The organism is Malaciobacter halophilus (assembly GCF_002837275.1).
GTDB lineage: Bacteria > Campylobacterota > Campylobacteria > Campylobacterales > Arcobacteraceae > Malaciobacter > Malaciobacter halophilus.
In genome coordinates, this window is the sequence record NZ_NXIF01000008.1 from 1 (window position 1) to 84,693 (window position 84,693).

Annotated in this window: 88 protein-coding genes; 32 read left to right on the forward strand and 56 right to left on the reverse strand. The window is 27.6% G+C overall.

The window, feature by feature from the left end:
* Positions 1 to 521 precede the first annotated feature (521 nt).
* From CP960_RS02305 to mqnE, 5 genes are read left to right on the forward strand one after another with little or no spacing between them, the layout of a single operon-like run.
* Positions 522 to 1,613, forward strand: a complete 1,092-nt coding sequence (locus CP960_RS02305) for an aminotransferase class I/II-fold pyridoxal phosphate-dependent enzyme (RefSeq protein WP_191321645.1) — start codon at positions 522 to 524, stop codon at positions 1,611 to 1,613.
* On the forward strand, positions 1,610 to 1,849 hold the full coding sequence (locus CP960_RS02310; protein WP_101183624.1) for a hypothetical protein: 240 nt from the start codon (positions 1,610 to 1,612) through the stop codon (positions 1,847 to 1,849). Before CP960_RS02305 ends, CP960_RS02310 begins: the two co-directional genes overlap by 4 nt.
* Positions 1,845 to 2,501 carry a carbonic anhydrase gene (locus tag CP960_RS02315; protein ID WP_101183625.1) on the forward strand — a complete coding sequence of 219 codons (657 nt, stop codon included), beginning with the start codon at positions 1,845 to 1,847 and terminating at the stop codon, positions 2,499 to 2,501. Before CP960_RS02310 ends, CP960_RS02315 begins: the two co-directional genes overlap by 5 nt.
* On the forward strand, positions 2,491 to 2,808 hold the full coding sequence (locus CP960_RS02320; protein WP_101183626.1) for a hypothetical protein: 318 nt from the start codon (positions 2,491 to 2,493) through the stop codon (positions 2,806 to 2,808). The genes CP960_RS02315 and CP960_RS02320 overlap by 11 nt, the downstream gene beginning before the upstream one ends.
* A gap of 9 nt (positions 2,809 to 2,817) precedes the next feature.
* Complete coding sequence (gene mqnE / locus CP960_RS02325) at positions 2,818 to 3,879, forward strand: aminofutalosine synthase MqnE (RefSeq protein ID WP_101183627.1); 1,062 nt, start codon at positions 2,818 to 2,820, stop codon at positions 3,877 to 3,879.
* A 32-nt stretch (positions 3,880 to 3,911) separates the two neighbouring features.
* Here mqnE and CP960_RS02330 read toward each other — a convergent pair whose 3' ends face one another.
* From CP960_RS02330 to CP960_RS02345, 4 genes are read right to left on the reverse strand one after another with little or no spacing between them, the layout of a single operon-like run.
* Positions 3,912 to 5,480 carry a hypothetical protein gene (locus CP960_RS02330; protein WP_101183628.1) on the reverse strand — a complete coding sequence of 523 codons (1,569 nt, stop codon included), beginning with the start codon at positions 5,478 to 5,480 and terminating at the stop codon, positions 3,912 to 3,914.
* Between the two features lie 8 nt (positions 5,481 to 5,488).
* Positions 5,489 to 6,115: a lysophospholipid acyltransferase family protein gene (locus CP960_RS02335; RefSeq protein WP_101183629.1), complete on the reverse strand. Its 627-nt coding sequence runs from the start codon at positions 6,113 to 6,115 to the stop codon at positions 5,489 to 5,491.
* Position 6,116: 1 nt separating this feature from the next.
* Positions 6,117 to 7,433, reverse strand: a complete 1,317-nt coding sequence (gene miaB, locus CP960_RS02340) for a tRNA (N6-isopentenyl adenosine(37)-C2)-methylthiotransferase MiaB (protein ID WP_101183630.1) — start codon at positions 7,431 to 7,433, stop codon at positions 6,117 to 6,119.
* Positions 7,434 to 7,441: 8 nt separating this feature from the next.
* Entirely contained in the window at positions 7,442 to 7,693 is a 252-nt protein-coding gene (locus tag CP960_RS02345) for an HP0268 family nuclease (protein WP_101183631.1), read from the reverse strand.
* Positions 7,694 to 7,847: 154 nt separating this feature from the next.
* Between CP960_RS02345 and nusA the strand changes: the two genes are divergently transcribed.
* Together nusA and cysS are read left to right on the forward strand one after the other, a co-directional pair.
* Positions 7,848 to 9,029: a transcription termination factor NusA gene (nusA, locus tag CP960_RS02350; protein WP_101183632.1), complete on the forward strand. Its 1,182-nt coding sequence runs from the start codon at positions 7,848 to 7,850 to the stop codon at positions 9,027 to 9,029.
* Complete coding sequence (cysS, locus tag CP960_RS02355; RefSeq protein WP_101183633.1) at positions 9,029 to 10,435, forward strand: cysteine--tRNA ligase; 1,407 nt, start codon at positions 9,029 to 9,031, stop codon at positions 10,433 to 10,435. The genes nusA and cysS overlap by 1 nt, the downstream gene beginning before the upstream one ends.
* 77 nt (positions 10,436 to 10,512) lie before the next feature.
* On the opposite strand, the gene rpsR is transcribed toward cysS, so the two are convergent.
* From rpsR to holA, 4 genes are all read right to left on the reverse strand, one after another.
* Complete coding sequence (gene rpsR, locus CP960_RS02360; RefSeq protein ID WP_099342693.1) at positions 10,513 to 10,770, reverse strand: 30S ribosomal protein S18; 258 nt, start codon at positions 10,768 to 10,770, stop codon at positions 10,513 to 10,515.
* Between the two features lie 16 nt (positions 10,771 to 10,786).
* Complete coding sequence (locus CP960_RS02365) at positions 10,787 to 11,332, reverse strand: single-stranded DNA-binding protein (protein WP_101183634.1); 546 nt, start codon at positions 11,330 to 11,332, stop codon at positions 10,787 to 10,789.
* A 20-nt stretch (positions 11,333 to 11,352) separates the two neighbouring features.
* Positions 11,353 to 11,706, reverse strand: a complete 354-nt coding sequence (gene rpsF / locus CP960_RS02370; RefSeq protein WP_101183635.1) for a 30S ribosomal protein S6 — start codon at positions 11,704 to 11,706, stop codon at positions 11,353 to 11,355.
* A gap of 75 nt (positions 11,707 to 11,781) precedes the next feature.
* Entirely contained in the window at positions 11,782 to 12,762 is a 981-nt protein-coding gene (gene holA / locus CP960_RS02375; RefSeq protein WP_101183636.1) for a DNA polymerase III subunit delta, read from the reverse strand.
* 85 nt (positions 12,763 to 12,847) lie between these two features.
* Here holA and fliW point away from each other — a divergent pair, with 85 nt between their 5' ends.
* Positions 12,848 to 13,216 (forward strand): flagellar assembly protein FliW, encoded by a 369-nt coding sequence (fliW, locus tag CP960_RS02380; protein WP_101183637.1) that lies wholly within the window; start codon positions 12,848 to 12,850, stop codon positions 13,214 to 13,216.
* Here fliW and CP960_RS02385 read toward each other — a convergent pair.
* Positions 13,206 to 15,059, reverse strand: coding sequence for an RNB domain-containing ribonuclease (locus CP960_RS02385; RefSeq protein WP_101183638.1), 1,854 nt, complete (start codon positions 15,057 to 15,059; stop codon positions 13,206 to 13,208). The genes fliW and CP960_RS02385 overlap by 11 nt on opposite strands.
* Positions 15,060 to 15,120: 61 nt before the next feature.
* On the opposite strand from CP960_RS02385, the gene CP960_RS02390 reads away from it, so the two are divergent.
* The 5 genes from CP960_RS02390 to CP960_RS02410 are packed head-to-tail and all read left to right on the forward strand — an operon-like array spanning position 15,121 to position 20,946.
* Positions 15,121 to 15,885, forward strand: coding sequence for a substrate-binding domain-containing protein (locus CP960_RS02390; RefSeq protein ID WP_101183639.1), 765 nt, complete (start codon positions 15,121 to 15,123; stop codon positions 15,883 to 15,885).
* An 8-nt stretch (positions 15,886 to 15,893) separates the two neighbouring features.
* Positions 15,894 to 17,972 (forward strand): sensor histidine kinase, encoded by a 2,079-nt coding sequence (locus tag CP960_RS02395; protein ID WP_101183640.1) that lies wholly within the window; start codon positions 15,894 to 15,896, stop codon positions 17,970 to 17,972.
* A gap of 47 nt (positions 17,973 to 18,019) precedes the next feature.
* Positions 18,020 to 19,042, forward strand: a complete 1,023-nt coding sequence (gene ilvC, locus CP960_RS02400) for a ketol-acid reductoisomerase (protein WP_101183641.1) — start codon at positions 18,020 to 18,022, stop codon at positions 19,040 to 19,042.
* Positions 19,043 to 19,084: 42 nt separating this feature from the next.
* Complete coding sequence (locus CP960_RS02405; protein ID WP_101183642.1) at positions 19,085 to 20,140, forward strand: divergent polysaccharide deacetylase family protein; 1,056 nt, start codon at positions 19,085 to 19,087, stop codon at positions 20,138 to 20,140.
* Between the two features lie 35 nt (positions 20,141 to 20,175).
* Entirely contained in the window at positions 20,176 to 20,946 is a 771-nt protein-coding gene (locus CP960_RS02410; RefSeq protein ID WP_101183643.1) for a DNA-processing protein DprA, read from the forward strand.
* Here the strand turns inward: CP960_RS02410 and nhaA (CP960_RS02415) are convergent.
* The 12 genes from nhaA (CP960_RS02415) to CP960_RS02470 all read right to left on the reverse strand — a co-directional run bounded on the left by nhaA (CP960_RS02415) (position 20,939) and on the right by CP960_RS02470 (position 34,552).
* Positions 20,939 to 22,111 carry a Na+/H+ antiporter NhaA gene (nhaA, locus tag CP960_RS02415; protein WP_101183644.1) on the reverse strand — a complete coding sequence of 391 codons (1,173 nt, stop codon included), beginning with the start codon at positions 22,109 to 22,111 and terminating at the stop codon, positions 20,939 to 20,941. The two genes, CP960_RS02410 and nhaA (CP960_RS02415), sit on opposite strands and share 8 nt — an antisense overlap.
* A gap of 111 nt (positions 22,112 to 22,222) precedes the next feature.
* On the reverse strand, positions 22,223 to 23,047 hold the full coding sequence (locus CP960_RS02420; protein ID WP_162919100.1) for a cache domain-containing protein: 825 nt from the start codon (positions 23,045 to 23,047) through the stop codon (positions 22,223 to 22,225).
* Complete coding sequence (locus CP960_RS02425; protein WP_101183646.1) at positions 23,037 to 24,206, reverse strand: sensor histidine kinase; 1,170 nt, start codon at positions 24,204 to 24,206, stop codon at positions 23,037 to 23,039. Before CP960_RS02425 ends, CP960_RS02420 begins: the two co-directional genes overlap by 11 nt.
* Positions 24,190 to 24,858: a response regulator transcription factor gene (locus CP960_RS02430; protein ID WP_101183647.1), complete on the reverse strand. Its 669-nt coding sequence runs from the start codon at positions 24,856 to 24,858 to the stop codon at positions 24,190 to 24,192. Before CP960_RS02430 ends, CP960_RS02425 begins: the two co-directional genes overlap by 17 nt.
* 42 nt (positions 24,859 to 24,900) lie before the next feature.
* Positions 24,901 to 25,872 (reverse strand): NrfD/PsrC family molybdoenzyme membrane anchor subunit, encoded by a 972-nt coding sequence (gene nrfD, locus CP960_RS02435; RefSeq protein WP_101183648.1) that lies wholly within the window; start codon positions 25,870 to 25,872, stop codon positions 24,901 to 24,903.
* Entirely contained in the window at positions 25,865 to 26,434 is a 570-nt protein-coding gene (locus tag CP960_RS02440; RefSeq protein ID WP_101183649.1) for a 4Fe-4S dicluster domain-containing protein, read from the reverse strand. Before CP960_RS02440 ends, nrfD begins: the two co-directional genes overlap by 8 nt.
* Positions 26,435 to 26,444: 10 nt before the next feature.
* Positions 26,445 to 28,745: a thiosulfate reductase PhsA gene (phsA, locus tag CP960_RS02445; protein ID WP_101183650.1), complete on the reverse strand. Its 2,301-nt coding sequence runs from the start codon at positions 28,743 to 28,745 to the stop codon at positions 26,445 to 26,447.
* A gap of 103 nt (positions 28,746 to 28,848) precedes the next feature.
* Positions 28,849 to 30,036 carry a Na+/H+ antiporter NhaA gene (nhaA, locus tag CP960_RS02450; RefSeq protein ID WP_101183651.1) on the reverse strand — a complete coding sequence of 396 codons (1,188 nt, stop codon included), beginning with the start codon at positions 30,034 to 30,036 and terminating at the stop codon, positions 28,849 to 28,851.
* A gap of 78 nt (positions 30,037 to 30,114) precedes the next feature.
* Entirely contained in the window at positions 30,115 to 31,413 is a 1,299-nt protein-coding gene (gene murC / locus CP960_RS02455) for a UDP-N-acetylmuramate--L-alanine ligase (protein ID WP_101183652.1), read from the reverse strand.
* Between the two features lie 3 nt (positions 31,414 to 31,416).
* Positions 31,417 to 31,995 carry a hypothetical protein gene (locus CP960_RS02460; RefSeq protein WP_101183653.1) on the reverse strand — a complete coding sequence of 193 codons (579 nt, stop codon included), beginning with the start codon at positions 31,993 to 31,995 and terminating at the stop codon, positions 31,417 to 31,419.
* Entirely contained in the window at positions 31,988 to 33,118 is a 1,131-nt protein-coding gene (locus CP960_RS02465) for a succinyldiaminopimelate transaminase (protein WP_101183654.1), read from the reverse strand. The genes CP960_RS02460 and CP960_RS02465 overlap by 8 nt, the downstream gene beginning before the upstream one ends.
* A 9-nt stretch (positions 33,119 to 33,127) precedes the next feature.
* Positions 33,128 to 34,552, reverse strand: coding sequence for a COG3400 family protein (locus tag CP960_RS02470; RefSeq protein ID WP_101183655.1), 1,425 nt, complete (start codon positions 34,550 to 34,552; stop codon positions 33,128 to 33,130).
* An 89-nt stretch (positions 34,553 to 34,641) separates the two neighbouring features.
* Here CP960_RS02470 and tgt point away from each other — a divergent pair, with 89 nt between their 5' ends.
* From tgt to CP960_RS02485, 3 genes are all read left to right on the forward strand, one after another.
* Entirely contained in the window at positions 34,642 to 35,766 is a 1,125-nt protein-coding gene (tgt, locus tag CP960_RS02475) for a tRNA guanosine(34) transglycosylase Tgt (protein WP_101183656.1), read from the forward strand.
* Positions 35,767 to 35,845: 79 nt separating this feature from the next.
* On the forward strand, positions 35,846 to 36,136 hold the full coding sequence (gatC, locus tag CP960_RS02480; protein WP_101183657.1) for an Asp-tRNA(Asn)/Glu-tRNA(Gln) amidotransferase subunit GatC: 291 nt from the start codon (positions 35,846 to 35,848) through the stop codon (positions 36,134 to 36,136).
* Positions 36,137 to 36,143: 7 nt separating this feature from the next.
* Complete coding sequence (locus CP960_RS02485) at positions 36,144 to 36,485, forward strand: arsenate reductase family protein (protein ID WP_101183704.1); 342 nt, start codon at positions 36,144 to 36,146, stop codon at positions 36,483 to 36,485.
* 19 nt (positions 36,486 to 36,504) lie between these two features.
* On the opposite strand, the gene CP960_RS02490 is transcribed toward CP960_RS02485, so the two are convergent.
* The 3 genes from CP960_RS02490 to serB form a co-directional block, all read right to left on the reverse strand.
* On the reverse strand, positions 36,505 to 37,869 hold the full coding sequence (locus CP960_RS02490; protein WP_101183658.1) for a class II 3-deoxy-7-phosphoheptulonate synthase: 1,365 nt from the start codon (positions 37,867 to 37,869) through the stop codon (positions 36,505 to 36,507).
* A gap of 73 nt (positions 37,870 to 37,942) precedes the next feature.
* A complete protein-coding gene (locus tag CP960_RS02495; protein ID WP_101183659.1) occupies positions 37,943 to 38,935 on the reverse strand; it encodes a transaldolase in 993 nt (330 codons plus the stop codon).
* A 10-nt stretch (positions 38,936 to 38,945) separates the two neighbouring features.
* On the reverse strand, positions 38,946 to 39,596 hold the full coding sequence (gene serB, locus CP960_RS02500) for a phosphoserine phosphatase SerB (protein ID WP_228151987.1): 651 nt from the start codon (positions 39,594 to 39,596) through the stop codon (positions 38,946 to 38,948).
* A gap of 51 nt (positions 39,597 to 39,647) precedes the next feature.
* On the opposite strand from serB, the gene CP960_RS02505 reads away from it, so the two are divergent.
* The gene (locus tag CP960_RS02505; RefSeq protein WP_101183661.1) at positions 39,648 to 40,559 is read left to right on the forward strand and encodes a methylenetetrahydrofolate reductase; all 912 of its coding nucleotides are present in this window, start codon (positions 39,648 to 39,650) and stop codon (positions 40,557 to 40,559) included.
* A complete protein-coding gene (gene ruvX, locus CP960_RS02510) occupies positions 40,556 to 40,939 on the forward strand; it encodes a Holliday junction resolvase RuvX (protein ID WP_101183662.1) in 384 nt (127 codons plus the stop codon). The genes CP960_RS02505 and ruvX overlap by 4 nt, the downstream gene beginning before the upstream one ends.
* Before the next feature lie 4 nt (positions 40,940 to 40,943).
* Here the strand turns inward: ruvX and acpS are convergent, their stop codons facing one another.
* Positions 40,944 to 41,294, reverse strand: a complete 351-nt coding sequence (gene acpS / locus CP960_RS02515) for a holo-ACP synthase (RefSeq protein ID WP_101183663.1) — start codon at positions 41,292 to 41,294, stop codon at positions 40,944 to 40,946.
* A 30-nt stretch (positions 41,295 to 41,324) separates the two neighbouring features.
* Between acpS and CP960_RS02520 the strand changes: the two genes are divergently transcribed.
* Both CP960_RS02520 and panC read left to right on the forward strand, forming a co-directional pair.
* The gene (locus CP960_RS02520) at positions 41,325 to 42,284 is read left to right on the forward strand and encodes an ABC transporter permease (RefSeq protein WP_101183664.1); all 960 of its coding nucleotides are present in this window, start codon (positions 41,325 to 41,327) and stop codon (positions 42,282 to 42,284) included.
* A 10-nt stretch (positions 42,285 to 42,294) separates the two neighbouring features.
* Positions 42,295 to 43,113 (forward strand): pantoate--beta-alanine ligase, encoded by an 819-nt coding sequence (gene panC / locus CP960_RS02525; protein WP_101183705.1) that lies wholly within the window; start codon positions 42,295 to 42,297, stop codon positions 43,111 to 43,113.
* A gap of 31 nt (positions 43,114 to 43,144) precedes the next feature.
* Here the strand turns inward: panC and CP960_RS02530 are convergent, their stop codons facing one another.
* Entirely contained in the window at positions 43,145 to 43,546 is a 402-nt protein-coding gene (locus CP960_RS02530) for a response regulator (protein ID WP_101183665.1), read from the reverse strand.
* A 328-nt stretch (positions 43,547 to 43,874) separates the two neighbouring features.
* On the opposite strand from CP960_RS02530, the gene rimO reads away from it, so the two are divergent.
* Positions 43,875 to 45,218: a 30S ribosomal protein S12 methylthiotransferase RimO gene (gene rimO, locus CP960_RS02535; protein ID WP_101183666.1), complete on the forward strand. Its 1,344-nt coding sequence runs from the start codon at positions 43,875 to 43,877 to the stop codon at positions 45,216 to 45,218.
* Positions 45,209 to 46,198 carry a tRNA lysidine(34) synthetase TilS gene (gene tilS, locus CP960_RS02540; protein WP_101183667.1) on the forward strand — a complete coding sequence of 330 codons (990 nt, stop codon included), beginning with the start codon at positions 45,209 to 45,211 and terminating at the stop codon, positions 46,196 to 46,198. The genes rimO and tilS overlap by 10 nt, the downstream gene beginning before the upstream one ends.
* On the opposite strand, the gene CP960_RS02545 is transcribed toward tilS, so the two are convergent.
* From CP960_RS02545 to CP960_RS02595, 11 genes are all read right to left on the reverse strand, one after another.
* Entirely contained in the window at positions 46,185 to 46,457 is a 273-nt protein-coding gene (locus CP960_RS02545; RefSeq protein ID WP_101183668.1) for a hypothetical protein, read from the reverse strand. The genes tilS and CP960_RS02545 overlap by 14 nt on opposite strands.
* Positions 46,433 to 46,789, reverse strand: a complete 357-nt coding sequence (gene fliS, locus CP960_RS02550) for a flagellar export chaperone FliS (RefSeq protein WP_101183669.1) — start codon at positions 46,787 to 46,789, stop codon at positions 46,433 to 46,435. The genes CP960_RS02545 and fliS overlap by 25 nt, the downstream gene beginning before the upstream one ends.
* A 96-nt stretch (positions 46,790 to 46,885) precedes the next feature.
* Positions 46,886 to 48,244 carry a flagellar filament capping protein FliD gene (fliD, locus tag CP960_RS02555; protein ID WP_101183670.1) on the reverse strand — a complete coding sequence of 453 codons (1,359 nt, stop codon included), beginning with the start codon at positions 48,242 to 48,244 and terminating at the stop codon, positions 46,886 to 46,888.
* A 15-nt stretch (positions 48,245 to 48,259) separates the two neighbouring features.
* On the reverse strand, positions 48,260 to 50,110 hold the full coding sequence (locus tag CP960_RS02560; RefSeq protein WP_101183671.1) for a FlgK family flagellar hook-associated protein: 1,851 nt from the start codon (positions 50,108 to 50,110) through the stop codon (positions 48,260 to 48,262).
* Positions 50,111 to 50,169: 59 nt separating this feature from the next.
* Complete coding sequence (locus CP960_RS02565; protein ID WP_228151981.1) at positions 50,170 to 50,886, reverse strand: flagellar basal body L-ring protein FlgH; 717 nt, start codon at positions 50,884 to 50,886, stop codon at positions 50,170 to 50,172.
* Positions 50,876 to 51,304, reverse strand: a complete 429-nt coding sequence (locus CP960_RS02570) for a hypothetical protein (protein ID WP_101183673.1) — start codon at positions 51,302 to 51,304, stop codon at positions 50,876 to 50,878. The genes CP960_RS02565 and CP960_RS02570 overlap by 11 nt, the downstream gene beginning before the upstream one ends.
* Positions 51,305 to 51,322: 18 nt before the next feature.
* Positions 51,323 to 51,853 carry a flagellar basal body-associated FliL family protein gene (locus CP960_RS02575; RefSeq protein WP_101183674.1) on the reverse strand — a complete coding sequence of 177 codons (531 nt, stop codon included), beginning with the start codon at positions 51,851 to 51,853 and terminating at the stop codon, positions 51,323 to 51,325.
* Positions 51,854 to 51,855: 2 nt separating this feature from the next.
* On the reverse strand, positions 51,856 to 52,344 hold the full coding sequence (locus tag CP960_RS02580; protein WP_409454875.1) for a MotE family protein: 489 nt from the start codon (positions 52,342 to 52,344) through the stop codon (positions 51,856 to 51,858).
* Between the two features lie 10 nt (positions 52,345 to 52,354).
* Complete coding sequence (locus CP960_RS02585) at positions 52,355 to 52,759, reverse strand: hypothetical protein (protein ID WP_101183675.1); 405 nt, start codon at positions 52,757 to 52,759, stop codon at positions 52,355 to 52,357.
* Positions 52,760 to 52,761: 2 nt separating this feature from the next.
* Positions 52,762 to 53,022 carry a flagellar biosynthetic protein FliQ gene (locus CP960_RS02590; protein ID WP_101183707.1) on the reverse strand — a complete coding sequence of 87 codons (261 nt, stop codon included), beginning with the start codon at positions 53,020 to 53,022 and terminating at the stop codon, positions 52,762 to 52,764.
* A gap of 8 nt (positions 53,023 to 53,030) precedes the next feature.
* Positions 53,031 to 54,131, reverse strand: a complete 1,101-nt coding sequence (locus CP960_RS02595) for a hypothetical protein (RefSeq protein WP_101183676.1) — start codon at positions 54,129 to 54,131, stop codon at positions 53,031 to 53,033.
* A 90-nt stretch (positions 54,132 to 54,221) separates the two neighbouring features.
* On the opposite strand from CP960_RS02595, the gene CP960_RS02600 reads away from it, so the two are divergent.
* Positions 54,222 to 55,277, forward strand: a complete 1,056-nt coding sequence (locus tag CP960_RS02600; protein WP_228151984.1) for a flagellar basal body P-ring protein FlgI — start codon at positions 54,222 to 54,224, stop codon at positions 55,275 to 55,277.
* A 2-nt stretch (positions 55,278 to 55,279) separates the two neighbouring features.
* Positions 55,280 to 56,377 carry a flagellar motor switch protein FliM gene (fliM, locus tag CP960_RS02605; RefSeq protein WP_101183677.1) on the forward strand — a complete coding sequence of 366 codons (1,098 nt, stop codon included), beginning with the start codon at positions 55,280 to 55,282 and terminating at the stop codon, positions 56,375 to 56,377.
* Between the two features lie 36 nt (positions 56,378 to 56,413).
* Here the strand turns inward: fliM and CP960_RS02610 are convergent, their stop codons facing one another.
* From CP960_RS02610 to CP960_RS02625, 4 genes are all read right to left on the reverse strand, one after another.
* Positions 56,414 to 56,752 (reverse strand): P-II family nitrogen regulator, encoded by a 339-nt coding sequence (locus tag CP960_RS02610; protein WP_101183678.1) that lies wholly within the window; start codon positions 56,750 to 56,752, stop codon positions 56,414 to 56,416.
* A gap of 84 nt (positions 56,753 to 56,836) precedes the next feature.
* The gene (locus CP960_RS02615; RefSeq protein ID WP_101183679.1) at positions 56,837 to 58,024 is read right to left on the reverse strand and encodes an ammonium transporter family protein; all 1,188 of its coding nucleotides are present in this window, start codon (positions 58,022 to 58,024) and stop codon (positions 56,837 to 56,839) included.
* Between the two features lie 122 nt (positions 58,025 to 58,146).
* Entirely contained in the window at positions 58,147 to 58,485 is a 339-nt protein-coding gene (locus CP960_RS02620) for a P-II family nitrogen regulator (protein WP_101183680.1), read from the reverse strand.
* An 18-nt stretch (positions 58,486 to 58,503) separates the two neighbouring features.
* Positions 58,504 to 59,718: an ammonium transporter family protein gene (locus CP960_RS02625; RefSeq protein ID WP_101183681.1), complete on the reverse strand. Its 1,215-nt coding sequence runs from the start codon at positions 59,716 to 59,718 to the stop codon at positions 58,504 to 58,506.
* A gap of 242 nt (positions 59,719 to 59,960) precedes the next feature.
* Here CP960_RS02625 and CP960_RS02630 point away from each other — a divergent pair, with 242 nt between their 5' ends.
* From CP960_RS02630 to CP960_RS02640, 3 genes are read left to right on the forward strand one after another with little or no spacing between them, the layout of a single operon-like run.
* Positions 59,961 to 60,821, forward strand: a complete 861-nt coding sequence (locus CP960_RS02630) for a hypothetical protein (protein WP_101183682.1) — start codon at positions 59,961 to 59,963, stop codon at positions 60,819 to 60,821.
* 10 nt (positions 60,822 to 60,831) lie between these two features.
* Positions 60,832 to 61,584, forward strand: coding sequence for a Fis family transcriptional regulator (locus CP960_RS02635; protein ID WP_101183683.1), 753 nt, complete (start codon positions 60,832 to 60,834; stop codon positions 61,582 to 61,584).
* Positions 61,581 to 64,130: a [protein-PII] uridylyltransferase family protein gene (locus CP960_RS02640; protein ID WP_101183684.1), complete on the forward strand. Its 2,550-nt coding sequence runs from the start codon at positions 61,581 to 61,583 to the stop codon at positions 64,128 to 64,130. The genes CP960_RS02635 and CP960_RS02640 overlap by 4 nt, the downstream gene beginning before the upstream one ends.
* On the opposite strand, the gene CP960_RS02645 is transcribed toward CP960_RS02640, so the two are convergent.
* On the reverse strand, positions 64,127 to 67,582 hold the full coding sequence (locus tag CP960_RS02645) for an acyl-[ACP]--phospholipid O-acyltransferase (protein ID WP_228151986.1): 3,456 nt from the start codon (positions 67,580 to 67,582) through the stop codon (positions 64,127 to 64,129). The genes CP960_RS02640 and CP960_RS02645 overlap by 4 nt on opposite strands.
* A gap of 221 nt (positions 67,583 to 67,803) precedes the next feature.
* Here CP960_RS02645 and CP960_RS02650 point away from each other — a divergent pair, with 221 nt between their 5' ends.
* Both CP960_RS02650 and CP960_RS02655 read left to right on the forward strand, forming a co-directional pair.
* On the forward strand, positions 67,804 to 69,294 hold the full coding sequence (locus tag CP960_RS02650; protein ID WP_101183686.1) for a SulP family inorganic anion transporter: 1,491 nt from the start codon (positions 67,804 to 67,806) through the stop codon (positions 69,292 to 69,294).
* A 1-nt stretch (position 69,295) separates the two neighbouring features.
* On the forward strand, positions 69,296 to 70,135 hold the full coding sequence (locus CP960_RS02655) for a universal stress protein (RefSeq protein WP_101183687.1): 840 nt from the start codon (positions 69,296 to 69,298) through the stop codon (positions 70,133 to 70,135).
* Positions 70,136 to 70,143: 8 nt separating this feature from the next.
* On the opposite strand, the gene rarD is transcribed toward CP960_RS02655, so the two are convergent.
* The 10 genes from rarD to CP960_RS02705 form a co-directional block, all read right to left on the reverse strand.
* A complete protein-coding gene (gene rarD / locus CP960_RS02660; protein ID WP_101183688.1) occupies positions 70,144 to 71,019 on the reverse strand; it encodes an EamA family transporter RarD in 876 nt (291 codons plus the stop codon).
* 72 nt (positions 71,020 to 71,091) lie between these two features.
* Complete coding sequence (locus tag CP960_RS02665) at positions 71,092 to 71,325, reverse strand: thioredoxin family protein (protein ID WP_101183689.1); 234 nt, start codon at positions 71,323 to 71,325, stop codon at positions 71,092 to 71,094.
* 10 nt (positions 71,326 to 71,335) lie between these two features.
* A complete protein-coding gene (locus CP960_RS02670) occupies positions 71,336 to 72,292 on the reverse strand; it encodes a permease (RefSeq protein WP_101183690.1) in 957 nt (318 codons plus the stop codon).
* Positions 72,285 to 72,686 (reverse strand): arsenate reductase ArsC, encoded by a 402-nt coding sequence (locus CP960_RS02675; protein ID WP_101183691.1) that lies wholly within the window; start codon positions 72,684 to 72,686, stop codon positions 72,285 to 72,287. The genes CP960_RS02670 and CP960_RS02675 overlap by 8 nt, the downstream gene beginning before the upstream one ends.
* A 9-nt stretch (positions 72,687 to 72,695) precedes the next feature.
* Complete coding sequence (locus tag CP960_RS02680; RefSeq protein ID WP_101183692.1) at positions 72,696 to 73,946, reverse strand: arsenic transporter; 1,251 nt, start codon at positions 73,944 to 73,946, stop codon at positions 72,696 to 72,698.
* 62 nt (positions 73,947 to 74,008) lie between these two features.
* Positions 74,009 to 74,359, reverse strand: coding sequence for a gamma-glutamylcyclotransferase family protein (locus tag CP960_RS02685; RefSeq protein ID WP_101183693.1), 351 nt, complete (start codon positions 74,357 to 74,359; stop codon positions 74,009 to 74,011).
* A 5-nt stretch (positions 74,360 to 74,364) separates the two neighbouring features.
* Positions 74,365 to 74,676 carry an ArsR/SmtB family transcription factor gene (locus CP960_RS02690; RefSeq protein ID WP_101183694.1) on the reverse strand — a complete coding sequence of 104 codons (312 nt, stop codon included), beginning with the start codon at positions 74,674 to 74,676 and terminating at the stop codon, positions 74,365 to 74,367.
* Between the two features lie 67 nt (positions 74,677 to 74,743).
* Positions 74,744 to 75,814: a hemolysin family protein gene (locus tag CP960_RS02695; RefSeq protein WP_101183695.1), complete on the reverse strand. Its 1,071-nt coding sequence runs from the start codon at positions 75,812 to 75,814 to the stop codon at positions 74,744 to 74,746.
* 108 nt (positions 75,815 to 75,922) lie between these two features.
* Entirely contained in the window at positions 75,923 to 76,636 is a 714-nt protein-coding gene (locus CP960_RS02700; RefSeq protein WP_101183696.1) for an LrgB family protein, read from the reverse strand.
* A complete protein-coding gene (locus tag CP960_RS02705; RefSeq protein ID WP_101183697.1) occupies positions 76,626 to 76,979 on the reverse strand; it encodes a CidA/LrgA family protein in 354 nt (117 codons plus the stop codon). The genes CP960_RS02700 and CP960_RS02705 overlap by 11 nt, the downstream gene beginning before the upstream one ends.
* A gap of 110 nt (positions 76,980 to 77,089) precedes the next feature.
* Here CP960_RS02705 and CP960_RS02710 point away from each other — a divergent pair, with 110 nt between their 5' ends.
* On the forward strand, positions 77,090 to 77,695 hold the full coding sequence (locus CP960_RS02710; RefSeq protein ID WP_101183698.1) for a helix-turn-helix transcriptional regulator: 606 nt from the start codon (positions 77,090 to 77,092) through the stop codon (positions 77,693 to 77,695).
* A gap of 6 nt (positions 77,696 to 77,701) precedes the next feature.
* Here the strand turns inward: CP960_RS02710 and CP960_RS02715 are convergent, their stop codons facing one another.
* Complete coding sequence (locus tag CP960_RS02715) at positions 77,702 to 78,367, reverse strand: response regulator transcription factor (protein ID WP_101183699.1); 666 nt, start codon at positions 78,365 to 78,367, stop codon at positions 77,702 to 77,704.
* Positions 78,342 to 80,426, reverse strand: coding sequence for a sensor histidine kinase (locus tag CP960_RS02720; protein WP_165777358.1), 2,085 nt, complete (start codon positions 80,424 to 80,426; stop codon positions 78,342 to 78,344). The genes CP960_RS02715 and CP960_RS02720 overlap by 26 nt, the downstream gene beginning before the upstream one ends.
* A 250-nt stretch (positions 80,427 to 80,676) precedes the next feature.
* On the opposite strand from CP960_RS02720, the gene CP960_RS02725 reads away from it, so the two are divergent.
* Positions 80,677 to 81,609 (forward strand): aspartate carbamoyltransferase catalytic subunit, encoded by a 933-nt coding sequence (locus tag CP960_RS02725; protein WP_101183701.1) that lies wholly within the window; start codon positions 80,677 to 80,679, stop codon positions 81,607 to 81,609.
* A 7-nt stretch (positions 81,610 to 81,616) separates the two neighbouring features.
* On the forward strand, positions 81,617 to 82,903 hold the full coding sequence (locus CP960_RS02730; RefSeq protein WP_101183702.1) for a dihydroorotase: 1,287 nt from the start codon (positions 81,617 to 81,619) through the stop codon (positions 82,901 to 82,903).
* Positions 82,904 to 82,946: 43 nt separating this feature from the next.
* Here the strand turns inward: CP960_RS02730 and CP960_RS02735 are convergent, their stop codons facing one another.
* Positions 82,947 to 84,188 carry a Zn-dependent hydrolase gene (locus tag CP960_RS02735; protein ID WP_101183703.1) on the reverse strand — a complete coding sequence of 414 codons (1,242 nt, stop codon included), beginning with the start codon at positions 84,186 to 84,188 and terminating at the stop codon, positions 82,947 to 82,949.
* Positions 84,189 to 84,203: 15 nt separating this feature from the next.
* A partial coding sequence (dcuC, locus tag CP960_RS02740; protein WP_165777359.1) for a C4-dicarboxylate transporter DcuC occupies positions 84,204 to 84,693 on the reverse strand: 490 nt, incomplete at its 5' end.

The window sequence follows — 84,693 nt, forward strand, 5'->3', positions numbered from 1 at the left end:
AACTATATCATTTTATAGTATTATAAAAGTATTATTTTAAATCAACTATAATTTATCAAACGATTTTTTATTATAAATACATTTTTCACTCATTAAATTAGAATTTTGTAAAAATGAATATTGACTATATTATTTTTAAATTTACTACAAATACTTACAAACTCAATACTTGCTAAATTTTTTACACTTTTTCTTTTTTAATTTTTCATTTATTGAAAAATCATTTTTTTGACTTCTTTTATTTATTCAAATATTATTTAGATATTATATTTGACACTTTATAATGGCTTTTTTACAGTTATTTGCCTATTTTTCTTAAGCAGTTTTTTTATATTGATGTTTGATATTTTAATAAAGAGATAAAAGTAGCTAGAAAACTAGCTACTTTTATATGAGGAGGAGTACTAAAATTAGTACAAAAATATTATAACTTTATACAGTAGCAACATAGTAGCAGTTAAAAATATTTAAGTGGATTTTATAAATTTTTATATATAATATTAAAATTTTTAGGAGATATTTTGTATTCTAAAGAACTGAATTCTATAAAAAAATCTAATCGTTTTAGGACAAGAGAGATTTTTGATGAAAACCTAATTGATTTAGCCTCTAATGATTATTTAGGTTTAACTACAAATAAACAACTTTTTGAAAATGCTTACAAAAGAGTTTTAGAAGAGAACTACACAGGCCCTAAAGCTTCACAACTTGTAAATGGTTACAATAAAATACACAAAGAGTTTGAGACTCTACTTTGCAAAGCAAATGGATTTGAAGATGCAATAACTGTTGGTTCTGGATTTTTAGCAAATATCTCACTTATTGAAGCCTTAGTTAGAAAAAAAGATAGACTTTTTATTGATGAGCAATACCATGCAAGTGGGATTTTGGCTACTAAACTTTTAGATAAAAATCAAATAATTACTTTTAAACACAACGATATAGAAGATTTAAAAAATAAATTTAATCAGTTTTCAACTAATAGAAATATCATAGCAATTGAAGGAATTTACTCAATGCAAGGAGATATAGCTTCTAAAGAAATTTTTGATTTTGCAGATGAAAAAGAAGCTTTATTAATTGTTGATGAAGCTCATTCAAGCGGTGTAATTGGAGAGAATTTATTAGGAGTTTTTGATTATTATAAAATTAAACCAAAAAACAATCATATAAAAATGGGAACGCTTGGAAAAGCTTATGGAAGTTATGGAGCATATATTTTAAGTAGTTCTCATATTATTAGTTATCTACAAAACAGAGCAAAGGCAATCATATATACAACAGCTCCTTCTCTTTTTGATATATCCTTAGCTTTACAATCTTTAAAATATATTTTAAGCAATAAACTAAGTTTAAAATCTTCAATAAAAGAAAAACTTGATATAGTAAAAGATATTTTAGGTATTCAATCAAATAGTTTAATTATCCCTATTGATATTGCAGATAATAAAAAAGTTTTAGCAATTCAGCAAGAGCTTAAAAAGCAAGGATATTTAGTAGGAGCAATTCGTCAACCAACAGTAACAAGTGCAATTATAAGATTAATTGCAAAAATTGATATAAGTAAACAAGATTTAAAACTTGTATGTAACTTTTTAAAGGAGAATAGATGAAGAAAATAGTTTTATTGTGTTTTTTCACACTTTTTGCATACTCCAATGATAATACTTTACAGCCAAAAAAATGTGAAGTTATAAAACTTTCAAATTACACAACATTAGTTTCTTGTCACAAACTTGATTATATAGTTCAAACAAAACAATCAAGAAGAGATGATGAAGATAATATTAAAAAGATTACTGTTTTAACTAAACAAGAGAGCAAAATCATATTAAATAAGAGAGATTAACATGAAAGAATTAATTAAAGGTAATAAAAGGTTTAGAGAAAAAAAATTCCCTCAATTAAAAAAGAGTGTAGAAAAACTTGTAAAAGAGGGACAAAAACCTGAAGTTTTGTTTATAGGGTGTTCAGATAGCAGAGTTACTCCTGATATAATGCTAGATGTAAATCCAGGTGATATGTTTATTTTAAGAAATGTTGGAAACTTTGTTCCTCCATTTAAATGTGATGAAGATTATCATGGTAGTGCAGCTGCAATTGAGTATGCAGTATCTGTACTTGAAGTTAAGCATATTATTGTTTGTGGACATTCACATTGTGGTGCTTGTCAAAGTTTATATACAGAAATTCCTTTAGAAAAACAAAAAGTTATTCATGTTAAAAAATGGCTTGAACTTGGTGCAAAAGCAAAAGAGAAAACATTAAGCTTAGTAAAAGATCCAAATAACAAAGAAGAGTTATATAGACTTACTGAAAAAATATCTGTAACATATCAATTAAAGAACTTATTAACTTATCCTGATGTAAAAAGAAGAATAGAAAATGGAAGTTTACAAATACATGGATGGTATTATAAACTAGAAGATGGTTCAATTGATTGTTATGATCAAGAAGCAGAAAGATTTAAAAGTTTAGAAGAGTGTGTAAATGCAAAATGATGTAAGAAAACTACCTAAAAAAAGTAAAATAATAATCGTAGTTTTAGCTCTACTTGCTATCATATGCTTTTTATTATTAACTTACTTAAAAGAGTTAAAAATCACAGGGATTTTAAACTCTCTTGGCTATAAACAAATTAGCAATGTAACAGTTATAAATAAATTAAGTGTTGAAAACAAGGAGACTAGAAAAAAAGGGACTGTATATAAAGTTCTTTTTAATAATGATAAAACAAATCAAGAGTGTATTGGTTTTTTACATAAAGATAGTTCAGACCAGTACTATGAAGATTTTGATTGTAAATAGTAGGAATAAATGGATATATTAAAAAAATTAGAAAATAACGAGAGATTAAATTACGAAGATGCAATTAAACTTTATGACTTAGATTTTTTTGAACTTGCATATTATGCGAATAGAATTAGAGAAGATAAACACGGTAAAAAAACATATTTTAATATAAATAGACATATAAACCCAACAAATATTTGTAAAGATGTTTGTCAATTCTGTGCTTATAGTGCAAGTAGAAAAAATCCAAACCCATATACAATGAGTCATGAAGAGATATTAGATGTAGTTGAAAACTCATCTAAAAATGGTATAAAAGAGGTACATATAGTATCAGCTCATAACCCAGATACTGGTTTACAATGGTATTTAGATGTTTTTAAAAAAATAAAACAAAAATTTCCATCAATTCATGTAAAAGCTTTAACAGCAGCAGAAATTCATTTCTTAGCAACACAATATAACTTAAGTTATGAAGATATTATAAATAAAATGCTTGAACATGGTGTTGATTCAATGCCAGGAGGTGGGGCTGAAATTTTTGATGAGAAAGTAAGAAAAAGAGTTTGTGGAGGAAAAGTTACTTCCCAACAATGGCTTGATATTCATAAACTTTGGCACAAAAATGGAAAACATAGTAATGCAACAATGCTATTTGGTCACATAGAAACAAGAGAACACAGAGTTGACCATATGCTAAGACTAAGAGATTTACAAGATGAAACAGGAGGCTTTAATGCCTTTATTCCCTTAGTATTTCAAACAAAAAATAACTATTTAAAAGTAAAAGAAGCAATAACAGGTCAAGAGATATTAAAAACTTATGCTATTGCAAGAATTTTACTTGATAATATTCCAAATATTAAAGCATATTGGGCAACATCAACAGTAAAATTAGCTTTAATAGCTCAAGAGTTTGGAGCAAATGACTTAGATGGAACAATTGAAAAAGAGTCTATTCAAAGTGCAGCAGGAGCACAAAGTGCCCATGGTGTACAAGTACAACAGTTTGTTGATTTAATTAAAAACTCTGGTTTTACTCCTGTTGAAAGAGATTCAGTTTATAATGAATTAAAAGTTTGGTAAATCAAAGGCAATAGCCTTGATTTACTTTTTATCTATTTTGGTTGATGAAACTGTAAGATAAACTGCATTTCTATTCCTCCTGCAGTTTTAACAAAACTTATTGGATAAGAGATATGAATTGAATATAACTCATTATTTAAAATATCAACAATATCAAAAAATGCCATAGGACTAGTAACAGTCATATTTACTAAATAGTTAAAAGTAACAACATCTGATTTAAAACTTGACTTAAAGTTTACCCTTGCATTCTTAGGAAATAGTGTTTTTAACTGCTCTGTTACTCTTATAATTGGAATAAACTCATCTGTGATATATGTCTCTTCATATATTTTCATAGCAGTTGTTTTAAAAGGTTTAGTATTACTATTTTCAATTAAAGCTTCATATACAATATCTTTATTATCTATAAACTCTACTGTAGATTTTTCATAAAGTTTTAAAAGTTGAGGCTGTAATGTTTTTATATATGTATCATCACTTAATAAATTAGCATGAATTGTTGAACCATCTTTTCTAATCTCTAAATCTTTTAAAACCACATCAAAAGGAATTAATTCAAAAATATCACTAACTCTTTTTTTTGCAATAAGATTCTTTTCTATATGATTAGGCAATTTAAATTTTTTCTTTACTTGAACAGTTTTCTCTTCAAGTTTTTTTCTATTTTCATTTAACAAATCATTTAAAGGAATAGTTAAATATGCAACTAATCCTACAATTATAATTGATAATATAGTTAATAAAATTTTTGAACTATTTTTACTTGGTTTTTTTCGTGGAACAATAAAACTCTTGTGCTGATGTCTATCTTTTACTAGCTCAAAAAGTTCCTCATCAATAGATATAGGATGATAAAAAACATCAAGCATTAACTCATCTTTTATTTGAGTTATTTGCTCCTCTTCAAACTGTTTTACAGTATAAAGTAGTCTAATTTGTTCAATAAAAATATCATTTGTATTTTCATAAAACTCATTAATAATACTATTTATAGAATCCATAACCTCAAAAAAGTGAATCTCATCAAATAGTTTTTGCCCAATTACATCACTTTCATAAAATCTACTACTTTTAACTGTTTCAAAAGAAGTAAACTCGATTACTTTTGCAAAAACAATATCACCTTTTTTATTTAAGATTACAATATATGCTTTATTATTAAAAAATAGTGCTATTAAAGAGTTTGTATAAGGATTTTTTTCAATAAAAAGGTTTAATACATGAAAAATTGAGTACACATAATCTATTCCAGTACTTTCAAAATAGTGTCTTGTTTCAAAAAGCTTATTTTTTAATACTGCAACATCATACTCATTATTTAAGTTTGTTGTAGCATACTCTTTTAATCTTTTTGATAAATTTCTTTTAACAAGTTTTGTATCATCACTTAATAATAGTGCTGAAATATATGTATTATCAATTTCATCTTGTAGTGCATTTATTTTATGTACTGCATCTCTTGGTAAAATCTCATCTTTAGATAAAAACACTGATTGACTTGAGTCTATAATTTCTGCTTTTTCTAACTTCTTAAAGTTTAGTTTTAAAGAGTTATTGTTTTTAATAGCATTTATATATAAAGATTGTTTATTAAACATTACTATTCCTACACTATTGCATTAATTAGCATTTTCTCTTTTATCAATGTCTTAGCTTCATCTATTTCTAAATTTGAAATATCTAATGGCTCTTGAATAAAGAACTCTAAAGTTCCAAAAGGCTTTGGAACAACAAATTTATCCCATGATTTCATTTGCCAATATTTACTTGGCTTACAATTAAAAATAGCAATCTTACAACCACTTTTTTTTGCAATAGCAACAATTCCATCAGCTACACTAAATCTTGGTCCTCTAGGACCATCAGGCGTAATAGCAATGTCATTTTTTGCTTTTAACTCTTTAATTGTACTAATTAATGCTTTAGCACCACCTTTTGAAGAAGAACCTCTAATAGAACCAATACCTAAATATTCCACCGTTCTAGTTATTGCTTCTCCATCTTTATGCTGACTTATCATAGCTTTTACAAGTGTGTTTGGCCTTAATTTTTGATAATTAAAAGGTTGCATCAATAATTCACCATGCCAAAAAGCCACTATAATTGGCTCATTTGAATCTATATTCGCATGGTGAAAAACTTTTTTACTAGTAAGATAAATAAATCTAACGATTAATTGCATTATAAAAGGCACAACTTTTATTGAGATAAAAGTTTTAATTCTCTTTTTCATACTATTTTACTATTTCACCTTTTAGTGCTGTTCTTGTAACATCTGTAACTTTAACATCAACAAATTTTCCAAGAAGTTCATCACTACCTTTTGCAAATACTTGTAAATAATTATCTGTATATCCAGATATTTCTGAATTAGGTTTTAAAGACTCCACTAAAATAGTAACAGTAGTTCCAATTAGTTTTGGCATATGATCTTCTAAATATCTTTTATGAAGCTCAATTAATTCAGTAAGTCTTGCACTACCTATTTTATCTTCAATCTCTAAATGTTCTAGTTTTAAAGCTTCTGTTTCAGGTCTTGGAGAGTATTTAAAGTTAAAAATCTGGTCAAATTTAACTTGATTAACCACATCTAATGTATCTTCAAAATCTTTTTGTGTTTCTCCAGGAAAAGCTACAATAATATCTGTAGTAATTCTTAAATTTGGTACTAAATCTCTTAATTTTTTAGCTCTATTTAAAAACCACTCTTTTGTGTACCCTCTTTTCATTGCTCTTAAAATTTCAGTAGAACCACTTTGTAATGGCATATGAATACATTTAGAAATTTTTGGATTTTTAGCAAACTCTTCAATAAACTCATCATCCATATGTAATGGGTGTGGAGAAGTAAATCTAATTCTTTGTAAATTTTCTATTTTAGATACATCTTGTAAAAGTTTTGTAAAGCTATATTTTGCTCTACCATCAGAGAATCTTCTACCATAAGAGTTTACATTTTGTCCTAAAAGCATAACTTCAACAGCACCATCATCAACTGCTTTTTTTACTTGCTCTACAATCATTTCAGGAGGAATAGAAATCTCTTCACCTCTTGTATTTGGTACGATACAGTAAGTACACTTTTTATCACAACCAATAGAGATATTTACACTAGCTCTATACTTATTTGTTTTTGCAGGAGCAAACTCATACGTAGATTCGTCATTGTCAATTGATATTTCTACTGCACCTTTAATATCTACAACATCTTTAATTTTTGAGATATTTCTAGCTCCAACAACAAAATCTACATATGGTGCTCTTTTTATAATATCATTTCCTAAATGACTTGCTGTACATCCACATACACCAATTTTTGCACCATCTTTTTTCTTTATATTAAATTGTCCAATTTCAGAAAATAGTTTTTGTACTGGTTTTTCTCTTACTGAACATGTGTTAATAATAATTAAATCTGCATCTTCAATATTTTCTGTTTTATCATAATCTTTATATTTTTTTAATTCTGCAGCTATATGTTGACTGTCAGTATCATTCATCTGACAGCCTAATGTTTGTATAAATAACTTTTTTGACTCTTCTTTACTCATTTATTTGCCTACTTAATTAAAAGTGCATGTACCTCATACATATACTCATCATCAGCTAATCCATACTTCACTTCTCTAAAGTATACATTAAATCCTTCTTCTTCTAAGGCATCAACTAAAGCCATCATATCTTTATGTGAATTGTCTCTATCGAAATAAAAAATTTTTTCACCAGCTTTTGATAACTCATCTTTTATTTTATCTAATTGCACTTTTTTTGGTTTTTCATTTAACTCATTTCTTGCAAATAATAATTCCATATAACTAAACCTTTTTTATCTTTTAAATTAGCTATATATTTTAGCTTAAAATGGCTTTAATTTGTATAAAAGAAGTTTTAGATATAATATCAGTCTAACAATAACATTGAAAATCAAAAACATTCATTTCAATGTCAACAAACAAAGGGTTTTAATGGATAAAATTATTGATATTTTAGACTCAATTGCCTATGAAAAAGGTCTAAAAGTTGAAGATGTAGAGCAGGCATTAAAAGAGGCATTGATAAAAACTGCTCAAAAGATGGTTGACCCATCTCTTAATTTTGATGCACAAATAGATAGAGAAAATAAAAAACTTGAGCTTTTTCAAAAGTTAGAAGTTGTTGAAAATGATGATGAAAGATTACTTGGTAACTCTTTAGATGAATACAATAACTTAATTAATCCTGAAAACTTCATTTGTATAGATGAAGCAAAAGAGATTGACCCTGACTTAGAGATTGGGGACTCAGTTGACTATGATCTTGAGTTTGAAAATATGGGAAGAAATGCTGCAACAATTCTTCATAATAACTTTGAATATAGAGTACAAAGATATATTGAAGAGAATCTTGTTAGTAAATATAAAAATAAAATAGGAAAAATTGTAAATGGTTCTGTAACTAGAATAGATAGAGCTGAAAATACTTTTATTGAGATTGGTGAAGTTAAAGCAATTTTACCAAGAAAAAATAGGATTAAAGGTGAATTCTTTAAAATTGGAGACAATTTAAAAGCAGTAGTAAAAGCTGTTAAAATTGATAAATCTTTAGGATTAATTATTGAAATTTCAAGAACATCTCCAAAATTTTTGGAAGCTTTACTAAAACTTGAAGTGCCAGAAATAAAAGATGAAAGAATTACAATTGAAGCAAGTGCTAGAATTCCAGGAAGTAGAGCAAAAATTGCACTTTCTACTATTGAGCCAAATATTGACCCAATTGGTTCAGTTGTTGGAGTAAAAGGTGTAAGAATTAGTGCTGTTAGTAAAGAATTAAATGGTGAAAGCATTGATTGTGTTGAATATTCAACAGTACCTGAAATGTTCTTATCAAGAGCATTATCACCTGCTATTATTTCAAGTGTAGTAATAGATAAAACTTCAATTCCAGGAAGAAATGATAAAGCTGTTGTTACAATACCAAGTGACCAAAAATCTAAAGCCATTGGAAAATCAGGATTAAATATTAGACTTGCTTCTATGCTTACTAAAACTGATATTGAACTAAAAGAGATTGAATCTAAAAACACACTTTCAAGCTTTGGTTCACCTGATGATTCTGGTTCAAATGAGAAATCAACTGATACAGCTGATTTAGAGGCACTGTTTAAATAATGAAAAAGCTACATCTATTTGACTCTGTAAAAAAAGAAAAAACTCTTTTTGAACCAATTTCTAAAAATGATGTAAAAGTTTATGTTTGTGGTCCAACTGTGTACGATGATGCACATTTGGGTCATGCACGAAGTGCAATTGCATTTGATTTGTTACATAGGGTTTTAAAAGCGAACAACTATAATGTAACTATGACAAAAAACTTTACAGATATTGATGATAAAATTATCAAAAAGATGAACGAAACTAATCAATCTTTAGAAGAAGTAACAAACTACTACATAAACTCATATAAAAGTGATATGCGAAAATTAAATATCTTAGATAATACATTAGAACCAAAAGCTACTCAAAACCTTGATGTTATGATTGAAATGATTGAAGATTTAAAACAAAAAGATATAGCATATACTATTAGTAATGGTATTTATTTTGATACTTCAAAAGATAAAGATTATGGAAATATTAGTCATAGAGCAAGTGATGAGAACTCACAAGCAAGAGTAGAAACAAATAGTGAAAAAAGAAACTCAAAAGATTTTGCTTTATGGAAATTTCCAAAAGATGAAAAAGAAGTAGCATATGAGGCTCCTTTTGGAAGAGGAAGACCAGGTTGGCATATTGAGTGTTCTGCTATGATTAATAAGCACTTAGCTTATAAAAATTCAGAGTTTGCTATTGATATTCATGGAGGGGGAGCAGATTTACTTTTTCCTCATCATGAAAACGAAGCTGCACAAACTAGATGTTCATCAAAACAACATTTAGCAAAATATTGGTTACATAATGGTTTTGTAAATATTGATGGAGAGAAAATGAGTAAATCTTTAGGAAACTCATTTTTCTTAAAAGATATATTAAACTCATATTTTGGTGAAGTAGTTAGATACTATTTATTAAGTGCACATTATAGAGCTGATTTTAACTTTAATGAAGAGGATTTAATCTCAAGTAAAAAAAGATTAGACAAAATATATAGAGTTAAAAAAAGAGTATATGGTCTTGGTGCATCTACTGTAAATAAAGAGTTTAAACACTCTATATTAGAAGCTTTAAATGACGATTTAAACACATCAAAAGCAATCTCAATTGTAGATGAAATGATTTCAAAAGCAAATGACACATTAGATAAAGAGCCTAAAAATAAATCATTTAAAAAAGAGCTTGTTGCAAACTTTGAGTTTATAAATGATACTTTAGGTGTTGCAGCAAGTGATGCTTTTAAATATTTTCAATTTGGAATATCAAAAGAACAAATAGAAAATATAGAACAACTAATTTATAAAAGAGATGAGGCTAAGAAAAATAAAGATTTTGAAACAGCTGATAAAATTAGAGAAGAGTTAACAAATATGAGTATATCAATAATGGATACACCAAATGGTGTTGTTTGGGAAAAATTGTAATATATAAATATTTTTCATAAAAAAAGGGAAGAAGTTAAACTTCTTCCCTTTTTTATTACTTTACTACTTATTATATACTATTTAATGTGTGCAGGGTCTGTAACATTTTTAGTATCAACAATATATGGAACTAATGCCATATGTCTAGCTCTTTTAATAGCTTTTTCTACCATCTCTTGAGCATTTTTTGAGTTACCTGTAAGTCTTCTAGGCATAATTTTACCTCTTTCACTCATTGATAACTTTAATAAGTCAGTATTTTTATAATCGATGAAATCAATTTTCATCTCTGTATATTTACAATATTTTTTTCCGTATTTTCTTTTTTCTGCCATTTTTTATCCTTGTTTTCTAGAAAGGTATTTCATCTTCATCAATATCAATTTCAGGTATTTTATGCTCAGGAGCACTATTTTGTGCCGAGTTCATACCACCATAATTATTCTTTTGTCCATAATCGTTTTGAGGTGCAGAGTTGTATTGATTTTGTTGTGGTTGTGAATATCCTGCATTTGCATTGTTATAGTTATTATAACTATTATCCATTCCACCTTGTTGTTGCTGACTATCACTTTTTGAGTCTAACATTTTCATAGTATCAACTCTTAAAGAGTGTTTACTTCTATTAGTCCCATCTTGTGCAGTCCACTGCTCTAATACAAGTCTTCCTTCTAATAGTACTTTTGAACCTTTTCTTAAATATTGATTAGCAACTTCAGCTGATCTTCCAAAGATATTAAAGTCTAAAAAGCAAACTTCATCTTTTTGCTCACCAGTTGATGTTTTATACTTGTAACTCGTTGCAATTGCAGATTTAGCTATTGCTGCACCACTTGGTAAATATCTAAGTTCAATATCTCTTGTAAGATTTCCTACCATTACTATTTTATTATACATTTGAAGGTCCTTATGTGTTATTAGTTAGCTTTTTTAGCTGCCTCGTCACTCATTTTTGTCCAAGCTGCAATCTCTTTTTTGTTTTCATATTTAATAAAAATAAATCTTAAGATTTGCTCATTGATTCTGTAAGTTCTTTCTAACTCCAAAATAGCATTTGCAGGTGATTTAAAGTAAATTACGAAATAGTAACCTCTTTTATTTTTCTCAATTTCATAAGCTAATTGTTTAGTTCCCATATCATCACAAGATACGATTTCTCCACCGTTTTTTTCGATGTTAGCTTTTACTTTTTCGATTTCAGCTACAGTCTCTTCTTCAGTAAGAGTTGGTTTTAAAATAAACATTGTTTCATAATGCTTTAATTTTGACATTTAGTTTCTCCTTATAGTTTATGCCGGTATCTTTACATAAATATCAGCAAGGATTTTTTTGTAAAGTTCGTGATTTTATCTAAACATAACTGTAAATTTTCTTAGACTTGCTTGTAAAAATAGGTTTTCTTTATTAATTTTTGTAGATTTAAGTTGTAGTTCTAAATCTAAAAGAAACTCAAACATTTCTTGAAAAGTTTCAGGTTTTATAGAAATTGCAAGCTTACTCTTTTTTTCCCAAATATTTTTAGGAGGTATAAATCCTAAGATTTCTTTAGCATTTGGTGTTCCAAATGCTCTTGTATATGCACTTATCATAAATAATTGCTGTACAAAAGAAGTAATTTGATTTAGTAAATATATCTCATTCATACCCTCTTCAAGTAAGATTGATAACTCTTCAGAGATGTCATTTCCTACTATTAAATCATTTAAAAACTCTTCAAAAGAGATATTTCCTATTCCAAAGCAGTGTGAATTTATAAGATTTGTTGTTACTTTTTTATTTAAAACTGACACCTTTTTTAAATCATTTATACATAAACTTAGGTCATGTCTATGCATAAAATATAGATGATTTAAAGCTGACATTTCAAACTCAAGATTCATACTTCTTGCTTCTTTTTCTAAAAGTTTTAAAGCTTCATTTGCATAAGGAGCGAACATTCTTACACTAACAGAGTTTGTTTTAGCGCTAAAAGAGCTACTCATAGTTTTAAACTCACTATCTCCTAAACAAGCAAAAATAATTGTTGAGTCTGGATTTATATTACAAGCATTTATTAATTCAGTAATATCTTTTTTTTGTATCTTTTTCTCTGTTTTGATAATTATTAAATTGTTTGAAGAAAAAAGTGACGATTGTAAAAGCTGGTCTTTAATATATTTAAAATCATAATCATCAAAGTAAAATCTTTGAATCTCATCTTTTGAAGCAATACTATTTGCTACTAAATTGCTATAATAGTCAATAAGAAAAGTAGATTGCCCATAAAACATATATGCATCAAACTTTTTATTCTGTTTTAATAAGTTATCAAATTCATTTTTATACATAAAGATATAATATCTAAGATTAAGTTATTTTTTAATAAAATCAATAAGTTTTACACAAAAACAATTAAATTAAAAGGCACCTATCTTGTATGATGTAAAAGTTCCTATTTTAGGTTTTGATAAAATCAAAAATATGAATATAAAAAAATTAGATAATGACTTCTCTATTTTAGAAATTGATTCAGAAGATGGCACTAATATGCACTTACTTTCATCTAATTCAATAAAAAGTTTTGATATTGATATAAATGAAGATTTCTTAAAAAAAATGAGTATTGATGAAGATACTAAAATATCATTTTACTTCTCAATTGTAATAAATAATCCTATATCAAACTCTGTTGTTAATTTAACTGCCCCAATAGTTGTAAACGAAGATAAAAAACTATTAGGTCAGTATGTAATAAAAGACTCAAATTGTCTTTTTACAACAATGGCTGAACTTAATACTTAATTGAAGCAATAATAGTTTTTGTAATTAAATCAGCTGATTTAATTACAACTTTTAGTTTTGAGTAAATAACTTGACCTTTATAATTATCTAAAACTACTTTCATACCAGCCATTTTATCATATACTTTAGCTAAACCTCTTTCACTATCTGTTATATAAGCTTTAAACTCTGAACCAATATGTTTTTTTGCAAATCTTGCATATTTTCTATCTTCAAAATCCCAAACTAATTGGTCAACTTTTCTTTCTTGAATAGAGATATAATCACAAATATCATCTATATTATTTGGAGTATTTTTTGTTTTTAACATTCTATGTAAAACTAAATCTGAATATCTTCTAATTGGACTTGTAAAGTGAGAATATGAATCAAAACCTAAACCAAAGTGACCTAGATTTTTAGATGAATATTTTGCTTGTGTTTGAGAATGTATTATTAACTCATCAATCTCTTTTGATAAAGTAGTTTTTTTAGCTTTTTCTTGTATATGAGTTATTGTTTCATGAACAGTTGATTGTAACTTTACTTTTACCCCAAGCATATTTACATCATCAACAAGCTTTGTTATTGCTTTAAAAGGTGGTTCTTCATGTATTCTATAAATACCAACACTATTAACTTTTTTACTTGCTTCTATATTTGCAAAAAGCATACACTCTTCTACTAATTGATGAGAAGCAGTTGAATACTCTTGTTCTATTGATTCAAGTTCACTATTATGATTTAATTTCAGTCTTAATTCTGTTGACCTAAACTCATAACCTTTTTGCAATCTTTTACTTCTAAATGATTTTGTAAGCTCATAAAGTTTTACAAGTGAATCAAATATCTCTTTTTCTAAACTTGTATATTTATCTAATTTTCCTTCTAAAACCCTATCAATTCGTCCATATGAAAATTTTCTTTTAGATTCAATTATTGCTTCATATAATTTTGATTCTTTAATTTCTAAGTTATTTGCATCTAAATGTATTTCAAAAACATACGCATATCTTTTTTCATCTTGCCTTAAAGAACACATATCCTCACTTAATTTTTTAGGAAGCATAGGTAAAACTTTTGAAGGAAGATAAACAGATGTAGATTTCAAATATGCTTGTTTATCTAAAGCTGAATTCTCTTTTACAAAATAAGAAACATCTGCAATTGCAACATAAAGTATTTGATTTTTTTCATCATAATATATTGCGTCATCATGGTCTTTTGCACTTGCTGGGTCTATTGTACAAAAATTTAAAGAAGTTAAATCAACTCTTTTATTAGTATCATCCATTTTGGCATCTATTTGTATCTCTTTTTCTAATCTAATTAACTCTTTATATAAATACAAAGAGATAAACTCATCAACTTTTGGATTATTTATATTTCCTATATCTTTTATTAATTCAAAACTTTTACTATTAATTAAAAGTATTTGTCCATCTTCATACTTTTGTTTTACTTTAAAATCTAATTCAATATTTTCTTTAACTGTTAAAAACTTACTATTTTGTACATAAACTAAAAGCTCTTTTGCTTTTGAAGAAAATACTTCTATAACTTTTGCTTTTATTTTACTTCTTGGATTAAAAACTCTTTTTGCAACTACATAATCACCATCATATGCACCATTTAAATAATCAAAATCTAATTTAATATTTTTATGTTCATTGCTTATATCTTCTAATAAAGCGTAGTTTTTTTCAAAAGATAACTTTCCTATTTTAAATTTAGAATTTATCTCAAACTTATCATCTTTTTTAAATAAGATAGACTCTTTAATAAGTTTATCTATAATTTTTTGTTCTTCTTTACTAAAATAATCATTAGAATTAATTATCTTTTTAAACAGTTCTTTATACAAAATAGTTCCTTAGTTATGTTATGATAGAATATTATCTAAAATCCTTTTAAGGCTTATTGTAATGTTAAAAAAATTCTATTTACTAACACTTTTAATCTCTATATTCAACTTTACTGCATTTGCAAAGAGTAAACCAACTTTAATATTTTATTGTGGAATTACTATGGTTAAACCAATAAAAGAGATGGCAAAAATCATTGAAGATAAATACAATTGTAAAATTAAAATCTCACAAGGTGGCTCAAAAGATTTATACGAAGCTTTAAAATACTCAAAAAAGGGTGATTTATATTTGCCAGGAAGTGACTCTTATAGAAAAAAGAACTTAAAAGATGGATATTTACTTGATGCAGTTTATATAGGATATAATCAAGCAGCAATCTTTGTAGAAAAAACTAATCCACTAAAAATAGAAAATTTAGAAGCTTTTACAAATCCAAATTATGCTTCAGTACTGTGTGATCCAAAATCAGGAAGTATAGGAAGAATGACAAGAAAAATATTTCTAAGGTATAAAGGTGAACAGTTTTACAATAATGCTTATGACAATACAGTTGAGATTGGAACAGACTCTAGAAATTTAAATAGGTCAATTATTGATAAAAGAGCCAATATCTCTATAAACTGGAAGGCTACTGCTTTTTGGCCAGAAAACTCTAAACATATAGATATTGTAAATATTGATGAAAAGTATGCTCCTAAAAAAAGATTGCTTATCAATCTTCTTAGTTTTTCTGAAAATAAAAAGATTGCAAAAGCATTTATGCAATTTGCAAAGAGTAAAGAGGGTAAAAAGATTATGAAAAAATATGGATTTTTAGATTAGGATAAATTTTGTTAAAACTATCAATGTTAAATCAAAAAAATACACTCTCAAAATTAATATTATTAGTTAGCCTATTTTTAGTAGGAATTATTTCACTTATTACACTTCATCTTTTTTTCTTAAATCTATTGGATAAATTAGATAACAAAACAAAAAATCAAGAAGCTAAAATTCAAATTGGAGAGTATATAGTAAATGACTTATATAAAATTCGTTCAGATTTTTATGAATTAGCAACAACAGCTACAAATAAAAAAGGAAGAGATTTAATCTCTAAAAGATTAGAACAAAGAGTTGCAACAATAAAAAATGCTTTAGATGTATTAGAAAATGGGGGAGAACTAAATAGAGTTATTAGACTGAATATTGTAGGTCACCATAAAACAAAAAGAACGATAAAATATATAAAACAAAATAAAGATATAGTCTCTTTAGAAGCAATTGATTTAAGACCTAAGTTAGTTCAACTTCTAAAAATGACTGACAAATTAAAAATACTTTTAGATAAAACTAGTGAATACAGAAGAAGTAATAATCATAAAGAGTTTGCTAAACTTACAAGAGAAATTACAAGATATTACAAAACCACACCTGCTTTTTTTATAAGAATTACTGAGAATACTAGAAGATTGTTATATGAAGGAGAGATAACCCTTCAAAAAATTCAAGACCAAATAGAAGAAGAGAAAAAACAGTATCAAAATTTAGAACTAATATTAGTTGCAACTATTATCTTAACTGTACTTATTTTAACATACTTTATTGCAAAACAGATAAATAGAAATGCAAAAAATTTACTTCATTTAAATATCGAACTTGAAGAAAAGATGCAAGAACTAAAAATACAAGAGAGTGCAACAAGAGGGATATTAGATGGTCAACCAAATATCGTTGTTGTAAGTAATGGGGAAGAAATGATTGATGCAAATAGTGCATTAGTTGAATTTTTTGATGGCTATAACTCTTTTGATGATTTCAAAAAAGAGCATGCTTGTATATGTGACTTTTTTCAGGATATAAATAATGAAAATTTTATTTTAGATATTGATTATAATGGCTTAAATTGGTATGAGTATATTATAAATAATCCTCAAAAACTTCATAAAGTTGCTATGAAAAACTTAAAAGGCTTACACTACTTTTCAATAACTGCAAAGAAAAAAATCTTAGATGATGAAAAGTTTATAATAATAATCTCATTAAATGATATTTCAAAAGAGATAAATGTACAAAATCAACTCACTAAACTAAATGATAATCTTGAAAATATTGTAAACTCAAAAACAAAACAGCTTCAAGAATTAAATGAAAACCTAGAAAAGAAAATAAAAGAAGAGGTTGAAAAAAATAGACAAAAAGATAAAAGAATGATTCAACAATCAAGATTTGCAGCATTAGGAGAGATGATAGGAAATATTGCTCACCAATGGAGACAACCACTATCAGCAATCTCATCAACTGCTTCTTCAATGCAACTTCAAATGCAACTTGGGATTACTCAAAACGATGATATAGAAAAATCTTATGAATCTATTATATCTTATGTAGAGTTTTTAACACAAACAATAGAAGATTTTAGAAACTTTTTTAAAGAAGATAAAGAGAAATTAAAGTTTGATATTCAAGAGATATTAAAAAATAGTCTAAGCATTACAAGCGCTTCATATAAAGATAAAAATATTCAAGTTTTTACAAACTTTAAAGAAGAGAAGAATATCTCATTTGGTTTTCCAAATGAACTATCACAAGTATTTTTGAATATTTTAAATAATGCAAAAGATGCAATTACAAACAGCAAAATAAAACATCCTAAAGTTACTATAAATATCTTTGAAAATAAAAACTTCAATATAATTGAAATCATTGATAATGCAGGTGGAATAGAAAAATCAAATATTGAAAAAATCTTTGACCCTTATTTTACTACTAAACATCAAAGCCAAGGTACTGGCATTGGACTATATATGAGTAAAGAGATTATTGAAAAACATATGAATGGATTATTAAGTGTAGAAAATAGAATAATTACAGAAGAAATGCATGATTATAAAGGTGCTTGTTTTATAATCTCATTACCCAAGATTTAGAAAATCTTAGATATAATGCACGCAAATTAAAATATAGAGGGAAAACTATGGCATTAAATGTTTACTATGATAAAGATTGTAATATCGATTTAATAAAGTCAAAAAAAGTAGCAATGATTGGATTTGGTTCACAAGGTCATGCACACGCTGAAAACTTAAGAGATTCAGGTGTAGAAGTAGTTGTAGGATTAAGAAAAGGTGGTTCTTCTTGGGCGAAAGCAGAAGCAAAAGGATTCACTGTAAAAACAATTGCTGAAGCAACTTCTGAATCTGATATAGTTATGATTCTTTTACCAGATGAAAATCAAGCTGATATTTATAAAAATGAGATTGAAGCAAACTTAAAAGATGGTGCAACTGTTGCATTTGGACACGGATTTAATATTCATTATGGAAGAATTACTCCTGCTAAAAATATAAATGTAATGATGGTTGCTCCAAAAGCTCCAGGTCATACAGTAAGATCTGAATTTGAAAAAGGTGGAGGAATTCCAGACTTAATTGCAATTCATCAAGACCCATCTGGAAATACTAAAGAGATTGCATTATCTTATGCAAGTGCAATTGGTGGTGGAAGAACTGGTATTATTGAAACAACTTTCAAAGATGAAACAGAAACTGACTTATTTGGTGAGCAAGCTGTTCTTTGTGGTGGAGTTTCAGCATTAGTACAAGCTGGTTTTGAAACATTAACTGAAGCTGGTTATCCTGCTGAAATGGCATACTTTGAGTGTTTACACGAATTAAAATTAATTGTTGATTTAATGTTTGAAGGTGGAGTTCATGATATGAGATACTCTATTTCAAATACAGCAGAATATGGAGATATGGTTTCAGGACCAAGAGTAATTAATGAAGAGTCTAAAAAAGCTATGAAAGAGATTTTAGCTGAAATCCAAAACGGTAAATTTGCAAAAGACTTTATCCTTGAAGGTCAAGCTGGATACCCAAGAATGACAGCAGAAAGAAATAACTTATTTAATCACCCACTAGAAGTAACTGGTAGAAAATTAAGAGATATGATGCCTTGGATTAAAGCAAATAAAATTGTAGACCAAGAGAAAAACTAATAAAAGTAAGGTAACTCCTTACTTTTATAAATATTGATATTTATGGCAAAAAGAAAACCAAGAAAAACTAATACCGTTAGAAAAAAAGCAAGAAAAAAGACTCAAAGAAATAAATCAAACTTAAAAATTATAAATATTGTTTTATTGATTTTAATTGTTACATTAGTAACATCTATTGCTAGCTACTTTTTTTTATTAAAAGATGAGAAAAAAGAGCTAAAACCTACTATCGAAAAAAAAGTTGAAATAAAAAAAGATTTAGATTTAAATAATTACGCAAATAAAAAAATTGAAAAATATTTCATGGATGACTCAAATAACTTAAAATATGAAGAGTACACAAAAGAGTTTGATAAAGAGTATATTCATAAAAAACAAAAAGATTCTAAAAAAAGTGATAAACAAACAAATAAAGTTGTAAAACAAGAAAAAAGAAGTGAAAAACCAAAATTAGTAGTTATAATTGATGATGTAACTTTACAAAGACAAGTTGATAAGATACTAGATATAGGATATAAAATAACAATGTCTTTTCTACCTCCAACTAAACAGCATCCTCATTCAGCTAAAGTTGCAAAAGGTTTACCATTTTATATGATACATTTTCCTATGCAAGCACAGTCATTTAAGTTTGAAGAAGAGAATACCTTACATGTTGGTGATTCATATGAAAGAATCGAAAAAAGAGTAAGAGAGCTTAAAAAAGCTTATCCTGATGCAATTTATACAAATAATCATACAGGAAGCAAATTTACTTCAGATGAAAAAAGTATGGATTATTTATTTAAAGCACTAAAAAAATACAATTTAATTTTTGTTGATAGTAGAACTACATCAAAAACTGTGGCTAAAAAGTATGCCAAAAAGTATGAGATGCCATATATTGCAAGAAATATATTCATTGATAATAAAAAAGATTTTAATTATATTCAGACTCAATTAAAAAAAGCTATTAAAATCTCTAAAAAAAGTGGCTATTCAATTGCTATTGGTCACCCTTATAGCATTACTTTAAAAGTATTAAAAGAATCAAAACATCTTTTAAAAGATTTAGAACTAATATATTTAAGTGAACTTCCCTTTTTACCAAAACCTTGATATAATAATATAAATTATTATTTTCAAGGTTTACTATGACTAAAACTTTAGATTTTCATATAAAAAAGTTTGATTGTTTAAAAACTTATCCAAATGAGATTTATTATAGAGGAAACCTAGATTTATTAAATAAAAATAGCATCTCAATTGTGGGTACAAGAAGACCTATTAATTATACTAAGCAGTTATGCTATGAATTAGCATCTAAACTATCAAATAGAGGTATATGCATTGTAAGTGGTGGTGCAATGGGTGTTGATGCCATAGCACATCAAGGTGCTGGTTTTAATAATACAATATCTATTTTAGCCAATGGACTAAATATTAAATATCCAAAAGTAAATAAAAATCTCTTAACAAGTATTGAAAATCAAGGCTTGTTATTAAGTACATATAAAGATAATTTTAAAGCAACTAAATATACCTTTGTACATAGAAATGAACTAGTTGTAGCATTAAGTGATACTTTAGTAATAATGCAAGCAGATGAAAACTCTGGAAGTATTAGAAGTTTAGAGTATGCCTTAAAAATGAATAAAAAAATTTATACAATATCTCATAGAGCAAATGATAATAAAGGATTAATACAATATATAAAAAAAGGTTTAGTTGAAGTTATTTATGATGTTGATGAATTTGTAAACAGCTTTAAAAAAGAAGAATCTAAACAAGATGATGAAATACTAACTTATTTAAAAACTAATCCAACTTATGAAGAAGCACTTTTAAGATACAATCAAAAGATATTTGAATATGAATTAAACTCCATTTTCAAAGTAGAAAATGGAGTTTGTATAGTTATTTAGTAGCTGTACTTCTTAAAATTAAGTATCCAAAGATACCAGAAAGAAAAGAACCTATTAAAATTGCTAATTTATCTGTATAAGCAAATAAAGTATCATCTGTAAAGGCTAATGAATTAACAAATAAACTCATTGTAAAACCAATACCTGTTAATATGGCGACTCCATACAATTGCTTAAAGTTAGCACCTTCTGGAATAGTTGCAAGTTTTAATTTAATAGCAATATATGAAAAACCAAATACCCCTAATTGTTTACCAATAAATAGTCCTAACATAATACCCATTGGTACATTTGTTAATAGTTGTTCAGGAGATATATTTCTTAAATCTACTCCTGCATTTACAAATGCAAAAAGAGGAAGAATAAAAAATGCTACCCAATAGTGCAAAGAGTGTTCCATATCTTTTAACATAGAGAACTCTTTTCCATCTTTTGTTTTAGACCTTAAAGGAATTGTAAAAGCTAAAGCAACCCCCGCTAATGTAGCATGAACACCTGATTTTAATACAGAAACCCAAAGTATAATACCAACTAAAATATATGCAGCTGGCTTAATAACTTTAAATCTATTTAATGCTATTAATACTATTAAAGCCAAAGTAGCAACAACAATAGAAGTAATAGACAAATCAGTAGTATAAAATAAAGCAATAACAACAATAGCACCTAAATCATCAAGAATTGCCAATGCCATCAAAAATATTTTTAAAGATACAGGAACTCTACTTCCAAGTAAAGATAAAATTCCTAAAGCAAAAGCAATATCAGTAGCTGTTGGAATTGCCCAACCTTTCATAGCAATTTCATCACCCATATTAAAATATACATAAACTAAAGCTGGAACTAACATCCCACCAACAGCAGCAATTGCTGGTAGAGTAATCTGTTTTGCGCTAGAAAGATGACCTTCAAGTAACTCCCTTTTTACTTCAAGACCAATAAGAAAGAAAAATATAGCCATCAAACCATCATTAATCCATAGAAAAAGTGGTTTTGCAATATTTAATGCACCAAACCTTACTTCAACAGGAGTATGTAAAAAAGCATTATATATTGGAGAAAAATCAGTATTCTTCAATATTAATGCTGCTATTGTAACGAAGATAAGCACTATCCCCGCACTTGACTCGCTTTTTATAAAATCCTCTATTGTTACTTTTAACATCAATTTCCTCTTTTTTTTTATTAAGTTTATTAAATTTTTCTTTAAACAACTTTAAAATGACAAACTATAATATTGATGTAGAAAGTATACACACTTTAATAATATTAAGCTTTATATATAGATTTTTAATACATAAGTTCCTATTTGTTCTTTATTAATATTATATATTGGAGTATATAATAAATAGTAATTCGAACGTTTAACATATGCAGTATATTTAAACTCTTGATTGTCTAAAAAAGAGAAATCTTCTAATTTGTTATTTAGTACAACATAATTTTTCAGAATTTGTTCTTTTTTAAACTCTATTTTAGTAGGAATAGATATATATTTTTTATCCATTAATACATAAAGTTTAATACCTAAATCTTTAAAATGCTCAATAATAGAACTAAAATCTGTAATGGCTTCAATTGAACCTAAATACTCTCCATTCTCAACAACAGGACTAATACCTCTAATAAGCATAGAGAATCGACCAATCTCAATACAGGCTTTTGGTATCTTCTCATTTTTTACTATTTTTAGACAGTCCCTAAACTCTTTTAGTGAGTCATTTTTACTATTATTTAAATCCCATAATCTAAAAAAACTTTGTAAATTTTTTTTATGAAGATGGATTTTAACATCTTTAAATAACGAAGTATTAACCAAACTCTGTTTTGACTTTTGTAAATACTTGACACACTCTTTTTTATTATTTGTTTTTAAACATCTTTTTATATCACTGTTTTTAGATAATAATACAGCTGAAGTTAAAACTAACTCTTTATTTTTTCTAATCTCTTTAGTTAAATTTTCAAGATACATATCCATAATATCTTCATTTGCACTTTTTTGTTCATAAATCATATAACTATTAAATGCCCAAAAAAGAAAAAAAGAGCTAATAGCTATAAAAAATAAAAGAAATACAAAATTTCTATTAAATATCATCTTCAACTCCATCTAGAAACTTTTTTTTGTAATTATTAAAAGTATAAATAAATGCTGTACCTTCATTGATTTTTGTATTTACATCAATTTTAATACCATTTTTATTTGCAATATTTTTTATAATATTTAAACCTAATCCAAATCCACCTTGAACCTCATCTTGTCTTTCAAATCTATTAAAAGCCTTTTTTATATCTTTTATTCCATGTCCATAATCTTTAATAATTAATACCGATTCGTCTGAATTATTTTTTAAACTAATTTCAATTTTACTTTTTGGGTTTGAGTATTTTATTGCATTACTTAAAGTATTATCAATTACTCTTTGAAACTCCAAAGAGTTCATAAAAATAAAGCAGTTTTTATCTATTTGTACATAAAACTCAATTGCTTTTGAACTAGCAACATCCTCAAAAAAATCAACTCTTGATTGTAAAAGTTTTGATATATCTAATTTCTCTTTTATATATCTTACTTTCTTATTTTTTATATGATACTCTATATCTTCATAAGTTATTTGTATCTGCTTTAATGCAGTTTTCATTCTTTTTGTATATTTATTTGTTTCAGTTTTTTGAACAAGTAAATCTAAATTGATATTTATTACACCCAAAGGAGTTTTTAACTCATGCATTGTATCATTGAAAAAAGAGTTTGTATATTTTTGCATTAGTTCATATGGTCTTGCAGTATTTTTTATAATAACTTTATTTAAAATATAAATATTTGCAAGAATAACTAAAAAAAGTAAGATTGCAATAAATATAATTTTTGCATAATTTATCTGTGCTTCACTTATAATATATCTTGCATCATATCTATTTAGATACTCTAACTCTTTTTTATAATACATATAAGGGTATTCAATTGAAGTTTTAAAATCAAAATCCTCAATATCTTTTGATAAGCTTGATGATATTATTTGCATATTTTTATCAAAAAGTGCAAACTTAATCTTCACACTTCTTGATAAATCTAAATTTGTAGAGTATATTCTTCTTTCAAGATTATTTGTAAACTTTTCTAAAGCCAACTCTTTTAAAATCAACTCTTTTTCAAAAGAGAATACAACTGCAAAATATGTAGGTATTGAAAAAAGAATCATTACCAAAAAAGTATAAAAGTATGCAACTTTTTTTTCGTTAACTTGGTACTTCAATTTTATATCCCAATCCCCTTGAAGAGAGGATAAACTCTTTATTTGTTTTAACTCTTATTTTACTAATATACATTCTAATATCTGCATAATGTATCTCTTTACCTTCCCATACATTCTCTCTTAATGTTTCAATTTCACAGTAACAGTTTGCATTTTTTATTAGAAATCTTACTAACTCTATCTCTTTTGATGTTAATTCTATGTCTTTATCATCTTTTTTTAATACTCCTGAAATAAATTCAAAAGTATAACCATTTTTTAGTTTATATGAAGAGTCTTTATCTGTATTGTATTTACTCTTAATTAACTGGTTCACTCTTAATTCTAACTCTTTTAATTCAAAAGGTTTTTTTAAATAATCATCACAACCTAATTCATAACCAATAGTCATATTATCAATATCAACTAAAGAGGTCATTATTAAAATTGGTGTGTTATTATCTCCCATCTCTTTTATAGCTTTAATTAATTCGTGACCGTTTAATTTAGGAACTTTAATATCCAAAATTAATAGATAATAACTATTTTCTACAATAGCATCTAATGCTTCTTCCCCATCATAAAAACTATCAACTTGAAATCCTAACTCTTCTAAGTATTCAGTAATACTCTCATTGTAGTTATAGTCATCTTCTAAAAGTAATATTTTCATATGTTATTATATAACTAGAAAGGTTAAAAACCCCTCTAGTAGTTAAGCTCCTGTAAATAATTGTCCAGCATATACTACATAAAATCTAAGTAGTATTACACCTGCTAAAACAATCATTGAGTTTATTAATATAAACCCCACTTTATAAGCGTGATTTCTCAATGCTGTAAATGCTATTAGTAAAGGAGAAACCAATCCTAATCCAATAACACCAAACCAAAAAATAGAAGCCCATTTTCCAACAGTTAATGCTTGAATTGCTGCAACTTCAGCACTTCCACCTGCATAAAGCATACCTACAAAAAGTATAATTAATAGAGGTATTTCTAATAAAATAACTCTTAAATCTAAAATAAGTAAATATTTAATACTCTCTTTATTAATACTGCTTTTAAAGAAAATCATTCCTACTAAAATATTTCCAGCAATCCCTGCACTAATACCTGAAGCTAAAAATAGTATAGGTAATACTGGTGAATTCCACATAGGATATGTCATATTAGCTGATAATAAGAACCCTGTATAAGCTCCTACAACTAAAGCTAAACCAAACAGTACATACTCAATTCTTTTTGCATAAACCTCAAAACTTTTAATATATGAGATTATTGGTGAAAACATAGATAACAGTTTATTCTGTTTTATAGTATCTTCAAAAATTAGTCCCATAAAAACAAATGCTAATGGTGTATAAATAAATAATGCTATTACACCAAGTGTCATAACTGATGTAAAGTTATAACTAATCAATAACCAATAAAAAGATAAAGGTTTCCCTAAATCAACAATTAAAAGCAATAATCCAACACAAATAGTAAGAGGAGAGATTATTGCACCAGCTTTAATCATAGCATCCCAAATAGATGAACTATCTTTTTCATGACGATTCCATTTTACAAGAAGTGCTATTATTATTGAACCTGCACTAAGTCCTGCTAAAAACAGATATACTGCAATTGGCCAAGGCCAATTAATAACCTCATATTGAGCTGTGCTTCCCCACATATTATTCATAACTTACTCCTCTTTTATTAGGAACAAATGCTACTTTAGGTTTAGTTCCTAAATGTGCTTTTGGATACAATAAATTATTCTCATTTGCTTTTTTATAAACTTCAGAACTTGTATCACTTATATCTCCAAATACTAATGCATCTGTAGGACATACTGTTACACATGCTGGGTCTAAACCTTTTTTTACTCTATTTGAATAACAAAAAGTACATTTATCAACTGCTTTTGTAACAGGATTCATAAATCTTGCATTATAAGGACATGCAACAATACAATATTTACAAGATACACATGTATCTTCATCAATATGTACAACTCCATCTTTTGTTTGAAACGATGCTTTTGTAGGACAAACCTCAACACATGGTGCATCTTCACACATAACACATGATTGTCTTCTCATATCCATTTTCAAGTTTGGAAAAGTTCCTTTTGTCTCAACTCTTACTTGTAATCTAAAAACATCATCAGGTACATCATTTTCACTTCTACATGCAACACTACAAGCTTGGCACCCTATACATAAATTCTCATCATGAATCATTCTATATTTTTTACTCATAACTTACCCCTTAAGCTTTAGTGATTTTTACGCCCACATTTGTAACCATAGTCGAACAAACAGGACCTTTAATTAATGGTAATAGTTTAGATTGATTTGTTCCTATACCATTTGTTCTTTTTAAATCACTTGACTCTCTACCAAATCCCATATAAACAAAAAGTGTATCTGGTCTAATTCCCTCAGTTACAAAAACTGTACCTTTCTCTTTTCCTATATCATTTTCTAAATAGATTTTATCTCCATTTTTCAAATTCTCTTTTTTAGCTGTTTGAGGATTTATCCAAACAGGATTATCACTCATTAGCATATTTAAATAAGGTACATTATGTGTATGACCATTTGTATGAATTGCACTTTTTCCAGAAGTTAATATATAAGGATAACCTCTAGTTACATCCATATTATTATCATCTCTTGGAACACCATAACCTTTAAACTCTTCTTCTACTTGTTGTGAGAAAATCTCAATTTTTCCACTTGGAGTTTTTAAGTTATCTAACATACTTCCCATTAATCCATCTTCATCTAAATATTTTCTAGCATTTGGATATTTATTTACAAAATCTTTTACATATTTTTCTTCTCTATAATATAAAGTTGGAATAGAGTATGAAACATACCCTTTAGACATAAGCTCTTTTAGTAATTTATCATTACCTTTTGCTTGTTGTACTCTATACTGTAAAATATTATCCCATTTATAATCTTTATCAATTCCCATTTTTTTAGCTAATGTTCTAAAAATTTCATGACTTGCTAAAGTATTATTAATAGGGTCAACAATTTTATTTCTTATCATATATGTTGGTTTAGATGAACTTTTATCCATAATTCCTTCATCTCTTTCAAGATAAGTTGCCTCTGGTAAAACAACATCAGCCATTAGTGCAGTTTCTGACATATAAACATCTGTTACAACAATAAAATCTAATTTATGCATAGCCTCTTTCATTGTTTTAGGATCTGCAACTGTAATTAATGGATTTGTTCTTATCATAAACCACCCTTTTACTTCATAAGGGTCTTTATTTAAAATCGCTTTTGGTATATCCATTAATACACCTTGATTTCTACCAACAAAAGCATTATCACTACCTTTTAGTGAAGCTCTATCAACTCTTAATGTTTTAGGAGTTTCAAAGTGTTTATCTGGATTTGTTATAGTTGGTGCTATATCAATACCTGCAAGTTTATTACATGTTTTTGCTTTTTTCTTAAAAAATAAACCACCCTCTTTTTCTATATTACCCATTAGTGCATTTGCAATTAATATAGCTCTTGTTCTTTGATACTCACTTTGACCAGTTGTTGTTTTATGTCCCCAGTCAATAATACAGTTTGGAGCTGCTTTATATAATTCATTTGCAACTCTTTCTGCAACATCAGCTTTAATACCTGTAATTTTCTCTTGCCATTGAGGAGTTGTTGTTTTAGTACTTTCAATTAAGTGCTCAATTCCTACTGTATATCTTTGTACAAACTCTTTATCATATTTCCCATCTCTTAACCAAACATGAATTAAAGATAATACAAAAGCTAAATCAGTTCCAGGTTTTACACTATGCCACTCATCTGCTTTTGCTGCAACTATTGAAAATCTAGGTTCTAAAACTACAAGTTTTGTTTTTTCACTTGCAGCAGCTTTTGCTAATTTTTTTGTTGAGCTTACATTAATACCCTCAAATAAATTATGCCCAAAATTCAAAATATATTTTGATTTAGAAAAGTCTCTTTTTAAACCTGTTCCATATGTATGTTTAAATGCAACTTTATAAGCAATTGGACAGTGACTGTGGTGTGAAAATAAATTTGGACTTTCAAATGCCTTTGAAAATGTACTTAAATGAGAAAAATGCTCACCTGTTTTTGAAGAGAATAGAACTGCTTGAGGACCATACTCCTCTTTGATTTTCATCATTTTTTTAGCAATTAAATTCAATGCCTCTTCATAAGTAGCCTCTTTCCATCTACCCTCACCTCTTTTTCCTACTCTAATTAGTGGTTTAACTAATCTTTGTGGGTCATAAAGTTGTGAGTGTCCTGCAGCACCTCTAGCACATACAGATGTACCCATTCCTTTAGAATATTTATTTCCTTGGATAAATACACTTTTACCATCAACTACTTTACCTTCAATTTGACATCTACTAGTACACATCTCGCAGTAACTTCTAACAAATTTAGTGCTTCCACTTATAGTTTGTGCACCTAAACTCCCTAGAGTTCCTGTCATACAAGATATTCCAGCAATAGCAGTCGAGCATGAAGTAACTTTAAGAAAATCTCTTCTTGTATAATTACTACTCATTTGTTATCCTTTACATAATTTCTTATATACTGAAATAGTAATATTAAAGTATAAATTTTATGTAAATTTAAAATAAATAAGTAAAAGCCCTATTTAAAGGGCTTTATGATTGACAGAATTTTTTACTTTTTGCTTTTCTTAGAATTAAATAGCCAACAATACCAGAAAGAAAAGAACCAATTAATATTGCTAACTTGTCTGTATATGCATACATATCAGAGTCTTGATATGCTAAAGAGTCTATAAATAAACTCATAGTAAATCCAATACCTGTTAAAACAGCAACTCCATAAATTTGCATCCATGAAGCACACTTAGGAAGTTTTGCTAGATTTAGTCTTACTGCTATATAAACAAAAAGCATTACACCTAATTGTTTTCCAAGAAATAGACCTAAAATAATTCCTAAAGATACAGGAGTTAAAAGCTGTTCAAAAGATAAACCTTTCAAGTTTACTCCCGCATTTACAAAAGCAAAAATTGGTAAAATAAAATATGCTACCCAAAAATGCAAATTATGCTCTAAATTTTTTAAAGGAGATACACTTTTATTTTTATCATTTTTAACAGCAAGTGGAATAGTAAAAGCTAATATAATTCCAGCAAGAGTAGCATGTACACCTGATTTTAAAACAGAAACCCACAGTATTAAACCTACTAAAATATAAGCAGTTGGTCTAATAATATTTAATCGATTCATTACAATTAAAGTTATAGTACATGCAAGTGCTGCAAGAATTGATAATAAAGATAAATCAGAAGTATAAAATACTGCAATAATTAAAATTGCACCCAAATCGTCAAAAATTGCCAGTGCCATTAAGAATATTTTTAAACTAACAGGTACTTTTTTTCCAAGTAAAGATAAAATACCTAAAGCAAAAGCAATGTCAGTTGCTGTTGGAATTGCCCAACCTCTCATAGCAAAATCACTATCAAAATTAAAGCTTACAAATATTAAAGCAGGTACTATCATACCTCCAGCTGCTGCAATAGCGGGAAGTGCTATTTTTGAAAGAGAAGAGAGATGGCCTGCTAAAAGTTCTCTTTTAATTTCAAGTCCAACTAAAAGAAAAAATATAGCCATTAAACCATCATTTATCCATAAAATAAGAGGTTTTTCTATTAGTAAAATATCTCCAAAGGAGAAAGTAATTATTGTTTTTAAAAAGGCATCATAAACTTCAGAAAAAGAAGAGTTTCTAAATAGTAATGCAACTATTGTTACAAAAATAAGAATTATACCTGAGGCTGACTCTTTTTTTATATATTCATTTATTAATATTTTCATTTAATTGCCCTACTTTCAAATAAAGCTATACAATTATTTTATAATAATTGCCTTTAGTTTTACTTAGGGCAATTTAAATTATTTTTTTCTTAGTTGATAGGTAATATCCCCTGCACCAACACCTAAAATAATTCCATCACTATACTCATAAATTATTTCATCATCCTTTATAAGTGCTATTTTATTATCTATTGATTCAACTTTATCTGCAAAAATCGGATTATAAGAAGCAAACTCTTTTTCAAAATCTATATGTAAAGACTCTTCTCCAGCACTATAAACAGGTAATATAACAAGTGCATCACAACCTGTAAAACATTTTTTAAATTCATCAAGATTACTAACAGTTCTACTATATTTATGAGGCTGCCAAACTACAACAATTTTTTCCATATTCTTTAAATTTGAATATAAGCTAACAGACTTCATAGTAGCAGCTACTTCTGTTGGATGATGAGCATAATCATCAATTACTACAAACTGTTCAGTTTTATGAACAATATCAAATCTTTTTTTAATCCCTTTGTAGTTTTTAATATTATTCTTAATCTCTACTAATGGAAGTTCATTTAAAGCTGCTAAAATTGCCAAAGAAGCATCAATAGCAATATGATAGCCAAACCCCCATACTTCAAACTCACCCAAATCTTTTAAATGAAACTTTGTATATGGCTCTCCATCTTTTAAAGTATAAGAAACTTCTGTAATATCAACACTTGGATGAAGTTTTATAGCTTCTATATCTAAACTACTTAAAAACTCATCTTCTGCATTTATAACTCTTACTTTTGCAATTTTTAAAAATGATTCATAAGCTTGATAAAATCTTTTTAAATCATAATTATAATACTCCATATGCTCTGGTTCTGCATTTGTAACAATTGCACAATATGGATTTGAAAGAAGAAAACTTCCATCACTCTCATCAGCTTCAAAAGCAACTAAGTTATCAACATATCTAAAATTTGAATCAAACTCTTTAGATATTGCTCCAATTAAAGTTGAACTTTTTAAAATTGAAGCTAAAATAGCTGTTGTTGTACTTTTCCCATGAGCTCCTGCGACACAATAGTTTTTTTTATCACCTAAAACTATTGGTAAGGCCTCTTTTCTTGGAATAGTTTTTATTCCCTTTTCAACAGCTTGTAAAATCTCTACATTATTTGGTTTTACTGCTGCTGAATGTATTACTATATCTTGATTATCTATTATTGAAGCATTATGAGGAGTAATTACTTTAATTCCTTCTTCTTCAAGTTGCTTTGTAATAGGAGAACTTTTAATATCTGACCCACTTACATAATGCCCATCATGCTTTAAAAATCTTCCAAGTGCTGATAAGCCTATTCCACCAATTCCAATAAAATGTATATTCATATATTAATCCAATAGATATTTTAAGTTTTCATGCTCTTTTTTTAAAACATCACTGTTTTGTTTTAAAAAAACTTTTATAGCAAAATTAAAGTTAACAATAAAATATCCATGTGAATCATCTTCTAATACACTATTTACATCAACTTTTTTCTCATAGAATGTATCTAAATCCATACCTTTTGAAAGTGCAATTACATGTATTTTTAATGCATCTTCCAATCTTTCATCATCAATGATATTATACAGTACAAAAAACAGTTGCTTTGCACCTTCAATATCTTGAAAACTCCATTTTTCAATTGCATGTTCATAAAAAGACCTTACGTAAAAAAGCTCTTTATCTTTAAGTTTTAACTTTTTACCACTATTTACTATCTTTTCAACATTTGTAAATGATATTTTTAAAATCTCTTCATAAACCTCATTTATCTTACTCTCTTCTAAATCTAAAATAAGCATTGAGTCAAGAACTTCATAAAGTGCTGAAATATTTTTAGTATTTAAAGCATCTACTCTTGTTTCTTCTAAATACTTTAAAAAATCAGGGTTTGTTCTAGCTTCATTTAACTCTTGCTTATTCATTAATAAAATCCTTCAATCTTTTTAATACCTCTCTTGTTTTATTTTCATTTTCTACTAAGGCTATTCTTACATATCCTTTTGCATTACCTTCTCTTCCTAAAAAACTTCCAGGAAGAACTTTTATATGTTTCTTTTTATATAGTTCTTTTGTAAATTCTAATTCATCTTCTACTTCTAACCATATATAAAAAGTAGCTTGTGGTGGATTTATACCTAAAATCTCTTTTGCTATTTCAAAGTTCTTTTTATATATTTTTCTAAAACTCTCAACGTGCTCTTCATCATTCCAAGCAATAGTTGCAGCTTTTTGTAAAGGAACAGGACTTGCACACCCAACATAAGTTCTATATTTCATATACTCTTTTAAAATAGTTGAATCACCCGCGATAAAACCACTTCTAAGTCCAGGAGCACTACTTCTTTTTGAAATTGAATTCATCACTAGTATATTTTTAAAATTTTCATTTCCTGCTTTTATACTAGCTTCTAATAAAGAGACTGGTTTATTGTTGTTGTCAAAATATATTTCACTATAACACTCATCATTTATTAAAATAAAATCAAACTCTAATGCTTTTTTTACCCAAATAACAAGCTCATCTATACTCATATTTGCAGAAGTTGGATTATTAGGATAGTTTAAAATAACTAAGTCACATCTTTTTAGCTCTTCATCACTAAGTGTTGCTTTAAAACTATTTTCTTTAGTTAAATTTATGTGAATAACTTCTGCACGACTTGCAATTGCAGCACCTTCATAGATTTGATAAAAAGGATTAGTATATGCCATAACTGGATTTTTTTTATCAAATAATGCAAACTGAGGAAAATTAAAAAGTACCTCTCTAGTTCCAAAAGTAGGGATTATTTGCTCATTTTGTAAAGAAACATTAAATCTTTTTGATACAAAATTTCTCATGGCATCTTTTAATTGGGGAATTCCAGCACTTGCTGGATACTTTTTTAAAAGTTCTGAACTATTTTTCAACTCATCTTGAATAAATTGTGGAGTTTCAAACTGTGGCTCTCCAATTGTAAGAGAAGATAATTCATACTCACTTGTAGCAGTTACATCACTTAATAGTTCATTTAACTTTTCAAAGGGATAAGTCTCAAATTTCATTTAATTCCTTTAATCTTCAATAATAGGGATAAGTAATTGATTATATTTTGCCATATCAAAAGATATTAAATCAGAGTTTGTATAAATAAAGTTCCATGAGAATCTTTTTTGAAACATACTCTTTTTAAGTGGCAAAATTTGTAAAATATTTTGTTCTTTTCTAAGTTGTCTTATTGGGTTTTTATCACAAGAGATAACTTCAATTTTTTGACTAAATATTTTTGAAAGATTCTCAAAATGGTCAAGAAGTTTTGATTTATCATCAAAGCCTACTGGGTCCATATCAAATATCTTCGTTTTTGTTTTTAATTGGCTTGATACATCAAATACAATAGGAGAAATTTGTTCATAAGATTTTGTATCATTTAACACAATTAAAGTATTTTTTGTTGCACCGATTGGTTCTCTACCAAGTTTAAATAGTGGAACTTTTGTATTTGCTAATTCATTGGCAATCTCTTTGTTTTTAAACATCTCACTTGTTAACATCATCATACCAATATCAAGCTTTTTAAAATCCATCTTTCTTATTTTTCTAAAGCCTAAACAGTGATAATCAATATTTATAATAACTGACTCATCATCTCTAAATTGTTCTTTAATAAAATTCATAATTCCAACTGTTGTTGGTCTTGTAATTCTAATAACTAATTTTCTATTCTTTAGATATTTATGTAGATATTTAGCTTCATGTACAGCTTTTTCAACTCTATGTTTTTTCATTAGATACAAGTCTAAGTATAGATATAAATTATGTCCAAATGGCATAGGGAATTGCCCTCTTGTTTTACCAATTGCACTATAAACTTGCATTAATACTTTTGGTTCACCAATTACTAAAATAGTATCATTTGGTTTTAAGATTAAAGATGGTTTTAAATCTTCTAATTTTTCATTTCTGTATAAAGCAAAAATTCTCCAATTCTTTTGCTCGATTGAACCTATGTATCTATAAGCATATGAACTACCAAAAGGTATTCTAATTTCCATAATTTCACCATGCTTTAATCCAATATTTTGAGCAACAACAGGAATATTTGGCAATCTTTCTACCATTCCATTTGCTAAAACTTCTATACCTTTATATACATTTACATAAGGATCTTCAAGCTCTAAATTCCAATAATCTAAAATATTCATTTGAAGATTATGTTTATGAGATTTAATATTTTCAATAACACTTAACATCTCATCTTTTGAATTAAGTACAATTAGTACTTCTGTATGAATATTTTTATCTAAAACCATTGCAAGTTTTGATTTAGAAGTTGGATCAAACTTATAAAATGTAACATTTGATAATTTTTGTTCTGGAACTATTGCGTCATTAACATAAACAATATCATAATAGTTTTCACCAGTATTAGTTTCAACTATTCTTTGCATTAAGTTTTTAGCGACAATTCCGTCTAATATAACAAGTATCTTTTTCATAGTAGATATTATATCTTTTTATCTCTAATCATTTTCTTTACCAATTTTTTGATACAATCCCATTAAGATTTTATAAGGATATTTTTTATATGCAATTTACTATTGATGCAACACAAAATAAAGCAAGAGCTTGTACAATAAAAACAGCTCACAGTACAATACAAACACCAGTATTTATGCCAGTTGGTACTCAAGCAACTGTAAAAGCACTTGATGCAAATGATTTATTAAGTATGGGTGCAAAAATCATACTTGGTAACACTTATCATTTATATTTAAGACCAGGAAGTAAATTAATTAAAAAATTTGGAGGACTTCATGGCTTTTCAAAATTTCCTAACTCTTTTTTAACTGACTCAGGAGGTTTTCAAGCATTTTCACTTAGTGATAATTCAAAACCAGATGAAAATGGAATTATGTTCAGATCTCATATTGATGGTAGTAAACACTACTTTACTCCACAAAGTGTTTTAGATACACAATATGAGCTTGGTAGTGATATTATGATGATTTTAGATGATTTAGTTGCACTTCCAAATACAAAAGAAAGAATTAAAAAATCCATAGAAAGAACAACTAAGTGGGCAAAAGAGGCTATAACTTATCATAAACAACAACAAGAAAAAGGTATTGGAGTACATCAAAATATTTTTGCAATTATTCAAGGTGGAACAGATAAAGAGTTTAGAAAAATGAGTGCCCAACAACTTTGTGCTTTAGAAGATTTTGATGGATATGCAATTGGAGGATTAAGTGTTGGTGAACCAAATCAAGATATGTATGATACAGTAGAGTGGACTACAACATTTATGCCTGAAAATAAACCAAGATACCTAATGGGAGTTGGAACACCAGAAGATTTAATAGAAAACATTCACAGAGGTGTAGATATGTTTGATTGTGTAATGCCAACAAGAAATGCAAGAAACGGTACTTTATTTACAAACTTTGGAAGAGTAAATATCAAAAAAGCTATGTATAAAGAGGATGCTTTACCAATAGATGAAGAGTGCGACTGCTACACTTGTAAAAACTTCACTAAAGCATATTTAAGCCATCTATATAGAGCTGGTGAAATAACATACTTTAGACTTGCTTCAATTCACAATATAAACTACTATTTAACTCTTATGAGAAAAGCAAGAGAAGCAATTTTAGAAAACAGATGGGAAGAGTTTAGAAAAGAGTTTTATGAAAAAAGAGCTACAAAATAGCTTTAGTAATATTTTATATCATTAAAAACTCTTTTTTGATATAATAAATATTATAGTATAAAAAGTTCAAAGGAAAAAAATGACAGTTGATGATAAACTAATTGAAAAACTATCAAAACTTTCTAGTTTAGAGATTGATGAACAAAGAAAAGAGAGTTTAAAAGCAGAGCTAGGAGATATTATCAATTTTGTTGAGAATTTAAATGAAATTGATGTTAGTAATATCGATGCAACATTTAATACTGTTGAGGGAGGTACTCCTTTAAGAGATGATATTTCAACTCAAGACTTACAAAGAGCAAAAAGCATAATAGATAATGCACCAAAATCAGAAGATGGATACTTTATAGTTCCAAAAATTATTGAGTAGTAATATTATGATAAAAGTACACGGTATAAAAAATTGTGATACAGTAAGAAAAGCTCTTAAGTTTTTCAAAGAAAATTCAATAGATTATGATTTTTTTGATTTTAAAAAAGAAGAAGTAACTACACAAATGGTTGAATACTGGGTTGAGAACTCATCACTTGATAAACTATTTAATAATAGAGGTGCTACTTATAGAAATCTAAAACTAAAAGATTTAAACCTTGATGATGAGGGTAAAATAGAGTGGTTAAAAAAAGAATCTATGCTTTTTAAAAGACCTATAATTGAGTATAACAATAAAGTTATTGTTGGTTTTAATGAGCAAGAGTATAAAGACACTTTCTTATAAAAAAGAGGAACCCTCTTTTTTATACTACTAAATCTTTTCTAGCCTCTTTTAATGTTTCAGCTATCATAAAAGATAATTCTAAAGCTTGATCAGCATTTAATCTTGGGTCACATTGAGTATGATATCTACTAGATAGTCCCTCTTGAGTAATAGCAGAAGAACAAGAACCTGTACACTCTGTTACATTTTGTCCTGTCATTTCTAAATGAATACCACCTGCATATGTACCCTCAGCTCTATGAATTTGGAAGAATTGTTTAACTTCTGATAAGATTGATTCAAAATCTCTTGTTTTAAATCCATTATCAGTTTTTATTGTATTTCCATGCATTGGATCACTTGACCATAATACATTTTTACCTTCAGCTTTAACTTTTGCTAAAAGTTTAGGGAAATTATCTGCAATTTTTTCAGCTCCCATTCTTACAATTAAGTTTAATCTTCCTGCTTCATTTTCTGGATTTAACTTATCAATAAGCTTAATTAGTTCATCTTCTTGCATAGATGGTCCAACTTTACAACCTATTGGATTTTTTATACCTCTAAAATACTCAATATGTGCATCATCAAGTCCTCTAGTTCTATCTCCAATCCATAACATATGTGCACTACAATCATACCAATCACCTGTTAATGAATCTTTTCTTGTTAAAGCTTGCTCATAGTTTAATAATAGTGCTTCATGTGAAGTATAAAGTGTTGTTTCACTTAATTGTTGAGTATTCTCTGACGTAATACCACATGATTTCATAAAATTTAATGTTTCAGAAATTTTATCTGCTAATTGTTCATACTTCTCCCCTAAAGCATTTCCTTTAACAAAATCTAAATTCCATGAATGAACTTTATTTAAATCAGCCATACCACCTCTTGCAAATGCTCGTAAAAGGTTTAGTGTTGCCGCACTTTGATTATATGCTTTTAAAAGTTTTTTTGGTCTTGGATTTCTTGATTCTTCATCAAACTCAATACCATTTACAATATCTCCTCTATATGAAGGTAATGCTATTCCATTTATCTCTTCAAAATCCGAACTTCTAGGCTTTGCAAATTGACCTGCTACTCTTCCAACTTTTACAACAGGACAACCTCCTGAGAAAGTTAAAACAACTGCCATTTGCATCATTACTTTAAATAAATCTTTAATATTATTTGCATCAAATGCATTAAATGATTCAGCACAATCCCCACCTTGAAGTAGAAATGACTTACCATTTACAACATCTGCTAATTTACTTTTTAATCTTCTTGCTTCTCCCGCAAAAATAAGTGGAGGATATGAAGATAATTCAGCTTCAACATTTGCTAATTTTTCTAAATCAGTATATTGTGGTTGTTGCTTTATAGGAAAATCTCTCCAGCTATTTGGACTCCAGTTATTCATTATAAACCCTTTTTTTATTCTAGATAATTAAAGTTTAGCAAAAACTTTCTTAATAAAATAGCCTTAAACAAGGCTATTTTGTCAACTTATTTAATAAATCACTAAATGATACTTTAAATGCTTCTAAGCCGTCAGTTAATAGTTTTTCATAAACTTCTGACATATTTATTCCAACTTTACTAAGCTCTTTAAAATATTCATCACATTCATCTTCACTAGGAATTTTTGATGGTTCTTTAAATCCATCAATCACCCAATCTTCAATTGTTGCTAAAGGAGCAGTATTAATAGAGTTTGGATATAAAAGTTTATCAACATAATAACTTGCCGTTAATTCATCACCTTTTACTCCTGTACTTGCAAAAAGTGTTCTAATATTTTCATTCTCAAACTTATTTATTTCATGATAACATTTTGTTGCATTCATAATTCCAAGAGTTGATTTTTTTAATCCTTTTGCAACAAGTTCATCATCACAAAGTCTATCAAATCTAGATACAAATACTGAGATAACAGCTTTTGTATCTGTATTTGACTCTTTTATTCCAGCATCTAATGCTTTTGCACAATTTATTGCTTGTTCAACAGAGAAAATAAGTGTTGCGTTAACATTAATTCCTTGACTAGTTAACTCTTTCATTGCTAGATAACCAGCTTGTGTTGCTGGTACTTTTATCATTACATTATCACAATTAATCATTGAGTTTAATCTAATTCCTTCTTCAATAGTACCCTTTGCATCATCACAAAGTGTTGGGTCAACTTCTAATGATACAAAACCATCATTTCTATCATTTTCATATAAAGGTTTTAAAAGTTCTGCTGCTCTTTTAATATCTCTTATTGCTAACTCTTCGTAAATTGTTTTTGAATTATTTGCTTTTAACATATCTAGTTGTTGTCTATAAGCAAGTGAACTTGTAATTGAAGACTCAAATATAGCAGGATTTGAAGTTGCTCCATGAATAATTTTTTCTTCTATTAGCTCTTGGAATCTATTTTCTAAAAACTCTCTTTCTATAAAATCACACCAAAGTGAAAAGTTAATATCCTCTTTTAAACTCATTTCTCTCTCCTTAAATACTTTCTAAGATTTGTGTTAAATCTTTTTTATCTACTATTATATTTGCTTCTTTTTTTAGCACATCTTTTGCACAAAAAGCTACTTTTTTTGCTGCAAATGGAAACATACTAACATCATTTGCTCCATCTCCAGCTACTAATGTATCTTCAATTGACACTCCAAGCATCGCTTGCACTCTTTGAATCATATCACCTTTAGAAAATCCAAACATCATATCACCACCTACAAGTCCTGTTAAAACTCCATCTTTTTCGTGTAAAATATTTGAAAAATCTGCATCAAGACCAAGTTTTTCCTTTGCAGGAGATGTTCCTATTCTAAATCCACCTGAAAAACATATTACTTTATAGCCCATTTTTTTCAATTCACTTACTGTTTCATAAGCTCCTGGCATCAAAGGTAAATCTTTACAAATCTCTACTGCTTTACTATACTCAAGCCCTTTTAATAAAGATACTCTTTGAATTAATGATTCAAAAAAATCAAGTCTTCCAGCCATAGCTTCTTCTGTGATTTTAGCTACTTTTTCTTCAAGTCCTAAAGGTTTTGCTAAAAAATCAATAGTCTCTCCATCCATAAGTGTTGAGTCAAAATCAAATACTGCTAATTTCATATTTTTCCCTGTTTGCTTTAATACTTTTATACTTTAAAGGGTATAATAATATCTAAAATATACTAAAAGGATAGTTTTTTAATGTTTGAAACACTTATTCAAAAGTTACAAGAAGACAAATATTTAACCTTAGAAACCACACCTCAGCATGAACCAATTATGCATAATATTATAGAAAAAGTTAAAAAATTTGATCTTCAAAATAGAGTTGATGGATTCTCTGCAACAGATAATCCACTTGCAAAATTAAAATACAATGCACTCTTTGCAAGTTTAAGATTACAACAAGAGTTTAATAAACCTGTAATTGCAACGATGAGTATGAGAGATAGAAATAAAATTGCATTGCAATCAGATTTATTAGGGGCAAATGAGTTTGATGTAAGAGCTATTTTAGCACTTACAGGAGACCCTGCTAAAATGAGTGACCAACCACACTCAAAAGGAGTATTTGAATCAAACTCTTCAATGCTTTTAAAAATGATTAAATCCTTTAACTATGGAATGGATATTGCAGGTAGACCTTTTAAAATAGAACCAAAACAAATCTATCCATTTGCAGTTACTAACTCATATGCAAGAAGTTTTACATCTTTACAAAAAAAGATGCATACAAAAATACAAAATGGAGCAATGGGAATAATTACTCAACCTGTATTTGATGTAAATAATGCAAAAAAACTTTTAGAAATTTTTGAGAATGCAAAAGAAGATGTAGTTGGAAACAAGAAAAAAGCACAACTGATTTTTGGAATTTTTCCAATAACAAAACTAAGAACTGCACTATTTTTATCAGCACAAGTTCCTGGAATCCATGTACCACAAAACTGGGTAGATAAACTTGAATTAGCAAATCAAATCTCAGAAGAAGAAGAGTATAAAGTAGGTATGCAATTAAGTAAAGAACTTTTTTATAACATAAAAAAACTTCATCCAAAAATCCATTTAATGACTGCAAATAAATTTGACTTAGCAGATGAGATACTATCTTGAAACTAGCAAGTATTGATGTAGGATTAAAAAGAATTGGTGTTGCAATAAATCTTACTTCTGATATTGTAACACCACAAAATGCTATTTTAAGAAAAAATAGAAATCAAGCAGCAAATGAAGTTAAAGCTTTTTTAAAAGAGTGGGAAATAGATAAACTTATTGTAGGTTTTCCTAGTGCAAGTGAAGAGATGCAAAGAAGAATAAACCACTTTGTAGGTCTTCTTGATATTGATATTCCTATTGAGTATTGTGAAGAGAATATGAGCTCAATTGAAGCAGAAGATATGATGAAAGGTCAAATCAAATACAAAAGAGATGGAAGAGTTGACTCTCTTGCTGCAAAAATTATTTTAGAAAGATACTTAAGTAAAAAATCTTAAGTATCTATTTTTTTATATTATTTACAACTGCAATGGCAAAACCTTGGTCATGGGTAATTGAAAGATATGATTTTTTTATCTTAAATTTTTTCCTAATAGATTTTTTATATTTTATCTTAGGAGCACCAAGTTTACTCTTTTTTATTTTTATATCATGAAAAGAGCACTCTTTCCCAATTCCAGTACCTAAAGCTTTACTTGCCGCCTCTTTTGCAGCCCAAAACCCAGCTGCAGTTTCAACTTTTTTTACTAATAAAATCTCTTTTTGGCTTAAAAATTTTTCATATGCTTTTATTCCAAATTTTTCATACATTCGCTCTATTCTATTTATCGAAGTTATATCAATTCCTATCATAATTAAACCTATCTTTTGTATAATACTTTTATGAATATTGTATTAAAAAAACTATTATATCTAATTGTTATGCTTATTATCATAAGTCTTATATCTTTTTTTGCTATTAATTTAGCTCCAAACTCATTTTTTGCTAGTGGAGAACTAAATCCTAATATCACAAAAGAATCAATAGAACAATTAAAGGCTGTTTATGGTCTTGACAAACCTTTATATATACAATATTTATCTTGGTTAAGTGCTATTTTACAACTAGATTTTGGAATATCTTTTGCAAGTGGAACAATGGTAAAAGATGAGATATTAACAAGATTACCAATTACTCTTATATTAAATATTAGTTCTATGATACTTATTTTCATTTTATCATTATATCTTGGTATAAAAGCAGCATTTAGTAAATCTAAATTTTTTGATAAATTTGCGACTCAACTTTCCTTGCTTAGTTTTTCTATGCCTTCTTTTTATTTAGCACTTATTTTAATCCTAGTATTTTCTGTTAATTTAGAACTCTTTCCTATTGCAGGTCTTCATTCAGTCACAAATGACGGAAGTTTAAACTACTACTTGGATTTCTTATGGCATCTTATTATGCCAATTTTTGTAATTGTTTTTGCAGGGATTGGAAGCTTAACACTTTATGTAAGGTCACTTGTAATTGAAATACTAAAATCTGATTATATTTTTTTTGCAAAAGCTAGAGGTTTAAGTAAAAAAGAGCTTTTAAGATATTATATTTTACCAAACCTATATCCACCAGTAATAACACTTTTAGGACTTTCACTTCCAGCAGTTATAGGTGGAAGTGTAATTTTAGAAACAATCTTTTCTATTGATGGTATGGGACTTTTATTTTATAAAAGTGCACTTGCATATGATTATCCAGTAATTATGGGAATATTAATAATTGGTGCTTTTTTAACACTACTAGGTAATATTTTAGCTGATTTAGTTCTTTTAAAACTAAATCCAAATTATAATAATGAATGAGGGAAAAAATTTGAAAATTTTAAAAACTATTGAAGAATTAAAAGAGATTAGAAAAACTATTAACTTAAGTGTAGGATTTGTTCCAACAATGGGAGCACTTCATGATGGACATATCTCACTTATTAAGCAAGCAAGAGAAGAAAATGATGTAGTAATTGTATCTATTTTTGTAAATCCAACTCAATTTTTACCAGGAGAAGATTTAGATAAGTATCCTAAAAAAGATGAAGCAGATAAAAAAATTTGTGAAATGTGTAAAGTTGATTATGTTTTTATGCCTGAAATATCAACGATGTATCAAAAAGAAGAGGTTTTGATAAAAGCTCCTAATATAAGCTATATTTTAGAAGGAGAGAGTAGACCTGGACACTTTGATGGTGTTTTACAAGTTGTATTAAAACTGTTTAATCTTACAAAACCAACAAATGCATATTTTGGTAAAAAAGATGCACAACAATTAGCACTTATTCAACAAATGGTTAAAAATCTTTTTTTAGATATAAATATTGTTCCATGCGAAATAGTAAGAGAAAAAGATGGCTTAGCTCTTAGTTCTAGAAATGTATATTTAAATGATACACAAAGAAAAGATGCTCTTTTAATTTCAAAATCACTATACCAAGCTGCATCACTTGTAGGAAAAGGTGAAAAAAAATCAGCTATATTAAAAGCAAAAATGTATGAGATAATGAAAAATTTAGAAGTTGAGTACATAGCTATTGTAAATAGAAATTTTAATCAAATTGAAGAGGTTGAATTAAAAAATACAATAATATTAGTAGTTGCAAGATTTGGAAACACAAGGCTTCTTGATAATATTTGGCTTTAATTTTAAAAGGTGTACTTAAAAAGTACACCTTTTAAAAATCATCTATTTGTTCAGTCTTCTCAATTGTTTTTTCAATAGAAGCACCTAAAAGAGTTGTAGTAAAAGGTTTTACCATCCAAGAAGTTGCTCCAACTTGATAACCCTTCTCTTTCATCTCATCACTACTCTCAGTTGTCAATACTAAAATAGGTGTACTCATATAATTATATTTATTTCTTAGATTCTCTATAAACTCAAATCCATTCATTTTTGGCATATTAATATCTGTAATAATAAAATCAAACTCTTCTTCTTCACAAAGAGCTAAAGCTTCTACTCCATCTTCTGCTGATTTTGTATCAAGATAACCTAATTCAATTAATGAACTAGATAACATATCTAATATAGTTGTACTATCATCTACATAAAGAATTTTTAAATTCGCTCTACTCATTTTTTATCCTCTTAATTTTTAAATGAAACGTTTACTTTAATAGATTCATTTTAAATAGCTTTATTATTACAAGCTGTAAAGAAATAGTTATTATAAAAAACAATGAAAAGATAACTCTTTTGTTTATTATTTATTTTAAACTATTTTAAAAGTGTATTATATATTATTTACCTTAAGCAGTAGAATTTATTCTTTGCTTATAAGTATATTTTTAATTACTTATATACTATTTTATCTAAAAGTACTAAAAACAACTTGATACTTTAATATTTACAAAAAATTAAGATTATGCTAAAATTCGCAAAAAATTAAACAAAGATAAAAAATAATGAAATTTAGCGAAACAAAACCCACAAAAACTTTACACTTAGTAAGTCTAGGCTGTACAAAAAATCTTGTTGACTCAGAGGTTATGCTTGGAAAACTAAATGAATATAAACTAACAAATGATAATGATAAAGCTGATGTTATAATTGTAAACACATGTGGATTTATTGATAGTGCAAAAGAAGAGAGTATAAATACAATCTTAAATCTTCATGAACAAAGAAAAAAAGATTCAGTATTAGTTATGGCTGGTTGTTTAAGTGAAAGATATAAAGAGGAGCTTCAAAAAGAGTTACCTGAAATTGATGTTTTTACAGGTGTTGGAGACTATGATAGAATAGATGAATTAGTACAACAAAAACAATCAAATTTTAAAGATGAAGTATTCTTAGCAAACGATACAAATGAAAGAGTAATTACAGGTTCAAGTTACCATGCATATGTAAAATTAAGTGAAGGTTGTAATCAAGCCTGTTCATTTTGTGCAATTCCTAGTTTTAAAGGAAAATTACATTCAAGAACTTTACAATCACTTGTAAAAGAGGTTAAAGCATTAGTAAACAAAGGTTATGTGGATTTCTCTTTTGTATCTCAAGATTCATCATCTTTTTTAAGAGATTTAGGGCATAAAGATGGCTTAATTGATTTAATCAATGAAATTGAAAAAATAGAAGGGATAAAAACAGCTAGAATCTTATATCTATATCCATCTACTACATCACTAGAGTTAATTGATAAAATTGCTGAATCTAAAGTATTTGTAAACTATTTTGATATGCCTTTACAACATATTAGTGCTTCTATGTTAAAGATTATGAAAAGAGGTAAAGGTGTAGAAAAATTAAGAGAGCTTATGTCTTATATGAAATCAAAACCAAACTCTTTTGTAAGAACTACATTTATAGCAGGTCACCCAGGAGAAACACAAGAAGATTTTAATGAACTTTGTAATTATGTAGAAGAGTTTAAATTTGATAGAGCAAATGTTTTTTCTTATTCAGATGAAGAAGGAACAACAGCTTGTAAAAGTAAAGATAAACTGCAACAAAATGTAATTGATACAAGAGCTCAAGAGTTAGGAGAGATTATTACAAATACAACTTTTGAATCTTTAGAAAATGAAATAGGTAAAGAGTTTGAAGTTTATATCGATGGAGAGAGTGATGAGCATGAATATCTACTTAGTGCAAGAAAAACTATTTGGGCTCCTGATATAGATGGAGAGATTTTTATAAATGATAATGAATTAGATGAACAAATAGAGTTTGGGAAAATATATAAAGTAAAAACAACAGAGCTTGCAGGAGATAAAATTCTTGCAACAGTAGTAGAAAAATGCGTCTAAGTTTAAATGAATTAGAATCAAAAAAGAATTTATTAGCTTTTTCAGCAGGTGTTGATTCTACTGCTTTATTTTTTCTTTTAAAAGAGAATAATATTGAGTTTGATATTGCAATAGTAAACTACAATTTAAGAGAAGAATCTAAAGAAGAGTTAGCTTATGCAAAAGCACTTGCTACTAAATACAAAAAAGAGATTTTTATAAAAGAGCTTACTTTAGAAGGTAGTAATATAGAAAAAAAAGCAAGAGATATTAGATATGCTTTTTTTGAAGAGATTATTAAAAATAACAACTATGAAAACTTAATTACTGCTCATCAACTAAACGATAAATTAGAGTGGTTTTTAATGCAACTATCAAAGGGTGCAGGATTAGTTGAACTTCTTGGACTACAAGAGTATATAGATAAAGAGAATTATAAAATTGTAAGACCCTTACTACACATAACAAAAAATAGTTTAGAGGCATATCTAAAACAAAATAACATCAAATACTTTATTGATAAATCAAACTTTGAAGAAAAATATAAAAGAAATTATTTTAGACACGAATTTTCAAATAGATTTTTAGATGAGTTTGAAAATGGAGTATCAAAAAGTTTTGATTTTTTACAAAAAGACTTAAAGTCATTAAATATAAACTATACACCAATATTTAAAGAAAAAAGTCTTACTATTTTTAAAAACTTACACGATGAAAACTTAAATATTAAAGTAATTGATAAACATCTAAAAAAAGAGGGTTTTTTACTTTCAAAAGCTCAAAGAGATGAAATAATAAAACAACAACAAACTGTAATCTCAAATCAAGTTGCAGTATGTATAAATGAAGAGTTTATTTGGATTTGTCCTTATGTTATAAAAACCATGAATAAAAAATTTAAAGAATTTTGTAGAATCAATAAAATACCAAAATTAGCAAGGGCATATATTTTTAATAGAAAAATAGATGAAAAAGAGATTGTTAAAGCTATTTATTCTTAGCAAACTCTTTTAACTTTTGGGTATTTTTTAACTCATCTTGTGTTTGTTTTTTATACTCTTTTAAAAAATTTATATTTTTAAAAAATAGTTCGGAAAGTTTTTCTAAATCCTGTAAAGGTAAGTCAAAATCAGTAATATCATTAGAAGTTAAATAATCATTATTCCATCTTACTAAAGCTTGTGCTTTATCATAAGATTCAAGTGAGTCAATATAGACTAACTCACTTAAGGCTTTTAAAGACCAGTCTCGTCTTTCCATGCGTCAATCAAACCTTGAGTTACTTTCATAACCTGATTTATAGAGTTAATATTATCATCAATACCAGCTGAAAATAGTGTCTCTATTTGATATAGATATAATCCATCTAAGTAGTATGCAACGTCACCACCATCAAAATCCAATACATTTCTTAATTCGTCAAAAATTGCAATTGATTTATTTATGTATGTAAATTTTTGCTCTACATCACCATTTTCCATTGCACTTTTTACAAAAGATAAATATTTTAATAATCCCTCATAAAGTTTAAGTATCAATACATAAGGATCATCTGATACAGCATTTTGTTGTTGGTATGCTTCAATTCCCATTAAATAACTCCAAAAGTATAGTTCTTTGAGATTTTAGTATATTATATATTAACTTAAAAGAAGTTATGAAAAATTAGCAGGTGAAAAATTCACCTACTAATTTTGAGCAGTAGATTGAAGTATCATTTGCTTAAGTCCAGCAAAAGAAGCTTCCATTTGTGTAATTATTGCACCATACTCAGCAAATTGTAAAGACAATTGTCTATATTTACTGTCTAAACTCTCAACAGCTTTTTCTTTATCTTCTGTTAAAGTCTCTTTTCTTTCATCTAAATAAGTCTCATATCTACCTACTAATCCACTTGAAAGTGTAGAATCAGTTAAATACTCTTTTAGTTGAGTTCCTAAACCTTTTGCTTCAGCTTTACCAATAAAAAGATCTTTTAAGCCATTAAAATCATTTTCAATTCCTTCTTGGAATTTTGCGGTATCAAGTGATAATTTACCTTCTTTATCAACTTCAAAACCGTAATTAAAAAGAGATTTATCATCTGCTCCATATGTTCCAAATATTTTATCTTTAATTCCTGATTGTAAAGCTCTTAACGCAGATTTATCTGAAATTGGAGTATTCTGATTTGCTAGCTCATCATCAATCATTGTAACAAACTCATTATATTTAGAAATAAAATCACTTACTTGTGTGCTTATTTGAGCTGTATCATCATTAATATTGATTGAAGATTCTCCTAATTTTAATGCAGTTACTTTTAAACCTCCATCAATAGTTAATACATTTGTTGCATTTTCATAATCAATCCCATCAACAGTTGCTGTCATATTTTTTGCACTTAATAGGTGATTAGATGCATTTACAGTTGTTCCATCAGTTGTATAACCTAAAGTTTGACTTGCATCTCCAGTTATTGTTAAAGAGTTATCTAATCCTGTTTCACTACTTTTAATAATAAGCCTATAAGAATCACTACCCACTTGTTCAACAGAGGCTGTCATCCCAGTTTTTGATTTAATTTCACTTGCTAACTCATCATAAGTTTTATCAGTTGTATCAAAAGTACTTGTAACCCCTCCAACAGTAATTTTTAAATCTCCTGCATTAATTGCTGCATTTTTTGTAGCTTCTGTAATACTATTTGATTGGAAAACATCTTTTTGTGCTAATTGTGTAACATTAACTGTTGTTACACCATTAGTTAACATCGTTGAATCAGGAGCTTCAAATACAACTGAATCACCAGTTGTTGAAGCAACTTTTTGTTCAAATGCATTTGCACCACCAGAAACAAATAAATCAAAAGGTTTTACAGCTTCTAATAGCTCATTTAATTTTGTTTGAATTTCTCCAAACTTCTCTTTTTCTAAATCCCAAGTTTCCAAACTCTTTTCAATTGGTTCAACTTGAGCTTTTCTTTCTGCTGATTTTAACTTATCAATTAATTCTTGATTTAAAGCAGAACCTTGTCCACTCCCTAATCCTAAAATTCCCTCAGCCATAATAAACTCCTTTTGTTACTTAAGGCCTAAAATAGTTTGTAACATTTCATCTACTACTGTAACTATTTTAGCATTTGCTGTATAAGCAGACTGAAACTTTATCAAGTTTAACATCTCTTCATCTTTATCAACTTTTACTAAATTATCATAACTACTTTGAACTGACTGTTTTACTGCTTTTTGTGTTGTAAGTAAAAAGTCACTTGTCTCTTTATCTGATGATACACTAATTCTTACTTCTTGAAAATACTCAGAAATAGAAGTAGCTTCAGGACCTGCTAAATCTTGTCCTCTACCTTCAAAAGAAATATCACTTTTCCATTGTAAAGTAGCTAAATAATCAAGTTTTGTTTGATCTAAATTATTTACTTCTTTTGTGTTAAACTGTAAACTTTTAACTGTTGAACCAGAAAAAAGATTAATTCCTACAATATCATCTTGATTTCCAGTATATCTATCTGTTGAAATACCACCTTCTATGTAAGTAGTTTCACCAGTTTTTACAAACTTATCTGTAATATCACTTAAAGTTTGAGCCAATGCATCTAGTTTATCTTTATAAACTGTAAACTTATTTGATGCGGAACTTGTTGTTAAGTTTTCACTTTGTGCTTTTAAAACACCTGATTTTAACTCAATTGGAGCATCGAAGGCATAAATTTGAACACTATTTTCACCATCATTACTTTGATACTCATCTCTAAAAACAGTATTTTTTGAAGTTACACTTGTTGGATCACTTGCATCTGTTTGCTCAGTAACTGTAATTCTTCCTTCAAATTTACCTACTTCTCCAGGTTCAACTGCTTCAACCAATAAAAAATTATCTTGTCTATCATCAGTTGTTTTTGAGCCATCTGCTTGTTGTGTATAAGTACCATTATAAGCAACAACAGTCTTTGATAATTCTGGGTCACTATTAATTTTATGAACTAATCCTCTTACATAATTAGTTTCATCAACTGTAAAGTCTGGCGTTCCATCTCCATTTGTATCAATAGACTCTCCAAACTGCACAGAAACTTCACTACTATTATTTAGTTTATAAGTTATTGTATCATCATTATCAAAAGTAACACCATCTAAAATAGAACTTGTTTTTCCATCGTCTTTAATAAATCTGTCTTTTTGAGGAGAGTATTGGTCTTCTACTGTAATATCTCTAATTACTGTATTATTACCAATAGCTACAACATCTCCTATTTTTAAAGTATAAGTTCCTGCAAACTCTTCAGAGCTTATATCTGCATATTTTGATAGTTCTAGTTCTAATTGATCTCTTCTATCAAGTAAGTCATTTGATGCAATTTGACTTTTACCTAATTGTTGATTGATTTTTCCTATCTCTTTTAAAATTCCATTTACTTGAGAGATATTCTCTTTCATTGACTCTTTTGTAAGTTCTTCAGCTTTTTCAATATCTGAATATAAAGTTTGCATATTCTCAACAAGTAAAGTACCATGAGTAATCAAATCTGATTTATATATTTCTGAAGTTGGACTTGCTCTTAAGTTTTCAACAGCTTGCAAATACCTATTAATATCTTTTGACAAACCACTTTCATCTGTCTCTTTAAATGCTGTTTCTATATTTCCAAGCATTTGAGATTTTTGGATAAAATAGTTCTCTCTAGTATTTTCTCTAATTAAATTTTGAGACATATAAATAGATGTAATTCTATAAGCAGTACTTGCTTCAACTCCTCGACCGTAAAATCTTGAATCTGAATGCTCTAGCTCTGATTGGTCAATTACTCTTTTTTTATATCCAGGAGTATTTTCATTAGCTATATTATTAGAAACATTTTCTACGGCCACTTTAGAGGCAGCTAAACCAGATTGGGCCACATTTAATGAATTTAGCATAAATACTCCTTTATCGTAATAATCTATCTAATTATCACATTACATTTCTTAAATTTAGTTTAAAAAGGCCATATCTTTCTTAATAGTTTGATTCCCCATGGCGTTTCTAACACATCTTGTTCTGCTCCATCTTTTTTATACAAAATCTTCAAATTTGCAACCTGAGAAGACAATACTGAATTCTCAGGAGTAATATCATATGGACGAATAACTCCTGTAATAATCAATTCTTGGCGTTGTCCATCAATTAATAATTGTTTATTACCTTTAATAAAGTAGTTCCCATTTTGATAAGTTTCTTCAATAATTACAGAAACTGTAGTAGAAAAAGACTCATCTAATGAAGTCTTAACTTCTCCCTCATTTGAACTATTACTTTGTGAACTAAAATTTACACCAGCAACTCTATTAAACTTATTTGCATACTTATCAACAGTTCCACCCAAAGTGTTACCTGTCATAGGAGATAAAAGACCTCCTCCTAAATTTGTTTCATCAGTTCTTGTTAACTCTCTTTTATTATTTGTATCTGATGTTAAAGATTCATCAATTCTTACTTGTATAATATCACCAATTTGTAAATCTTTCTTATCTGCAAATAAAGAAGGCCCTTTTCTTGTATATAAAGAGCCTTTTTTCTTTTCAACTTTTTTTACTGGTTTTGGAATTTGCATTTTTGGTTTGGAAAAATCCAACTTCTCTTCTGTTGCAGCACACGCTGAAAAAAGAAATATGGCCATTAATGCAATACATATGTTTTTATAATTACTCGTCATTAAATTTACTCTCTACTATATACTCTAAATCAATCGCTATTTTTATATCATCTATTGTTCTTTTTACTAATGCTAATGTTCCATACCTTACTACTAAAGCATCAATATTAGTATCAGGGTCACATACTATTAGTATTCTATTTGATACAATTTTTACGTTTCTTACATTTAATTGACCAACTAAATCAACAGCACTTTCAACTTCTCTATATATAAGTTTTTCAAGTTTTGCTTTTCTTTGTTGCTCTTTTATTTTCTTACTATTTTCAAGTTGTACTAACTCTTTTTGTTTCTCTTCTTGCGCAAATTTATCACTCATATGAGAGTAATAAGCAACAAACATAGCAATTACTGCAATAACAGAGATAACTTTTATAATCACTCTTTTTTTAGATGTTCTTTTTACTGCAATAATCATTATTTACCTTTAATTTAGTTACTTAATAACAAAAGTTGTGAAGTATAAATTTTTGATACTATCTTTTTTTATATCTTCATTAGATGCAGTTACTTCATTTAATATTGAGTTAATCTCATCTATTAACTCCTCTTTTAGTAATGCTTTTCCTCCAACAGTTAATAACTCTTCAGAACTTCTTGCACTAATTTGAGAAATAACAATATCTACAATTTCTGGTTTATACTCTTCTACAACAGCCTCAATTGTTGGCTCTGTACTTTTTAAAGTAAATGACAATTTCATTAACTTTTCTCTACCTCTTGAGTTAGTAATATTTAAAACCAAATCATTTATTGCAGTTTTAAAACTCTCCCCATCAGCATTTTGTTCTTGAGTCTTTTCTTGCCCATTTTCACCACTATTTTGATCCGATAAAACACCTTTTGAAAAAAGAAAATAAGCCATTCCACCAACAGCTAGTAGCAATACAATAATTAGTGCAACAAGCACTATCATTAAACCTTTTCCGCCTTTTTGTTCCGCTGGTGCGTTCTCTTCTTCTGCCATTCCTATCCCTTTGTTTTATTATTATAATCTTTTAACATTAGTGTTAATAATGAAGCGTTTTTAACACTTAAATATCGCATTATTAGAGTAACTTTTTTCTCTTTAAGTTTCAAGATAATGTCAAATACATCTTCAATATTTCCTTCATCTATCATTTTATTAAAAATTTCAGCTGAAACTTTTGGCTTCATACCATTATAAATTTTCGCTGTTTTTGTTTTTACTTCACCTTTAATGTCTTGTAATATTTCTAAATTTTGATCTCTTAAAGTTTGTATCTGTTTTTTCTCTTTTTCTATTTTTGAAAGTAAATCTTCAAGCTCTTTTTTTCGTTGTTTATACTCTGCTTCTTTTTTATTATAAAACTCATTTAACTCTTTTTTCAACTCTCTTATTTCAATTCTTTGTTTTATAAACTTTGAAGTTGTATCATCTGCACTAAATAGAAATGATGTTGTAAAAATGATAACTGCAAAAACTATCTTAAGCAACACTTCTCCTTTAACCTCTTATGTATTTACTTTGCATATATTCTGAAGAGGCTTCCTCTTCAGCAGCCAATGCTAATTTTATTTTCTCTTTTCTCTCTTCTTGCAAAATATAATTAAACTGTTCACTCTGTTTTTGCAGTTCAATTAACTCTTGTACAACTATTTCATGCTTTTTATTTAACTGTTTCTTTTTTGCTTCAAGTTTTAACATATGTTGCTTCATACTATTTTTATGCATCTGTAAAATAGCAAAATCTGAAATAGCACCATGAGGTTGAACTCCAGTGGTATTTATTTTAGTTTGAGTAATAGTAAGCTCAGTTTCAATTGCATCGATTTGTTGCATTAGTTGACCTTTTTCAACTAACTTTCTATCAATTTGAGTCTTTTTTAAATCATAAAGTTTTTCTATCATAACTATTTTCCAAAAACCAACATAATATCCCAAAGGTCTTTTGTATAAGTACTAATATGATCTCCCATCCAAGGTAATGATATTAATACAAATACTGATACAAAAATCATTTTAGGTACAAAAGATAATGATGCATCAGAAACTTGTGTAACTGCTTGAAAAATCGAAATCAATAGACCAATTACCATACTTACAATAAGTGAAGGCATTCCAAGTATTAAAATAATCTTTACGGTATTTTCAGCAATACCTATTAAGTCCATTTCCATCTTTAGTCTTTAATCTTTACAGTAATCTCCAAAGTTTTATTATTTAATAGTTGTTGAATTAAAGCAACTATATCAGATGCATTATTACTATCCAATTTTATAGTTTCATTATCCTCTTGAGGTACACTTTTTACCTCTTCAATACTAGGCATAGAGTTTGTAGGTTCAATATCATCAGTTAAACCTTCTAGTGCTGATAAAACATCTTTTTCATTTAAACTATCTAACTCAGAAAACTCATTTGCCATATTCTCTCCTTTTAAAGACATATTCTCTTTTATATCTTCAATTTTATCTTTAGGTATTATATCATCTTTTAAATCACTTTGTATCTCTTCATCTGGAAGATTCATCAGTTCATCAAGATCTTTTAAATCTACTTCTTTTGCCTCTTCTTCATCTAAAGCTGTTAATAATTCATCTTTAATATTATCTTTAACTTTTAGTTCATCTTCACTTAAATCTATATCTTGTTGCTCAATTTCAGGTCTTATATCTTCATATGTTTGAGGTTCTTGAGCTTCATTTATATAATCATCAAAATAGTCTTTTGAAGAAGTTGCTATTACATCATCTTCCATTTTTGGAGTTTGATTAAAAAAATCATCCATTTGTTCATCATCTTCATTTGGGTCAATATGAGTAAGTAAAGAGCTTAATTCATCATCTAACTCTGTGTCATAAGATTCATCACTCTCTTCATATGCTTCATCAACTATATCTCTAATTGACTCTTCTACTCCATCTTCAATAACATTATTTTGTGAATTATCAAGTTTGTTTAAGATATGCGTAGTTAATTCATCTAAAGAATCAACAGACATATCTCCTATTCCATGGTCAAGTAAATACTCTTGTTCAATACCATCTTTAGGTCTTAAAAACTTAAATTTTGAATTTATTGATTTTTTCTTTATTATTTTTGAATCATCAATTAAATAGATATCTTCTGGATTCTCTTCAATTGCATCTTTTAAGTCATCCAACTCATTTAATTCTATTACAGAACTATTTTTATCGAGTCTAAATTTAACATTGGCATGTTCTAGAAGATTATTTATTTCTTCTTTAAAGTCTTCGTTTCCATAAATATATATATTCAAAAAATGCCCTAAAATAATTTTTATGTAGATTATACCTTTATTTTATAAAATTTTAGATAAAATTAAATGAAATTGTAAAAGGGTGTTTCATTGAGAAGTATATTAGCTATTATTTTATTATTAACATCATCAATTTTTGCACAAACAATTAAAGATATTTCAAATGTGGTGGGTATTAGAGATAACCAGTTAATTGGATATGGATTAGTTGTAGGTCTTGCAGGAACAGGTGATAAAAGTCAATTTACAATGCAATCACTACAAAATCTTCTTAGAAACTCATATATAAAAATCCCAACATCTTCAATAAAATCAAAAAATATTGCAGCTGTCATGGTAACTGCAAAACTTCCTCCTTTTGCTAGACAAGGTGATAAAATCAAAATAAAAGTTTCAGCAATTGGTGATGCAAAATCTATTGATCATGGACAACTACTTTTAACACAATTAAAAGGTGTTGATGGTAATGTTTATGCTTTAGGTCAAGGAACAGTTGTAGCTGATTTAAAAAACTTAACAACAGGTTTTATATATAATGGTGCTACAATTGAGAATGAAGTTGATTTTAAACTTGGCGATGAAGAAGAGATAACACTAAGTCTATTTAAAAACAGTGCAAAACATGCAGATATAATTGAAAGAAAAGTAAATGAAAGATTTGGTAAAAGACTTGCAAGAGCCATAGATACAAGAACAATAAAAATAAAAAAGCCTCCAACTATGTCTATTGTAAAATTTTTATCAATTGTTCAAAATATTCAACTTGATGATAGCTTTAAGAAAAAAATCATCATTGATATGAATAGAGAGATTATTATTGCAGGTGCAGATATAAAAATTGACCCCGTTACTGTTACTAGAGATAACTTCACTTTAAGGGTAAAAAAATCAGCTTTAAATGAAGAAGAGTGGAATGATAGAGCTGTAAATAGAGGTGTTGATATAGGTGATGATGTAAAAGTTGGTAATAATCCAGCTGAAGTTAATATAGATAATGCACTAATAAATACAAAGAGTGCTCCAACGGTTTCAGACCTAATGAGAGCAATGAAAGTAATGAAATTACCTATAACAGATATAATTGAAACTATAAAACTTATTAAAGATTTAGGTTCAATTAATGCTGAAGTTGAAATAAGAGGATAAGAATGGCTGAATTTTTAAGTCAAGATGAAATTGATGCTCTTTTAGATATTGCCGAACAGGGTGAAGATATCGACACAACTGTCGAAGAAAAACCCATATCTAAAGAAAAAAATTACTCAATTTACGATTTTAAAAAACCAAATAGAATATCAAATGAACAGTTTAAAGCCTTCTCAACTCTACACGATAAGATGTTAAGGGATTTAATTACTGACCTTTCAGCAATGCTTAGAAAAATTGTTGATATTAAACTTTACTCAATTGAACAAATGACTTATGGTGAGTTTATTCTTTCTATTCCTCAATTAACATCTCTTAATACATTATCGATTAAACCTCTTGAAGGAAGAATAGTAATTGAGTGTAACCCTGGAATTTCACATAAAATTATTGCCGAACTTTTAGGTAGTGGTGCTGTTGCAGCAAGTGACAATTTAGATAGAGAATTAACAGAAATTGAAGTAGAAATATTTGACCATTTTTATAAAATGTTTGTAAAACATATGTATAGAGCATGGGATGAAGTGACAACTTTAAATTTCAAAATAGAATCAAGAGATACAAATGCAAATGCAATTCAAATTATCTCAGACCATGAGATAGTTTTACTTGTTGTATTAGAAATTACAATTGATGAAGAGTCTGGATTTTTATCTATTTGTTATCCTATTTCTTATATCGAGCAACTATTAAACAAAATTGTTGAAAGAATTTTCTCAGAAGGTAAAAATAGAAAAATTAGTAGAAAAAGAGATATTACAACTCTTATTTCTGGTGCAAAAATGCATATTCAAGCTATTATGGCAGAAACAGAAATGAATGTTGAAGATATACTAAATCTTAAAAAAGGAGATGTAATTGTATTTAATAAAAATGCAACTTCATCATCTTCAAAACTATATATTAATAATAAAGAGAAATTTGTTGGTTTATCGGGAATTTCTAATAATAGAAAAGCTGTACAAATTGAATCAAATATTGACCATGAAAAACAAGAAACTCTTGATATTTTAAGAGTTATGAGAGAAGAAAGAGAGAAAAAAGCAAAAGAGACAAATGCAAATATCAAACGTCTTCTTGCAGAAAAAGGTATTTTTTAAGAAGTAAGAAATACTTACTTCTAAATTAATATAGATTTAAATTGCGTCTTCGTCTTCTTCACCTGTTCTAATTCTTACAACTTTTTCAATTGTACTAACAAAAATTTTACCATCACCAATTTTTCCTGTTTTTGCTGACTCTGTTATAATTGAAATTGTATTATCTACTTCATCTTCAGCAACAATTAGTTCTAATTTTATTTTTGGTAGAAAATCTACAACATACTCTGCACCTCTATATAGTTCAGAATGACCTTGTTGTCTTCCATAACCTTTTACATCAGAAACTGTCATACCAGTGATTCCAGCTTCACTTAGTGCATCTTTAACATCTTCTAACTTAAATGGTTTAATTATTGCTTCTATTTTTTTCACTATTATTCCTTTTTTTAGTTCTAATATTTTAACAAAAATTGTTTAAATTAAAATTATCTTAAACTTTCAATATCCTAAAGGATATTAAAAAGCTCTTTTAAATTCAGGATATGCTTCAAGTCCACACTCTTCAACATCTAATCCTTGCATCTCTTCATCACTATGTGCTCTTAATTCTACTATTTTATTTAAAAAAAATAAAACAATATAAGAGATTACAAAAGCGAAAACTCCTATAACAACTACACCTTTTAATTGTCCTAAAAAAGTTATACTTTCGCCATTACTTGCAAAAATACCAACAGCTAATGTTCCCCAAACTCCATTTACTAAATGAACAGATAAAGCACCAACTGGGTCATCAATTCTTAATTTATCAAAAAAAGATACTGCAAATACAACTAATGCACCGCCAATTGCTCCAATTAATATAGGCACATAAATATTATATAAATCAGGTCCAGCTGTAATTGCTACTAGCCCTCCTAAAGCACCATTTAATATCATAGTCAAATCTAGTTTTGAATACTTTATATACATAATTATAGAAACCATTATAGCTCCTGCTAAACCTGCTGTATTTGTATTCATTATAGTAAGAGCAACTGCATTAGCACTCTCTTTACTAGAGATTGAACCAACACTTCCACCATTAAATCCAAACCATCCAATCCATAATAAAAGAGCCCCTAAAGTTACTAAAGGAATATTTGAAGCTGGAATTACTCTAACTCCTCCTGTTTTTGGGTATCTTCCTTTTCTATTTCCAATGATTAAAATTGCTGCAAGAAGTGCCCATCCTCCTGTACTATGAATTACAGTTGAACCAGCTAAATCATACATACTTAAATTTAATATTGTTCCTTCTAAAAAGTTTGCTCCCCATGTAATATTAACTACTAAAGGGTATATAACTGATGCCATAATAACAGTAAAAAAGGCTAAAGGAATAACCTTTGCTCTTTCACTAACTCCACCACTCATAATATTGATAACTTTTCCAACAAATGCCATTTGAAATAAAAAAGCTGCCCATTTACTCATACTATCACTTCCAAAATCACCAAATGCTATTGAATAGCCAAATAGTAAAAATGCCAAAGAAGCAACTGCATAAATTAAAGTATTAATTGTTAATACTGCTGTAACATTCTTAGTTCTTACAAGTCCTGCTTCAAGCATAGCAAAACCAGGAACCATAAAGATAATTAATACCATTGCAAAAATTGCAAAAAAAGTATCTAGTACATAAGGAATTGATTCAAGTTCCATTATATTGTCCTCTCAATGATTTTTATTAGAACAATTATAATAAGAAATTTAAAAGTAGAGCTATTTTTTTTGTATATATTTTATACAATTGTTTAAAAAGAGGCATAAGTTGCCCCTTTTTATTATACTGCTTCAGAACCTCTTTGTTCTGTTCTAATTCTTACAACCTCATCTAAGGGTGTAACAAAAATTTTACCATCACCAATCTTTCCTGTTTTAGCAGCTTCAATAATTGCTTTTATTGTTTCATCAACATTTTCATCATTTACAACTACTTCAACTTTTACTTTTGCAAGAAAATCTACAATGTACTCTGCACCTCTATATAGTTCAGAATGACCTTGTTGTCTTCCATAACCTTTTACATCAGAAACTGTCATACCTGTAATACCTATATCAACTAATGCCTCTTTAACATCATCTAGTTTGAAAGGTTTAATAATTGCTTCTATTTTTTTCATCATTTAATCCTTTACTTTTTAGGCTCTTTTAAATTCAGGATAAGCTTCTAATCCTGTTTCATGAATATCTAAACCATTTACCTCTGTCTCTTCATCAACTCTTAACCCAATTACTAAATCAAGAATCTTCCAAACAATAAATGATGTAACAAATACGAAGATACCAATTACTACTACACCTTTAACTTGTGCTATAAAAGAAACATCTGGATTAAAAATTCCCACAGCTAAAGTTCCCCATATACCAGCAACTAAGTGAACAGAAAGAGCACCAACTGGGTCATCAATTTTTAATTTATCCCATAAAGGAACAGCTATTACTACTAATGCACCACCAACAATTCCTTCAATAAAAGATACAACCATTCCTAAATCTGGACCTGCTGTTACAGAAACAAGTCCTGCTAATGCACCATTTAAAACCATAGTTAAATCTACTTTTTTATAGATAAATTGAGTTAATAATGCAGCAGCAATAGCACCTGCACAAGCTGCCATATTTGTATCAGCAATAACTAAAGCTATTCCATCAATATCTGCTTTACTTCCTAAAGCTAGTTGTGAACCACCATTAAATCCAAACCATCCCATCCATAAAATAAATGTACCAAGTGTTGCTAAAGTTAAATTTGAACCTGGAATTGGTCTTACATTTCCATTCTTATCATATTTTCCTTTTCTAGCCCCAAGGATTAAAACTCCAGCAAGTGCAGCCCATCCACCAACTGAGTGTACTATTGTTGAACCAGCAAAATCAGAAAAACCTGATAAAACTCCACCTAATTCACTTCCACCCCAAGTCCAATGACCTTGAATAGGATAAATAACACCACTTAAAATAACTACAAATATTAAAAAAGGCCATAATTTCATTCTTTCTGCAATCGTACCTGAAATTACTGATGCTGCTGTTGCAACAAATACTACTTGGAAAAAGAAATCTGCCATTACTGGGTATCCCATAGCTTCATTTGTTTTACCTGAAAGCATTGCTCCACTACCAATAAATGATGAACCCTCTCCATACATAAAGTTATATCCTACAAAATAGAACATAATGCAAGATATTGCAAATAACGCAATATTTTTTGTAAGTACTGTTGCATTATTTTTTGTTCTTGTAAGACCAGCCTCTAACATAGCAAAACCCGCTGCCATCCACATAACAAGAATTCCTGCAAATACAAACAAGAACCCGTCTAATATATATTTTACATCTGCAAAATTTTCCATAAGTCTCCTTTTGGTTTTTATGCTATCAGTATAAAATATATAATTTTTTTTGTAAATAGGAGAACTGTCTATTTTATATACAAGATTTGCTATATTTTTTATACATTGACAAATATGACTATTTCTTGTAAACTTTTTATTTAAACACATTAAATATACAATTGAATAGTTTTTATACAACTTTTGCAACACTATTGCTGCCATATTTTAGTACTATAATAATATACAAAAAAGGAGAGCCAATGAGAGAGTTTTTAGAAGTTTATGAAGAAAATCAAGAAAAAATTGACTACTTTATACAAGAGAGCTTAAAAAATATTGGAAAGCTATCTGCACATAAAAAGTTAAACTTTACACAACTGTTTAATCTTTTTCCATCATTAGAATTAGTATATATTGTTGATAGTAATACAAAGTGTCAAATATCTGAAGATATATATAAGTATAAAGCAGATAGTAAAGGAAAAGATAAAGATAGGTCTCACCTTATTTCAAAACTTGAATTAAAAAATAATCATATGGCATTTTCAAAACCATATATAAGTAGTGCAACTAGAAACAATTGTATAACTGTATCTATTAAAGAAGATGATGAGATTATATTTTTAGATTTTAGATTAGATATTTTACTTGAAAAACTAAATCTTATTGAACTTCATAAACCTTTTCACAGTATAACAAAAGCTTTTTATTTGTTTGTTGGTTTTTCAATGATTGCTCTTGCAACAATAACAATTATATTCTCTTTATATGACTTTGTTGTTTATTTATTTAAAAATCAAGATATAAAGCTTGAATCTATGTTTAAACCAATTATTGCACTTACTTTAGGAATGGCAATTTTTGATTTAGCAAAAACTATTTTAGAACAAGAAGTATTTTTCAAATCTTATGCTAAAAACTCTAAAATTGAAACAAAAATGATAACAAAATTTTTAATTACTATTATTATTGCTTTATCAATTGAAGCTTTAATTGTTGTATTTAAGATTGCTATTAATGGCTATGACCAAATGATAAATGCCTTATATTTAATTACTGGAGTATCTATTATCTTAGTAGCTTTAGCAATTTTTATATATTTTGCAAAAAAGAAAAAGTAAAGGATAAAATATGGAAGAGTTTATAGCAGCCTCACCAAACTCAAAAGAGATTTTAAACTCAGCAAAACTTTTACAAGCTGTAAATATTCATGCACTTATTTATGGTGATATAGGAGTAGGTAAAAAAACTCTAGCAAAGTTTATTTCGCCAGAAGCTAGAGTTTTCTCATGCCATGAACTTCAAAAAGATATTATTGATAAAGTCATAAATATTGAAAAACAAACCATTATTATAAAAAAAGTAGAAGAGATTACAAATATAGATTTAATTCTAAATTGGGTTGAAAAAAATGAGATTAGAGTTATTGCTACAACACAAGCAAAAACTCTAAATAGTAAATTAAATGATATTTTTTCTATCACACTTTCAATTCCTCCTTTATCCAAAAGAGAAGAGGACTTAAAACTATTAACTCAAAAGTTTTCAAATGAAGCAAGCAAAGTGCTTAGAACTGAAAAAATTTTACCTTCAAAACTTATGTTAAATACTAGTAAAAATGCTCATAGTTTAAGAAAATCCATCTACTTTTCTTATCTTTTTGAAACAGTAGGAGAAGATGAAATTTTAATGTTTTTAGAGAATTTTATGCTTACTAATTTAGAAGGAGAGAACTCTTACAAAGATTTTGTATATCTTTTTGAAGTTCCTTTATTAAAAGCTGCTAAAAAAAAGTATAAATCGCAAGTACAAATGGCTAAACATTTAGGTTTAAACAGAATTACACTTAGAAAAAAACTTGAAATTCACAAAGAGTTATTATGAATGAATTTAATCTTAATGAAGTAAATTTAAAAGTAGAAGAGTTAATCTCAAACAATGCAAGTGATTTTGAGATTTCAAAAGTATTTAAAAATCATATAAAAGAGTACAAAAAATCAATTGACTCAATACTTGATACAACAGGTGGAAAAGATTTTTTTGTTAAAAATACAAAACATACAGATAAATTTTTAACCTCTTTATACAAATATATTCTAAGAAAACATTTTGGCTCTTATCAGCCTATGAGTACATCTATTCCTATTACTTTAATTGCCCTTGGAAGCTATGGAAGAGAACAACTTTGCATCTATTCTGATATTGATTTAATGATTCTTTATGAGGATATAAAAGGATATAATTTAAAAGAGATTATGGAAGATTTTATTACTCTTGCTTGGGATTGTGGATTAAAACTAGGTTCAAGAGTTCATGAGTTAAATGAGATTGAACAAGCTGTTAAAGAAGATATTACAATAAAAACATCAATTATTGAATCAAGGGTTATTTATGGTTCAAAATATCTTTGGTATGCTTATGAAAATGCTTTAAATAGTATTAGAAAAACAGATATAAAAGATTTTGTTATTGAAAAATTAGAAGAACATAAACAAAGACTTTTAAAATATCCTTTAAAAATGGAGCCAAATATTAAAGATGGTTATGGAGGTCTTAGAGAATCAAATATGATATCTTGGATGGCATATATTCTTTATGGCACACAAAACACAAAAGAGCTAATAGGTAAAGAGATAACAGAAGAAGAACATAAGGTATATAGAAGCTCTTTAGAGTATATTTTTCAAGTAAGAAATGCCCTTCACAATATCTCAAAAAGAAAACTAGATGTTGTAAATTTTGATGTATTACCAGAATTAAGTTCAAAGCTAGGTTTTACAAATAAACCAAGATATACAAAAGAGAGACAATGTATGTCTAAACTTCTAGCTTCACTTCATAATATTCATTTTTTCTCTACAATTATGGTTAAAAAATTTGCAAGAATACTTTTAAATGAAAAAACATCTGTAAATCTTATCAAAAGTTCAAGACTAAAGAAAAATCTATTTTTTGATAAAGGTAAAATTTATACCTCTTTTCATAGGAAAGCTATTGGACTAAATGCCTTGCTTAAAGAACTTATTTCACTACCAAAAGAGGTTAAAGCATTTGATAGGTCATATATATATTTTGCAAGTAAAACAAAACTTCCAACAAAACAGAGTAATGAGCTTAAAAAAAACATTAAAACTCTTTTATTAAAAGAGTCTTTATATCCAATAATTAAACTTTTATACAATGCAAAACTTTTTCAAGCAATTATTCCAATAACAAAAAAAATCATTAATCAACCACAATTTGATGGCTATCATCAGCACCCCGTTGATATTCACTCAATTAGAACATTAAAGAAAATTGAAAATATTGAAGATAACTTTATAAAAGAGGTTTATGACTCTTTAACACCTAGTGAAAAATCTATTGCAAAATTAGCAGCTTTATTACATGATGTAGGAAAAGGAAGAACAGTTGATCACCACTTAGCAGGAGAAAAACTTTTTAAAAATATTACAAGCTCTTTAGATTTTGATAGTAAACAAGTTCAAATGGGAAGCCAATTAGTTAGATACCATAATAAAATGAGCGCTTATGCTAAAAATGAAGATATATACTCAGAAAGAATAATCTTAGCTTTCACAGGTATTGTTAAAACAAAAACCATGCTTAAGATGCTTTATGTAGTAACATATGCAGATATTTCTGCTGTTGGACAAAATGTATTTAATAGCTCTATTGCTTCTTTATTAAAAGAGCTTTATTTACAATCTTTACCAGCATTTGAAAATACAGAATTATTAAAAGAGAGTTCAAGAAGAGTAGCAAAAATAAATACAATAAAAAATCTAAAAAGATATAAAGAGTTATCAAATCTTATGAAAAGAAAAATCAAATATATCTCTTCAAATCAAATATTTTTAAGATTAAAAGCAGAAGATATTTTAGATATTGCAATTAAAGCAAAAGATGTAAATAGCTATATTTATAAAATTAAAAATGAAGAACAATTGGTTATTAGAATTATAAGAAAAGACCCTCTAAATTTAGGTTTTTTACTTGGGAAATTAGAGTTTTTAAATATTTTTAGTATGAATATTTTTAAACTTTATGATGAAAAAAAAGCTTTTGAAATAACTTTTAGTGAAAAAGTTGATAATGCTGATATTAGATATATTAAACAAATAATTGAGAACTCTTTTGATATGAGTAAAACAACAAAACTAAGAAAACCTATAATAAAGAAAAGTGAAGTGAAAGCAAACTGCAATCATAGTCCATACTTAGCTTCTCTTCAAGTTAGAACAAAAGACCAAAAAGGCCTTTTTGCTTATATTGCAAAGATTTTTGATGATTTTGATATAGAGATTGAGAGTGCAAAACTAGCTACAACTAAAGGTTACACAAGAGATTTAATCCTAATTGAAAAAAATGGAAGTTTTTGTGGAAAACAAGATGAGATTATTGATTTAATCTGCTCAAATGAAGTTTAAACTTCATTTGAAGCTAGTTTATTAATAGCTTTAAAATCCATTTTCCCACTTCCAAGTTTTGGTATATATTCAACAACTTTATACTCACTTGGAATTAAAAGTTTATTTTCAAAAGAACTTCTTATTTGTATTTTTAACTCATTAAGTTTTTTATCATCTATATTACTTAAAAGTAAGACTACTTTTTCTCCTTTTTTTTCATCCTTCATACTGCTAGCGGCAATCTCTATTTCATCACTTGGATTTATAAGCTCTTCAATCTTTTTTTCTATAAAAGATAAACTTATCATTTCACCACCTAATTTTGCAAATCTTGAATATCTATCTACAATAGTTAAAAATCCATCTTCATTTAATTTACCCTTATCTCCTGTAACATACCAAATTCTTCCATCAAGTTTTTTTATCACTTTTTGTGTTAAAACCTCATCTTTTAGGTATCCTTTCATAACTTGTATTCCACTAATTAAAACCATTCCTTCTTCATTTGCTTTTAAACTTTTAAAACTATTTGGCTCAACAATTTTAACCATTGTTCCAGGTATTGGCATACCAACACTTCCTTTTAAAGTACCTTTTTGAACAGAATAGTTTGAAGCTATTATATTAGGTAAATTACAAGTAGCAACAGGGGAAGTTTCTGTTGTTCCATAACCTTCTAAAATCTCCTTATTAAATTTCTTAAAAAAATCATTTGCAACTTTTTCACTTAATTTTTCAGCTCCTGCTATTACAATTCGTAAAGATTCAAACATTAAAGGATGCACTTTTTTACTTCTTGTATATAATCTAAAGAAAGTAGAAGTTCCAAACATAACTGTAACTTTAAATTTACTTACTTGTTTAGCAACAGTTTGACTATCAGTTGGGTCAGCACTACAAACTGTAAAAACTCCTTCCATTAGTGGTAAAAAAGTTGTAACAACTATTCCAAAAGCATGAAAAAGTGGTAATGAACCTAAAATTACATCATCATCTTTTACATTTAAAACATTTGCAATTTGTGAGCAATTTCCTACAATATTATCATGACTTAGCTCAATTGCCTTTGGAGTATTTTCACTTCCACTACTAAACATAATTAAAGCTGTTGAATCTTTACTTACATTTTTTATATGTAGTTTTTTTAATAAGTATGTTGGAAGTACGACAACTGATAATAAAGTAGTTAAAGCTTTTATTTTAGATATCTTTTTTTTCTCTTCTTCCAAAATAACTAAAGTAAAATTCTTTTTTAAATCATCAAGATTTATTCCTCTATCTTTTAACTTTTCTAAAAATTTTTTTGAAGTTATTACTCTTTTTACTTCTGCTTTTTTTAAACTATTAACTACAACATCAAAAGAGGCGGTATAGTTTACATTTACTACTTTTTTTCCTAACATTAAAAGTGAAGTATTAATAAAAGCTCCAGCAGCACTTGCAGGAATCATAACAGCAACACACTCTTCTTTATATCTTTTAAATAAATCTTTAAAAACTATTGCTGCTGTTAGAAACTTATAAGCACTAAGAGTAACTAATGTAGAATCAGTTATTACAGTTTTTGTTTTTAACTGTTTTAATCTATTAAAAATTTCACAAGGAACTGTTTGTAAATAACTTATATGCTCAATCCAAGCAGTAGTAGATAGTGATAAAATCTCATTTTTTATTCTATTTGCAGTGGCATTATGTTTTTTTATTGGAGTTGAAAAAGATACAGTAACCATATTAGTTCTTCTATTTTGAATAAACTTCTTATTTGCTCTTGAGAACATACTTTCCCATAGACCTCTAATATAAAATGCAACTACATCTACATCTTCACTTGTTAAGCTTAAAATCTTTTCAAAACCTCTTTTAAACTCCCCTAAGTGTCCATTTCTAGTGATTGCACCCTCAGGAAAAATAACTACAACATTTCCTTTATCTAATTCATTTGCAACTAAATAAAGAGTTTTTTTATTTGTTGTAGCTGAGATAGGAATTGCCTTGAAAAATCTTAATATCCATTTTAAATACCATTTGTCATAGATTGGTTTATCCATAACAAACTTAATCTCTCTTGGAGTTGCCATATATATTATTGCCCAATCAATCCATGATACATGGTTTCCTAAAAGCAAAACTCCTTTATTTGAATCAATATTATCAATTCCACTAACTTCTAATTTATATTTTAATCCTACAATCCATTTTAAAAAAAATAGTATCATTGATTGTGGAATTGAAATAATAGTATATAAAGCTCCTATAATAGTAATACAAAGAAGTATATAAATAGTATATAAAGTGTCCAAGTTATAATAAGAAACTGTTGTTGTCATAAGTAAAATTGCAAACATAAAAATAGATTGAACCCAATTACTTCCTGCTAAAATTGTTCCTAGTTTTATCTTCTTACTATTAAATTGTATTAAGGAGTTTAAAGGAACAACAAATAAACCTCCAAAAAAACCAAAAATTACAAAATTTATAATTAATGCAATAGGTGAACTAAGTATTGTTGAAGTAAAAATTGTAATAGCAAGAGCTATTGAAGCAATAGGAATTGTTCCAACTTCTATATAGTGCTTTGAATATCTTGAATAAAAATATGAACCCAAAGCAATTCCCACACCACTTGAAGCAATAATTGCATTTATAATAAATACGTCTTGTATATTTAAATACTCTTTTGCATAAGATGGAAAAACTGCAATCATACCTTGTGAAATTGCCCAAAATACAGATAGTGCTATTATTGATAAAAAGATTATATGATTTGAAGTAATATGTTTAATATTTTTTGCTAATAAGTCTGCTTTTATATATCTTTTTAAATTAAAAACATATGCTTTTGATTTTTTTGACTCTATTTTTAATTTTTTCAATACTAAAAAAGAGATAAGAAGTTCTAAAAATGCCACAGGAACTATAAAAAGTGCAAGGGGCAAAATTTTAGATAAAAGTTGATTCTCATTTGTAATAATAGATAAATTATTTGCTATATAAAAACTCTCAAAAGCATAAGAAAAAAGTGCCATAGTAAATAAAATAGCAATGATAGATACAGCTTGTAAATGAGAATTTCCTAAAGCAATTTTTTCTTTTCCATAAATATCTATAATTATTCCAAATTTTGCAGGAGAATAAATAGCACTTTGAATGGCTAAACAAAATAAGAAAAACATAGCTAGATAAAAATTTGCAAAAAAATAAGCTATTAAAATTAATATACTTAAACAAAAAGATGATAATGCACCATAAATCAATACATCTTTTTTATTAAACCTATCACTTAAATATCCACTAAAGGAGAAAAAAAGTATAAAAGGAGTTATTATTAAAAGATTAATAATAGATATCCAAATAACTTGAGTAGGTCCATCAAAGATTTTAAAAGCAATATTTTGTAGAATTATTTTATGAGAAATATCTACAAAAACATTACAAAAAACAACAAATAAAAATGCTAATTTAATTTTCAAATAGTGCTTCATATTAAAACACTCAAAATTTTCTTCATATTATACCTTTGGTGGAAGTATAAAAAAATCTTCTATTTTTGTCAATAAAATCTTGTAATCAAAATGTACCAATAAATGGCTATTATAAGTACTTCTAAAGTATTAATCCATATCAAATTTATCTTTAGATAAAATATCTATCTAACTATATAAATTCAAAAAATCAAAACACAAGGAACAAGATGTATCAAACCATAAAAAGAGAGTGGTTTTCAAATATTAGAGCAGATGTGCTGTCTGGAATTGTAGTTGCTCTTGCACTAATTCCTGAAGCAATCGCATTTTCAATTATTGCAGGAGTTGATCCAAAAGTTGGGCTATATGCTTCATTTTGTATAGCTGTTATTATTGCCTTTGTAGGTGGACGACCAGGTATGATTAGTGCAGCAACGGGAGCTATGGCACTATTAATGGTTGACTTAGTTAAAGATTATGGCTTACAGTATTTATTAGCAGCTACACTATTAACAGGTCTTATTCAAGTAATTTTATCATATATTGGCATTCATAAACTTATGAGTTTTGTTGCTCGTGCAGTTGTTGTAGGCTTTGTAAATGCACTTGCAATTTTAATTTTTATGGCACAACTTCCTGAATTAACAAATGTAACATGGCATGTTTATCTTCTAACAGCAGTAGGATTAGCTATTATCTATTTATTTCCGTATGTTCCAAAAATAGGTAAGGTTTTACCATCTCCTTTAGTAACTATTGTTTTACTAACAATTTTTGTATATTTTGTAGGATGGGATATTAATACTGTAGGTGATATGGGAAAACTTCCTGATACTTTACCTATATTTTTACTTCCTGAAGTTCCTTTAAATTTTGAAACTTTACAAATTATCCTACCTTATTCAATACCTTTAGCTATTGTTGGTTTATTAGAATCATTTATGACAACTACTATTGTTGATGAGCTTACAGATACAAAAGGTGATAAAAGAAAAGAAGCTAGAGGTCAAGGTATTGCAAACTTAGCTAGTGGATGTATTGGAGGTATGGCAGGGTGTGCTATGATTGGACAATCAGTAATTAATATCAAATCTGGTGGTAGAGGTAGATTATCAACATTTATTGCAGGTTTTTTACTTTTAATTATGGTAGTTTTTTTTAGTGATATTATCTCAATTATTCCTATGGCGGCTTTAGTTGCTGTTATGATTATGGTATCAATTGGTACTTTTGATTGGGGCTCAATTAAAGGACTTAAAACTCTTCCTTTATCTACAAATATTGTAATGCTTACAACTGTTGCTGTAACAGTTTACACACATAACTTAGCCCATGGTGTTATATCTGGGGTATTATTAGCTTCTTTATTCTTTGCTAATAAAATCTCTCACTTTATGTATTGTAATACAAGCTATGATGAAAATAAAGAGGTTAAAACTTATGAGTTTGTTGGACAAATTTTCTTTAATAGTGCTGATAAGTTTTATGAAACATTTGATTTTAAAGAAGTATTGGATAAAGTTGTAATAGACCTATCAAGGGCACACTTTTGGGATGTATCTGCTGTTTATGCATTGGATAAAGCAGTTATCAAATTTAGAAGAGAAGGGTGTGAAGTAGAAGTAATTGGTAAAAATGAAGCTAGTAAAACTATTATTGATAGATTTGGGGTTCATGATAAACCAGAAGAGATTGATAAAGTAATGGGAGGACACTAAAGTGAGTTATATACTATGTTGTGTTGATGGGAAAAACTACTCTTACTCAGCTTGTGACTATGCAGTTAAAATTTCAAACAATATGAATCTTCCTTTGAAGTTTTTAAATATTGTAGAGCATAATCACTATTCAAGTAAAGTTGACTTATCTGGAAGTATTGTTTTAGGAGAGAGAGAAGATATTTTAGAAGAGTTAGCAAAAGAAGAAGAAGAGCAAAGTAAAACAGCAATTAAAGCAGGTAAAGAGCTTTTAAAAGAGCTTAAACAAAGAGCTTTAGAAAAATGTAATAATGAAGTAATAATCTCTCAACTTCATGGAGAAGTAATTGAAAATATTTTAGAGCTTGAAAATGAAATAGAAGCTTTAGTAATTGGTATAAAAAGCCATGCAGAGCATGAAATTGGTGAAAATGTAAAAGAGATTATTAGAACTATTCACAAACCTGTACTTTTAGTAAATAGTGAGTATGAAGAGCCTAAAAAACTCCTTGTAGCTTATAATGGTTCAAATGAATCTAAAAAACTTTTACAGCAAACTTCTAATAACCCTTTATTTAAAGATGTAAAAAGAGATATTGTAAACTTAAATACAAACAAAATTGAATCAGCTACTCTTTTACAAGAAGCAAAAGAGATTTATACTAAAAAAGGTTATGAGGTTGAAATCAAAACTTTAGAAGGAACAAGTGAAGATTTATTAATTAACTATTTCAATGAAAATAGTTGTGATATTTTAGCTATGGGTGCTTTTGGACACTCTAGATTTAAAGAGTTTCTTTTTGGAAGCTTTACCTCAAAAGTTCTTTCAAAAATGAGAAAACCTCTACTTTTATTTAGATAAAAAGAAGACTAAGCTCTTCTTTTTTTCAGGCCATCAAAAGAGAAAATCAATAAAGCTATCCAAATAAACATAAAAGTAATAAGCTTATCTGTACTTAAAGCCTCATCATATACAAATACAGCAACTAAAAATGCAACTGTTGGACCTAAATACTGAATAAAACCTAAAGCTGTCAAGCTCATTCTAGTTGCAGCTGCATTAAACCATAAAAGAGGTACAACAGTAACTAAACCACTTAAAGATAACATTGCCATATCATAAGAGTTTAAACTATTAAATACACTTTGTTCATTTTGTACTAAAAAGTTTAAATATATCAATGCAACTGGCAAAATAACTATTGTTTCTATAAATAATCCAGGAATTGAAGAGATATCTACTTTTTTTCTTACCATACCATAAAAACCAAATGAAAAAGCCAAAGTTAAAGCAATAAGAGGTATTGTACCAAGTGTTACAAGTTGATAAATTACAGCAATAATTGCTAATACAATTGCTACTGCTTGTGCTTTATTTACTCTTTCTTGAAAAATCAAAAATCCCAAAGCAACTGTTACTAAAGGAGTTATGAAGTATCCTAAACTAGCTTCTACTATTTTATTTACAGATATTGAATAAATAAATGTAAACCAGTTTATTGAGATTAATATAGAAGCAAAAATCAAGTATCTCATTTTTGAAAGACTTTTAAATATAGGTTTTAATGTATTAAATTGTTTACTAATAAAAAGTAAAAAAATAAGTACAATTACTGAGAATACAACTCTATGCGCTAAAATCTCAAATGGAGGAACCATAGTTATTTGTTTATAATACATAGGAGTTAAACCCCAAAAAAGAAAAGCACAAAGTGCATATATTAGTCCTAAATTTTTCTCACTCATAAAATAACTCTTTTTTATTTTTTGAAACTATATCTAAAAGTGAGAAAAAAAGAACTTATTTCTTAAAAAAACTTAAGAGTTAAGTAGTTTACTAATCTCCTCTACACTTAATACTTTGCCTGTTGATTTAACTTCTTGATTTATTACTAAAGCTGGAGTACTCATAACTGAATACTGCATTATTTTTTCAATATCTTCAACTTTTTCAATTTGTGCAAAAATCTTTTGATTTGCCACTGCTTGTTTTACATTTTCAAAAAGTGCTGTACATTTACTACACCCTGTACCTAAAACTTCTATATTCATTATTTCTCCTTTATATTAAATAATTAAAAATATATCCAACTAATAAAATAGCTACTGTAACTATTAAAAAGAAAATTGTAATCAGTTTTATTGATAAAACTCTTTTTAATATCATAGCTTCTGGTAAACTTAGTGCAACAACTGCCATCATAAAAGATAAAGCTGTTCCTAAAAGCATACCCTTTGAAGTAAGAACCTCAATTAATGGTAACATTCCAGCTGCACTTGAATACATAGGAACTCCCATAATCACAGCTAATATTGGAGTGTACCAAGCATCTGTACCAGCATACTTAACAATTGTATCAGATGGTATATACCCATGTATAAAAGCTCCTATTGCAATACCTACAATTACATATAAATATATTTTTTTAAATATATCTTTTGTTGCTTCATAAGCTTCAAGCAATCTTTGTTTTAATAAAATTTTTTCATTAAAAGAAGAACAACACTTTGTTGGTTTTATATCTATTAAAACCTCTTTTTCTAAATTCAATGAGCCAATAATCAATCCAGCAACAATTGCAATTAATAAAGCACAAAAAATATATATAAGTGTTATTTTTGTTCCAAATAAAGAAAAAAGAAGTGCAATTACAACTGCATCACTAAGTGGTGCTGAAATTAGATATGAAAAAGTCACTCCTAAAGGTATTCTAGCTTGCAAAAATCCTAAAAACAAAGGAATTGCACTACAAGAACAAAAAGGAGTAAGCATTCCAAAAAAAGCTGCAAAAATATGTCCAATAACTCTATTTTTACCACTTAAATAATCTCTTACTTTTTCTATTGGAAAATAGCTTCTAAAAAAAGTCACAATATATATAATTAAAATTAGTAATATAAAAATCTTTACTGTATCATAAATAAAAAAATGCAAAGCAGTTGCTAAATGCTCTTTTTTATCCAGATTCAAAAAAGAGTACACAAATAAATCTACAAACTTTTCCCAATAATTAAACATCTAACTCTTCTTTTATTTTTGGTAATAAAATCTTTTTTATTTCATCATAAGTTTTAACAAAAGCTTCAAAATCTTTTTTGTCTGGGTCTTCAAAACCTACATGAAGTTTTTTAACTGCTTTTGGAAACATAGGACAAGTCTCTTTTGCATGGTCACATACAGTAACGACTAAATCAAACTCTTCATGTATTACTGCATCTAATGTTTTACTATGATAAGAATCTTTCCAAATTCTTTTTTGTTCTAATAGTTTTTTTGCATTACTATTTACCTTACCACTAGCTTTTACTCCAGAGCTTTTAGCTTGAACACCATTTAGTTTTGCATTTATCAAAGCCTCTGCCATAATACTTCTACATGAATTTCCTGTACATAAAATCAATACTTTTTTCATTTTTTTCCTTTATAAACTAAGTAGTACTATAAAAAGTACGGGTGGAGTTATTATTAATCCAAATTTACTATATTGCCAAAACGATATTTCTACTCCTTTTTTAGCTAACACATGTAACCAAAGTAGCGTAGCTAAACTACCAAAAGGAGTCATTTTAGGCCCAAGATTACATCCAATAATATTTGCATAAGCTAAAGCCTCATTTGGAATATCTTTTAAAGCAATATCCATTATCATAACTGTTGGCATGTTATTCATAATTGCACTTAAAAAAGCACTAATAAATCCAGTTGATATAATTGCAACTGTATCTCCTTTTAAAACTAAATCTTCCAATATCAAAGTTAAATAATCAGTTAATCCTGCATTTTTTAATCCATAAACAACTATATATAAACCTATACTAAACCATACAATTTGCCATGGAGCTTCTTTTATAATTTTTATAGGCTTTACTGTTTTAAATAAAGTTGCAATCCATAAAAAGACAACTCCTCCACCAAGGGCGAATACAGAAACAGGAAGTTTATAAATATCTCCTATGAAATATCCAATTAATAAAAGTACTAAAAATATCCATGATATATAAAATAATTTCTTATTCTTAATTACACTACTTGGTTCTTTTAATAAACTAATATCTACTTTTTTAGGTATATCTTTTCTTAAAAGAAGCCATAAAAAAAAGATTGAAGCTAAAGTACTTACAATATAAGGAATTATCATATTAGAAAGATATGTCATAAAACCAATATTAAAATAGTTTGCTGTTACAATATTTGTAAGATTCGAAAAAACAAAAGGTAAAGAAGCACTATCACTTATAAAACCTCCTGCTAATAAAAAAGCAATTATAGTTTTAATATTTAGTTTTAATATTCTCATTTTAGCTAATAAAATTGGAGTCAATATAAGAGCTGCCCCATCATTTGCAAAGAGTGCAGATACAAAACTTCCTAATAAAATTGAATAAATAAACATCTTCAAACCACTTGCATTTGAAAGTTTTGCCATTTTTAAAGCGCACCATTCAAAAAAGCCAATTTCATCTAAAACCATTGAAAGAATTATTATTCCTATAAATGATAAAGTTGCATCCCAAACAATACTTGTAACAATAAAAACATCATCAAAATTTACAACTTTCAAAATTAAAGCTACAACTGCTCCTAAAATAGCAGTTGTACCAATTTGTAAACCCTTTGGTTGAGTAATTATTAAAATTAAAGTTATTATAAATAGACTACTTGCTAATAACATTCCAACTCCAAATATTTATATATCAAGATATATTGATATATTAAAAATAAAAAAAAGAGTATCTAATACTCTTCCTCTTCTATCTCATCTTTTAATACATATATATATGTATCAACCTCTAATTCATCATACCTTTCAACGGTAACCTGTTGTCTTACAAACTCTGCACCCTCAAACTCATCAAGATAATCCCAATTATTTATAAGATTACTTGAATAAAACAAAAAGCCATGAACAGTATCTTCTGCCGTATCTAATCTTATTCCAGGGTATCCCATCCCTGCACTCCAGCCTGCATCTATTAATTTTCCTTTAACAGTTGCAGGTACAAACTTTCCCACAATATTCTCTAACACATGACCATTTGGACAGTTTGGCATAAGTGTTCCATAAACAAAAAGTGTTTCTGTCATTAAAGCTAATCCTTTTCACAACTCTTTTTTAAAGTTGGCAACTGCATATCTAAATGCATAATCTCTTTTATACATGAGAGTCTAAACTCATCTAAGGGCATTCTAATACTATAATAAGCCCATCTACCTTCTCTTTTAACTTTTAAAAATCCACCCTCTTTTAATATTTTTAGATGTCTTGAAAGTCTTGATTGAATCATATTAAAAGAGTTCTCTAAATCACACACACAACAAGAGCCATGAATATTTATAAACTTTAAAAGTTTTACTCTTGTTTCATCATTTAAAGAAGAAATAGTTTTTAAAAAAATATCCATCTGCTCTCTTTTTATTGAAAGTATATCATAGATTTTTAAATATATCAATATATCTTGATATATTTATCTATTTTTTACTTTTATATTTTCTCTCTTGTACCATCATCTTACCTTGTACAACTCTGTTTCTATTTTTTGCAAAAACTTGCATATCTTCTACTTCATCCATCTCATCAACTATTTCTACACCTAAAAGTGCTTCAATAACATCTTCTAAAGTTACAATACCACTTGTTTGTCCATATCCATCATAAACAACAAAAAGATGAGTTTTTCTTTTTACAAATAAATCAATCAAATTAGATACAGGTATGTTTTCTGATACTTTGTAAACATCCATTGCAATATCTTTTACTTTCTTATCATCTCTATCTTCAATACTCTCTTCTAAAATTGCTTGGTTTAATACAATCCCTACAATATCATCAATAGTATCTTTATAAACAGGTATTCTTGAAAAAATATAGATTTTATCACTATCAACTGCATCTTTAATTGTTGTATTCTCATCAAGAGCAAAAACTACACTTCTAGGAGTCATAACATCTTTTGCTTTTACATTCTTTAATCTAAATAAATTTGCAATTAAATTACTCTCTTTTGAAAGAATTGAACCTTCTTTTTCTCCCATTGCAACAATTGCCATAATTTCATCTCGAGAAACATTATTTTTATTCTCTTTATTTTTTGAAATATAATCTGTAATAAATGTTGAAATCCAAACTAAAGGATAAGATACTTTTATCAAAAATGAGATTATATATGCTGATGGAATTAAAAGTTTTTTCCAATAAATTGCACCTATTGTTTTAGGAATAATCTCTGAAAAGTATAAAATCATTAATGTTAAAACAAAAGCTATAAGTGTTTGCCACTCTTCACCAAAAAGATTTTGAGCTTGTGCTCCAACTCCTGCTGCACCCATTGTGTGTGCAAATGTATTTAAAATCAATATTGAAGATATAGGTTTATCAATATTTGATTTTAACTCTCTTAAAATACCAATTGCATTTGACTCACTCTTTTTTGCAAGTGACTCTATATAACTACTAGTACTTGAAAGTAAAACTGCTTCTAAAACAGAACATAAAAACGAAACTAATATTGCTATTAGTAAATATACAATAAGAAGGGTCATTTTACCCTACTTTTTGTACTCTCGCTGGGTTCGTACATCTCTTTTCCTAAATAAAATTTTATTTATAAGAATACTATATATATAGTAAAAAATTAATAACTTTTTATCCTATTTGAAAAAAGATATAGCAATTGGCAAAAAAATTGCTGTAAAAATTCCACTAAGTCCCATAGCAAGAGCAGAAAATGCAGCAGCTTTTTGTCCAATCTCAATAGCTCTTGCAGTTCCTATTCCATGAGAAATCAAACCAAGTGCAAACCCTTTTGAAGTTTCATGCTTAATTTTTGCAAATTTAAAAATTATTGTTCCTAAAAGTGCTCCTATGATTCCTGTAATAATTACAAAACCAACTGCTAAAGAAGGAATTGCTCCTATTTGTTGTGAAGTTATTATAGCAATAGGTGCAGTAATTGATTTTGTTGTCATAGATAAAATTGTTGCAAGTTTTGCATCTAACAACCAAAGGAAACAAACAGCAATTACAATAGAAAAAATCCCTGCAATAATTAAAGTAACTAAAATAGGAATAAATAGCGTTTTTATATATTTTAAGTTATTAAATAATGGAAGTGCCAATGCAACTGTTGCAGGTCCTAAAAAAAAGTGAATTATCTTAACTCCTTCAAAATACTCTTTATATGAAGTATTTGTAAAAATAATTACACTCATAATAATTGCATAAGCAACTATAATTGGTTGTAAAAGTGTATTTTTATTAGTTTTTTCATATACAATAATACCAATTTTAAATGAAGCTAAAGTCAAAATCAACCATGTTAATGGTGTAGTATGAATGTACTGTATTACTGCATCAAAATTCATTTTTGCCTCTTCTTTCTGTTAAAATATCCATTAGTTTTGCACTTACAAATAAAGCAATTATTGTTCCAAACACCAATGAAATTAAAATTGCCCAAAACTCTTTTTGCAATATATCTACTTGTGTAATAATTCCCATAGCTGCTGGAATAAAAAGCATTGGAAGGTACCTTAAATGAATAAATACTGCATTATCTAAACTTTTAAAGCTACTTTTTCTTATCATTAAAAACAACAATAAAAGTATCATTCCTATCACAGGACCTGGAACTAATAAAGAAAAAAGTTTTGTTATGCACTCCCCTAAAAATTGAAATAGTAATAAAACAATAATCCCTTTTAACATCTCTCATCCTTTTAAAAAATAAAATTATACTTTTTTATATACATTTTGTCAATTTAATATGATTTTATAGACTTTTTGTATTTTAAGCCTATTTTATAGTATCATTTATTATGAATAAAATATTAGCTACACACAAAACAACTTGCGATGCAATTGCAAAACTTTTTTATCCAAATGTAGAAGTAGCACTTCATGATATAAAAGAAGAAAAACTAGTACATATAAGTAATGCTTTTTCAAAAAGAGAAGTGGGAGATAAGATGTTAAATGATGTTAAAGACATCAAAACACTAAAATCAGATATTGTAGGCCCATATGAAAAAGTAAACTTAGATGGTAAAAAATTAAAAACAGTTTCATCAATAATAAGAGATGAAAACAATCAAATTATTGGAATTATGTGTATAAATTTTAAAATAGAAGTATTTGAAGAGATTTTTAACTCTTTGAAAAGTTTTATAAACCTTGAAGATAGTACAAAAAAACCAAATCTTCTATTTTCACAAGATTGGAAAAGTCATACAAACAGTATAATAAACAATTATTTAAAAAGATGTGATAAAAAAATAGCTGAACTTAAAACAAAAGAGAAAAAAGAGTTAATCATTTATTTAAATAAAGAAGGAATATTTTCAATTAGAAATGTAGTATCTTATTTATGTGAGATTTTAAATATCTCAAGGGCAACTATTTATAAGTGGCTAAAAGAGGTTTAAACTCTTTTAGCCTTCAATTAATTTTACTTCATTTACATCTAAAGAGTATCCTAAACCTTTTACAATTTTAATTGATTCTTCTGGTATTTTTTTTCTCAATCTTTTTACTAAAGCTCTAATATTTATAAGAGTAGTTGGTTCACCTTCCCAAACATACTCCTCAATCTCATCAAAACTAAATACTCTATTAATATCTCTTCCTAATAGTTCTAAAAATAGTATCTCTTTTTTTGCAAGTTTTATATCTTGTCCATCTTTTATTAAAGAGTGTTTAGTATAATCAAAAACTCCATTATCTTTAAATTTTAATAGTTTTGGTTCATTGTGACAAAGTTTTTTAATTTTGTGAATCAATTCATACATAAAAAAAGGTTTTTTTAAATAATCATCACATCCCATTTCATAAGAAGTTTGTATCTTTTCTAATTCATAATTTGAACTAATTATAATAACAGGAACTGTTAAATTACATAATCTAAAAGACTCTAATACTGAAATCCCATCTAAAGAAGGAACATTTATATCTAAAACCAAACAGTTATATCCATTTGCACAATTATCTAAGGCATCTTCCCCATCTGTGAATATATCAACAACATAACTCTCATTTTTAAGTGCATTTGCTATTAAAGTTGCTAGTCTTTCATTATCTTCTAGCAATAATATTTTCATTATTTACTCCTAACTTAATACTAAATTTAGCTCCATTTTTAGTATTCTCTACCCAAATACTGCCATCCATCTTATCTTCTATTATTAATTTTGCCATATACAGCCCTATTCCATGGCCATTCTCCTTTGTTGTATAATATGCTTTAAATATATTCCTTATATGCTCTTTTGGTATCCCTCCTCCGTTATCCTCTATTTGTATTATCACATCTTCTTTCTCATTTCTTATCTCTATTCTTATCTTCCCTTCTTTTACCTCTTTATTCTTTCTTCTTTTTACTATTGCATCTTTTGCATTATTTACTATATTTAATAAAATTTGCATTAGCTCATTTTTATACCCTAATATATTTAATCTTGCACCTTCTTCTACTTTTATCTCTGTTTTTATGTAATTATATTTTATATTATGATTTATTATCTCTAACATCTTTGTTACTGCTTCTGATATATTAAAGCTTACTTTTCTTGTTGATGGCATTATAAAGTTTTGGAAGTCACTTATTGTTTCTCCCATATATTTTACTTGTACCATTATATCATTCACAAATTCGTTATTCTCTTCATCTATTTGTTTATTATTTGTTTTATTATATATCTGCTCTTGTGCTATTGTTGTTATCTCTAATAATGGTGTCTTCCATTGATGCGCTATTGATGAAAATATCTCCCCTATCTCTGCTAATTTTGATTGTTGTATCATAAACTCTTGATGTTTTATCTTCTCTTCTAAAGCTAATCTCTCTTTAGTAATATCAATAAAAACTGTAAATTTACCTTTAGTATTAAATATTCCTTCATGATATTGAGTTTGATTTATTATAAAAATTCTACAGTTATTTTCACTTATAAAAGCTATTTCATCAGGATTATTCTTATATTTGTTATATGTTCTTAATTTTTCTAAGAGTAAATCAAAACTATTATTATCTAAAAAATTTCGTAGTGTCACTTCTTTAAAAAAAGGCAGTTGCAATAATTCTTGAAATTGAGAGTTTGAATTTACTATTTTTCCTTTGTCATCTTGCCAAACAACAGGAGTTTTAATTGCATCTAATAATACTTTATCTACTTCAACTCTTTGTTCAATCATTTTTCCACTTTTGATTTTGAAAAAAAGAATATATAAAAGTAATAAAATCACCATTAATAAAAATGGTGAAACAATAAATACAAAATCTATTAAAATATTATCTTCTTCAAAAATAGACAAAGAAGAGTTAACATAAGTAAAAGGTTTATGTAAAGTCAATGGATTAAAATTATGTTCTTTTATCTTTTCATAATTGAATATATAAACAAAATCTTTATTTATAACTACTTTTTCATTAATTACTTCATGATTTAATAAACCCATTAGTAAATCTATTGCTTTTTGGGCCAGTATTTTATTATCAAGTAGTTTTCCACCAATAACATTTTGTTTACTATTTATAGTATTTGTAATAAATACTAAAGAGTTTAAAGAGTTAAATAGATTTGAAATATCATTAAAAGATAATAAATTTGCATTTTCATCTTTTTTTAGTTTTACATATAATATAACTTCGTTTTCTTTTAAATTTGATAATTGTGACTTCAAAGAGTCTAAACTATCATAAGAAGTATAAACAATTTTGAAAGATTTATCTTTTAATACTTCATTATATTTTATATAAATATTTTTTTTATTTGATTTTATATTCTCATCAATTATATGTATTTTTTTTATTTTAGGTAAAAATTTATAAATTAACTCTATATTATCTAAAATATTGACTCTTTTTAAAATAGCAAATACTTCTTTGTTTAAGAGTCTTTTTTCATAAGCACTTTCATCTCCTATATAAATAATCTTTTGCTCTTTAGTTAATATATTTGAATTATTTTTTACAAACTCCATGGCATTAGAACCAATAGCAATTATTATATTATAATTATTTTTACTATTTTCAATGGCATAAAGATTTCTAAATGTTTGTGTATATGTTTTATCATTTATTCTTAAAGAGTTTAAATATAATATATTAGAAGCTATATTCTCTTTTTTTAATCTATCTAAAATTGGATTAGTAATCATATCACTAAATTTATATCCAAGATGATAGGAGTTAATTATTAAAACACTATTTTTAGCAAAAACATGCGATGAAAGAAGAGAAATAAATAAAAAAATTAAAAAAAAATTAAATTTGTATTTCATTTTTTAATTATAACAGATTATTTTAAAACTAATGCTTTTTATTTACTAATTATAAATAAAAAGATATATATTTTATTAAGATAAAAATAGTTATAATTTTCAGTTTGTAAAAAAATAAGGGTTGTTTATGGATACAGTTTATAATAAGAAAGATCTTATCGGATTAAGAGAGTTGTCTAAAGAAGAAATTTTATATTTTTTAGATTCAGCACAGCAGTTTAAAGACTTAAACAATTCAGAAATAAAAAAAGATAAATTACTCCATGGAAAAACAGTAATAAATGCTTTTTTTGAAAACTCTACTAGAACAAGAGTGTCATTTGAAACTGCTGCAAAAAGGTTAGCTGCAGATGCTATTAACTTCAGTTCTTCTTCAAGTAGTGTCTCTAAAGGTGAAACTTTAGTTGATACAATTAGAAATATGCAATCAATGAAAACAGATATTTTCGTATTAAGACATAGTGCATCAGGTGCAGCAAGTTTTGTTGCTAATAATATAGATGCATCAGTAGTAAATGCAGGAGATGGAGCAAATGAGCATCCAACTCAAGCACTACTTGATTTGTTTACTATTAAAGAACATAAAGGGACATTAGAAGGATTAAATGTCTCAATTATAGGAGATATTTTACATAGTAGAGTTGCTAGATCAAATATCTGGGCAATGAACAAATTAGGAATGAATGTTAGGATTTTTGGTCCTGCAACTATGATTCCAAAATACTCTGAAGTATTTAATTGTAAAGTATGTAAAACTATGGAAGAGGCTGTTGAAGGAAGTGATGTAATTATTATGATGAGAATTCAATTAGAAAGACAAAATGAATCTTTAGTTCCTTCAATTAGAGAGTATTCAAAGTTTTTTGGACTTAATAAAGAACGTATCAAATTATCAAATAAAGATGCAATAATTATGCATCCTGGGCCTATAAATAGGGGAGTAGAGATAAATTCAGATGTAGCAGACTCACAAAGGTCAGTAATTTTAGACCAAGTTGAAAATGGAGTTGCTATAAGAATGGCAGTATTAAATATTTTGAATCAAAATAGAAAAGGGTAATTTAAATATGCGTTTACTAATAAAAAATGGAACTATAGTAAATAATGACAATACGCAAAAAGCAAATGTACTTATTGAAAATGATAAGATTATTGATATTATTAATCATGAAGATGTAACTGTTGATGAAACAATAAATGCAGAAGGTATGCTAATCGTTCCTGGATTAATTGATATGCATGTTCATTTTAGAGATCCAGGATATGAATATAAAGATGATTTAGAATCAGGAAGTAAAGCTGCTGTTGCTGGTGGTGTAACTACATGCTTACCTATGGCAAATACTAATCCATTAAATGACAACCGTTCTATTACAGAAGCAATGATAGCAAAATCTAAAAATATTGGCTTAATTGATTTACTTCCTATTGGAGCAATCTCTAAAGGATTTAAAGGAGAATCAATTGTTGAAATGGGAGATATGATTGAAGCAGGTGCTGTTGCATTCTCAGATGATGGATTACCTGTTACAGATAGCTCAGTAATGAGAAGTGCTTTAGAGTACGCTTCAAGTTTTAACTCATTTGTAATTTCTCACTCAGAAGATTGTTGCTTAGCACATAGAGGAGTTATGAACGAAGGTGAAATCTCAACAATACTTGGCTTAAAAGGTATGCCAAGTGAAAAAGAAGAGATTATGGTTGCAAGAGATATGCTTCTAGCAAAATTAACTGGGGGTCATATTCATATTGCACACGTAAGTTCAGAGTGGTCTTTAAAATTAATTGAACTTGCAAAAAAAGAGGGAATAAATGTTACATGCGAAGTTGCTCCACATCACTTCTCATTTACTGATAAAAAATTACTTACTTATGATACAAACTATAAGATGTCTCCACCTCTAAGAAGCCAAAGAGATATGGAAGCTATGAGAGAAGGATTAAAAAATGGGCTTGTTGATGTTATTGCAACAGACCATGCTCCACACCATAGCGATGAAAAGTTTGTAGAGTTTGAAAAAGCACCATTTGGTATTTTAGGATTACAAACATTAGTTCCATTAACTCTTAAGTTAGTTGAAGATGATGTAATCTCTTTAAACAAAATGGTTGAATTAACATCTTATAAACCAGCTAAATTACTAAAATTAGAAAACAAAGGGAAAATTGACAAAGGTATGTTAGCAGATATAGCTATAATTGACCCAAATTTAGAATATATTTATGATGATAATTTAAATAAATCAAAATCTAAAAATTCACCTTTATTATATGAAAAACTAAAAGGTGCTGCTGTTTATACAATAAAAAGTGGAAATATAGTTTATAAATTTCCAGAGTGTATAACAAAATAATTAAAAGTAACAGTTAATCTGTTACTTTTAATTTAACTAACTATTATTTCTCATTTGCAAGAGTTAATAAAGAGTTTGCAAGTACATTAGTAGCTTGATAAATATCTTCTAAATTTATCTCTTCTTTTACATTATGACTTATTCCCTCTTTACATGGAACAAATATCATACCAGTATATTTTGATACTTTAGGCATATGCATTGCATCATGTCCAGCACCACTAGGCATTTTTAAAGATTTTATAGATAATTTATTTGCTTCATCTTCTAATAGTTGTACTATTTTATCATCAAGTTTTGTTGGAGTATCTTTACATAGTTGTGTTAGTTCATAAGTTAATCCATCTTCTGTAATAACATCTTTTATTAATTCATTTACTAATTTATCAACTTCTAATAAAGAGTCTTCATCAATATCTCTAATATCAATGCCAAGTTTAACTTCTCCTGGAATTACATTTAATACCCCAGGAACTGCATTTGCATAACCAATAGTAGCTACAACTGTATCACTACCTTTATTTTGTGCAATATCTTGAACACCAATAATAATTTTACTTGCTGTAACAAGAGCATCTTTTCTCATACTCATAGGAGTTGCTCCTGAGTGGTCTGCTCTTCCTTTAATAACTAATTCATATCTAATAGGTGAAGCAATCCCTGTAACAATACCTACTGGAATTTGATGATTTTCAAGAACTGGACCTTGTTCTATATGTAACTCAATATATGAATGCATTGTATTTTCTTCTAAAACAGCTTTATTAAGTTCATCTACACCACAACCAAACTCTTTAGCTGCATCATAAACTGAAATACCTGTTTTATCCTTTAATCTTTTTAAGTCATCAAGATTTAATTTTCCAGTTATAACTTTACTACCTAAAGTAGCCATGTTAAATCTACTTGATTCTTCACATGAAAAAACAATTAACTGAATTGGTCTTAGATGTTTACAATCATTTTCTTTAATAGTTCTAATTGCTTCAAGTGCACACATAACACCTAGTGTTCCATCATAGCATCCACCAAAAGGAACACTATCTAAGTGTGACCCAGAAACAACAGGTTCTAAATCTTCAGAACCTGTTAATGTTGCATAGATATTTCCTATTGCATCTTCTTCTATTTGTAAGTCAATTTCAAGCATTAACTTTTTTAAGTACTCTCTCGCATTTTTTTCTTCAACAGAAAAAGCAAGCCTTGTAATTCCACCACCATCTAATTTACCAAACTCACTTATTTCAGCAAGTTCACACTTTAGTCTTTGTTCATTAATTAACATATTTTTTCCTATTTATTACATAACAACAAGAACAACATACGCTGTAATTAAAGCTAAGACCATTCCAAAAGATGTTCTTTTAACAACATCAATTGTAGAAACTTTTGCAAAGCCTGCACAAATAATAGCAGCACCTGCTAATGGTGACATTGTTCTACCAATTGCTCCACTTAATGCAGCAAGAGAACCCATATTTTCTATACTCATTCCTAAACTTTCAGCATGAGGTGTTACAACTTCATTAAATGCAAATGCTGCAGCATCCCCTGAACCAACAACAATAGCAAGTAAAAATGGTCCAACAGTTGCACCAATTCCTGCTAAACTTGGATTATTAATTAAAATTTGGATAAATGCATCAACTGCACCTAAAGCTTTAAGCCCAGAAACAAACACAGTAGCAGTAATAATAATACCTAAAATATTTGCATATGCTCCACCCATTCCATCAAAGAATTTTTTTGAAACTTCTGATGGGCTTGTTCTTGTAACTATTACTGCTATA

What these genes read in the sequence shown, in the direction of transcription:
- CP960_RS02530 (WP_101183665.1), bottom strand. Translation starts at nt 43,546, where the DNA reads ATGAGTAGAGCGAATTTAAAAATTCTTTATGTAGATGATAGTACAACT.
- nrfD (WP_101183648.1), bottom strand. Translation starts at nt 25,872, where the DNA reads ATGAATAATATGTGGGGAAGCACAGCTCAATATGAGGTTATTAATTGG.
- fliS (WP_101183669.1), bottom strand. Translation starts at nt 46,789, where the DNA reads ATGGGAATTGAAGCATACCAACAACAAAATGCTGTATCAGATGATCCT.
- cysS (WP_101183633.1), top strand. Translation starts at nt 9,029, where the DNA reads ATGAAAAAGCTACATCTATTTGACTCTGTAAAAAAAGAAAAAACTCTT.
- nusA (WP_101183632.1), top strand. Translation starts at nt 7,848, where the DNA reads ATGGATAAAATTATTGATATTTTAGACTCAATTGCCTATGAAAAAGGT.
- CP960_RS02490 (WP_101183658.1), bottom strand. Translation starts at nt 37,869, where the DNA reads ATGAATAACTGGAGTCCAAATAGCTGGAGAGATTTTCCTATAAAGCAA.
- rimO (WP_101183666.1), top strand. Translation starts at nt 43,875, where the DNA reads ATGAAATTTAGCGAAACAAAACCCACAAAAACTTTACACTTAGTAAGT.
- CP960_RS02675 (WP_101183691.1), bottom strand. Translation starts at nt 72,686, where the DNA reads ATGAAAAAAGTATTGATTTTATGTACAGGAAATTCATGTAGAAGTATT.
- CP960_RS02505 (WP_101183661.1), top strand. Translation starts at nt 39,648, where the DNA reads ATGTTTGAAACACTTATTCAAAAGTTACAAGAAGACAAATATTTAACC.
- fliD (WP_101183670.1), bottom strand. Translation starts at nt 48,244, where the DNA reads ATGGCTGAGGGAATTTTAGGATTAGGGAGTGGACAAGGTTCTGCTTTA.
- phsA (WP_101183650.1), bottom strand. Translation starts at nt 28,745, where the DNA reads ATGAGTAGTAATTATACAAGAAGAGATTTTCTTAAAGTTACTTCATGC.
- miaB (WP_101183630.1), bottom strand. Translation starts at nt 7,433, where the DNA reads ATGAGTAAAGAAGAGTCAAAAAAGTTATTTATACAAACATTAGGCTGT.
- CP960_RS02710 (WP_101183698.1), top strand. Translation starts at nt 77,090, where the DNA reads ATGAATAAAATATTAGCTACACACAAAACAACTTGCGATGCAATTGCA.
- CP960_RS02585 (WP_101183675.1), bottom strand. Translation starts at nt 52,759, where the DNA reads ATGATAGAAAAACTTTATGATTTAAAAAAGACTCAAATTGATAGAAAG.
- CP960_RS02640 (WP_101183684.1), top strand. Translation starts at nt 61,581, where the DNA reads ATGAATGAATTTAATCTTAATGAAGTAAATTTAAAAGTAGAAGAGTTA.
- CP960_RS02335 (WP_101183629.1), bottom strand. Translation starts at nt 6,115, where the DNA reads ATGAAAAAGAGAATTAAAACTTTTATCTCAATAAAAGTTGTGCCTTTT.
- CP960_RS02310 (WP_101183624.1), top strand. Translation starts at nt 1,610, where the DNA reads ATGAAGAAAATAGTTTTATTGTGTTTTTTCACACTTTTTGCATACTCC.
- CP960_RS02330 (WP_101183628.1), bottom strand. Translation starts at nt 5,480, where the DNA reads ATGTTTAATAAACAATCTTTATATATAAATGCTATTAAAAACAATAAC.
- CP960_RS02720 (WP_165777358.1), bottom strand. Translation starts at nt 80,426, where the DNA reads ATGATTACTAATCCAATTTTAGATAGATTAAAAAAAGAGAATATAGCT.
- ilvC (WP_101183641.1), top strand. Translation starts at nt 18,020, where the DNA reads ATGGCATTAAATGTTTACTATGATAAAGATTGTAATATCGATTTAATA.
- CP960_RS02430 (WP_101183647.1), bottom strand. Translation starts at nt 24,858, where the DNA reads ATGAAAATATTACTTTTAGAAGATGACTATAACTACAATGAGAGTATT.
- CP960_RS02405 (WP_101183642.1), top strand. Translation starts at nt 19,085, where the DNA reads ATGGCAAAAAGAAAACCAAGAAAAACTAATACCGTTAGAAAAAAAGCA.
- CP960_RS02410 (WP_101183643.1), top strand. Translation starts at nt 20,176, where the DNA reads ATGACTAAAACTTTAGATTTTCATATAAAAAAGTTTGATTGTTTAAAA.
- CP960_RS02560 (WP_101183671.1), bottom strand. Translation starts at nt 50,110, where the DNA reads ATGCTAAATTCATTAAATGTGGCCCAATCTGGTTTAGCTGCCTCTAAA.
- nhaA (WP_101183651.1), bottom strand. Translation starts at nt 30,036, where the DNA reads ATGAAAATATTAATAAATGAATATATAAAAAAAGAGTCAGCCTCAGGT.
- CP960_RS02695 (WP_101183695.1), bottom strand. Translation starts at nt 75,814, where the DNA reads ATGACCCTTCTTATTGTATATTTACTAATAGCAATATTAGTTTCGTTT.
- CP960_RS02665 (WP_101183689.1), bottom strand. Translation starts at nt 71,325, where the DNA reads ATGAATATAGAAGTTTTAGGTACAGGGTGTAGTAAATGTACAGCACTT.
- CP960_RS02520 (WP_101183664.1), top strand. Translation starts at nt 41,325, where the DNA reads ATGAATATTGTATTAAAAAAACTATTATATCTAATTGTTATGCTTATT.
- CP960_RS02440 (WP_101183649.1), bottom strand. Translation starts at nt 26,434, where the DNA reads ATGAGTAAAAAATATAGAATGATTCATGATGAGAATTTATGTATAGGG.
- holA (WP_101183636.1), bottom strand. Translation starts at nt 12,762, where the DNA reads ATGTATAAAAATGAATTTGATAACTTATTAAAACAGAATAAAAAGTTT.
- CP960_RS02615 (WP_101183679.1), bottom strand. Translation starts at nt 58,024, where the DNA reads ATGGAACTTGAATCAATTCCTTATGTACTAGATACTTTTTTTGCAATT.
- rpsF (WP_101183635.1), bottom strand. Translation starts at nt 11,706, where the DNA reads ATGTCAAAATTAAAGCATTATGAAACAATGTTTATTTTAAAACCAACT.
- CP960_RS02705 (WP_101183697.1), bottom strand. Translation starts at nt 76,979, where the DNA reads ATGTTAAAAGGGATTATTGTTTTATTACTATTTCAATTTTTAGGGGAG.
- CP960_RS02735 (WP_101183703.1), bottom strand. Translation starts at nt 84,188, where the DNA reads ATGTTAATTAATGAACAAAGACTAAAGTGTGAACTTGCTGAAATAAGT.
- CP960_RS02625 (WP_101183681.1), bottom strand. Translation starts at nt 59,718, where the DNA reads ATGGAAAATTTTGCAGATGTAAAATATATATTAGACGGGTTCTTGTTT.
- CP960_RS02320 (WP_101183626.1), top strand. Translation starts at nt 2,491, where the DNA reads ATGCAAAATGATGTAAGAAAACTACCTAAAAAAAGTAAAATAATAATC.
- CP960_RS02575 (WP_101183674.1), bottom strand. Translation starts at nt 51,853, where the DNA reads ATGGCAGAAGAAGAGAACGCACCAGCGGAACAAAAAGGCGGAAAAGGT.
- CP960_RS02590 (WP_101183707.1), bottom strand. Translation starts at nt 53,022, where the DNA reads ATGGACTTAATAGGTATTGCTGAAAATACCGTAAAGATTATTTTAATA.
- rarD (WP_101183688.1), bottom strand. Translation starts at nt 71,019, where the DNA reads ATGAGTGAGAAAAATTTAGGACTAATATATGCACTTTGTGCTTTTCTT.
- CP960_RS02420 (WP_162919100.1), bottom strand. Translation starts at nt 23,047, where the DNA reads ATGATATTTAATAGAAATTTTGTATTTCTTTTATTTTTTATAGCTATT.
- CP960_RS02715 (WP_101183699.1), bottom strand. Translation starts at nt 78,367, where the DNA reads ATGAAAATATTATTGCTAGAAGATAATGAAAGACTAGCAACTTTAATA.
- CP960_RS02635 (WP_101183683.1), top strand. Translation starts at nt 60,832, where the DNA reads ATGGAAGAGTTTATAGCAGCCTCACCAAACTCAAAAGAGATTTTAAAC.
- CP960_RS02390 (WP_101183639.1), top strand. Translation starts at nt 15,121, where the DNA reads ATGTTAAAAAAATTCTATTTACTAACACTTTTAATCTCTATATTCAAC.
- CP960_RS02470 (WP_101183655.1), bottom strand. Translation starts at nt 34,552, where the DNA reads ATGAAAAAGATACTTGTTATATTAGACGGAATTGTCGCTAAAAACTTA.
- CP960_RS02725 (WP_101183701.1), top strand. Translation starts at nt 80,677, where the DNA reads ATGGATACAGTTTATAATAAGAAAGATCTTATCGGATTAAGAGAGTTG.
- CP960_RS02730 (WP_101183702.1), top strand. Translation starts at nt 81,617, where the DNA reads ATGCGTTTACTAATAAAAAATGGAACTATAGTAAATAATGACAATACG.
- CP960_RS02620 (WP_101183680.1), bottom strand. Translation starts at nt 58,485, where the DNA reads ATGAAAAAAATAGAAGCAATTATTAAACCTTTCAAACTAGATGATGTT.
- CP960_RS02690 (WP_101183694.1), bottom strand. Translation starts at nt 74,676, where the DNA reads ATGGATATTTTTTTAAAAACTATTTCTTCTTTAAATGATGAAACAAGA.
- CP960_RS02565 (WP_228151981.1), bottom strand. Translation starts at nt 50,886, where the DNA reads ATGACGAGTAATTATAAAAACATATGTATTGCATTAATGGCCATATTT.
- CP960_RS02680 (WP_101183692.1), bottom strand. Translation starts at nt 73,946, where the DNA reads ATGTTATTAGCAAGTAGTCTATTTATAATAACTTTAATTTTAATAATT.
- gatC (WP_101183657.1), top strand. Translation starts at nt 35,846, where the DNA reads ATGACAGTTGATGATAAACTAATTGAAAAACTATCAAAACTTTCTAGT.
- tgt (WP_101183656.1), top strand. Translation starts at nt 34,642, where the DNA reads ATGCAATTTACTATTGATGCAACACAAAATAAAGCAAGAGCTTGTACA.
- CP960_RS02570 (WP_101183673.1), bottom strand. Translation starts at nt 51,304, where the DNA reads ATGATTATTGCAGTAAAAAGAACATCTAAAAAAAGAGTGATTATAAAA.
- CP960_RS02630 (WP_101183682.1), top strand. Translation starts at nt 59,961, where the DNA reads ATGAGAGAGTTTTTAGAAGTTTATGAAGAAAATCAAGAAAAAATTGAC.
- CP960_RS02495 (WP_101183659.1), bottom strand. Translation starts at nt 38,935, where the DNA reads ATGAGTTTAAAAGAGGATATTAACTTTTCACTTTGGTGTGATTTTATA.
- nhaA (WP_101183644.1), bottom strand. Translation starts at nt 22,111, where the DNA reads ATGTTAAAAGTAACAATAGAGGATTTTATAAAAAGCGAGTCAAGTGCG.
- murC (WP_101183652.1), bottom strand. Translation starts at nt 31,413, where the DNA reads ATGAATATACATTTTATTGGAATTGGTGGAATAGGCTTATCAGCACTT.
- CP960_RS02345 (WP_101183631.1), bottom strand. Translation starts at nt 7,693, where the DNA reads ATGGAATTATTATTTGCAAGAAATGAGTTAAATGAAAAACCAAAAAAA.
- CP960_RS02670 (WP_101183690.1), bottom strand. Translation starts at nt 72,292, where the DNA reads ATGTTTAATTATTGGGAAAAGTTTGTAGATTTATTTGTGTACTCTTTT.
- CP960_RS02685 (WP_101183693.1), bottom strand. Translation starts at nt 74,359, where the DNA reads ATGACAGAAACACTTTTTGTTTATGGAACACTTATGCCAAACTGTCCA.
- CP960_RS02545 (WP_101183668.1), bottom strand. Translation starts at nt 46,457, where the DNA reads ATGGAAAGACGAGACTGGTCTTTAAAAGCCTTAAGTGAGTTAGTCTAT.
- CP960_RS02485 (WP_101183704.1), top strand. Translation starts at nt 36,144, where the DNA reads ATGATAAAAGTACACGGTATAAAAAATTGTGATACAGTAAGAAAAGCT.
- CP960_RS02700 (WP_101183696.1), bottom strand. Translation starts at nt 76,636, where the DNA reads ATGAATTTTGATGCAGTAATACAGTACATTCATACTACACCATTAACA.
- CP960_RS02365 (WP_101183634.1), bottom strand. Translation starts at nt 11,332, where the DNA reads ATGTATAATAAAATAGTAATGGTAGGAAATCTTACAAGAGATATTGAA.
- rpsR (WP_099342693.1), bottom strand. Translation starts at nt 10,770, where the DNA reads ATGGCAGAAAAAAGAAAATACGGAAAAAAATATTGTAAATATACAGAG.
- acpS (WP_101183663.1), bottom strand. Translation starts at nt 41,294, where the DNA reads ATGATAGGAATTGATATAACTTCGATAAATAGAATAGAGCGAATGTAT.
- mqnE (WP_101183627.1), top strand. Translation starts at nt 2,818, where the DNA reads ATGGATATATTAAAAAAATTAGAAAATAACGAGAGATTAAATTACGAA.
- fliM (WP_101183677.1), top strand. Translation starts at nt 55,280, where the DNA reads ATGGCTGAATTTTTAAGTCAAGATGAAATTGATGCTCTTTTAGATATT.
- CP960_RS02650 (WP_101183686.1), top strand. Translation starts at nt 67,804, where the DNA reads ATGTATCAAACCATAAAAAGAGAGTGGTTTTCAAATATTAGAGCAGAT.
- CP960_RS02465 (WP_101183654.1), bottom strand. Translation starts at nt 33,118, where the DNA reads ATGAAATTTGAGACTTATCCCTTTGAAAAGTTAAATGAACTATTAAGT.
- CP960_RS02460 (WP_101183653.1), bottom strand. Translation starts at nt 31,995, where the DNA reads ATGAATAAGCAAGAGTTAAATGAAGCTAGAACAAACCCTGATTTTTTA.
- tilS (WP_101183667.1), top strand. Translation starts at nt 45,209, where the DNA reads ATGCGTCTAAGTTTAAATGAATTAGAATCAAAAAAGAATTTATTAGCT.